The organism is Salmonella sp. 741265055_HSA, from assembly GCF_046569525.1.
Taxonomy (GTDB): domain Bacteria; phylum Pseudomonadota; class Gammaproteobacteria; order Enterobacterales; family Enterobacteriaceae; genus Salmonella; species Salmonella enterica.
In genome coordinates, this window is record NZ_JBKFSQ010000017.1 from 1 (window position 1) to 99,014 (window position 99,014).

The 99,014-nt window shown below is 52.4% G+C and carries 94 protein-coding genes, 1 tRNA gene, 3 pseudogenes and 1 riboswitch; of the genes and pseudogenes, 60 read left to right on the plus strand and 38 right to left on the minus strand.

All coding sequences use genetic code 11. The features are described from left to right. The 8 genes from ACLD4K_RS11205 to ACLD4K_RS11240 all read left to right on the plus strand — a co-directional run. Window positions 1-544: phage tail sheath C-terminal domain-containing protein (locus ACLD4K_RS11205; RefSeq protein WP_411011870.1), on the plus strand; the 544-nt coding region annotated here is incomplete at its 5' end. Window positions 545-559: 15 nt separating this feature from the next. Beyond that, the gene (locus ACLD4K_RS11210) at window positions 560-1,078 is read left to right on the plus strand and encodes a phage major tail tube protein (RefSeq protein ID WP_023171372.1); all 519 of its coding nucleotides are present in this window, start codon (window positions 560-562) and stop codon (window positions 1,076-1,078) included. Between the two features lie 62 nt (window positions 1,079-1,140). After that, the gene (locus ACLD4K_RS11215) at window positions 1,141-1,476 is read left to right on the plus strand and encodes a phage tail assembly protein (RefSeq protein WP_001029726.1); all 336 of its coding nucleotides are present in this window, start codon (window positions 1,141-1,143) and stop codon (window positions 1,474-1,476) included. Between the two features lie 14 nt (window positions 1,477-1,490). Next, window positions 1,491-1,628, plus strand: a complete 138-nt coding sequence (locus ACLD4K_RS11220; RefSeq protein WP_322741397.1) for a GpE family phage tail protein — start codon at window positions 1,491-1,493, stop codon at window positions 1,626-1,628. Continuing rightward, a complete protein-coding gene (locus ACLD4K_RS11225; RefSeq protein ID WP_411011871.1) occupies window positions 1,621-4,065 on the plus strand; it encodes a phage tail tape measure protein in 2,445 nt (814 codons plus the stop codon). Before ACLD4K_RS11220 ends, ACLD4K_RS11225 begins: the two co-directional genes overlap by 8 nt. Window positions 4,066-4,079: 14 nt before the next feature. Beyond that, window positions 4,080-4,565, plus strand: a complete 486-nt coding sequence (locus ACLD4K_RS11230; RefSeq protein ID WP_023135453.1) for a phage tail protein — start codon at window positions 4,080-4,082, stop codon at window positions 4,563-4,565. Further along, window positions 4,562-5,731 (plus strand): phage late control D family protein, encoded by a 1,170-nt coding sequence (locus ACLD4K_RS11235; RefSeq protein ID WP_023244904.1) that lies wholly within the window; start codon window positions 4,562-4,564, stop codon window positions 5,729-5,731. Before ACLD4K_RS11230 ends, ACLD4K_RS11235 begins: the two co-directional genes overlap by 4 nt. Before the next feature lie 66 nt (window positions 5,732-5,797). Continuing rightward, window positions 5,798-6,016, plus strand: a complete 219-nt coding sequence (locus tag ACLD4K_RS11240) for a DNA-binding transcriptional regulator (protein ID WP_000468307.1) — start codon at window positions 5,798-5,800, stop codon at window positions 6,014-6,016. Window positions 6,017-6,173: 157 nt separating this feature from the next. Here the strand turns inward: ACLD4K_RS11240 and ACLD4K_RS11245 are convergent. Further along, window positions 6,174-6,249: transfer RNA gene (locus ACLD4K_RS11245), tRNA-Ile, on the minus strand. 125 nt (window positions 6,250-6,374) lie between these two features. Between ACLD4K_RS11245 and mug the strand changes: the two genes are divergently transcribed. Next, on the plus strand, window positions 6,375-6,881 hold the full coding sequence (mug, locus tag ACLD4K_RS11250; RefSeq protein ID WP_411011872.1) for a G/U mismatch-specific DNA glycosylase: 507 nt from the start codon (window positions 6,375-6,377) through the stop codon (window positions 6,879-6,881). 121 nt (window positions 6,882-7,002) lie between these two features. Here the strand turns inward: mug and rpoD are convergent, their stop codons facing one another. The 3 genes from rpoD to rpsU form a co-directional block, all read right to left on the minus strand. Further along, on the minus strand, window positions 7,003-8,985 hold the full coding sequence (gene rpoD / locus ACLD4K_RS11255) for an RNA polymerase sigma factor RpoD (protein WP_001120159.1): 1,983 nt from the start codon (window positions 8,983-8,985) through the stop codon (window positions 7,003-7,005). Between the two features lie 14 nt (window positions 8,986-8,999). After that, window positions 9,000-10,745, minus strand: a complete 1,746-nt coding sequence (gene dnaG, locus ACLD4K_RS11260) for a DNA primase (RefSeq protein WP_079800476.1) — start codon at window positions 10,743-10,745, stop codon at window positions 9,000-9,002. Between the two features lie 235 nt (window positions 10,746-10,980). After that, entirely contained in the window at window positions 10,981-11,196 is a 216-nt protein-coding gene (rpsU, locus tag ACLD4K_RS11265) for a 30S ribosomal protein S21 (protein WP_001144069.1), read from the minus strand. 227 nt (window positions 11,197-11,423) lie between these two features. On the opposite strand from rpsU, the gene tsaD reads away from it, so the two are divergent. Next, window positions 11,424-12,437: a tRNA (adenosine(37)-N6)-threonylcarbamoyltransferase complex transferase subunit TsaD gene (gene tsaD, locus ACLD4K_RS11270; protein WP_001264389.1), complete on the plus strand. Its 1,014-nt coding sequence runs from the start codon at window positions 11,424-11,426 to the stop codon at window positions 12,435-12,437. Between the two features lie 123 nt (window positions 12,438-12,560). Here the strand turns inward: tsaD and ACLD4K_RS11275 are convergent. Both ACLD4K_RS11275 and plsY read right to left on the minus strand, forming a co-directional pair. Next, window positions 12,561-12,623, minus strand: a pseudogene (locus ACLD4K_RS11275) (hypothetical protein); the annotation flags it as partial. Between the two features lie 38 nt (window positions 12,624-12,661). Further along, a complete protein-coding gene (gene plsY, locus ACLD4K_RS11280; protein ID WP_001272785.1) occupies window positions 12,662-13,279 on the minus strand; it encodes a glycerol-3-phosphate 1-O-acyltransferase PlsY in 618 nt (205 codons plus the stop codon). 106 nt (window positions 13,280-13,385) lie between these two features. Between plsY and folB the strand changes: the two genes are divergently transcribed. Further along, complete coding sequence (gene folB / locus ACLD4K_RS11285; RefSeq protein WP_156010441.1) at window positions 13,386-13,745, plus strand: bifunctional dihydroneopterin aldolase/7,8-dihydroneopterin epimerase; 360 nt, start codon at window positions 13,386-13,388, stop codon at window positions 13,743-13,745. A gap of 96 nt (window positions 13,746-13,841) precedes the next feature. Then, on the plus strand, window positions 13,842-14,663 hold the full coding sequence (gene bacA, locus ACLD4K_RS11290; RefSeq protein WP_183059479.1) for an undecaprenyl-diphosphate phosphatase: 822 nt from the start codon (window positions 13,842-13,844) through the stop codon (window positions 14,661-14,663). A 104-nt stretch (window positions 14,664-14,767) separates the two neighbouring features. Here bacA and ACLD4K_RS11295 read toward each other — a convergent pair whose 3' ends face one another. Together ACLD4K_RS11295 and ACLD4K_RS11300 are read right to left on the minus strand one after the other, a co-directional pair. Next, window positions 14,768-16,009, minus strand: a complete 1,242-nt coding sequence (locus tag ACLD4K_RS11295) for a multifunctional CCA addition/repair protein (RefSeq protein WP_411011873.1) — start codon at window positions 16,007-16,009, stop codon at window positions 14,768-14,770. A gap of 62 nt (window positions 16,010-16,071) precedes the next feature. Beyond that, a complete protein-coding gene (locus tag ACLD4K_RS11300; RefSeq protein WP_001125344.1) occupies window positions 16,072-16,686 on the minus strand; it encodes a TIGR04211 family SH3 domain-containing protein in 615 nt (204 codons plus the stop codon). Window positions 16,687-16,927: 241 nt separating this feature from the next. Between ACLD4K_RS11300 and ACLD4K_RS11305 the strand changes: the two genes are divergently transcribed. The 3 genes from ACLD4K_RS11305 to hldE all read left to right on the plus strand — a co-directional run bounded on the left by ACLD4K_RS11305 (window position 16,928) and on the right by hldE (window position 22,671). Beyond that, window positions 16,928-18,229: an inorganic triphosphatase gene (locus ACLD4K_RS11305; protein WP_411011874.1), complete on the plus strand. Its 1,302-nt coding sequence runs from the start codon at window positions 16,928-16,930 to the stop codon at window positions 18,227-18,229. 117 nt (window positions 18,230-18,346) lie between these two features. Then, window positions 18,347-21,190 carry a bifunctional [glutamate--ammonia ligase]-adenylyl-L-tyrosine phosphorylase/[glutamate--ammonia-ligase] adenylyltransferase gene (glnE, locus tag ACLD4K_RS11310; RefSeq protein WP_411011875.1) on the plus strand — a complete coding sequence of 948 codons (2,844 nt, stop codon included), beginning with the start codon at window positions 18,347-18,349 and terminating at the stop codon, window positions 21,188-21,190. A gap of 47 nt (window positions 21,191-21,237) precedes the next feature. Continuing rightward, on the plus strand, window positions 21,238-22,671 hold the full coding sequence (hldE, locus tag ACLD4K_RS11315; RefSeq protein WP_000867682.1) for a bifunctional D-glycero-beta-D-manno-heptose-7-phosphate kinase/D-glycero-beta-D-manno-heptose 1-phosphate adenylyltransferase HldE: 1,434 nt from the start codon (window positions 21,238-21,240) through the stop codon (window positions 22,669-22,671). Window positions 22,672-22,830: 159 nt separating this feature from the next. Here hldE and ACLD4K_RS11320 read toward each other — a convergent pair whose 3' ends face one another. From ACLD4K_RS11320 to ACLD4K_RS11330, 3 genes are all read right to left on the minus strand, one after another. Beyond that, window positions 22,831-22,890: a type I toxin-antitoxin system Ibs family toxin gene (locus ACLD4K_RS11320; RefSeq protein ID WP_197400330.1), complete on the minus strand. Its 60-nt coding sequence runs from the start codon at window positions 22,888-22,890 to the stop codon at window positions 22,831-22,833. 238 nt (window positions 22,891-23,128) lie between these two features. Further along, entirely contained in the window at window positions 23,129-24,808 is a 1,680-nt protein-coding gene (locus ACLD4K_RS11325) for a flotillin family protein (protein ID WP_411011876.1), read from the minus strand. An 18-nt stretch (window positions 24,809-24,826) separates the two neighbouring features. Next, window positions 24,827-25,447 carry an OB-fold-containig protein gene (locus tag ACLD4K_RS11330; RefSeq protein WP_411011877.1) on the minus strand — a complete coding sequence of 207 codons (621 nt, stop codon included), beginning with the start codon at window positions 25,445-25,447 and terminating at the stop codon, window positions 24,827-24,829. Between the two features lie 257 nt (window positions 25,448-25,704). On the opposite strand from ACLD4K_RS11330, the gene glgS reads away from it, so the two are divergent. Further along, window positions 25,705-25,914: a cell surface composition regulator GlgS gene (gene glgS, locus ACLD4K_RS11335; RefSeq protein WP_183059485.1), complete on the plus strand. Its 210-nt coding sequence runs from the start codon at window positions 25,705-25,707 to the stop codon at window positions 25,912-25,914. Window positions 25,915-25,987: 73 nt separating this feature from the next. Here glgS and ubiK read toward each other — a convergent pair whose 3' ends face one another. After that, on the minus strand, window positions 25,988-26,284 hold the full coding sequence (gene ubiK, locus ACLD4K_RS11340) for a ubiquinone biosynthesis accessory factor UbiK (RefSeq protein ID WP_411011878.1): 297 nt from the start codon (window positions 26,282-26,284) through the stop codon (window positions 25,988-25,990). Window positions 26,285-26,416: 132 nt separating this feature from the next. Beyond that, a riboswitch (FMN riboswitch) is annotated at window positions 26,417-26,615 on the plus strand. Window positions 26,616-26,720: 105 nt separating this feature from the next. Between ubiK and ribB the strand changes: the two genes are divergently transcribed. Beyond that, window positions 26,721-27,374, plus strand: a complete 654-nt coding sequence (gene ribB, locus ACLD4K_RS11345) for a 3,4-dihydroxy-2-butanone-4-phosphate synthase (protein ID WP_001076978.1) — start codon at window positions 26,721-26,723, stop codon at window positions 27,372-27,374. Between the two features lie 170 nt (window positions 27,375-27,544). On the opposite strand, the gene dsbI is transcribed toward ribB, so the two are convergent. The 3 genes from dsbI to ACLD4K_RS11360 are packed head-to-tail and all read right to left on the minus strand — an operon-like array spanning window position 27,545 to window position 30,724. Beyond that, a complete protein-coding gene (gene dsbI / locus ACLD4K_RS11350) occupies window positions 27,545-28,222 on the minus strand; it encodes a protein-disulfide oxidoreductase DsbI (protein WP_023219226.1) in 678 nt (225 codons plus the stop codon). A gap of 14 nt (window positions 28,223-28,236) precedes the next feature. Beyond that, window positions 28,237-28,908, minus strand: coding sequence for a thiol:disulfide interchange protein DsbA/DsbL (locus tag ACLD4K_RS11355; RefSeq protein ID WP_023219225.1), 672 nt, complete (start codon window positions 28,906-28,908; stop codon window positions 28,237-28,239). Between the two features lie 19 nt (window positions 28,909-28,927). Beyond that, window positions 28,928-30,724 (minus strand): aryl-sulfate sulfotransferase, encoded by a 1,797-nt coding sequence (locus ACLD4K_RS11360; protein WP_411011879.1) that lies wholly within the window; start codon window positions 30,722-30,724, stop codon window positions 28,928-28,930. A gap of 399 nt (window positions 30,725-31,123) precedes the next feature. Here ACLD4K_RS11360 and ACLD4K_RS11365 point away from each other — a divergent pair, with 399 nt between their 5' ends. Then, window positions 31,124-31,300, plus strand: a complete 177-nt coding sequence (locus tag ACLD4K_RS11365; protein WP_411011880.1) for a hypothetical protein — start codon at window positions 31,124-31,126, stop codon at window positions 31,298-31,300. 66 nt (window positions 31,301-31,366) lie between these two features. On the opposite strand, the gene zupT is transcribed toward ACLD4K_RS11365, so the two are convergent. Continuing rightward, the gene (zupT, locus tag ACLD4K_RS11370; protein ID WP_000115874.1) at window positions 31,367-32,140 is read right to left on the minus strand and encodes a zinc transporter ZupT; all 774 of its coding nucleotides are present in this window, start codon (window positions 32,138-32,140) and stop codon (window positions 31,367-31,369) included. A gap of 140 nt (window positions 32,141-32,280) precedes the next feature. Here zupT and ygiD point away from each other — a divergent pair, with 140 nt between their 5' ends. After that, window positions 32,281-33,069 carry a 4,5-DOPA dioxygenase extradiol gene (gene ygiD / locus ACLD4K_RS11375; protein ID WP_411011881.1) on the plus strand — a complete coding sequence of 263 codons (789 nt, stop codon included), beginning with the start codon at window positions 32,281-32,283 and terminating at the stop codon, window positions 33,067-33,069. Between the two features lie 61 nt (window positions 33,070-33,130). Here ygiD and ACLD4K_RS11380 read toward each other — a convergent pair whose 3' ends face one another. The 3 genes from ACLD4K_RS11380 to tolC form a co-directional block, all read right to left on the minus strand. Beyond that, complete coding sequence (locus ACLD4K_RS11380) at window positions 33,131-34,294, minus strand: glutathionylspermidine synthase family protein (protein ID WP_000442834.1); 1,164 nt, start codon at window positions 34,292-34,294, stop codon at window positions 33,131-33,133. A 5-nt stretch (window positions 34,295-34,299) separates the two neighbouring features. Next, window positions 34,300-34,971, minus strand: a complete 672-nt coding sequence (locus ACLD4K_RS11385; RefSeq protein ID WP_411011882.1) for a DUF1190 family protein — start codon at window positions 34,969-34,971, stop codon at window positions 34,300-34,302. Window positions 34,972-35,183: 212 nt separating this feature from the next. Continuing rightward, window positions 35,184-36,659, minus strand: coding sequence for an outer membrane channel protein TolC (gene tolC / locus ACLD4K_RS11390; RefSeq protein ID WP_072157388.1), 1,476 nt, complete (start codon window positions 36,657-36,659; stop codon window positions 35,184-35,186). 200 nt (window positions 36,660-36,859) lie between these two features. On the opposite strand from tolC, the gene nudF reads away from it, so the two are divergent. From nudF to parE, 5 genes are read left to right on the plus strand one after another with little or no spacing between them, the layout of a single operon-like run. After that, complete coding sequence (nudF, locus tag ACLD4K_RS11395) at window positions 36,860-37,492, plus strand: ADP-ribose diphosphatase (RefSeq protein ID WP_001231950.1); 633 nt, start codon at window positions 36,860-36,862, stop codon at window positions 37,490-37,492. Then, window positions 37,489-37,911 (plus strand): DUF1249 family protein, encoded by a 423-nt coding sequence (locus tag ACLD4K_RS11400; protein WP_000833404.1) that lies wholly within the window; start codon window positions 37,489-37,491, stop codon window positions 37,909-37,911. The genes nudF and ACLD4K_RS11400 overlap by 4 nt, the downstream gene beginning before the upstream one ends. Window positions 37,912-37,935: 24 nt before the next feature. Continuing rightward, entirely contained in the window at window positions 37,936-38,763 is an 828-nt protein-coding gene (gene cpdA, locus ACLD4K_RS11405; RefSeq protein WP_000444735.1) for a 3',5'-cyclic-AMP phosphodiesterase, read from the plus strand. Continuing rightward, a complete protein-coding gene (gene yqiA / locus ACLD4K_RS11410; RefSeq protein WP_000105725.1) occupies window positions 38,763-39,344 on the plus strand; it encodes an esterase YqiA in 582 nt (193 codons plus the stop codon). Before cpdA ends, yqiA begins: the two co-directional genes overlap by 1 nt. 27 nt (window positions 39,345-39,371) lie before the next feature. Beyond that, a complete protein-coding gene (gene parE / locus ACLD4K_RS11415; protein ID WP_000195318.1) occupies window positions 39,372-41,264 on the plus strand; it encodes a DNA topoisomerase IV subunit B in 1,893 nt (630 codons plus the stop codon). A gap of 124 nt (window positions 41,265-41,388) precedes the next feature. Here parE and ACLD4K_RS11420 read toward each other — a convergent pair whose 3' ends face one another. The 4 genes from ACLD4K_RS11420 to qseB form a co-directional block, all read right to left on the minus strand. Next, the gene (locus ACLD4K_RS11420) at window positions 41,389-41,703 is read right to left on the minus strand and encodes a putative quinol monooxygenase (protein WP_000958587.1); all 315 of its coding nucleotides are present in this window, start codon (window positions 41,701-41,703) and stop codon (window positions 41,389-41,391) included. A gap of 31 nt (window positions 41,704-41,734) precedes the next feature. After that, on the minus strand, window positions 41,735-42,316 hold the full coding sequence (locus ACLD4K_RS11425) for an NAD(P)H-dependent oxidoreductase (protein ID WP_000065416.1): 582 nt from the start codon (window positions 42,314-42,316) through the stop codon (window positions 41,735-41,737). Between the two features lie 106 nt (window positions 42,317-42,422). Next, a complete protein-coding gene (gene qseC / locus ACLD4K_RS11430) occupies window positions 42,423-43,772 on the minus strand; it encodes a quorum sensing histidine kinase QseC (RefSeq protein ID WP_000779328.1) in 1,350 nt (449 codons plus the stop codon). After that, entirely contained in the window at window positions 43,769-44,428 is a 660-nt protein-coding gene (qseB, locus tag ACLD4K_RS11435) for a quorum sensing response regulator transcription factor QseB (RefSeq protein ID WP_411011883.1), read from the minus strand. The genes qseC and qseB overlap by 4 nt, the downstream gene beginning before the upstream one ends. Window positions 44,429-44,579: 151 nt before the next feature. On the opposite strand from qseB, the gene ACLD4K_RS11440 reads away from it, so the two are divergent. The 12 genes and pseudogenes from ACLD4K_RS11440 (at window position 44,580) to ACLD4K_RS11495 (ending at window position 57,670) form a co-directional block, all read left to right on the plus strand. Then, window positions 44,580-44,972: a YgiW/YdeI family stress tolerance OB fold protein gene (locus ACLD4K_RS11440; protein ID WP_023248566.1), complete on the plus strand. Its 393-nt coding sequence runs from the start codon at window positions 44,580-44,582 to the stop codon at window positions 44,970-44,972. Window positions 44,973-45,101: 129 nt separating this feature from the next. Continuing rightward, on the plus strand, window positions 45,102-47,360 hold the full coding sequence (gene parC, locus ACLD4K_RS11445; RefSeq protein WP_411011884.1) for a DNA topoisomerase IV subunit A: 2,259 nt from the start codon (window positions 45,102-45,104) through the stop codon (window positions 47,358-47,360). Window positions 47,361-47,616: 256 nt separating this feature from the next. Next, the gene (gene plsC, locus ACLD4K_RS11450; RefSeq protein ID WP_080096757.1) at window positions 47,617-48,354 is read left to right on the plus strand and encodes a 1-acylglycerol-3-phosphate O-acyltransferase; all 738 of its coding nucleotides are present in this window, start codon (window positions 47,617-47,619) and stop codon (window positions 48,352-48,354) included. Between the two features lie 73 nt (window positions 48,355-48,427). Beyond that, window positions 48,428-49,840: a cell division protein FtsP gene (ftsP, locus tag ACLD4K_RS11455; protein ID WP_094882361.1), complete on the plus strand. Its 1,413-nt coding sequence runs from the start codon at window positions 48,428-48,430 to the stop codon at window positions 49,838-49,840. 20 nt (window positions 49,841-49,860) lie between these two features. Continuing rightward, the gene (locus ACLD4K_RS11460) at window positions 49,861-50,559 is read left to right on the plus strand and encodes a hypothetical protein (protein WP_411011885.1); all 699 of its coding nucleotides are present in this window, start codon (window positions 49,861-49,863) and stop codon (window positions 50,557-50,559) included. A 56-nt stretch (window positions 50,560-50,615) separates the two neighbouring features. Continuing rightward, window positions 50,616-50,771: a hypothetical protein gene (locus ACLD4K_RS11465; protein ID WP_411011886.1), complete on the plus strand. Its 156-nt coding sequence runs from the start codon at window positions 50,616-50,618 to the stop codon at window positions 50,769-50,771. Window positions 50,772-51,418: 647 nt separating this feature from the next. After that, complete coding sequence (locus ACLD4K_RS11470; protein ID WP_411011900.1) at window positions 51,419-52,378, plus strand: hypothetical protein; 960 nt, start codon at window positions 51,419-51,421, stop codon at window positions 52,376-52,378. A gap of 15 nt (window positions 52,379-52,393) precedes the next feature. After that, window positions 52,394-53,818 carry a hypothetical protein gene (locus tag ACLD4K_RS11475; RefSeq protein ID WP_411011887.1) on the plus strand — a complete coding sequence of 475 codons (1,425 nt, stop codon included), beginning with the start codon at window positions 52,394-52,396 and terminating at the stop codon, window positions 53,816-53,818. Window positions 53,819-53,909: 91 nt separating this feature from the next. Continuing rightward, window positions 53,910-54,026 (plus strand): DUF4459 domain-containing protein, encoded by a 117-nt coding sequence (locus ACLD4K_RS11480; RefSeq protein ID WP_411011901.1) that lies wholly within the window; start codon window positions 53,910-53,912, stop codon window positions 54,024-54,026. Window positions 54,027-54,078: 52 nt separating this feature from the next. Continuing rightward, window positions 54,079-54,567: pseudogene (locus ACLD4K_RS11485) on the plus strand (DUF4459 domain-containing protein); the annotation flags it as partial. A 537-nt stretch (window positions 54,568-55,104) separates the two neighbouring features. Continuing rightward, window positions 55,105-55,317 carry a DUF4431 domain-containing protein gene (locus tag ACLD4K_RS11490; RefSeq protein ID WP_411011902.1) on the plus strand — a complete coding sequence of 71 codons (213 nt, stop codon included), beginning with the start codon at window positions 55,105-55,107 and terminating at the stop codon, window positions 55,315-55,317. 133 nt (window positions 55,318-55,450) lie between these two features. After that, a complete protein-coding gene (locus ACLD4K_RS11495) occupies window positions 55,451-57,670 on the plus strand; it encodes a YgiQ family radical SAM protein (RefSeq protein WP_001274470.1) in 2,220 nt (739 codons plus the stop codon). A 5-nt stretch (window positions 57,671-57,675) separates the two neighbouring features. On the opposite strand, the gene ACLD4K_RS11500 is transcribed toward ACLD4K_RS11495, so the two are convergent. The 6 genes and pseudogenes from ACLD4K_RS11500 to yqhD form a co-directional block, all read right to left on the minus strand. Beyond that, entirely contained in the window at window positions 57,676-59,400 is a 1,725-nt protein-coding gene (locus ACLD4K_RS11500) for an amidohydrolase (protein ID WP_411011888.1), read from the minus strand. After that, window positions 59,397-60,461, minus strand: a complete 1,065-nt coding sequence (locus ACLD4K_RS11505; protein ID WP_411011889.1) for a DUF3828 domain-containing protein — start codon at window positions 60,459-60,461, stop codon at window positions 59,397-59,399. The genes ACLD4K_RS11500 and ACLD4K_RS11505 overlap by 4 nt, the downstream gene beginning before the upstream one ends. 54 nt (window positions 60,462-60,515) lie before the next feature. Next, a complete protein-coding gene (locus tag ACLD4K_RS11510) occupies window positions 60,516-61,424 on the minus strand; it encodes a hypothetical protein (protein WP_023220858.1) in 909 nt (302 codons plus the stop codon). Between the two features lie 140 nt (window positions 61,425-61,564). After that, a pseudogene (locus tag ACLD4K_RS11515) lies at window positions 61,565-63,050 on the minus strand (DASS family sodium-coupled anion symporter). A 165-nt stretch (window positions 63,051-63,215) separates the two neighbouring features. Further along, on the minus strand, window positions 63,216-64,043 hold the full coding sequence (gene dkgA, locus ACLD4K_RS11520; protein ID WP_000013100.1) for a 2,5-didehydrogluconate reductase DkgA: 828 nt from the start codon (window positions 64,041-64,043) through the stop codon (window positions 63,216-63,218). Window positions 64,044-64,148: 105 nt separating this feature from the next. Further along, window positions 64,149-65,312 carry an alcohol dehydrogenase gene (gene yqhD / locus ACLD4K_RS11525; RefSeq protein WP_411011890.1) on the minus strand — a complete coding sequence of 388 codons (1,164 nt, stop codon included), beginning with the start codon at window positions 65,310-65,312 and terminating at the stop codon, window positions 64,149-64,151. 192 nt (window positions 65,313-65,504) lie between these two features. Between yqhD and ACLD4K_RS11530 the strand changes: the two genes are divergently transcribed. Continuing rightward, window positions 65,505-66,404 (plus strand): AraC family transcriptional regulator, encoded by a 900-nt coding sequence (locus ACLD4K_RS11530; protein WP_001078198.1) that lies wholly within the window; start codon window positions 65,505-65,507, stop codon window positions 66,402-66,404. 63 nt (window positions 66,405-66,467) lie between these two features. Here ACLD4K_RS11530 and yghB read toward each other — a convergent pair whose 3' ends face one another. Together yghB and metC are read right to left on the minus strand one after the other, a co-directional pair. Further along, a complete protein-coding gene (gene yghB, locus ACLD4K_RS11535; protein ID WP_000268441.1) occupies window positions 66,468-67,127 on the minus strand; it encodes a DedA family general envelope maintenance protein YghB in 660 nt (219 codons plus the stop codon). A gap of 139 nt (window positions 67,128-67,266) precedes the next feature. After that, window positions 67,267-68,454, minus strand: coding sequence for a cystathionine beta-lyase (gene metC / locus ACLD4K_RS11540; protein ID WP_411011891.1), 1,188 nt, complete (start codon window positions 68,452-68,454; stop codon window positions 67,267-67,269). A 251-nt stretch (window positions 68,455-68,705) separates the two neighbouring features. On the opposite strand from metC, the gene exbB reads away from it, so the two are divergent. Together exbB and exbD are read left to right on the plus strand one after the other, a co-directional pair. Next, window positions 68,706-69,440, plus strand: coding sequence for a tol-pal system-associated acyl-CoA thioesterase (gene exbB, locus ACLD4K_RS11545; protein WP_411011892.1), 735 nt, complete (start codon window positions 68,706-68,708; stop codon window positions 69,438-69,440). Window positions 69,441-69,446: 6 nt separating this feature from the next. Beyond that, entirely contained in the window at window positions 69,447-69,872 is a 426-nt protein-coding gene (exbD, locus tag ACLD4K_RS11550) for a TonB system transport protein ExbD (RefSeq protein ID WP_001251476.1), read from the plus strand. 112 nt (window positions 69,873-69,984) lie between these two features. Here the strand turns inward: exbD and ACLD4K_RS11555 are convergent, their stop codons facing one another. From ACLD4K_RS11555 to ACLD4K_RS11565, 3 genes are all read right to left on the minus strand, one after another. Then, complete coding sequence (locus ACLD4K_RS11555; protein ID WP_000019032.1) at window positions 69,985-70,869, minus strand: SDR family oxidoreductase; 885 nt, start codon at window positions 70,867-70,869, stop codon at window positions 69,985-69,987. Window positions 70,870-70,992: 123 nt separating this feature from the next. Next, window positions 70,993-71,397 carry a cytoplasmic protein gene (locus ACLD4K_RS11560; RefSeq protein WP_411011893.1) on the minus strand — a complete coding sequence of 135 codons (405 nt, stop codon included), beginning with the start codon at window positions 71,395-71,397 and terminating at the stop codon, window positions 70,993-70,995. Then, window positions 71,384-71,794, minus strand: coding sequence for a hypothetical protein (locus ACLD4K_RS11565; RefSeq protein WP_000936441.1), 411 nt, complete (start codon window positions 71,792-71,794; stop codon window positions 71,384-71,386). Before ACLD4K_RS11565 ends, ACLD4K_RS11560 begins: the two co-directional genes overlap by 14 nt. A 103-nt stretch (window positions 71,795-71,897) precedes the next feature. Between ACLD4K_RS11565 and ACLD4K_RS11570 the strand changes: the two genes are divergently transcribed. From ACLD4K_RS11570 to ACLD4K_RS11635, 14 genes are all read left to right on the plus strand, one after another. Continuing rightward, window positions 71,898-72,401, plus strand: coding sequence for an ESA_00282 family adhesion-associated protein (locus ACLD4K_RS11570; RefSeq protein ID WP_001534190.1), 504 nt, complete (start codon window positions 71,898-71,900; stop codon window positions 72,399-72,401). A gap of 278 nt (window positions 72,402-72,679) precedes the next feature. Continuing rightward, the gene (locus ACLD4K_RS11575; protein WP_000439335.1) at window positions 72,680-73,174 is read left to right on the plus strand and encodes a TIGR00645 family protein; all 495 of its coding nucleotides are present in this window, start codon (window positions 72,680-72,682) and stop codon (window positions 73,172-73,174) included. Between the two features lie 306 nt (window positions 73,175-73,480). Beyond that, window positions 73,481-75,124, plus strand: coding sequence for a methyl-accepting chemotaxis protein (locus ACLD4K_RS11580; RefSeq protein ID WP_411011894.1), 1,644 nt, complete (start codon window positions 73,481-73,483; stop codon window positions 75,122-75,124). An 84-nt stretch (window positions 75,125-75,208) separates the two neighbouring features. Further along, window positions 75,209-75,496 (plus strand): DUF2623 family protein, encoded by a 288-nt coding sequence (locus tag ACLD4K_RS11585; RefSeq protein WP_183059497.1) that lies wholly within the window; start codon window positions 75,209-75,211, stop codon window positions 75,494-75,496. Window positions 75,497-75,685: 189 nt separating this feature from the next. Next, complete coding sequence (gene hybO, locus ACLD4K_RS11590) at window positions 75,686-76,804, plus strand: hydrogenase 2 small subunit (RefSeq protein WP_000145429.1); 1,119 nt, start codon at window positions 75,686-75,688, stop codon at window positions 76,802-76,804. Between the two features lie 2 nt (window positions 76,805-76,806). Next, complete coding sequence (gene hybA / locus ACLD4K_RS11595; RefSeq protein ID WP_001081721.1) at window positions 76,807-77,793, plus strand: hydrogenase 2 operon protein HybA; 987 nt, start codon at window positions 76,807-76,809, stop codon at window positions 77,791-77,793. Next, entirely contained in the window at window positions 77,783-78,961 is a 1,179-nt protein-coding gene (gene hybB / locus ACLD4K_RS11600) for a Ni/Fe-hydrogenase cytochrome b subunit (protein ID WP_000017678.1), read from the plus strand. Before hybA ends, hybB begins: the two co-directional genes overlap by 11 nt. Then, on the plus strand, window positions 78,958-80,661 hold the full coding sequence (gene hybC, locus ACLD4K_RS11605) for a hydrogenase 2 large subunit (protein WP_411011895.1): 1,704 nt from the start codon (window positions 78,958-78,960) through the stop codon (window positions 80,659-80,661). Before hybB ends, hybC begins: the two co-directional genes overlap by 4 nt. Next, window positions 80,661-81,155 (plus strand): HyaD/HybD family hydrogenase maturation endopeptidase, encoded by a 495-nt coding sequence (locus tag ACLD4K_RS11610; RefSeq protein ID WP_001221960.1) that lies wholly within the window; start codon window positions 80,661-80,663, stop codon window positions 81,153-81,155. Before hybC ends, ACLD4K_RS11610 begins: the two co-directional genes overlap by 1 nt. Beyond that, the gene (hybE, locus tag ACLD4K_RS11615) at window positions 81,148-81,636 is read left to right on the plus strand and encodes a hydrogenase-2 assembly chaperone (RefSeq protein WP_250292827.1); all 489 of its coding nucleotides are present in this window, start codon (window positions 81,148-81,150) and stop codon (window positions 81,634-81,636) included. The genes ACLD4K_RS11610 and hybE overlap by 8 nt, the downstream gene beginning before the upstream one ends. Continuing rightward, window positions 81,629-81,970 carry a hydrogenase maturation nickel metallochaperone HypA gene (gene hypA, locus ACLD4K_RS11620; protein WP_000544945.1) on the plus strand — a complete coding sequence of 114 codons (342 nt, stop codon included), beginning with the start codon at window positions 81,629-81,631 and terminating at the stop codon, window positions 81,968-81,970. Before hybE ends, hypA begins: the two co-directional genes overlap by 8 nt. A 27-nt stretch (window positions 81,971-81,997) precedes the next feature. After that, on the plus strand, window positions 81,998-82,246 hold the full coding sequence (gene hybG / locus ACLD4K_RS11625) for a hydrogenase maturation factor HybG (RefSeq protein ID WP_000334890.1): 249 nt from the start codon (window positions 81,998-82,000) through the stop codon (window positions 82,244-82,246). Window positions 82,247-82,321: 75 nt separating this feature from the next. Continuing rightward, complete coding sequence (locus ACLD4K_RS11630; RefSeq protein ID WP_411011896.1) at window positions 82,322-83,374, plus strand: ABC transporter substrate-binding protein; 1,053 nt, start codon at window positions 82,322-82,324, stop codon at window positions 83,372-83,374. Continuing rightward, a complete protein-coding gene (locus ACLD4K_RS11635; protein ID WP_183059499.1) occupies window positions 83,374-84,084 on the plus strand; it encodes a molybdate ABC transporter substrate-binding protein in 711 nt (236 codons plus the stop codon). Before ACLD4K_RS11630 ends, ACLD4K_RS11635 begins: the two co-directional genes overlap by 1 nt. A gap of 67 nt (window positions 84,085-84,151) precedes the next feature. Here ACLD4K_RS11635 and yghU read toward each other — a convergent pair whose 3' ends face one another. Further along, a complete protein-coding gene (gene yghU / locus ACLD4K_RS11640; protein WP_000774852.1) occupies window positions 84,152-85,018 on the minus strand; it encodes a glutathione-dependent disulfide-bond oxidoreductase in 867 nt (288 codons plus the stop codon). 226 nt (window positions 85,019-85,244) lie between these two features. Between yghU and gss the strand changes: the two genes are divergently transcribed. Both gss and ACLD4K_RS11650 read left to right on the plus strand, forming a co-directional pair. Next, window positions 85,245-87,101: a bifunctional glutathionylspermidine amidase/synthase gene (gene gss / locus ACLD4K_RS11645; RefSeq protein WP_080110701.1), complete on the plus strand. Its 1,857-nt coding sequence runs from the start codon at window positions 85,245-85,247 to the stop codon at window positions 87,099-87,101. 669 nt (window positions 87,102-87,770) lie between these two features. Further along, window positions 87,771-88,826, plus strand: coding sequence for a methyl-accepting chemotaxis protein (locus tag ACLD4K_RS11650; protein ID WP_000475253.1), 1,056 nt, complete (start codon window positions 87,771-87,773; stop codon window positions 88,824-88,826). Window positions 88,827-89,126: 300 nt separating this feature from the next. Here ACLD4K_RS11650 and uxaC read toward each other — a convergent pair whose 3' ends face one another. The 3 genes from uxaC to uxuA form a co-directional block, all read right to left on the minus strand. Next, the gene (gene uxaC / locus ACLD4K_RS11655) at window positions 89,127-90,539 is read right to left on the minus strand and encodes a glucuronate isomerase (protein WP_000190180.1); all 1,413 of its coding nucleotides are present in this window, start codon (window positions 90,537-90,539) and stop codon (window positions 89,127-89,129) included. Between the two features lie 11 nt (window positions 90,540-90,550). Next, window positions 90,551-92,023, minus strand: a complete 1,473-nt coding sequence (locus tag ACLD4K_RS11660) for a fructuronate reductase (protein ID WP_411011897.1) — start codon at window positions 92,021-92,023, stop codon at window positions 90,551-90,553. A gap of 110 nt (window positions 92,024-92,133) precedes the next feature. After that, window positions 92,134-93,318 (minus strand): mannonate dehydratase, encoded by a 1,185-nt coding sequence (gene uxuA / locus ACLD4K_RS11665; protein WP_000815487.1) that lies wholly within the window; start codon window positions 93,316-93,318, stop codon window positions 92,134-92,136. A gap of 403 nt (window positions 93,319-93,721) precedes the next feature. Between uxuA and ACLD4K_RS11670 the strand changes: the two genes are divergently transcribed. From ACLD4K_RS11670 to iraD, 5 genes are all read left to right on the plus strand, one after another. Beyond that, window positions 93,722-95,026 carry an MFS transporter gene (locus ACLD4K_RS11670; protein ID WP_000784371.1) on the plus strand — a complete coding sequence of 435 codons (1,305 nt, stop codon included), beginning with the start codon at window positions 93,722-93,724 and terminating at the stop codon, window positions 95,024-95,026. 395 nt (window positions 95,027-95,421) lie between these two features. Then, window positions 95,422-96,300: a carbon-nitrogen hydrolase family protein gene (locus tag ACLD4K_RS11675; RefSeq protein WP_108638390.1), complete on the plus strand. Its 879-nt coding sequence runs from the start codon at window positions 95,422-95,424 to the stop codon at window positions 96,298-96,300. 38 nt (window positions 96,301-96,338) lie between these two features. Continuing rightward, a complete protein-coding gene (locus ACLD4K_RS11680) occupies window positions 96,339-97,262 on the plus strand; it encodes a polysaccharide deacetylase family protein (RefSeq protein ID WP_411011898.1) in 924 nt (307 codons plus the stop codon). Window positions 97,263-97,985: 723 nt separating this feature from the next. Then, window positions 97,986-98,471 carry an Hcp family type VI secretion system effector gene (locus ACLD4K_RS11685; RefSeq protein ID WP_411011899.1) on the plus strand — a complete coding sequence of 162 codons (486 nt, stop codon included), beginning with the start codon at window positions 97,986-97,988 and terminating at the stop codon, window positions 98,469-98,471. Beyond that, complete coding sequence (iraD, locus tag ACLD4K_RS11690) at window positions 98,471-98,851, plus strand: anti-adapter protein IraD (protein WP_001543513.1); 381 nt, start codon at window positions 98,471-98,473, stop codon at window positions 98,849-98,851. The genes ACLD4K_RS11685 and iraD overlap by 1 nt, the downstream gene beginning before the upstream one ends. Window positions 98,852-99,014 lie beyond the last annotated feature (163 nt).

The window sequence follows — 99,014 nt, forward strand, 5'->3', positions numbered from 1 at the left end:
TGCTTACATCGACCAGACTGTCGGCTGGCACAAAACCCTGTCTAACGTTGGTGTACAGGGCGTTACCGGCATCAGCGCCTCAGTGTTCTGGGATTTGCAGGCATCCGGCACCGATGCTGACCTGCTCAACGAGGCCGGGGTTACAACGCTGGTACGCAAGGACGGTTTCCGCTTCTGGGGTAACCGCACCTGCTCGGATGACCCGCTTTTTCTGTTTGAGAACTACACCCGCACCGCGCAGGTACTGGCCGACACGATGGCGGAGGCGCACATGTGGGCGGTCGACAAGCCCATTACCGCCACGCTCATTCGTGACATTGTTGACGGCATTAACGCCAAATTCCGCGAGCTGAAATCAAACGGCTACATCGTGGAGGGTAAATGCTGGTTCGATGAGGAATCGAACGACAAGGAAACCATCAAGGCCGGGAAACTGTATATCGACTACGACTATACACCGGTTCCGCCACTGGAGAGCCTGACCCTGCGCCAGCGTATCACCGATAAATATCTGGTGAATCTGGCTGAATCGGTCAACAGCTAAGGAGCCTGAAATAACATGGCACTACCCCGTAAACTCAAATATCTGAATATGTTCAATGACGGCCTCAGCTACATGGGTGTTGTTGAATCCGTGACGCTGCCGAAACTGACCCGCAAGCTCGAAAACTATCGCGGCGGCGGTATGAATGGCGCGGCAGCGATTGACCTCGGCCTCGACGATGATGCGCTCACCGTCGAATGGTCTGTCGGTGGCCTGCCTGATGTGGCGCTGTGGGCGCAGTACGCCGCCCCGGGTACTGATGCTGTGCCGCTGCGTTTTGCCGGTTCTTACCAGCGCGACGACACCGGCGAAATCGTGGCGGTCGAGGTGGTCATGCGTGGCCGTCATAAAGAAATCGACGGCGGCGAGAATAAGCAGGGTGAAAACACCTCGACCAAACTGTCGACTGTCTGCACCTACTACCGCCTCACGATTGATGGCAGCGACGTCATCGAAATCGACACCGTCAACATGATTGAGAAGGTGAACGGCGTCGACCGTCTGGAGCAGCACCGCCGCGCAATCGGGCTGTAATTCCCTGACCGGTCAGCACTGCTGGCCGGTTATTAACCCCATTCAGAACAGAGAAAAACATCATGGCAAAAGCACCACGTAAAACCGCTGAATTTATTGATACGGCTGGCAATGAAATTGACACCGTGAACCCGAATGTCGTGACCCTGGACAAACCAATTAAGCGCGCCGGTCAGACGATTGATAAAGTCACCCTGATTGAGCCGAACGCCGGTACCCTGCGCGGCGTCAGTCTGGCAGCGGTGGCGCAGTCCGAAGTCGACGCCCTGATTAAGGTGCTGCCCCGCATGACCTACCCCGCGCTCACCGCGCAGGAGCTTACCGCGATGAACCTGCCCGATATGTTGTCGCTGGCCGCTAAGGTGATTGGTTTTTTGTCACCGGCTTCGGCGGAATAGACTTCCCGCCAGACCTGTCGACTGATGACCTGATGGCGGATATCGCAGTGATATTCCACTGGCCGCCATCAGAACTCTGTTCCCTGAGCCTGAGCGAGCTCATCACATGGCGCGAAAAGGCGCTGCAGCGTAGCGGAAACCACAATGAGTAATAACCTGAGGCTTGAGGTATTGCTGAAAGCGGTCGACCAGGCGACCCGACCGCTTAAATCCATCCAGACCGCGAGTAAAACCCTGTCGGGTGATATTCGCAACACACAAAAGGGTCTGCGCGACCTGAACGGTCAGGCGTCGAAAATCGACGGCTTTCGTAAGGCAAGCGCGCAACTGGCTGTGACTGGTCAGGCGCTTGACAAGGCAAAGCGCGAAGCCGGTGAGCTGGCTGTGCAGTTTAAAAACACCACCAGTCCGACCCGCGCGCAGGCGCAGGCGCTCGACGCGGCAAAGCGTGCCGCCTCTGAGCTGCAGACGAAATATAACAGCCTGAGAACATCGGTACAGCGCCAGCGCTCCGAGCTGATGCAGGCCGGTATCAATACCCGCACCCTGTCTGCTGATGAGCGTCGGCTCAAAACCTCCATCAGCGAAACGACGGCGCAGCTTAATCGCCAGCGTGAGGCACTGGCGCGCGTCAGTGCGCAGCAGGCGAAATTAAGCCGGGTGAAAGAACGATATAAATCAGGTAAAGAGCTTGCCGGTAACATGGCCGCAGCAGGCGCTGCCGGGGTCGGTATTGCGACGGCGGGAACGATGGCCGGGGTTAAATTACTGATGCCCGGTTATGACTTTGCACAGAAAAATTCCGAGCTGCAGGCTGTGCTCGGGGTTGATAAACAGTCGCCAGAAATGCAGGCGCTACGCAAACAGGCTCGCCAGCTCGGCGACAATACTGCAGCCTCTGCAGATGACGCAGCGAGCGCGCAAATCATCATTGCGAAAAGCGGCGGTGACGCTGCTGCCATTCAGGCGGCGACGCCAGTCACGCTGAATATGGCGCTGTCAAACCGGCGCTCAATGGAGGAAAACGCTGCGCTGCTGACCGGGATGAAATCAGCGTTTCAACTTTCAAACGACAAGATTGCTCACATTGGCGACGTTCTCTCGATGACGATGAACAAAACCGCCGCCGATTTTGACGGACTGAGCGACGCGCTGACCTATGCCGCGCCAGTGGCGAAAAATGCCGGGGTGAGCATCGAGCAAACCGCCGCAATGGTCGGTGCACTGCACGACGCCAAAATCACCGGGTCAATGGCGGGTACGGGTAGCCGCGCCATTCTCAGCCGCCTGCAGGCTCCCACCGGAAAAGCGTTTGAGGCCATTAAGGAGCTCGGCGTCAAAACGTCAGACAGCAAGGGGAACACGCGCCCGATATTCTCCATCCTGAAAGAAATGCAGCGCAGCTTTGAGAAAAACAACCTCGGGACAAGCCAGCGCGGCGAGTACATGAAAACCATTTTCGGCGAGGAGGCCAGCTCGGCGGCGGCGGTACTGATGGAAGCAGCCTCAAGCGGAAAACTTGACCGGCTCACTGCCGCGTTTAAAGCCTCGGACGGTAAAACCGAGGAACTGGTTAAGGTTATGCAGGATAACCTCGGCGGCGACTTTAAAGAGTTCCAGTCGGCTTATGAGGCCGTCGGTACCGACCTTTTTGACCAGCAAGAGGACTCGCTGCGTAAACTCACCAAAACCGCCACACAATACGTGTTAAAGCTCGACGACTGGATCAAGAAAAACAAAGGTCTGGCGACAACTATCGGCATTATTGCCGGGGGCGCACTTGCTCTGATTGGTATCATCGGCGGCATTGGTCTCGTTGCGTGGCCGGTTGTCATGGGGATTAACGCCATCATTGCCGCCGCTGGCGTGATGGGTACCGCCTTGACTGTTGCCGGTAGTGCCATTGTGACAGCTCTCGGTGCAATCACCTGGCCGATTGTGGCCGTCGGGACGGCGATTGTGGCCGGGGCGCTACTTATCCGTAAATATTGGGAGCCCATCAGCGCATTTTTCTCGGGGGGCATTGAGGGCATCATGAGTGCTTTTGCTCCGGTCGGGGAAATGTTTGCACCACTGGCACCCATTTTTGACGGACTCGGTGAGAAGCTGCGCGGAGTCTGGCAATGGTTTAAAGACCTGATTGCACCGGTCAAAGCTACGCAGGAGACGCTCGATAGCTGTAAAAATGCTGGCGTTATTTTCGGTCAGGCGTTGGCCTCAGCGCTGATGGCACCGCTGAACGTTTTCAACAAGCTACGCAGTGGTGTCGACTGGCTTCTCGAAAAGCTCGGCATCATCAACAAAGAATCGGACAGCCTCGACCAGACCGCGGCCAGAACCAACGCCGCCACGCAGGGGAATTCCTACATCCCGGCAACCAGCACATATGGCGGCTATCAGGCTTATCAACCCGTTACCGCACCGGCGGGGCGCTCTTACATTGACCAGAGCAAAAGCGAATACAACATCACTCTGCCGGGTGGTGTTGCGCCGGGGCATCAGCTTGACCGCCAGTTACGCGACACGCTCGAACAGATTGAACGTGATAAACGTGCGCGCCAGCGTGCAAGTATGACCCACGATTTCTGAGGAAGGATAAAACGATGATGCTTGCGCTGGGAATGTTTGTTTTTGAACTCCGTACTCTGCCTTATCAGTCAATGCAGCATTCGAAAGATTACCGCTGGGCGTCTAATGACCGGGTCGGTAAACCGCCTGCATATCAGTTTCTCGGCGAGGGGGAAACCGCAATACAGCTTGCCGGTACGCTTTACCCTGCCATTACCGGCGGTCATATATCCCTGCTGGCTGTGGAACTGATGGCCGATGAAGGCAGGGCGTGGCCGCTGATTGAGGGTACCGGCAAAATCCTCGGGATGTATATCATCGATAAGGTGTCGACCACGCACGCCGAGTTTTTCAGCGATGGTGCGGCGAGAAAGATTGATTTCACGCTTTCGCTAAAACGGGTCGATGAATCACTGACGGCAATGTTTGGCGACCTGAATAAACAGGCGAGCGAGCTTCTCGGCTCTGCCGGTAATCTGACCGATAAGTTGCAGGGGGCGCCCGGAGGGCTGACCACATGATTACGGGAATGACTATTGACGCCGGTGCCAGTCTTGCACCGGCATTTATGCTAACGCTGAACAGCCAGGACATTACCAGCAATTTTAGTGACCGGCTGATTTCTCTCACCATGACCGACAACCGGGGTTTTGAGGCTGACCAGCTCGACATTGAGCTCGACGATACCGACGGAAAAGTCGAGTTACCCCTGCGCGGGGCGGTGCTGACGCTGTGGCTTGGCTGGCAGGGTTCGGCGCTATTGAATAAAGGTGATTTTACGGTCGATGAGATTGAGCACCGGGGCGCGCCTGATACCCTGACCATCCGGGCTCGTAGTGCAGACTTTCGCGGCACGCTCAATTCACGACGTGAAGAATCATGGCACGATACCACCATCGGTGAGCTGGTAAGCACCATTGCAAAGCGTAACAAACTGACGGCCAGCGTCGCGGATTCGCTGAAACAAATCCCGGTACCGCATATCGACCAGTCGCAGGAATCCGACGCGGTATTTCTAACCCGGCTGGCTGACCGAAACGGAGCGACTGTATCGGTTAAAGCGGGAAAGCTCCTGTTTCTGAAAGCCGGTAGTGCGCTGACGGCCAGCGGTAAGCCCATTCCACAAATGACGCTGACCCGCAGTGACGGCGACCGTCATCAGTTTGCCATTGCCGACCGCGGAGCTTATACCGGTGTAACAGCTAAATGGTTGCACACCAAAGACCCGAAGCCGCAAAAACAGAAAGTGACGCTGAAACGCCAGCCAAAAGAGAAGCACCTTCGCGCACTGGAACACCCGAAAGCAAAGCCGGTCAGCAAAAAGACGAAGTCCAGAAAAGAGCCGGAGGCTCGCGAGGGTGAGTATATGGCCGGTGAGGCCGATAACGTACTGGCGCTGACGACGGTCTACGCTTCTAAGGCGCAGGCGATGCGCGCCGCTCAGGCTAAGTGGGATAAGCTGCAGCGAGGCGTTGCGGAGTTTTCAATTACGCTGGCGCTTGGTAGGGCTGATTTATTCCCTGAGACACCGGTGCGCGTGTCAGGCTTTAAGCGCGTCATAGACGAGCAATCGTGGTTAATCAGTAAGGTGACTCACAATATGAATAATAGTGGCTTCACGACGGGCTTAGAGCTTGAGGTTAAACTCTCTGATGTGGAGTACAGTGCAGAATCGGATGATGAATAAAATGTATTCACAAAAAGTGAATTAGTGATTATTATTGGTTCACGAATTGAGAATAAGAGGTGGGTTATGTTTCATTGTCCGAAGTGCCATCATGCCGCACATGCGCGAACAAGCCGCTATCTAACCGAAAATACGAAAGAGCGCTACCACCAGTGCCAGAATATCAACTGCAGTTGTACGTTTATGACAATGGAAACGATAGAACGCTTTATTGTTACTCCGGGATCCATCGACCCGGCACCGCCGCACCCGACTGTTGGTGGTCAGCGACCATTGTGGCTCTGATAAATTTTCGCTAAATGCCCGCCGCGTGCGGGTTTTTTTATGCCCTCAGTAAAGTGGCGGTAAAAAATCCACCGCCATTTTATCGCCACTCGAAAATGAGGTAACAAAAAAGCCACTCTTTAGAGTGGCTTAATTATATGATTTTAAAGCTAAAATTTGGTGGCCCCTGCTGGACTTGAACCAGCGACCAAGCGATTATGAGTCGCCTGCTCTAACCACTGAGCTAAGGGGCCGTGGCGGTGGATTATAATGTAACTTTACGCTGTAATCCAGCCGTAACCGCGCGGGTGCTGTTTTTATAAACAATGTGTTTTCAACCCGTTATACTTAAAGAACGTTGTATTGCTCAGGAGTAATAATGGTTAAGGACATACTGGCGCCAGGGCTACGGGTGGTTTTTTGCGGCATCAATCCGGGACTCTCCTCGGCGAATACTGGCTTTCCGTTTGCGCATCCCGCGAATCGTTTTTGGAAAGTTATTCATTTGGGCGGTTTCACCGATCGACAGTTGAAACCGGAAGAGGCGGAAAAATTACTGGATTTTCGCTGCGGGGTAACGAAACTCGTCGACCGACCGACGGTACAAGCGACTGAGGTGAAGTTGCATGAATTACGTAGCGGCGGACGCAACCTGATTGAAAAGATAGAGGACTACCAGCCCGCGGCGCTGGCGGTGCTTGGTAAACAGGCTTTTGAACAGGGATTCAGCCAGCGCGGTATCGCCTGGGGTAAACAAAAGATCGCCATTGGCGCGACGATGGTGTGGGTGTTGCCGAATCCCAGCGGCTTAAACCGAATTAAAACGGAAAAACTGGTCGAGGCCTATCGCGAACTGGATCAAGCGCTCATTATGCGTGGGCTATAGCAATGGGGAATGAGGGCGCGAATACTCGCGCTGTGTAGAAATTCTGCAGGCCAAATAGGGCACTCGCGCATGACCTGATAAAAAAACGCCGCCTTGCGGCGGCGTATACGTGTACGGCGAATTAATCGTCGAGGAAGCTGCGCAGCACTTCAGAACGGCTCGGGTGGCGCAGTTTACGCAGCGCCTTCGCTTCGATCTGACGGATACGTTCGCGGGTAACGTCGAACTGTTTACCCACTTCTTCCAGCGTGTGGTCGGTGTTCATATCGATACCGAAACGCATACGCAGCACTTTAGCTTCACGAGCGGTCAGGCCAGCCAAAACGTCGTGAGTGGCGGCGCGCAGGCTCTCGGTAGTGGCAGAGTCCAGCGGCAGCTCGAGGGTGGTATCCTCGATGAAATCACCCAGATGCGAATCTTCATCGTCGCCGATCGGCGTTTCCATGGAGATAGGCTCTTTGGCAATTTTCAGCACCTTACGAATTTTATCTTCCGGCATCAGCATGCGCTCGGCCAGCTCTTCCGGCGTTGGCTCGCGGCCCATCTCTTGCAGCATCTGGCGGGAGATACGGTTGAGTTTGTTGATGGTCTCAATCATATGCACCGGAATGCGGATAGTGCGCGCCTGGTCTGCGATAGAACGGGTAATCGCCTGACGAATCCACCAGGTAGCGTAGGTGGAGAACTTGTAGCCGCGACGGTATTCAAACTTATCGACGGCTTTCATCAGGCCGATGTTGCCTTCCTGAATCAGATCAAGGAATTGCAAGCCACGGTTGGTGTATTTCTTAGCGATAGAAATAACCAGACGCAAGTTCGCTTCAACCATCTCTTTCTTCGCACGGCGGGCTTTCGCTTCCCCGATGGACATGCGACGGTTGATGTCTTTCACCTGTTCGATGGTCAGACCGGTTTCTTCTTCAATCTGCCGCAGTTTTTGCAGGCAGCGTTGCACTTCTTCCGCGACATCGTGCAGTTTTTCCGACCACGGTTTGTTCATCGCGATAGCGGCATTGAACCAGGTTTCGCTGGTTTCGTTACCGGTAAACAGCGTGATAAAGTTCTTCTTCGGCATTTTGCACTGCTCGACGCAGAGCTTCATGATCAGACGTTCCTGGGTACGCACGCGATCCATCATCACGCGCATACTGTTGACCAGATAGTCGAATTGCTTCGGTACCAGACGGAACTGTTTGAACACTTCAGACAGCTTCAGAATCTCTTCCTGCGCGGCGGCATGGCTGCGGCCTTTCGCTTTGATGGTGTCGCGCGTAACGACGTATTGCGCGCGCAGTTCAGCGAATTTTTCGCGTGCCAGTTCAGGGTCAATGCTGTTGTCGTCATCGGCGGCGTCATCGTCGCCGTCTTCTTCATCTTCGTCTTCGTCATCATCCAGGTCTTCCTGGGAGAGTTCAGAACCGACGTGAGTTGCGGTCGGCGCCATCTCTTCTTCCGCGTTCGGATCGACAAAGCCGGTGATAAGATCGGACAAACGAGCCTCTTCAGCCTCAACGCGATCGTACTGTTCCAGCAGATAGGTAATGGCTTCCGGGTATTCGGCAACGGAGCATTGAACCTGGTTGATCCCGTCTTCGATACGTTTAGCGATGTCGATTTCGCCTTCCCGGGTCAACAGTTCAACAGTGCCCATTTCACGCATATACATGCGTACCGGGTCAGTCGTACGACCGATTTCAGACTCAACACTGGACAGAACTTGTGCAGCAGCTTCTTCCGCATCTTCATCGGTGCTGGTGGTATTTTCAGCCAGCAGCAGATCATCGGCATCAGGCGCTTCTTCCATTACCTGAATACCCATGTCGTTGATCATTTGGATGATATCTTCAATTTGATCTGAATCGACGATATCTTCCGGCAGATGGTCATTGACCTCAGCATAGGTCAGATAGCCTTGCTCCTTACCACGGGTGACAAGAAGTTTCAGCTGTGACTGCGGGTTTTGCTCCATAAGACGGTATCCACACTTATTCGTTTGATTGGTGTCGACGGTATAGCTGTCGACATTTAAAGCGAGGGCATACTTATATTTTGGCCGCTGCCTCTCACTGCGGCTGTCGGGGGCTTCCCGATCGATATGCGGCATTTAAGCCGTTAAATTCATTTTCTGGCCAGCTCCTGGTTTAACGTCCAGAGCTCTCGGCGTTCTTCGCGGCTTAAACCGTGAGTGCGATCGCGAGCGATCAGCTCTTCTTGTCGCAGTTGCAGCAGCGAATCAAACATATGGTTGAGTGAGTCGGTAAAGGTCTTTTCGGCAATCGCCTTATCTGCTATATCGTCCCACATCGATAATTTTTCAAGGGTCGCAGCATCATTTGTGCCACGGTAGAGTTCCAGAAGTTGTCCGGTAGTAAGACCTGGCTGAGCCAAACAAGTTTTGACCAATTCTTTAAATAAGCCAAGTCCAGGCAGCTTATTCTGATCCAGCGCGTCTAATGGCGGCACTAACGGCGCGAGATCCGGGTTTTGCACCAGTAATCCTATCAGTATACGCATGGTCGTGCGTTTTAGCTGCGGAGCCGGGCGGGAAACGCCGCTTTCCGCCTGTTTTGGCACTAAACGATCAAGCTGACTATCATCGAAAATGCCTAACTTCAGCCCCAACGTCTGGCGCAACTGAATACGGTGTGCGTCGCCAGGCACCTGATTAATGAGCGGCAGCGCCAGTGCGGCTAACTGCGTGCTGCCATCCGGCGAGCTTAAATCCACCTGCGGCAGGAGGCTATTAAACAGAAACGTAGAGAGCGGCTGCGCCTGCTCCATCCGCGCTTCAAAAGCCGCCTTGCCTTCTTTACGCACCAGCGTATCCGGGTCTTCGCCGTCAGGTAAAAACATAAAGCGTACCTGCCGACCGTCGGTCATATAAGGCATTGCTGTTTCCAGCGCTCTCCAGGCGGCATCACGGCCAGCCCGGTCGCCGTCGTAACAGCAAATTACGTTGTTCGTTGCCCGGAATAACATATGCATATGGTCTGCCGTGGTTGAGGTACCTAGCGAAGCGACCGCATAGTTAATGTCGTATTGCGCTAGTGCGACGACATCCATATAACCTTCGACCACAAGCAAGCGTTGCGGTTCAGCACTATATTGCTGAGCCTCATAAAGACCATATAGCTGGCGGCCTTTATGGAAAATGTCCGTTTCCGGAGAGTTAAGGTATTTCGGCGTGTCGTTCCCCAGAACTCGGCCGCCAAAACCAATCACCCTGCCGCGTTTGTCCCGAATAGGGAACATGACCCGATTACGGAAACGATCGTAAGTGCTGCCCTGCTCGTTATTGACCAGCATCCCGGCATCCAGCAACAATGCCTTGTTATCGCTGTTATTACCGAAGCGCTTTAACGCGTTATCCCAACCTGGCGGCGCGAAGCCAATGGCGAAACGCTGAATAATTTCAGCGCTCAGACCGCGCTTTTGCAGATAGTCACGCGCAGGTTTTGCCGCAGGATGGGTAAGCGACTGCTGATAAAAGTCATTCAGACCATTCATCAACTGATAGAGGTTTTGCCGTTGATGGCGCTCTATCTGGCTAAGCCCGGTGCCTGCTTCATAGGGAATTTCCAGGTTATGCATGGCCGCTAATTCTTCGACGGTTTCGACAAATTCTAGCTTGTCGTAATTCATCAAAAAGTCGATCGCATTGCCATGCGCGCCGCATCCAAAGCAGTGATAAAACTGTTTTTCACCGTTTACGGTGAAAGACGGGGTTTTCTCATTATGGAATGGACAACACGCGTGATAGTTCTTGCCCTGTTTCTTGAGTTTTACGCGCACGTCGATCAGATCGACGATATCGGTTCTCGCCAGCAGGTCATTAATGAATACGCGTGGGATTCGTCCAGCCATATGCCCCTTTTATACACGTCATTCTTCAGGCTGCCGCAGTGTTGACTACGTTCGCTCACCCCTGTCGCTGACTTGCGTAAGCGCCGGGGATTTACTCTCTTGCCGCCTGGACGCAGCATGAATGATTTTGTGTATATGCTAATGCATAAACGAAAACAAGCCGCGCATTCCTTTCGGAAGCACGGCCTTACAACTACAACTCGATCTGAATTGAGAGCAGCCCGCTCTCAAAAGATTAGTACAGACGAGTACGGCGTGCGTTTTCGCGAGCCAGTTTCTTCGCGTGACGTTTCACTGCAGAAGCTTTAGCGCGCTTACGTTCGGTCGTCGGTTTTTCATAGAACTCACGACGACGAACTTCCGCCAGAACACCTGCTTTTTCGCAGGAACGCTTGAAGCGACGCAGAGCTACGTCGAACGGCTCGTTTTCACGTACTTTAATTACCGGCATGTGCCTCTCACCTTTGATTAATTCGGTTTGCCGCTGGCATCAACGCCAGCTTATTTCAAAATGGTGCGGAATTTTACTGCAATTGCTGCTGCTTTGTAAAGCACCGCGGCCTTTTTTGAAAGGGACTTTTATAAGGTGAGGGAGTATACACGAAGTCGGGACTGAGGGTATACATCCACCCGCATTCGACCTACACTGCGCGGTATTAGAGCGAGGTAAAACAAGTCATGCGTGTACTGGGTATTGAAACATCCTGCGATGAAACCGGCATCGCTATTTACGACGACAAAAAAGGTCTGTTAGCCAACCAATTGTATAGTCAGGTGAAATTACATGCTGACTACGGCGGCGTAGTGCCTGAACTGGCTTCCCGCGATCATGTGCGTAAAACCGTGCCGCTGATTCAGGCGGCATTAAAAGAAGCCGGTCTGACGGCGAGCGATATCGACGCGGTGGCCTATACCGCAGGCCCGGGCCTGGTCGGCGCGCTGCTGGTCGGCGCAACCGTCGGGCGTTCGCTGGCATTTGCCTGGAATGTGCCGGCCATTCCTGTACACCATATGGAAGGTCATCTGCTGGCGCCGATGTTGGAAGATAACCCTCCGGATTTCCCGTTTGTGGCGCTACTGGTCTCCGGCGGACATACGCAGCTCATTAGCGTGACCGGAATCGGTCAGTACGAACTGCTGGGAGAGTCGATTGACGATGCCGCCGGTGAAGCGTTTGATAAAACCGCCAAATTGTTGGGGCTGGATTATCCTGGCGGCCCGATGCTGTCGAAAATGGCGTCGCAGGGGACGGCGGGACGTTTTGTCTTTCCGCGCCCGATGACCGATCGCCCGGGGCTGGATTTTAGTTTTTCCGGTCTGAAAACCTTTGCCGCTAACACCATTCGTAGTAATGGCGACGACGAACAAACTCGCGCTGATATCGCGCGCGCTTTTGAAGATGCGGTCGTGGATACGCTGATGATCAAGTGCAAGCGCGCGCTGGAAAGCACCGGTTTTAAGCGTCTGGTCATGGCGGGCGGCGTTAGCGCTAACCGCACGCTGCGCGCGAAGCTTGCCGAAATGATGCAAAAACGCCGCGGCGAAGTGTTCTATGCGCGTCCGGAGTTTTGTACTGACAACGGGGCGATGATCGCCTATGCCGGAATGGTGCGGTTTAAGGCGGGCGTTACGGCGGATCTTGGCGTAACGGTACGTCCGCGCTGGCCGCTGGCCGAGCTGCCGGCGGCGTAAAAGCGGAAAAAGGGGGGCGACATCATGCCGCCCCAACGGGTTTACAGCAAAACGACGGGCATCCACAACAGCCCGGTGACGATCAGCAGCACCAGGAAGATCAGGCCGAAAATCGCGCCTAACCACGCCAATGGTGGAAGGGTGACGCGCGGCGGATTCGATATGTACGCCTATCACCGAGCTATTTATCCGGCGATGCGCAGGCACGGCATAGCGCAAAAAAACTACTCCGAATCTTTCTGGCGTTTCTTTTTCAGCTTCGTCCAGATTTTCGTCTCCTGGCGACGCCACAGACGCTGGATGTTGTCATGATGGCGCAGCAAAATGAGACATGACAGCATCGACACCGGGAAGGTGAACTGCGGTTTAAACCACCAGACGTAAAACGGCGCAATCAAGGCGCTGACAATCGCCCCTAACGATGAATAACCGCTTAACAGGACCGTCAGCAGCCAGGTGCCAGCCATGACACCGGTTAAATCCCAGCCGATGGGCGCAATGGCGCCAAACGCGGTTGCTACGCCTTTCCCGCCTTTAAAGCCAAAAAAGACCGGCCAGATATGTCCCAGACAGGCGGCGATAGCGATAAGCCCCAGCCAGAAAGGGGTAACGCCTAACGCATACGCGCCCCAGACGGGCAACATGCCTTTAAGGATGTCAAAAATAAGTACCGCGACAGCCGCTCCCTTGCCACCGATTCGTAATACGTTCGTCGCGCCCGGGTTGCCGGAGCCGCTTTCACGCGGATCGGGCAGCCCGGCGATGCGGCAAACCAGAATGGCACTGGAAATTGAGCCGCAGAGGTACGCGAAGAGGATCATTCCAGGCGCGATTGCACTCATAAGCTGTTCCGTATTGAAAGTGTCGTTTTATTTACTATTTCTGTGGATAATACGCACATTTCGCCGGAAGTGGTATCCGGGTTAGCCAAAAAGCAGGCAGGTCGTGATGGATATTGTATTTATAGAGCAACTTTCGGTAATCACCACTATCGGTGTTTACGACTGGGAACAGACTATCGAGCAAAAACTGGTGTTCGATATCGAAATGGCATGGGATAACCGCAAGTCGGCGAAAAGCGATGATGTCGCAGATTGTCTAAGCTATGCGGATATTGCCGATACGGTGATTTGCCATGTTGAGGGCGGGCGTTTTGCGCTGGTCGAACGCGTGGCGGAAGAGGTGGCGGATTTGCTGCTTAGCCGATTTAATTCTCCGTGGGTTCGCATCAAACTGAGCAAGCCTGGCGCCGTTGCGCGCGCGGCGAACGTAGGGGTAATTATTGAGCGTGGCAATAATCTGAAATAAAAGTAAATAATTTTATATTTTTTAAACCAAACGGTTATATATGGGTCTTAACGCGAGATCCATTTTTGCAGTGTTTTTCATTTTAGGGGTTTATTGATGAGCGATATGCACTCGCTGCTGATAGCGGCAATTTTGGGTGTGGTCGAAGGATTGACGGAGTTTTTGCCGGTATCCAGCACGGGCCATATGATTATTGTGGGTCATCTGCTGGGGTTTGAAGGCGATACGGCCAAGACATTCGAAGTGGTGATTCAACTTGGATCTATTCTGGCGGTCGTGGTGATGTTCTGGCGGCGGTTGTTTGGCCTCATCGGTATTCACTTTGGCCGCCCGCTACAGCGTGAAGGTGAAAGTAAAGGTCGATTAACGTTGATTCACATCCTGCTGGGCATGATTCCGGCGGTGGTGCTGGGGTTAGTCTTTCATGACATGATCAAGTCGCTATTTAACCCGATTAACGTGATGTACGCGCTGGTGGTAGGCGGTCTGTTGCTGATTGCCGCCGAGTGCCTGAAGCCGAAAGAACCGCGCGCGCCGGGGCTGGATGATATGACGTATCGTCAGGCGTTTATGATTGGCTGTTTCCAGTGTCTGGCGCTGTGGCCGGGCTTCTCACGTTCCGGAGCGACCATTTCCGGTGGGATGCTGATGGGCGTCAGCCGTTACGCTGCCTCTGAGTTCTCGTTCTTACTGGCTGTGCCGATGATGATGGGCGCAACGGTTTTGGATCTCTACAAAAGTTGGTCATTCCTGACCGCAGCGGATATTCCGATGTTCGCGGTGGGCTTTGTGACGGCGTTTGTGGTGGCGCTGATCGCCATCAAGACCTTCCTGCAACTGATTAAGCGTATCTCGTTTATTCCGTTTGCGATTTACCGCTTTGTGGTGGCGGCTGCCGTTTACGTTGTCTTCTTCTGATGATTGACCGTGCCGGATGGCGGCGTACCGCCTTGTCCGGCCTAACTGTTTTGTCGGTCTGATAAGCGCAGCGCCATCAGGCAATTTAGTGTGCCGGATGGCGTTTAGCTGGCGGGTTTCGGGCAGCGCTTCTCTTTCCAGTTGGCGACCGCTGCAATTCGTCGCTTCGTCAGCTCCTCGCGAATCTCAATGCCCTTAAATCCGGCCTCCACCACCTCTTTCGTTGGTACCGCCTGCGCCACCTGCCAGGCTTCGCGCAGCCAGCGCCCCTGCGGGTAATCCGACGCTTCAAAGCCGGTACGTCCACGGACATCGGCCTCGCTGGTCAGCGCAATCTGCTCGACGCGCTGCGGTTTACGCCATGCATCAATGGCGTCAAACAGCTTAACGACCGTTTTCGGCTGGAGTATCGGAAAGGTGTGGATCAGATCATGGTACTCGGCGACCAGTTTAGCTAAATCACGCAGGTCATTGGGGACGCGCAAACGCTGGCATAACTGTTCGACCAGTTTCACGCCCGCCGGGCCGTGGCCATGATGGCGCGGCCAGAGGTTTTTCGGCGTTAAGCCTTTGCCCACATCATGACAAAGCGTGGCGAAACGAACATCAAGCTGCGGACTGAGCATGGCGGCCATCGACAGCGTCATCAACGTATGAACTCCGGTATCAATTTCCGGATGCCACTTTGCCGGCGCGGGCACGCCAAACAGGGCGTCGATTTCCGGAAACAGGACGCGCAGAGCGCCGCAGTCGCGCAATACCTGGAAGTAAACCTGCGGATTGCGGGTGGTAAGCGCATTTTCCGTCTCTTTCCATACCCGTTCCGGCGTCAGATGTTCCAGCTCGCCTGCCGCGGTCATGTCGCGCATTAGCGCCAGTGTTTCATCGGCGATACGGAAACTAAGGTGGGCGTAACGGGCGGCAAAACGCGCCACGCGCAATACGCGCAAGGGGTCTTCGCCAAACGCGGGAGAGACATGGCGCAGTAGACGCGCCTCCAGATCCCGGTGCCCGTGGTAAGGGTCGATAATCTGGCCGTCATCGTCGCGCGCCAGAGCATTAATGGTCAGATCGCGACGCTGGAGATCGGCTTCCAGGGTAACGTCCGGCGCGGCATAGCAGGTGAAGCCCGTGTAGCCGGAGCCGGATTTACGCTCAGTACGCGCCAGCGCGTATTCTTCGTGAGTTTGCGGATGGAGAAACACAGGAAAATCACGGCCTACCTGCTGGTAGCCCGCATCAAGCATCTCCTGCGGCGTGGCGCCGACAACGACCCAATCTTTATCTTTAACCGGTAGCCCTAACAACGCATCCCGAACCGCACCACCGACCAGATAAATCTTCACGCCACTTTCCTTTTAAAAACGATCATCCTCTAATGATAAGACAGTGCCGCAGAGAAGGCGATTTAGTTCATCCAGCGGTCTTTGCGTTTACGGCTTGGGATCATATGCGGCAGCACCAGCCCTAACAGCAAGCCAATACCCAATACGCCGCCGCCATACATAAACCACTGCATAATAATGGTGCGCTGTTTGTCATCCAGTTGCAGATTCGCGGCGCTAACTTTTTTCTGCGCGACAATCAGCTCGTTTTTCAGCTTCTGGTTCTCTTCTTTTAGCCCGTTGATGACGCTGTCGCTTTGCGCCACTTTCTGCTGCATATCGGCGGTGCGCTGATTCCACGTGGTATCAATATTGTTGAGTTTATCGGTCAACGTTTTGACCTGATTTTCCAGATCCGGCACGCGGGTACGCAGGCTTGGCGTGGTATTCAGTTCTTTTAACGGTATCCAGGCAGTACGACCAGAACTGTCTTTGATTTGACCATAGTTGGCATCGCTCTGTAAGAGCGTGACTTCCTCGCCGGCGTTGACGGTACCCACAAGGCGATAATTATCTCCCGGACCGCTGCGGACCCAGGTATTCAGTTCATCAGAAACGTAACGCGTCTCTTCAGCATGAGAGACGGCGGTGGCGCTAAGCGCAAGTAAAGTTAGTCCAATCAGGCGTAATTTTGGCATCAGGCTGTCGTTATTGTCAGAGAAAGTGGAACGATAGTAACGGCATCAGTGTCGCTACGCAAAGTAGTCGACATCAATCGGAATCATCTGTGTCGCCTTTGCCGCTACGTCAAACTTTTACGCCCGTCAAATTGCTCGTTGCATGGCAATTTGGCGCAAAATACTATCTACTGACAAAAATAATGCGGGTAAGTTCGCCAAGAATCTTCCCAGATGTGACATAACCCATAAGTACAAGGCCATGGCTCAGGAAATCGAATTAAAGTTTATCGTCAATCACGACGCTGTAGATGCGCTGCGAAATCATCTTCATACGCTCGGCGGCGAGCATCATGCACCCAGCCAGTTGCTGAATATCTACTTCGAAACGCCTGATAACTGGCTACGCCGCCATGATATGGGGCTGCGTATTCGTGGTGAAAATGGGCGCTATGAAATGACCATGAAAATTGCCGGCCGGGTAACGGGCGGGCTGCACCAGCGACCCGAATACAATGTCGCGCTAAGCGAACCCGTGCTGGATCTGACGCAACTTCCGGCGGAGGTCTGGCCGGATGGCAACCTGCCCGCCGGCCTGGCATCAAGCGTACAGCCGCTGTTCAGTACCAATTTTTACCGGGAAAAATGGTGTCTGGACGTTGACGGCAGCAGGATTGAAATTGCGCTCGATCTCGGCGACGTAAAAGCGGGCGAGTTTGCCGAACCGATTTGTGAGCTGGAGCTTGAGTTGCTTCGCGGCGATACGCGCGCCGTGTTAAAACTGGCGAAGCAACTGCTGTCGCAAACCGGTTTGCGTCAGGGCAGTCTGAGTAAGGCGGCGCGAGGTTATCACCTGGCGCAGGGGAATGCGCCGCGAGAGAATACACCAACGGCAATTCTGCGGACTGCCGCGAAAGCCACGGTAGAGCAAGGGCTGGAGGCCTCGCTGGATCTGGCGTTGTCACAGTGGCAGTACCATGAAGAGCTCTGGCTGCGCGGCGACGAGTCGGCGAAAGAACACGTGCTGGATGCTATGGGGTTGGTGCGCCATGCTTTAATGCTCTTTGGTGGCATTGTTCCGCGTAAAGCGAGCGCTCACTTACGTGATCTACTTACCCAGGCGGAAGCGACGATGACATCCGCGGTGTCCGCCGTCACAGCCGTTTATAGTACGCAAACGGCGATGGCGAAACTGGCATTGACGGAATGGCTGGTGACGAAAGCCTGGCAGCCATTTCTGGACGCGAAGGCGCAGGCCAAAATGGCCGATTCTTTTAAGCGTTTCGCCGACATTCATCTTTCTCGTCATGCTGCTGAATTAAAAAAAGTTTTTGGACAACCGCTGGGTGATAAATATCGCGACCAGTTGCCGCGTTTGACTCGCGATATTGACAGCGTTTTACTGCTGGCCGGGTATTATGATGCGATGATCGCGCAGGCATGGCTGGAGAACTGGCAGGGATTGCGTCACGCCATTATTACCGGGCAACGTATTGAAATTGAACATTTCCGTAATGAGGCCATTAACCAGCAGCCATTCTGGTTGCACAGCGGAAAACGATAATCAGAACCGTAGAAAGCGCCTGATGACGCTGCGCTTATCAGGCTTACGGTATGCGGACTTGTAGGCCGGATCAGGCGAAACGCCGCCATCCGGCATTATTTAAAGGATATCCCCTAAATGACGCCGCTCTCTTCACCCTTATCGCAGTACTGGCAGACCGTTGTTGAGCGCCTGCCAGAAGGATTTACTGAGACATCGCTTAGCGCGCAGGCGAAGTCAGTACTTACATTTAGCGATTTTGCGCTGGATAGCGTGATAGCGCATCCGGAGTGGCTTGCCGAACTGGAATCCGCATCGCCGCAGGCTGATGAATGGCGACATTATGCTGGCTGGTTACGGGAGGCGTTGGCAGGTGTCTGTGACGACGCCTCGCTGATGCGTGAACTGAGGCTTTTTCGTCGTCGCATCATGGTACGCATCGCCTGGGCGCAGACGCTGTCGCTGGTGGACGATGAGACTATTTTACAACAGTTGAGCCATCTGGCGGAGACGCTCATCGTGGGGGCGCGCGACTGGCTGTATGCCGCCTGTTGCCGCGAATGGGGAACCCCCTGTAACCCGCAGGGCGTTCCGCAGCCGCTGCTGATTTTAGGCATGGGCAAGCTGGGCGGCGGCGAACTGAATTTTTCGTCTGATATCGATCTGATTTTCGCCTGGCCGGAACATGGCGAGACCCGGGGCGGACGCCGTGAACTCGATAACGCCCAGTTTTTTACGCGTCTCGGGCAGCGGCTGATCAAAGCGCTCGATCAGCCCACAATGGATGGCTTTGTCTATCGGGTGGACATGCGCCTGCGACCGTTTGGCGACAGCGGCCCGCTGGTACTGAGTTTTGCCGCGCTGGAGGATTACTATCAGGAACAAGGACGCGACTGGGAACGCTACGCCATGGTGAAAGCGCGGCTAATGGGCGATAACGACGACGCCTGGTCTCGTGAGTTACGCGCCATGCTGCGGCCTTTCGTTTTCCGCCGCTATATCGATTTCAGCGTCATCCAGTCGCTACGCAATATGAAAGGGATGATCGCCCGCGAAGTGCGACGCCGCGGTTTGAAAGACAACATTAAACTTGGCGCGGGCGGTATTCGTGAAATTGAGTTTATCGTGCAGGTATTCCAGCTCATCCGGGGCGGACGCGAGCCGTCGCTACAGTCGCGTTCGTTACTGCCGACGCTGGATGCTATCGCTGCGCTGCATTTGCTGCCTGAGAATGACGTGGCGCAACTGCGCGTGGCCTATCTTTTTCTACGTCGTCTGGAGAATCTGCTGCAAAGCATCAATGACGAACAGACGCAAACACTGCCTGCCGACGATCTGAATCGGGCGCGGCTGGCCTGGGGGATGAAGGCGGAGAACTGGCCGCAGCTTGTTGGCAAACTGACGGATCATATGGCTAATGTACGCCGCGTATTCAACGAATTAATTGGCGATGATGAAGCCGATACCCCGCAGGAGGAAGAACGTTCAGAGCCGTGGCGTGAAGTATGGCAGGATGCGCTACAGGAGGATGATTCGACGCCAGTGCTGGCGCATTTAGCCGATGAGGATCGGCGACAGGTTCTGACCCTCATCGCTGACTTCCGTAAGGAACTGGATAAACGCCCTATCGGCCCGCGCGGGCGGCAAGTGCTGGACCAACTGATGCCGCACCTGCTTGCTGACGTCTGTTCCCGCGAAGACGCCGCTGTTACGCTATCGCGGATAACGCCGTTGCTGGCGGGGATTGTCACTCGCACCACCTATCTGGAGCTGCTGAGCGAATTTCCTGGCGCGCTGAAACACCTGATTATGCTCTGCGCCGCTTCGCCAATGATAGCGAGCCAACTGGCGCGTTATCCGTTGTTGCTTGATGAACTGCTCGACCCCGGCACGCTTTATCAGCCGACGGCTACCGATGCTTACCGCGACGAATTACGCCAATATTTGCTGCGCGTGCCGGAAGAAGACGAAGAACAACAACTGGAGGCATTACGCCAGTTTAAACAGGCACAGCTTTTGCGGATTGCGGCGGCGGATATTGCCGGTACGCTGCCGGTGATGAAAGTGAGTGATCACCTCACATGGCTGGCGGAGGCGATGATTGATGCTGTGGTGCAGCAGGCGTGGACGCAAATGGTTGCGCGTTATGGTCAGCCAGCGCATCTGGACGAGCGCCAGGGGCGGGGGTTTGCGGTTGTCGGTTATGGCAAGTTGGGCGGATGGGAGCTGGGCTACAGTTCCGATCTGGATCTCATCTTCCTGCATGACTGTCCGATGGACGTCATGACCAACGGCGAACGCGAAATCGACGGGCGGCAGTTTTATCTGCGCCTGGCGCAGCGCATTATGCATCTGTTCAGTACGCGCACCTCCTCTGGCATATTGTATGAGGTGGATGCGCGTCTACGCCCCTCTGGCGCGGCGGGAATGCTGGTGACTTCAGCGGACGCGTTTGCCGATTATCAGCAGCATGAAGCCTGGACCTGGGAACATCAGGCGTTGGTACGCGCTCGCGTGGTATATGGCGACCCGCAGCTTACCTCACAGTTTGATACGGTGCGCCGCACTATCATGACGACGGCGCGCGACGGCAAGACATTGCAGACTGAAGTGCGTGAAATGCGCGAGAAAATGCGGGCGCATCTCGGCAATAAGCATCGTGATCGTTTTGATATTAAAGCTGATGAAGGCGGTATTACGGATATTGAGTTTATCGCGCAATATCTGGTACTGCGCTACGCTCATGAAAAACCTAAATTAACGCGCTGGTCTGATAACGTGCGCATCCTGGAGCTTCTGGCGCAAAACGGCATTATGGATGAACACGAAGCGCAGGCGCTGACGGTAGCCTACACCACACTGCGTGATGAACTGCACCACCTGGCGTTGCAGGAGCTTCCCGGTCATGTGGCGCAGACGTGTTTTAGCAAAGAGCGCGCGCTGGTGCAGGCAAGCTGGCGGAAGTGGCTGGTAGCCGTTTGAATTATGCTATTATCGCGCGCAAATTTTGAATCTCTCAGGAGACAGGAATGAAAGTAAATCTGCCAGCGTTTGAACGTGCAGGCGTCATGGTTGTGGGTGATGTAATGCTGGATCGCTATTGGTATGGCCCCACTTGCCGTATTTCACCGGAAGCGCCGGTGCCCGTGGTTAAGGTAAATACCGTTGAGGAACGCCCGGGCGGCGCGGCGAACGTGGCGATGAACATTGCGTCTCTGGGAGCGAACGCCCGTCTGGTCGGCCTGACGGGTATTGATGACGCCGCGCGCGCGCTGAGCAAAACGCTGGCAGAGGTCAATGTGAAGTGCGACTTCGTTTCTGTGCCGACGCATCCGACGATTACTAAACTGCGCGTACTATCACGTAATCAGCAGCTCATTCGTCTTGATTTTGAAGAAGGCTTTGAGGGCGTGGACCCGCAGCCGTTGCATGAGCGTATCAACCAGGCGCTGGGATCGATCGGCGCGCTGGTACTGTCCGATTATGCCAAAGGCGCTCTGACCAGCGTGCAGACTATGATTTCCCTGGCGCGCCAGGCGGGCGTGCCGGTGCTCATCGATCCGAAAGGAACGGATTTTGAACGTTACCGCGGCGCCACGCTGCTGACGCCAAACCTTTCTGAATTCGAGGCGGTCGCGGGGAAATGTAAAAGCGAAGACGAACTGGTTGAACGCGGCATGAAGCTCATTGCCGATTACGACCTTTCCGCGCTGTTGGTCACGCGTTCCGAACAGGGAATGACGCTGCTGCAACCGAATAAAGCGCCGCTACATATGCCGACGCAGGCGCAGGAAGTTTATGATGTTACCGGTGCGGGCGATACGGTGATCGGCGTGCTGGCGGCGACGCTGGCGGCGGGAAATACCCTGGAGGAGGCGTGTTATTTCGCCAATGCGGCGGCGGGCGTAGTGGTAGGTAAACTCGGGACGTCAACGGTTTCCCCTATTGAGCTGGAAAACGCAGTGCGCGGACGCGCGGATACCGGCTTCGGCGTCATGACCGAAGAGGAGCTGAGACAGGCCGTCGCCAGCGCGCGTAAGCGTGGCGAGAAAGTGGTCATGACCAACGGCGTTTTCGATATTCTGCACGCGGGCCACGTCTCTTATCTGGCGAACGCGCGCAAACTGGGCGACCGCCTGATTGTTGCGGTCAATAGTGACGCCTCGACTAAACGTCTGAAAGGCGAAAGCCGTCCGGTTAATCCGCTCGAACAGCGTATGATCGTGCTGGGCGCGCTGGAGTCAGTCGACTGGGTTGTCTCTTTTGAAGAGGATACGCCGCAACGACTGATTGCCGGTATTCTGCCGGATCTGCTGGTAAAAGGCGGCGACTATAAGCCGGAAGAGATCGCAGGCAGCGAAGAGGTCTGGGCCAACGGCGGCGAAGTCATGGTGCTGAACTTCGAAGATGGTTGTTCCACGACCAATATCATCAAAAAGATCCAGACCGAGAGCGAGAAGTAAAACCGCGACATCAGGCGTTACAGACGCTGCGGGCGCCGATTTTGAAGGCGCGTCGGACATTTTGTTTCGACGCGTATCTCGCGGTTGACGCTGCTTTTTTTTCGACCTAAAGTAAAGGAATAAGGGTGAGAGGGGATCTCTCCCCCCTCTGATTGGCTGTTAGTAAGCTGGGAAACTTATCAGTAACAGAACAATCAGTATGATGACCTGTTGCATCATAACCCTTTCCTTATTAAAGCCCCTTCCTCGGGAGGGGCTTTCCCGTTTCATCTCCTTGCTGACATCGCGATTGTTGGTGAGTGGCCTGTCTGGCGCAAGGGCTTTCTCCCGCCGATTTTGCGTTACTGGATCGCCCACGCAAAATGGCCTGCTGGTTATAACGCTTTGTACAGACAAGGTGGAAAAAAGATAAAAAAATCCCCGGCCTTATGACCAGGGACAGGAGATATGGCGGGGGTTATTGCTCTTTTACCGTTGCTTCGTGATTAATCTCATCCGTTGCCGATGAAACCAACGGCGTGGTCAGCGCCTTTAGCGAGCCGCCAGCGATGCCAATCTCGTTTAACAACGAATCGATCAGCGGCGCCTGGGTACGATAGGTGAGCGCGGCAGATAACGCTTGTTCCGCCAGGTTTCCCCCGTTAGCGCAGCCAGCGGCGACGTCGCCCGCCGTCGCGCTGCGATTGAGGCCATCGACCTGAATAATCTTAATGCCGTCGATGGATTTCATCGGTTCAACAGACTTCTCAATAACAGCAGGCAACGATTGTAAGAGCGCTAGTTTAAATTTGAGGCTGGTTTGTTCGTCAGAAAGCACGTTGATAGCGTCATTCAGCGCCCGTTGTGCTTCGGCTTCCGCCAGACCTTTTTTACGCGCTGCTTCCGCCAGTTCGATGATGGCGGCGGCTTGCAATTCTGCCGCTTCTTTCTCTGCTTTTGCCCGAACGGTCAGTTCGACCGCTTTGGTTTCCGCATCCTGTGCCGCGGCGATCAGAGCGACCTGCTTGGCGCGATCCGCTTCGGCGGTCTGGCGGGTGGTTTCTACGTTTTGCTGGGCGCGAACCGCATCGGCCAGCGCGTCGTTGGCGCGTGCTTCCGCTTGCGATTGTTGCTCGGATTTGGCGGCAATGGCGATAGATTTCGTCTGGTTGGCGATTTCTGTCACCTGTTGCTGTTCGATCTCTTTAATACGTACTTCACGCTCGGCCTCAACTTTCCTGGACCGTACTGCTTGCTCACGTTCGATCTCCGTCTCCTGGATCTGCCGCTCAGCAAGAATGCGCGTCTGTTCTGCTTCGCGATGGCGCTCGGCCTCAAAAGCGGCAATTTTGGCGTTTTGTTCGGCGGTGCGGGTTTTAACCTGTTGCTCCTGCTCCAGAGTCATAAAGGCTTCTTGCTGCTCGATTTCCAGCTTGCGCTCAAGCGCGTCGCGGTTCTTTTCGCGCACCGCTACTTCCACATCCTGTTCCACTTCATTACGTTCACGACGGCGGCGTTCGGTTTCCTGCGTCAGTTTCGTCAGACCTTCGGCATCAAAGGCATTGTTTGGGTTGAAATGCTCTTTGGACGTTTGGTTAAAGTTGGTTAAGGAGACGCTTTCCAGCTCCAGGCCGTTTTTCGACAAATCTTCCGCAACGGTGTTTTGTACGCCCTGAACGAAGTTTTCACGCGTATCCTGTAGCTCATGCATCGTCATCTGGGCTGCGGTAGCGCGTAAGGCGTCAACGAATTTATCCTCAACCAGCATACGCAGATCTTCCGGCGACAGCGTTCGCTGACCAAGCGTTTGTGCGGCGGTGGCAATACCTTCAACAGAGGGTTTTACACGCACGAAGAAAGCAACGACCACGTCAACGCGCATACGATCTTTGGTGATCAGGCTGTCGACGGTAGCACGGCTGACTTCAAGTTTTAGGGTATTCATATTGATCGGAATAATTTCGTGAAAGATTGGCATCACAATAGCGCCGCCGCTCATCACCACTTTTTGCCCGCCAAGCCCGGTACGGACAAACGCCTGTTCCGCAGATGCGCGGCGATAAAGGCGAGCAAAAATGATCCCGATAATTAGTAAGACGATAACCGCCACGATGGCGGTAAACATCCATGATGGCAATATGCCAAAAACATCATCCATTATGTAAGTTCCTCTCAATTAGACATAGAAGGTACGCTCAGCCAAATAACGCGTTGCGGAAAGTCGGCAGACAATCAGCACCTTGTCTCCTTTTTTAAATTCTTTTCCCGTTTCGGGTTCCAGCAGTAAATAGTGAATCTGGCCGAACTTATCGGTAAATTTTCCTTCGCAAGGTGTACCGGCAACGGCGGCGTGGCCGGTAATAATCGCCATGCCGCCGATAAATTCCTCTTCCCGGAGGGCGGAGCTTTCATCTCTGGGTAGCCACGGCGCGAGGATTTTTCCGCTGTAATGCACGGTAAAGACCGACAGGACAATGCTCAACGGGACCAGCAGCAGATTGCTGAGCGGCGCTTGCCAGAGCATGATCCCGCCATGCTGGATGAGGATACCGAAGAGGCCGAAATAACCGGCCAATAGACAGAGGACGACCAGTGCGGGAACGCGTCCAATATTCAGATAATGAAGCACCTGGCCCGCAGGGCCGGATGACAGGGCGTCATAATGATCGAGATGGGCGTCGAGCGCGCCTGAAAGAAAGTGGCCAAAAATCAGAGAAATCATCTCCAGCACGCCGATAAAGAAAACGAACGCGATGGCAAACAGATAGGGGCTGTTATACTCCGCAAATAAGGTCATATTTTCTATCCTTGTCGCCGCCTTCAGAAGAGTGTTCTCGTGATAATTTTCATGCTTGTTATTTCATTGCGTTACAATATCATGTGACCCATATCTCCTTAAGTCCGAAAAGCGATTTATCCGTCGTTATCTTTGGTGAATATTGTGATTTTGCGCATTAAATTTGCGCACGTTATGTATAAAACCGCCGTACATATAGGGAAATACTGAAATTAGAAAAAGCATATAGCCTTAACAGAATTCAATAACTGGAGGGTATGCTGATGAACAACAATAACGTCTATTCATTAAATAATTTCGATTTTCTGGCGCGCAGTTTTGCCAGAATGCAGGCGGAGGGGCGTCCTGTTGATATCCAGGCGGTAACCGGCAATATGGACGAGGAGCACCGTGACTGGTTTTGCAAGCGTTACGTGCTTTACTGCCAGCAGGCGACTCAGGCGAAAAGGTTAGAATTAGAACACTAATGCAGGCTCCCTTTACAGGTGCAGGGCATTATTCAGATCTTATATGAGCGGGCCGTCAGGCCCGTTCACGTTTTTACTCTTGTGGATCGACTGGCGGGATGGCGGGCGCAGGTTTTACTCCTTCAGGTTTGTCGCGAGCTTCCAGTTCGCTGAGGCGTTGCTCCAGCAGCGCCAGTTTTTCCCGGGTGCGCAGCAAGACCTGAGTCTGGACATCAAACTCTTCGCGGCTCACCAGATCGAGACGTGTTAGCTGAGATTGCAGCGTTTGACGGATTTTTTTCTCGATATCTTCCCCGAACTCGCGAATACCTTTCGGCATTGACTCATGAACCTGGCGTGCGATTTGCTCAATTTTTTTCGGGTCAATCATTGTGGTTTCCCTGAACTGGTAAGTGTTAGCTCTTATTGTAGTGCGATATGTGGACGCCATAAACCAGAATTGTGTGACGTCATACGGAGTAAAGGCGTTGATGAAGGTAATCAATAGCGTTATAGTTAACCCGCTTATTCTCAGGGCGGGGCGAAATTCCCCACCGGCGGTAAATCAGCGATGTTTAACGCATTTCTCATCACGGCGCGCCGTGACGGAACGCGGAGAGCAGGTTGAAAGCCCGCGAGCGCTTTTTGCCATAGCGAAAAGGTCAGCAGATCCGGTGTAATTCCGGGGCCGACGGTTAAAGTCCGGATGGGAGAGGGTAACGATCCAGTCGGGCATGGACCCGCTCACGTTATTTTTTTGCCGCTTGTCGGCACTCCTAAGACTGCCCTGATTCTGGTAACCATAATGTTAATGAGGTTTTTTTACCATGAATCAGACGCTACTTTCCTCTTTTGGTACGCCTTTTGAACGTGTTGAACTTGCACTGGATGCGCTGCGTGAAGGACGCGGTGTGATGGTGCTTGATGATGAAGATCGTGAAAACGAAGGCGATATGATTTTCCCCGCAGAGACGATGACCGTAGAACAGATGGCGTTAACCATTCGTCACGGTAGCGGTATTGTTTGCCTGTGCATTACTGAAGACCGTCGTAAGCAGCTCGACTTGCCAATGATGGTGGAAAACAACACCAGCGCCTACGGCACCGGTTTTACCGTGACCATTGAAGCCGCAGAAGGCGTGACCACCGGCGTTTCCGCCGCTGACCGTGTCACTACGGTGCGTGCGGCAATTAAGGATGGCGCAAAACCGTCCGATCTTAACCGTCCGGGGCACGTTTTCCCACTGCGCGCTCAGGCGGGCGGCGTGCTGACGCGCGGCGGTCATACGGAGGCGACCATCGATCTGATGACGCTGGCCGGTTTTAAACCTGCAGGTGTACTGTGCGAGTTGACTAACGACGATGGGACGATGGCGCGCGCGCCGGAGTGTATCGCGTTTGCAGGCCAGCATAATATGGCGGTAGTCACGATTGAAGATCTGGTGGCTTACCGCCAGGCGCATGAGCGCAAAGCCAGCTGATCGAACGGATCATGGTTGAAAAAAGCCGATGAGATGTCATCGGCTTTTTTGTATTCCTCTGGTGTCATATTGTTCAGTTTCAAAGAACGACGAATAAGCTGAATGGTAGAATTATTGTGAGAAAAGCAGAGGTCTGAATGCAGACCTCTGCTTTGGTTTATCTATTCAGGTTATTTGCCTCTGGCCAGTTTCAATGCCCAGGCACCGCTCATGACCAGCAGCAGAACCAGGCACAGCCCAAAGGCCAACAGACATGCCTGCGCCATGTTCATAAAATGCCAGGGCGGAAGCAGATACCAGCCTTCGGACTGCTGGTAGAGATCGACAAACCACTGCTGTACGTTACTGAGCGTCACGCCATCAGGGACGATAGGTGCGTCATAACCGCAGTCTCCGGTAGGTTTAAACCACTCCGGTGCCCATTCCGCCAACGGTAAGTTGAAAGGAAAGGTCGGGTCAGTCGAACATCCTTGCACGCCAAAAAGTGAATCGGGGTCCGCATTATGTACCGCATGATGGATACCATTAAGCTTAATAGAAAACTTAATGCCTATAATGCTGCCATAAAACGCCGCGATGCAGCCAATCAGCTTCAGCACGATATTTTTGGGATTTATCGCCGCAATCACCCCGCCAATTACCATCACAAACATCGCGTAACGGATGTAAACACACTGCTCGCACGGTGCCATGTAGAGGTAGATTTGGAAGAACGAGTGCGCCAGGATAATCAACCCTCCCATCGCGACGGCCATTAACAGCCACAGAAAGCGCTGTTCCTGCCATCTCACCAGCGTATCTACTGGTCTTGCGCGTAGGTCTCGCCATAATCCCTTAATAAAATCCATAATCGTTTTCCTGCTTATTTTTTAGTGGCCAGTTCCCGAACGAGTTCAGCCATAGAATCGATGGATTTGATGTTTTTGGTGTAGATAAGGTACTTGCCGTTGACGACGTAAGCCGGAACACCCTGAATTTTGGCAACGTCATAGGCGGCTTTCCATTTTTCCAGAGTCTCCTGAACGGCAGGATCTTTCAGCGCCGCTTCAAAATCAGCCTGGCTCATGCCTGCGGCGTCCAGCCCGGTTTTAATAAATGCCGCCGGATCTTTCCCATCTGACCAGCGCTCTTTCTTATCATGGTAAGCCGTGTACCAGGCGAACTTCGCTTTTTTGAATTGTGATTTAGCATCAAACAACGAAATCCCGGCAGCTTTATCTTTGGCGATCAGGACTGCAAATACTTCGCTGGCCTGTTTGCCATATTTGCCTTTTGTTTCCAGGTGGAACGGAGTGAACGTAACGAGATCGGCTACTTTATCAGAAACCGGACCTGTTACGGCTTTGTCATATTTGTAGCAGAAAGGGCAGTCGTAGCTAAATACCTTAATCAGCGTTTTATCCGCATTAGGAATCGGTTTCTCCAGAACCATATAATCTGTGCCCTCGGTAAAAGCCGAGGCCGCAAAAGGAGTGACCAATGCCGCGGTTAATACTACGCTTTTAAATAAAGAGGTAATCCATTTAGATGACATATTAATTCCTTCTCGTGATTTATTTAAACATTTGCGTTGGATGAACCAGTAACGCACGATAGTGAGTCTGGTTGGGTTTATCCGACAGCACATCAATTTCAACTTTCACTTCTTTCGTTTTATAGTCAATCTCATTAAGTTTGCCGACTGTTGGTTGACCAACGTCGAACAGATTAATAGAACCGCCAAAGCCGAACATGGTGTCGCGGTCTTTTTGGTATTCAACAACCGAGGTGATAGGACTATAGAAATCATATCCACGCTCTTTACCGTATTCCCAAACTTGTTGTACGGTGCCTTTCTTCTCATCGATCTTATATTCGACAAAACGGGAATATTTCATGGTCGGTAGGGCCGGTTGCTCCAGGCCGCGACCATCGCCGTTATCAAAGACCGTTAACGTGCCTTTGCTGGAAAGCCATGCCGTATGTTGGGTATAGGTGAAATCGAAATCGGTGTTCTGACACTTGCCGTTTTCGTCACAGGTCAACGGCTTACCATGATCGTCTACTGGTTTCAGCAATTTACTGGCTAGTTGTTTATTCCAGCCTTTAGACGGCGCCAGTATCCATTTCACCTGCTTATCGCGACCAATTTTTACAATACCCTGATGGCGGGAAGAAAGGATAATGGAGTCATCTTTCGCGTCATAAGCGATAGAGTTGACGTGCGCCCAGTTACGGCCAGCACCGACACCAAGCGCATCGCCATACGGCGTATCCGGTTCGAGTTTCGCCTGCTGTCCGGCATGGGCCAGATCGACGTTCACACATACTGCGCCCGCATCCAGAGCGCCGAGCAGCGCATCACGCATAGGGTCGAGGATTTTGGTTAAATCCCAAACGTCCACTACGCGGCCAGACTTATCGACCTCAATGATTTGGTCGCGAATAGTGTGAACATGTATGCCATCTTCTTTGCGGTAATCGCGTTTGCCGACGCGCAGCAGTACGGTGCCGTTCACGGTTTCGATGGATTCATGAGACGCATCCAGGAACCCGCGCGGCAGTTTATGATCGGCAAGAATTTGCCCCATCATATCAAACTCGTACCAGTGTTGGCCCTGCACCGCGGTAAAGGTGCCGCGAGGCGTTTCACGAATACCCATCAGGTAGCCGCGTTTGTTGATATTCATATCGTGGCCGTCGTAGAAGGTATCTTGATCCAGCCACCAGCGGTATTCACCCTGGGTGTCGACCACAAACGTATAAGGGGCGATATCGAAAGGCAAAGCCCCACCCGCCGGACCGGCATCAAGAATGCCCGCATTTTTATCTTTTTCGCCGTGCCAGTGAAATTCAGCGCCCTGCGGCGTAAAAGTATGGGTATTTACCAGATAAAGGCGATCTTCAAATCCTGGCGCGACTTTAATAACTTTCGTTTGCTGGAGATCTGAAATAGAACGGTTATCCATATAATGGTTGACGATGGCGGACGTCTGCACCACATAGTCATCCTTCATGGCTTTGCCGTTTTCTTTATATTCTACCGTGACGTTGTTGGCAAATTTCTGATAAAGGCCAAAAATCGGAATACCGTCATAGGTTTCTAAAGACTCTTTCCCAACGGTATAAGTAACAGGAACGCCTTTTTCCCCTTTGCCATGTACAGTAACTTTAACGTCTGAAATAATATGGCTATCTAATTCCACCAGTGCGGTGAGAGGGGCGTTTCCGTAAGGATCGACAACGACTGCGCCTAATTTCCCTGCGGGCTGTGCCGGTTGAAAACCTGCGGCAAACGTACTGGCTGCGGTGAGTCCGCATGTCAGTGCGACAGCGCCGGCAAGTATTGTTTTCCGGTATTGATTAAACATGGATATATCTCCTTATATACAACTTCTAAATATAATACTTCTGAATATACTATGTTTTTATGAATGATAAATGAGGTAAATGATTGGTCTTTAAATATAACTAATGATGTTATTGCTTATTTTAAAATATACTCTGCATCAATATTTTTTAATTACCTTAATAAGTCGATAGTAGGAGGGTGATATTTTAAGAACAATATAAATTAGTACGAAGTGTGATCTTATCGACATTGTTTTCTGCTTAATACCTCTTTCATTATTGGGTTTCACCACTGATTTATATGATCAAAATCATTTATTTGTTCCACAAATATGCCAGTATATGAATACGTCAAAATAAGGGTATGTAAAATTTTAACGTTAAATGTTTAGTGATGTTAAATTTTAAGGGTAAAAAGGATGTTTATTGCCTGGTATTGGATAATATTAATCGTTCTGGTGGCGGTAGGGTATATTTGCCATATGAAGCGTTATTGCAGAGCGTTTCGGCAAGACAGAGATGCATTACTTGAAGCGCGAACGAAACGTTTTCGCCAGACGAGCGAAGGCGACAGCGTGATGAATGAGCAGAAATAGCGCATATCCTTGACGGGCAGCCGGATGTTGCCTGGCTAAAGGCCTGCATCCGGCGCGACGTTTCTCTTAACCGATACCTATCGTCTGCAAAATGACGAGACTGAGCCCCATGATGGACATACCGCAAAGCACACCATAGCTGGGGTTATTGTTAGGATCGATCTCTTTTGCCAGCGGCATCAGTTCATCAACGGAGAGCGCCACCATAATACCGGCGACTGCCGCCATGATAGCCGCCATAACGATTGGCGAAACCAGACTGCCCAAAATCAGCCACGCCAGCACGCCGCCAAGAATTTCCGCCATGCCGGAGATACCGGCCCAAAAAATCGCGGTACGTTTTGAGCCCGTCGCGGCATAAACCGGGCCGGCGACCGCCAGACCTTCAGGAATATTGTGCAACGCCACCGCCAGTGCGATGCCGAAGCCCAGTTCAAGATTGCTGCTGGCAGTGACAAAGGTGGCGATCCCTTCCGGAAAGTTGTGCAGGCTAATGCCGAGCGTCAATAAAATCGCAGTGCGTTTTATCGAGCCGGGAAGCGGCTGCTGCCTTTTTTGCACCAGATCCTGCGGATGAGCGTGAGGAAGCAGGCGGTCCAGCCCGAAGTAGCCCAACAGGCCGATAATAAACATCCCGTAGCCCAGTACGGGCGACATTCCCTCGGTATCAAGCGCGGCGGGCAGCATCTCCATCAGCGAGATGAGCAGCATGATCCCTGCGGCGAAGCCCAGCGAAAAAGCCAGCACGCGGTTAGACGGTTTTTGGCCGAGAACGCCAAGAAACGCGCCAATAAAGGTGGCGGCGCCCGCCAGTAAGGTCAGAATAAGTGGTACTGACATCCATTACTCCTTATCAATTTGCCGTCCGAACCTGACCTTCAAAATAACTGATGATCTTCATCATAGTTATCTGAGTTCTTCCTCTGTGAAGAAAGCGTATGGTGATGTTAACAAAATGTCTTTCCTGTAAGGATAACATCATGTCTTTAACGTGTATGCCAGCATTGTTTTTGGGGCATGGCAGCCCGATGAACGTGCTGGACGATAACGATTATACCCGCGCCTGGCGGCGATTGGGGGAAGCTCTGCCGCGACCACAGGCGATAGTGGTGGTGTCGGCGCACTGGTATACCCGCGGGACGGGCGTCACAGCGATGGAAAGGCCGCAAACTCTCCATGATTTTGGCGGTTTTCCGCAGGCGCTGTATGACACGCATTATCCGGCCCCTGGATCGCCTGCGTTGGCGCAGCGTCTGGTTGAACTGTTGGCTCCCGTTCCCGTCGCGCTCGATAAAGAGGCGTGGGGATTTGATCACGGCTCCTGGGGCGTATTGATCAAGATGTACCCGAATGCGGATATCCCGATGGTGCAGCTTAGTGTTGATAGTACCAAACCGACGGCATGGCATTTTGAGGTGGGTCGTAAGCTGGCGACGCTGCGTGATCAAGGCGTGATGCTGGTGGCCAGCGGGAATGTGGTTCATAACCTGCGGACTGTGCGTTGGCACGGTGACAATATACCGTATCCCTGGGCGGCGTCATTTAATGACTTTGTGAAAGCCAATCTGACGTGGCAGGGGCAGGTAGAACAGCACCCGCTGGTGAATTATCTGCAACATGAAGGGGCCGCCTTATCGAACCCGACGCCGGAGCACTTTTTGCCTTTGCTGTATGTACTTGGTGCCTGGGATGGCAAGGAACCTATCACCATCCCGGTCGACGGTATTGAGATGGGCAGTATAAGTATGTTGTCGGTGCAGGTGGGGTAGGCTGGATAAGGCGCTGAATGATTGCCCGATGGCGCTACGCGCATCGGGCTTACAGGAAAATCTATCCTTCGACAAAAATATGCGGATAGAAGCGGGAGAGATCCTGGGTGATCAGCGCCCGATCTTCACGGATACCAATTCCGGCGGGCTGATCGTTAATCAGCCAGCTACCAATCAGGGTGTAACTGTCGCCGAATTTTGGCAGCGGATAGAACTGTTGCACGATCATACCCTCTTCGCCATACGGGCCTTCCACGGATTCGATCGTTTTACCGTTCTCAATAATCGATACGTTCGCCCCTTCGCGGGAGAAGATCGGTTTCACAACATATTTATCCATTTGCGGATGTTCGTCTTCGGCGAAATACGCAGGCAACAGATTCGGATGGTCCGGGAACATCTCCCACAACAGCGGCAATAACGCTTTATTGGAGATAATGCTTTTCCAGGCCGGTTCCAGCCAGCGCACGCCGGCATCTTCCAGCTTGGTGGAAAACATCTCGCGCAGCATAAATTCCCACGGATAGAGCTTGAACAGGTTCGCAATGACCTGATCCTGCAGATCCGTAAATTGGCCTTTTTCCCCCAGACCAATATCGTCGATATAGAGAAATTCGGTGGCGATTTCCGCTTCGGCCGCGCAATCCTGTAAATACTGAATGGTGCCGCGATCCTCAACCGTATCGCGACAGCAGGTGAGATGCAGCAACTGAAAACCGTATTGCTCGCGAAGTTCAGCAAAGCGTTCAATCAGCTTTTCCTGCAGGCTATTAAACTGATCGCTGCCTTCCGGCAGATTGCCCGCGTTGATCTGATCTTCCAGCCAAATCCACTGAAAAAACGCCGCTTCATACAGCGATGTTGGCGTGTCGGCATTATTTTCGAGCAGCTTAGGCTCGCCGATGCCGTCCCAGGCCAGATCGAGGCGGGAATAGAGCGACGGTTGTTGCGTTTGCCAGGACTGACGAACAAAACCCCAGGTATGTTTTGGAATACGAAACTTCGTCATCAGCTCATCGCTGGCGATGACGCGTTCTACTACCTTGAGGCACATCTGGTGCAGCTCGGCGGTAACGTCTTCCAGTTTTTCCACCTGGGCGAGCGTTAACTTGTAATAAGCGTCTTCACACCAGTACGGTTCACCATACATAGTGTGAAAATTAAACCCGTATTCAGTCGCTTTATCGCGCCAGTCCGGGCGCTCGGTAATACTGACTCTTTCCATGCGTATCAGCCGCCCATCGAACGTGTTGAAGTACCGGCAGCGCTACGCTGCATGGTGCTCTGTTTGGCGACGGATTCGCCAAAACCGCCGCGGGTAACGGTTGTGGTGGTGGCTGGTTTCGGCGCCATCGCGGTTTTCGGTACGGTCATTGTCCGGCCCGGTTGCGCCGCGCCGTAGTTTTTACCTGCCGCATCGGTATATTTGCCGTATGCAGGGCTGGCCGGGTTTTTCGAGCTAAACAGCGGCTGTTGCGCAAAGCCTGCGCCGCCGCCCATCAGACGCCCCATCATGTAACCTGCCATAAGCGGCATCCAGAAACTGCCGCTGGATTGTTGGGTCTGCGCCTGATTTTCCGGTGCCATGCCAGCCTGTGCGGGCGCTTGCTGGCACTGACCTTCGCCAAACTCAGCGACGCAATCTTCGCGTGTAGCGTACTTAGGCGCAGTACGTTCGGCCTCTTTCAGCGCGTTGTTATACGCGGTTGTACACTCCGCGCTTTTGCCCGGATTCGCCGCCGAACAGTCATCAGCGTTTTGATACAGCGATACGGTTTCATCGCTTTTTTCACAGCCAGCCAGCATAAAAACAGCCGTAACCGCCAGGGCGACCGGCGTTAAATGCCGCGCGCTCCAGCTTTTGCGAAATGATGCGTGATGGATGGATTTTGTCCGTTTCATATTTGTCTTCCAGGACCCAGTGGTAAATACAACATGCGTTCAGAATAGAGGATGACTGGTCGAAATTGAAGCGAGAAAAGGCGAGAATGCGGCGGAATAGCAGGATCTTTACGTTGTCTTACGTTCAGGTGCGGCTTCATGACAGGTAGCACCGCGCTTACCAGATCTACAAGGGCACAGGTCTGATAAGCGCAGCGCCAGCGAATAACTTATCAATGCCGGAATGGATTGCCGTTATTGCTGTTGGCGCGAGCGGCGGTCGGCTGTACTGCCGGCGCGGCGCTATGGGCATTATAACCGTCTGCGGCAGCATCCTGCTCTGGCGTTTCCGGCGCTACGCTTTCCGGCGACGTCGGGATAGGTTTACCCAACGTACTGTTAAGCGCGAGCAGATCCTGCTCGTTCAGCGTACCGAGCGCATATTTGATATTTAACTGATTAATCAAATAGGTATAACGCGCGTTGGCCAGTTGCTGCTTGGCATCATACAGAGTGGTGGTGGCATCCAGTACGTCAACAATGGTACGTGTACCGACCGAGTAACCGGCTTCCATTGCATCCAAAGAACTTTGCGCGGAAACGACCGCCTGTTTGTACGCGTTGATGCTGCTGATGGAGGCGTTAATATTGTTAAAGGAAGAACGTACGGTCTGCACCACGCTACGGTGCGCGCTTTCCAGCTGTTCGCTTGCGCCGACGAAGTTATACTGCGCCTGTTTTACCTGCGAGTTAACCATTCCGCCTTGATACAGTGGCAGGGAGAAGTTCAGGCCGATTTTATTCTGCCCCATGTTGCTATCGTCGTACTGGGCGGAGTTGGTTTTAGAACCGCTATAAGAGGTATCAGAAACGCCGGTTGAGGCCGTTAAATTCAGCGTCGGCAGATGACCATCCTGCGCCTGACGGATTTGCTCGCGCGCCAGATCCTGACTTAAACGCGCCTGCAACAGCGACAGGTTACGGTTTTCCGCTTCCTTCAGCAGCGCATTCACAGCTTTAGGTTTGTCGGTTTTAAAATGCTCGACGTTAAGCGACGCCAGCTCCGGGTAATAATTGCCGGTTACCTGGCGCAGCTCTTCTACCGCGTTATCCAGGTTGTTGCGGGCGGTCACTTCATTCGCCAGTACGGTATCATATTGCGCACGGGCGTTTTGCACGTCGGTAATGGCGACCAGACCCACGTTAAAACGTTGCGTCGTTTGATCTAACTGACGGTAGATAGCCTCTTTTTGCGCCTGGGTATAGGAAAGCACATCAATAGCGTTCAATACCTTAAAATACGCGTTCGCGGTATTGAGGATCAGCGTCTGCTGATCGGTTTGATAGGTAACATCCTGAATGCCTGCTGCTTTTTCTTGCAGGGTGAGCCCGCGCCATTTCGACATATCAAATAGCGTCTGCGTTAATTGCAGGGAAGCGCTGGTTTCATTGGAGTTGATACCGTTCGCATCGCGATAACCGTTGCTGTAGGTGTAGTCGGCACCTAAACCCAGTTGCGGCAGTAAAGGACTACGCGCTTCGTTAATTTTTTCGAATGCAGCATCGCGATCGGCAGCGGATTTACGCAATTCCGGGTTGCTCAGGCGTGCTTGCTGATAAACTTGCATCAGGTTCTCTGCCTGGCTTAGTGTGCTGAACCCCGACAGGCTCAGGCCGATAAGGATGGGGAGCAATTTCTTCATTTGCATTCCTTGTTGTGAAGCAGTATTTAGCGCTGATCAATTTGTAAAAATAATTGCTGATTCTAGCAGAATCCGCCACTGCAAAAAGTTGGCGTTACGTGCCATACGAGCCTTAATTGGCACCAATTTACCACAAGGGTGATAAAACAGCAGTCAACCACCCTTGAAATTCATCATTTAATCATTATTGCTAGCAGGGCAGCACAATGCGTAAATCAGACAACTTGCCAGTTACTTTCACCAAAAGCGATGTAGAAATTATTGCACGGGAAACGCGCTATCGCGGTTTTTTTTCATTGGATGTGTATCGATTCCGCCATCGTTTATTCAACGGAGAAATGAGTGGCGAGGTAAAGCGCGAAATTTTTGAGCGCGGGCACGCCGCCGTCTTGCTACCCTTTGACCCTGAACGCGACGAGGTGGTGCTGGTCGAACAGATTCGTATTGCCGCGTATGACACAAGCGTTACGCCGTGGCTGCTGGAGATGGTCGCCGGCATGATAGAAGAAGGCGAAACCATTGAGGCGGTCGCCCGGCGAGAGGCGATGGAAGAAGCGGGGCTGACCGTAGGCCGCACCCGACCGGTCATCAGTTACCTGGCGAGTCCAGGAGGAACCAGCGAGCGCTCATCTATTCTGGTGGGTGAAGTGGACGCCACGACCGCGGCAGGTATTCATGGTCTGGCGGATGAAAACGAAGATATTCGGGTTCATGTGGTAAGCCGGGAACAGGCATACCAGTGGGTAGAAGAGGGGAAAATCGACAACGCAGCCGCAGTCATCGCTTTGCAATGGCTTCAGTTGCATCATCAAGAGTTAAAAAACGAGTGGAAAAAATGAAGCGTTATACACCTGACTTCCCAGAAATGATGCGTTTGTGCGAAACCAATTTTTCGCAATTGCGCCGCCTGCTGCCGCGCAATGACGCCCCCGGTGAAACGGTGAGCTATCAGGTGGGCAACGTACAATATCGGTTAACGATTGTGGAATCGACCCGATACACTACGCTTGTAACGATCGAGCAAACGGCGCCAGCCATCACCTACTGGAGCCTGCCGTCGCTGACGGTGCGCCTCTACCATGATGCGATGGTGGCTGAAGTGTGTTCAAGCCAGCAGATCTTTCGCTTCAAAGCGCGGTATGATTATCCAAATAAAAAGTTGCATCAACGCGACGAAAAGCATCAAATTAATCAGTTTCTGGCCGACTGGCTACGATTCTGTTTAGCACATGGAGCGATGGCGATTCCGGTTTATTAGCGTCGTGAAACCTAAGGACACCATTTGGAAAGCCTGTTAACCCTACCTCTGGCTGGTGAGGCCCGAGTCAGGATTTTACAAATTACAGATACTCACCTGTTTGCCGAAAAGCATGAAACGCTGTTAGGCGTCAATACCTGGGAAAGTTACCAGGCCGTGCTGGAGGCTATTCGGGCGCAACAGTATGAATATGATCTGATCGTGGCGACCGGCGATCTGGCGCAGGATCAATCCGCTGCGGCTTATCAGCATTTTGCTGAGGGTATCGCAAGCTTTCGCGCGCCTTGCGTTTGGCTACCGGGCAATCATGATTTTCAGCCGGCAATGTACAGCGCGCTGCAAGAGGCGGGGATTTCCCCGGCTAAACGCGTGTTAATCGGTGAACAATGGCAGATTTTGTTGCTGGATAGCCAGGTGTTTGGCGTACCGCATGGCGAACTGAGCGAGTTCCAACTGGAATGGCTTGAGCGTAAGCTCGCCGATGCGCCAGAGAGACAGACATTGCTCCTTTTGCACCACCATCCGTTGCCGGCAGGGTGCAGTTGGTTGGATCAGCACAGCTTGCGTAATGCCGGTGAGCTGGATAGCGTGCTGGCGAATTTCCCGCGTGTAAAATATCTGTTATGCGGACATATTCACCAGGAGCTGGATCTTGACTGGAACGGTCGCCGTCTGCTGGCGTCGCCGTCAACCTGCGTACAGTTCAAACCACACTGCGCGAACTTTACGCTGGATACTATCGCGCCGGGCTGGCGTACGCTGGAGCTCCGGGCGAACGGCGTCCTGGAGACGGAAGTGCATCGCCTGCAGGATACCCGGTTCCGACCCGATACCGCTTCGGAAGGATACTGATGTCTACGCTTCTCTATTTGCACGGATTCAACAGTTCCCCTCGCTCGGCAAAAGCGTGCCAGCTAAAAAACTGGCTGGCGGAGCGTCATCCGCATGTTGAGATGATCGTCCCTCAGCTGCCGCCGTATCCTGCCGATGCGGCGGAGTTGCTGGAATCTCTCGTGCTTGAGCATGGCGGTGCGCCATTAGGGCTGGTAGGATCGTCGCTGGGTGGTTATTACGCCACCTGGCTGTCGCAATGTTTTATGCTGCCGGCTGTGGTGGTGAATCCCGCCGTGCGGCCCTTTGAATTACTAACCGACTATCTCGGTCAGAACGAGAACCCCTACACCGGGCAGCAATATGTGCTAGAGTCTCGCCATATTTATGATCTTAAAGTCATGCAGATTGACCCGCTGGAAGCGCCGGACCTGATCTGGCTACTGCAACAGACGGGCGATGAAGTGCTGGATTACCGCCAGGCGGTGGCATATTACGCCTCCTGCCGTCAGACAGTGACCGAGGGTGGTAATCACGCATTCACGGGCTTCGAAGATTATTTCAACCAGATTGTCGATTTTCTTGGACTGCACAGTTGCTGACAATCAATTCGAATTGCTAATTAAACCATGACGCAAACTTATAACGCTGATGCCATTGAGGTACTCACTGGGCTTGAGCCGGTACGCCGCCGCCCGGGAATGTACACCGATACGACCCGTCCCAACCATTTGGGTCAGGAAGTGATTGATAATAGTGTGGATGAAGCACTGGCAGGTCACGCCAAACGCGTGGATGTCATTTTACATGCCGATCAATCGCTGGAAGTGATTGACGACGGACGCGGGATGCCGGTGGATATCCATCCGGAAGAGGGGGTTCCGGCGGTAGAACTGATCCTCTGTCGACTTCATGCCGGCGGTAAATTCTCCAATAAGAACTATCAGTTCTCTGGTGGTCTGCATGGGGTGGGGATTTCGGTAGTGAATGCCCTGTCAAAGCGCGTGGAAGTGACCGTGCGCCGCGACGGTCAGGTCTATAACATCGCGTTTGAAAACGGCGAAAAAGTGCAGGATTTGCAGGTTGTCGGCACCTGCGGTAAACGTAATACTGGCACCAGCGTGCATTTCTGGCCGGACGAAAGTTTCTTCGACAGCCCGCGTTTTTCTGTCTCTCGCTTAATGCACGTTCTGAAAGCAAAAGCGGTGCTGTGTCCCGGCGTAGAAATCACTTTTAAAGATGAAGTGAATAACAGCGAGCAGCGCTGGTGCTACCAGGATGGTCTGAACGACTATCTGGGCGAAGCGGTAAACGGCCTGCCGACGCTGCCGGAAAAGCCGTTTATCGGTAATTTTAACGGTGAAACGGAAGCGGTTGACTGGGCGCTATTGTGGCTGCCGGAAGGCGGAGAATTATTGACGGAAAGCTACGTCAACCTGATCCCGACCATGCAGGGGGGGACGCACGTCAACGGTCTGCGCCAGGGCCTGCTCGACGCGATGCGCGAATTTTGCGAATACCGCAATATTCTGCCGCGCGGCGTCAAACTGTCGGCGGAAGATATCTGGGATCGCTGCGCTTATGTGCTCTCCGTGAAAATGCAGGACCCGCAATTTGCCGGGCAGACCAAAGAGCGTCTGTCGTCGCGTCAATGTGCGGCATTTGTTTCCGGCGTGGTGAAAGATGCCTTCAGCCTGTGGCTGAACCAGAACGTGCAGGCGGCGGAACAACTGGCAGAGATGGCGATTGCCAGCGCGCAGCGGCGACTGCGCGCCGCAAAAAAAGTGGTGCGCAAAAAGCTCACCAGCGGTCCGGCGTTACCGGGGAAACTGGCGGACTGTACCGCGCAGGATCTTAATCGGACCGAGCTGTTCCTTGTGGAAGGGGATTCGGCAGGCGGTTCCGCCAAGCAGGCGCGCGATCGCGAATATCAGGCGATCATGCCGCTCAAAGGTAAGATCCTTAACACCTGGGAAGTCTCTTCCGATGAAGTGCTGGCCTCGCAAGAGGTGCATGATATTTCCGTGGCGATCGGTATCGATCCGGACAGCGACGATCTGAGTCAGCTGCGCTACGGCAAGATCTGTATCCTGGCGGATGCGGACTCCGATGGTTTGCATATCGCTACTCTGCTTTGCGCGCTGTTTGTCAGACATTTCCGCGCGCTGGTGAAGAATGGTCATGTCTACGTCGCGCTGCCGCCGCTATACCGTATCGATTTGGGTAAAGAGGTCTATTACGCGCTGACGGAAGAAGAGAAGGCGGGCGTACTGGAACAACTGAAGCGTAAGAAAGGCAAGCCGAACGTACAGCGTTTCAAAGGCCTGGGTGAAATGAACCCGATGCAGTTACGCGAAACCACGCTTGATCCGAATACTCGCCGCCTGGTGCAGCTCACCATTAGCGATGAAGACGATCAGCGTACTAACGCGATGATGGATATGCTGCTGGCGAAGAAACGTTCTGAAGATCGACGCAACTGGCTACAGGAAAAAGGCGATCTCGCGGATCTCGACGTGTAACGGTTGTTGCACGCTTTATCCGGTCTGCGCGGCGCAGGCCGGATAAGCGAATCCGACATGACGCCGCAGCCTGATGGCGACACTTGCGCATCGCATCAGGGAGACGTCAGACGAGGGTAATAACTTAAACGCCGGATTCCAGAATACGAATATTCATTTCCAGCACATCGTCTTTTACCGCGTCGCTATAGGCTTTCATATGCGGGGTTTGCAGATGCGCCTCAAGGTGCGCAACGCTTTCCCACTGTTCAATCATCACGATCGAGTCAGGCGCCAGAGTCTGAAAACTCACGCCCGCGGCATGATCCACCATCGGTGCGTAACCGTGGCACCCCTCTTCTTTAAGAACGGTTGGAATAATTTTCGCAAACTGATCGAGGACGGCCTGACGGTGATGTTGGCCCGGACGCGTGCGAATTTCGGCAATGACGGTAAGCATGGTTAACTCCTTCTAATTCCAGGATGACCAGTTAAGCAAAAATTTCGCTCAGATGCTTGCGATATTCTGCGGTATAGCGCGGAACATCCGGCATTTTAATCACGTCGTTGGCAATAAACGTTGGCAGCGCGTCCATGCCCAGGAACTGGTTGGCTTTATGGAAGGGCAGATAGACGCCATCTACGCCTACGCCGTGGAAAAACTGATCTTTTTCGGTAAATGCTTCCATCGGCGCGTTCCACGTCAGTGACAGCATATATTTTTTCCCCTGCACCAGACCGCCGGAACCGTACTTTTTAGCGGCATCGGAACGCGTGCGGCCATCGCTGGCATAGAGCGTGCCGTGACCTTCGGTAAAGACATCATCCATATATTTTTTTACTGTCCATGGCGCGCCCATCCACCAGCCTGGCATCTGCCAAATCACCACGTCAGCCCAGACGAAATTCTGCACCTCTTCTTTAATGTCATAGTCGCTGTCGGCGCGGACGATCTTAACCTGATGACCCAGATCGCGCAGAAGCCCATCGGCAACTTCGGTCAGGGTGTCATTCAACTGGCCGTTGGAGTGCGCGAATTTTTTCGCCCCGTTGATAATCAGGATGTTACTCATTTTGTCTCCTCAAGAAATGCGTTTGCTGCTGATTCTACGCTGACGGGCGGTGCGGTGAAATTAGCAAAATGTGCAAAGTCTTTTGCGTTTTTGGCAAAAGTCTCTGCTACCAACTTACTACGGCCTCAAATCCACCTTCCGCGGCGTTGCCAAACGACACCGTCATGCCGTGCAGCGTAGCGATGCGACGGACGATTGATAATCCCAGACCGCTGCCGGTCACACTTTGGCCTGGCGGGCGGTAAAAACGCTCGCCGATATGCGTCAGAATCTCTGGTGCCACGCCGGGGCCATTATCTCTGACGGTGAAGCTGCGGGCATGTAAGGTAACGTCGACGACGCTGCCCTGCGGACTGTAGCGAATCGCATTATCCAGCAGGTTACGCACTAACAGGCTTAAGAGTAGCGGCTGGCCGGTACGTATGACGTCATGGGCGTTAAGCTGTAAACGCACGTCGATATTCGCCTGCTGCGCCGGATGATAAATGTCCATCACCGCGGACTGCAGCAGCTCTTCCAGCGAAATCTCCGCTACATCCTGCAAATTATTGAGCGAGTCGAGACGCGATAATGTCAGTAGCTGATCGACCAGCCGCGTGGCGCGATCGATCCCCGCATGGAGCTGGGTCAGCGCTTTATCGCGCGATAGCGGATCGTCGCCCGAGAGCTGCGCCACCTCGGTTTGTACTTTCAGCGCGGCCAGCGGGCTGCGCAATTCATGGGCGGCGTCGGAGGTAAATCGCCGTTCGCGCACCATCATGGAGTGGATGCGGCTAAAAAGCTGATTAAGCGCTTCGACCAGTGGGCGAACCTCGCTCGGTACGCCTTTGGCGTCGAGCGGCGTTTCCGATTCCGGCGACCGGAAGCGCAGCGCCTGCGCCAGTTTTTTCAACGGTCTGAGCTCGCGGTGAAGCAGGAGTAATAAAATCAGCAGCATGAAGGGAAGGGCGATCAGCCACGGCGTTAATTGCGCCGCCACGATCGCCAGCGCCATATCTTCGCGGTAATCCCACTCCTGACCGACGACGATACGATACTTACCATCCGCCGAGTTCAACCACAAAAAACGCCAGAGGTCGTTGTCATCCTTCAGATAGCCATTGTCGAAACCTTCCCGGCGATAGCGATACGGAATATCCTGGCCGTTGTCGCCATCATGCAGCAACATTTTGCCGTCAGCGGAAAAGATGGCAAATGCCAGCGCATCGTCATCGATATGCCCATGTTTTAATTTCTTTGGCGTATGCGCCATGCGCTGCGGGGCGTTGATCTCGTTAAGATCGAGCGTGCTAAGCCGTCTGGCGAACAACATCAACTGTGTGTCAAACAGCTCGTCGACATTATCCGTCGTCTTTCTCCAGGCCACAAAACTGGAGATTGCCCAGGTGATGGAGACCAGAATCAGGAAAATAAGCGTCAGCCTGACGCGCAGGCTGAGACGTTGCGTCAATTTCATGCGTCACCCAGGGTGTAGCCGATGCCGTGTACGGTGCGAATAAATTCGCTGCCGAGCTTGCGGCGTAAATGATGAACATGGACTTCCACTGCATTGCTGGACACGTCGTCATCCCAGTTATACAGCTTCTCTTCAATAAGCTTGCGCGGCAGCACGCGACCTTTGTTGCGCAGTAAGAGTTCCAGCAACGCGAACTCTTTTGGTTTTAGGGCCAGCGGTTCGCCGGCAAGCGTCGCGACGAGATTGCCTGGATTGAGCGTCACCTGGCCGTGGCGCAATTCGCTACTGGCCTGACCGCTGGCGCGGCGTACCAGCGCCTCCAGACGGGCGGCGACCTCAATGAGCGCGAAAGGTTTACATAAATAATCATCGGCGCCCAGACGTAGCCCCTCGACGCGCTCTGCTAACGCGTCGCGCGCCGTCAGGATCAGTACCGGTTCCTGTTTACCCTTTTCGCGCCATTCGCGCAAAATATCCCGTCCGTCCATGCCTGGCAGCGTCAAATCTAAAATGGCCGCATCATAAGGCGCGCTGTAAAGCGCCTCTTTGCCCGGACGTCCCTCGGTAAACCAGTCGACGCTGAAACCCATTTTACTCAGACCCGCTTTTATGCCATCGCCAATAAGTGTGTCATCTTCTACCAGTAAAATTCGCATCTGTTCTTCCTTGCGGTAACTCGCGTTGCCGTCAGTTAACCTTGTCGCCGCAGGCGATGTACAGAAAAAAAGAATCTTTTTTTGCCTTAAGAAGTTGTTAAGGATTACCTTATTTAATGGATCTGAAACGACATGAAAGGGAAAAGTAATCATGAAAAAATTAGCTGCAATCGTTGCCGTTATGGCACTGTGTTCTACCCCGGTTCTGGCGGCTCAGCAGGGCGGTTTCTCCGGCCCGTCGGCGACGCAAACGCAAGGCGGCGGATTTGTCGGCCCGAACGGCAGCAGCACGACGGTAGAGAGCGCTAAATCGCTGCGTGACGATGCGTGGGTAACGCTGCGCGGGAATATCGTCGAGCGCATTTCCGACGACCTGTATCTGTTTAAAGATGCGACCGGTACTATCAATGTGGATATTGACCACAAGCGCTGGAACGGCCTGACCGTAACCCCGCAGGATACCGTTGAAATTCAGGGCGAAGTGGATAAAGACTGGAACTCTGTCGAAATCGACGTAAAACAGATCTCTAAAGTTGCCAAATAAACTCCATCAGGGCCGCGCTCGCGGCCCTTTTCTTTGTGACTCAACGCGCCAGATAGGGTAGTATCTGCGGCAATATTGCCTGAGAGATACCGGGTATTATTCGGGCTAACAGTTGAGGAATCACAATCAATGAGCGATATGGCAGAGCGCCTTGCGCTACATGAATTTACGGAAAACGCCTACTTAAACTACTCCATGTACGTGATCATGGATCGTGCGTTGCCGTTTATTGGCGACGGCCTGAAGCCGGTACAGCGCCGCATCGTCTATGCGATGTCAGAGCTGGGGCTGAACGCCAGCGCTAAATTTAAAAAATCCGCCCGTACCGTCGGTGACGTGCTGGGTAAGTATCATCCGCACGGCGACAGCGCCTGCTATGAAGCCATGGTGCTGATGGCGCAGCCGTTCTCTTACCGTTACCCGCTGGTCGATGGCCAGGGAAACTGGGGCGCGCCGGATGATCCGAAGTCATTCGCGGCAATGCGTTATACCGAATCTCGCCTGTCCAAATATGCCGAGCTGCTGTTAAGCGAACTCGGTCAGGGGACGGCGGACTGGGTGCCAAACTTCGACGGCACGATGCAGGAACCGAAAATGTTACCGGCGCGTCTGCCGAACATCCTGCTGAACGGCACCACCGGTATTGCGGTGGGCATGGCAACAGATATCCCGCCGCACAACCTGCGCGAAGTGGCGAAAGCGGCGATTACGCTGATTGAGCAGCCGAAAACGACGCTGGATCAGTTGCTGGATATCGTCCAGGGGCCGGATTACCCGACCGAAGCGGAGATCATTACCCCACGTGCGGAAATTCGTAAAATTTACGAAAACGGGCGGGGCTCGGTGCGTATGCGCGCGGTATGGACCAAAGAAGACGGCGCCGTGGTGATCACCGCGCTGCCGCATCAGGTCTCTGGCGCGAAAGTGCTGGAGCAGATTGCTGCGCAGATGCGTAATAAAAAACTGCCGATGGTGGACGACCTGCGCGATGAATCGGATCACGAAAACCCGACGCGTTTAGTGATTGTGCCACGCTCCAACCGTGTGGATATGGAACAGGTGATGAACCATCTGTTCGCCACCACCGATCTGGAAAAAAGCTACCGTATTAACCTGAACATGATCGGTCTGGATGGTCGTCCGGCGGTGAAAAACCTGCTGGAGATCCTCACCGAGTGGCTGGCGTTCCGTCGCGACACGGTGCGTCGTCGTCTGAACTATCGTCTGGAGAAAGTGCTTAAGCGCCTGCATATCCTCGAAGGTCTGCTGGTGGCGTTTCTCAACATCGATGAAGTGATTGAGATTATCCGTAGCGAGGATGAGCCGAAACCCGCGCTGATGTCGCGTTTCGGCATCAGCGAAACCCAGGCGGAAGCGATTCTCGAACTGAAACTGCGTCATCTCGCCAAACTGGAAGAGATGAAAATTCGCGGCGAGCAGGACGAGCTGGAAAAAGAGCGGGATCAGTTGCAGGGCATTCTCGCATCCGAACGCAAAATGAATACCTTGCTGAAAAAAGAGCTACAGGCAGATTCCGATGCCTATGGCGACGATCGCCGTTCTCCGCTGCGTGAGCGCGAAGAAGCTAAAGCGATGAGCGAACACGATATGCTGCCGTCCGAACCGGTGACTATCGTGCTGTCGCAGATGGGCTGGGTGCGCAGCGCCAAAGGTCATGATATTGATGCGCCGGGGCTTAACTATAAAGCGGGCGACAGCTTTAAAGCCGCGGTGAAAGGTAAGAGTAATCAACCGGTGGTGTTTATTGATACCACCGGGCGCAGCTATGCTATTGATCCCATTACGCTTCCGTCGGCGCGTGGGCAGGGCGAGCCGCTGACCGGTAAACTCACGCTGCCGCCGGGGGCGACCGTAGAGCATATGCTGATGGAAGGCGATGACCAGAAACTGCTGATGGCGTCGGATGCGGGCTATGGCTTCGTTTGTACGTTTAACGATCTGGTTGCCCGTAACCGTGCCGGTAAAACATTGATTACACTACCGGAAAATGCGCACGTCATGCCGCCGCTGGTGATTGAAGACGAGCACGATATGCTGCTGGCGATTACCCAGGCCGGACGGATGTTGATGTTTCCGGTAGACTCTCTGCCGCAGCTGTCGAAAGGCAAAGGGAATAAGATCATTAATATCCCCTCTGCGGAAGCGGCGAAAGGCGATGATGGACTGGCGCACCTGTACGTGCTGCCGCCACAAAGCACTCTGACTATCCATGTCGGGAAGCGCAAAATCAAACTGCGCCCTGAAGAGTTACAAAAGGTGGTCGGCGAACGTGGACGCCGTGGCACATTAATGCGCGGCCTGCAGCGTATCGATCGCATTGAGATTGATTCACCGCATCGCGTAAGTCATGGCGACAGCGAAGAGTAAGACAGGGGCACCCGTAAGCCGGACAAGGCATTTAAGCCGCCATCCGGCGCTCTGCCGTTGCCGGATGACGACGCAGTAGCGTCTTATCCGGCCTACGGTTTCAGATCGGATTAACATTAAAATTTCCCGTAAAACCGTTGTTTATTCGTGCATTGCGATTAACAATACGTTTTTCCAGAGAGCCACACTTACCAAAATCCTAACCTGAATTTCAGGTGACGTAGAATGCCGGGCTCTTAGGCCTTCAGAGGTTGTTATGCTATATATTTTTCGTCTTATTATTACCGTTATTTACTCCATTCTGGTCTGTGTTTTCGGTTCTATTTACTGCCTTTTCAGCCCACGTAACCCAAAACACGTGGCGACGTTTGGACATATGTTCGGTCGTCTGGCCCCGCTGTTTGGCCTGAAAGTGGAGTGTCGCAAACCCGCCGACGCGGAAAACTATGGCAATGCTATCTATATTGCTAACCATCAGAATAATTATGATATGGTCACGGCGGCGAATATTGTGCAGCCGCCAACGGTGACGGTGGGGAAAAAAAGCCTGCTTTGGATCCCGTTTTTTGGGCAACTGTACTGGCTGACCGGTAATCTGTTGATTGACCGTAATAACCGCGCCAAAGCGCATAGCACCATTGCGGCAGTGGTTAACCATTTTAAAAAGCGCCGTATTTCTATCTGGATGTTCCCTGAAGGTACGCGTAGCCGGGGACGCGGCCTGCTGCCGTTTAAAACCGGCGCGTTTCATGCGGCTATCGCGGCTGGTGTGCCGATCATTCCTGTCTGCGTTTCCAACACCTCTAACAAAGTCAATCTAAACCGCCTGAACAACGGACTGGTTATTGTGGAAATGCTGCCGCCAGTCGACGTCAGCGAATATGGTAAAGATCAGGTTCGCGAGCTGGCGGCCCACTGCCGTGCGTTAATGGAGCAAAAAATCGCGGAACTTGATAAAGAGGTTGCGGAACGTGAAGCGACCGGTAAGGTTTAAGCAGCCTTACTCTGTTATTGTAGAAATCATTTTTTCAGGCACAACTCTTTAGCCTGTTTTATATGGAGCTTATATGTCATTCAGTCGGCGTCAGTTTCTTCAGGCATCGGGAATCGCACTATGTGCAGGCGCGATTCCCCTCAGGGCGAATGCTGCCGGTCAGCAACAGCCGTTGCCTGTTCCGCCGTTGCTGGAGTCCCGTCGCGGGCAGCCGTTGTTTATGACGCTACAGCGAGCGCACTGGTCCTTTACGCAAGGCACGCGCGCGCCGGTCTGGGGAGTGAACGGTCGTTATCTGGGGCCGACAATCCGCGTCTGGAAAGGCGATGACGTTAAACTTATCTATAGCAACCGCCTGGCGGAAAATGTCTCCATGACGGTTGCTGGTTTACTGGTGCCGGGGCCGCTGATGGGGGGCCCGGCGCGTATGATGTCGCCGAACGCGGACTGGGCGCCGGTGTTGCCGATTCGTCAGAGCGCCGCGACGCTGTGGTATCACGCTAACACGCCTAACCGCACTGCGCAGCAGGTGTATAACGGCCTGGCAGGAATGTGGCTGGTCGAAGACGACATCAGTAAAACGCTGCCCATTCCGAACCATTACGGCGTGGATGATTTTCCCGTCATTATCCAGGATAAACGGCTGGATAACTTTGGGACGCCGGAGTACAGCGAACCGGGAAGCGGTGGTTTTGTTGGCGATACGCTGCTGGTGAACGGCGCGCAAAGCCCCTATGTCGAAGTGTCCCGCGGCTGGGTACGGTTACGGTTGTTGAACGCCTCGAACTCGCGGCGCTATCAGCTTCAGATGAGCGATGGCCGGGCGCTGCATGTGATTTCAGGCGATCAGGGCTTTTTACCTGCGCCGGTTTCCGTCAAACAGTTGTCACTGGCGCCCGGCGAGCGACGTGAAATCCTGGTTGATATGACCAACGGCGACGAAGTCTCGATCACCTGCGGGGAAGCGGCCAGCATAGTCGATCGGATTCGCGGTTTCTTTGAGCCTTCCAGTATTCTGGTTTCTACCCTGGTGCTGACGTTACGGCCAACCGGATTGTTGCCGCTGGTGACCGATAATCTGCCGATGCGTCTGTTGCCGACGGAGATCATGAGCGGCGCGCCTGTCCGCAGTCGGGACATCAGTCTTGGTGACGATCCGGGGATTAACGGCCAACTGTGGGATGTGAATCGCATTGATATTACCGCCCAACAAGGCACCTGGGAGCGCTGGACGGTACGCGCCGATATGCCGCAGTCGTTCCATATTGAGGGCGTCTCTTTCCTGATTCGTAACGTCAACGGCGCTATGCCGTTCCCGGAAGATAGAGGCTGGAAAGATACCGTCTGGGTGGATGGGCAAGTCGAACTGCTGGTCTACTACGGTCAGCCGTCCTGGCCGCACTTCCCGTTCTATTTCAACAGCCAGACGCTGGAAATGGCTGACCGCGGCTCGATTGGGCAAATGCTGGTGAATCCGGCGCCGTAAAGGCGGACCAGAGATATTCGATGAGAATCAGTGAAGAGGGATGGCGGCTGCTGACGTTCTGGATGTTTACTGCAGGCAGTTATCTTATTCTGTTCTTCATTGTTATTTGCCTGGCTTTTTTGTTCCAAACGCCTCGTCGTGTGTTGCTGTGGATTGCTTTGCCACAGATTACGCTGGTTCTTTTGCTATGGTTTGCTGCGGGTGATGAAACGCTTTTCTTCCCGATTGGCGCAGGGTGGATACTGGGGCTTAGTTTATTGCTGGCGCTACTGTTTAGCCACCGATTACGCCAACCACACCACCTTTGGGCCGGGTGCCATGTGGTCGTATTGCTGCTGTTGTTAGCGCACATGGGGGATATTCTCGAGAGGCATCATCGGCGCGATGTCTATCAGGCACAGCAGGCGGCGGAAGAAACGCTGTTACGAAAAATCGATACGACTGATGAACGCGCGTTTTTAAATCATTTGATGTCGCAAGCAATGCAGTCGCAAAACGCAGGGGATTGGTGGACGAATAGGCGGATTGAGCATCTCGCAAACGCATTTCCCCTTTTGATATTGCGGACGGAACTGAAAAAATTTGGTTGGTTTTGGCTATCGACCGGCTTAATCGTCCTGCTGTTGGGGCGTTTGCCTCCTGGTTTATTGGCGATTCTGTACAGGCAAAGCAATATCGGTATCAGCTTTTACAAAACAATCCATTATTGGACCTACTGAATCGTGTTTTTAATGATAGTACGGCTGATGAACAAACTTTTCTGCAACAACAACTTTTGGCGCGAGATATTTGTACCAGTTTGATTAGCGTCGTACCGGAATTATTGACGGACGAACTGTATGCGCAAGCCGTTGCCTTTGATAATAGCAACAAACCGGAACGTTTCTCATGGCAGTTTGAGTTTGATGCGTTTTATCATCAGGAAAAATAGCGGACAATAATGAATTTGGGAAACGGATGGAGTTTGTTGTTGATGATAATATCCACCGTGCTGGGCAATATATATACAATCATCGTATTGGCTATAGTTATTAGTGCGTTTAGCTCGCTGTGTTATCAGAAAGTAGAAACGAGGAATTTGAATTCGGTAGTGAGCGTGGAAAGTAAGGATGCTTTATGGTTGAATCATTTGCATGGATGATGTGGGATTCAGTAATATTGATGAACGCGTGGGGTATTTACGGCGTTATATTATTGAGGTTAATTGTCGGCGCATTTGATTCTTTGCGCTATCGGCGGGTTTTCTTGCGTGTTGTTCTTCCACAGGTGAGCGTTGTCTGTGTAGTGTGGGGAGGATTATTCTGGATCGATTCAAAAAATATTTATATCGTATATTTATTGATATTAGGATTGCTGCCCTCGATAATAATTGCTATTTTTTCTGGTCGAAAGTCTCCGTTTTTTATACTGGAAACTATCGTATGCCATACTATTTTTTTGTTCGCTTTCGTTTATGTGATGGCCGGCCCACAATTATGGCATCACATTGGTGAAGACTGGGATAACTATAAAATTACCCGACTGTTTGAGCGCGCGAAGGGGGATGTTCAGGTTTTGCAGGATGCATCTTGTTATCAATTGGCAAGTGTTTTGACGCTGGCTGCAGAACATCGCGACACACCGGAAAATTTATTACGTTATCTGGCTAAAATACGAGGTATTTCGCCATTTTTGACAGCGGCAGAATCTTGCCCTGAAGCGGCGATCCCGAACGCCGAATTTCTTTATACGCCATTTGTTACCGCTCTTCGCCAACATAACGTACCGATAGTACGCTTTTTTAGCCAGCAACTGGTGGGCGAGACATCTTCCGCCAGAGAGAATCGCAACATTGTTGCCCGTAAAGAAAATCCACTGCTGACGCTTTATCATTCTAACTATATATCACAGTATCGCGAGCAGTACAGACTAGAAATTAGTCAGCTATTGCTGAATATTATGCCAGAACTGTTGAATGATGCTGTCTATATTCATCCCATTATCCAACGTAACACCGAGTTGGTTGCTTATTTTTGGCAGAAACATCCGCCCACTATTCCTCTGCGCAGGCTCGAAGCGATGGTGTTGTTAGCCAACACGGAACCGCTAATAAGCGAGGTAACCCATAATCCAGAAATATTGATCACACCGCCGATTGAGAGGTGGGATCGTGAAAACCTGCTCACTTTCATACTGAGCAATGGCGATCTGGCAATGATTCAATCGCTTATTGATACAAACGTGGTGGACTGGAAACGAGCAATGGAAGACGGAAATAATGAGCCTCTGCATCAGGCCATATTGCGGCTGCGTGGTGGAGCGTTAGAGAACGCATTGCTGATACAGATCATTAAGGCGATGCAAGCGCAGAAAGCGTTATCCAACGAGCAAATCGCCCACTATCTTCCCTGGACACCGACGTTTCCTGCCGCTTTTTTACAGGCTGGGCTTTCCTGTGAGCAATTGCGTGAGGTGTTGAATGCTTCAGTAGCGGGGAGCGAACAAGTACTACACGATACGCGACAAAGGCTGAATGCGCTGTGTCCAGTCGCGAAGTGACTAAAGGAATAGTAAATGGAGTATATTAATCGATGGCTTGGCTCTGAACTGCTGATGTTTTGTATTCTGCCGTGGGGGTATGCCGCTGCGGTGGCATCACTGCTGATCCTGATGTTTTCCAAAAAACGCAGCCGACAGATTTTGCTGTGGGTATTACTACCACAGTGGGCAGTCGTGATATTGCTGTTACTCACGTTGCAGTACACCCAGTTGTTGAGTCAAACAGGCACGGTATGGATGTTGATGCTCCTGTTGCCGATTCTGAGTTGGGCGGGCTTGCTGCCCGCGCTGCTGCTGGGAACCTGGCTGCGCAAGCCGTGGCCCGCATGGCTACTGTGCCATATTGTGTTCATTGGGGTGCTGTGCCCGGTGATGCCGGAGCTGTGGCGTGCTATTAGCCATCAATGGCAACAGCAAAATATTGCGCAGTTGCTCAGGCAGGTTCAGGCAGGCGACTTGGGTCAGTTAGAGAGCATTCATGATAACAGTACGTTGGAACAGACACTGGTTCAGGCGGTAAAAGCGCCAGGCATATCAGAAAAAAGCTTGCGCGCTCTGACTGCACGTGTGGCATCGCCTTTTAGTATTTCGCGGGAAGATGACTATTTCGTTAATGCGCCATTTTTTGTAGCTTTTGAGAGTGGCAATATCACTGCGGTGCGTATTTTTAGCGAGCAGCTCACGGGCGACTCCCCGCAGGCGCAGGCAAATCGCACCATCGTACGGCAGCAAAATCCGCTGACGTATCTCCCCACGCCCCGTTTTAAGCCTGAGGGATTTCGCCAGAATTTTTTTGAGATGGCCGACGTTCTGCTACGGGTCATGCCCGATCTCCTCACCGATGAAGCCTATTCGGGGGCAATACAGCTTCAGGATAAAGAGACACTGGCCTTTTTCTGGCAGCGGCGTGAAGCGCAAAATCCGCTGTATCGCGCATATTATTTCTTGTCGCAGGGGCAAACTAAAGCGCTGCTTGCCCAGATAAAATTGACGCCGCAGGTGCTGGGACAATCGATTTATCCGAATAAAAATCTGCTGGCGTCGCTGTTTAGTGATGCGGATGGCGAGACGCTGCATGCGTTGGTGAAAGGGCAGATGCTGAACTGGCAGCACATCCCTCAGGATAAGTTGACGGACGGCTGGAATTTCCTGATTTCACGCACATTGCATACAGCCTCGAAAGAGGACGCGCTGCCGCCGGATATTCTGGCGGGGATACTGCAAAGTATGCAACAGCAACATACGGCGTTGCCGGAAGCCCTTATTGTAGCCAGCCTTGATTACCAGGATGAAATACATAGCCTGATGACTGCCTACCGGATGGCCTGGTTGGGCTGTAACAAGCTTAACGCAATGATTGATAAGGTGTATCCACCAGAAGATACGCGGCGTACCAATGTGCGTATAAAATTAGCGCAGCAGTGCGCCGATTTAGACTGATATGCCGTGCTCTGATAATTAAAAATTACATTGATTGTTAAGAGAGATACAGGGAGTGGTAAATAATGAAAAATGTTTTTTATTTATATTTATGTGCCTGTTTATCTTCTCAGCTAATGCGGAACTAAAATTCCGCCCTGAGATCGAAAATAAAAAATTTATTTTCAGGGCAAGGTCACAGACTACACGCTTAACGCTTAACGCTTAATGACTTTACCTTTTTCGGTAACAGTCGCGAATCCTTTTATGGCAGCGAAAACGACGATTATACCGCCACTACAGATGAGTGGCTCGGGTTTTACGCTGAGTTGCCCGACGTTCGAAAATGGCAGCGCGTGGTTCCTGACGATTTTTCTACGATGCATGGCGCGCCATGGTGTGACATCCAGTTTTTTGAACAAGAGAATGATCATTCGGTGATTACTGGAAGTGAACATATGCGCTGTATCGATTTTCTCGTGACGCCTAAAAGAAAAGGGCTCATTCCCATGGGGACAAAGGGAACGCTGATGGATTACGGCAGCTATCTTGCTTTCGCATCGCAGATAAAGCGCATTACGCTGGAAGGCCGATTTCCTGAAGCCTCGCGGACCTGGCTTCCTGTAAGAAGCGTGCAAACCAGCGCAACCTCGATAGCCGATCTTAAAATTATGCTTAATGAGATTTATGCTCGCCACGGTTATATTTTCATCCCGGGCGGTGAGATGGAACGGTACTGCCGACAGCAGTCGTGGTATCGCCCACGCTATGCGAACGTTGATTACCTCATTACCGAGACAGAGCACCGTAATATCAAACTCCTCAAAGAGCTGCTTTCTCCTGAGTCACAGCGTAAAAAGGCGCTGTATATTCAGAACACAACCGATTTTTGTGAGGCGCTGAAAGCGAATAATATTAAATATGTCATGGACAATACGGCAGAATACCTTACGACTGGCGCAGATCAGCCAATCAATTTAGAAAAAGTATGGCAAAAATACAGAGACTTAATGATCAATGGCGGCGGAAACTGTCAACACGATATCGAGAGCTATAAGCGCTACTCCTTTTTATACAGCGAACCTTTAGGTATTTATTACAATTCCACTTTTGAGTTTGATGAAGAGAAAGGGAAATATGTTCTCACTTATGTGAACTTTGATTCTTCCTGCAACAAAGAGGGTGACACAATTGAACTGGAAGGTATGATGGTCAAACGCGAGCACGTCATTGAAGATAATCAAGGCCAACACTCGGATAAAGATCTCGAATTAAAAACAATAAACCTTCAGTGTGTGGCTGGTGCCATGACGGATCAACCTGACTGGGATCGCTATGTCCAGCTCATTCTTCCTCCTGAAAAATACAACTATTATCAACGGTTTATAGGGAAGAAAATCACCCTGCGAGGGAAAGTCACGATTGCAGAATCCATGTATCATGTAACGCCGGTACCGCTGAATTTGCTCGAAGAACAAAATCCTATTATCAAAGTAGCAGATATGCCTGCTCGTCCATAAGTACGATAACCGGCGGGGCAGGCAATAGGCCCCGCTACAGAGTGCAGCCTCACCAATCAATTCGATTTCTCTTCCATTCCGGCTTATAATCCCCGACCTTTGATTATTTTTTTGCCAATTTTTTGGAAGCATTATGAGCGCTATCTCCCTGATCCAACCGGATCGCGACCTTTTCTCCTGGCCGCAGTACTGGGCCGCCTGCTTTGGGCCGGCGCCGTTTTTGCCGATGTCACGTGAAGAGATGGATCAACTTGGCTGGGATAGCTGCGACATCATTCTGGTAACCGGAGACGCCTACGTCGACCATCCGAGCTTCGGCATGGCGATTTGCGGTCGTATGCTGGAAGCGCAGGGCTTCCGCGTTGGGATCATCGCCCAGCCGGACTGGAACAGCAAAGACGACTTTATGCGTCTGGGTAAACCGAACCTGTTCTTCGGCGTCACCGCTGGCAACATGGACTCGATGATCAACCGTTACACCGCCGATCGTAAGCTGCGCCATGACGACGCCTATACCCCGGACAACGTCGCGGGCAAACGCCCGGACCGCGCCACGCTGGTCTATACCCAGCGTTGCAAAGAAGCGTGGAAAGATGTCCCGGTGATCCTTGGCGGCATTGAGGCCAGTCTGCGCCGTACCGCGCATTACGACTACTGGTCTGATACTGTGCGTCGTTCAGTGTTAGTCGATTCCAAAGCCGACATGCTGATGTTTGGCAACGGCGAGCGTCCGCTGGTGGAAGTGGCGCACCGTCTGGCCATGGGCGAAACCATCGATCAGATTCGCGACGTGCGTAACACAGCGATTATGGTTAAAGAAGCTCTGCCTGGCTGGAGCGGCGTCGACTCCACTCGTCTGGACACGCCGGGTAAAATCGATCCAATTCCCCATCCCTATGGCGAGGATCTGCCGTGCGCGGATAACAAGCCGGTCGCGCCGAAAAAGCAAGAAGCTAAGGCGATTACCGTGCAGCCGCCGCGTCCGAAGCCGTGGGAAAAAACCTATATCCTGCTGCCATCCTTTGAAAAGGTGAAAGGCGACAAGGTGCTGTACGCCCATGCGTCGCGTATTCTGCATCACGAAACTAACCCTGGCTGCGCGCGGGCGCTGATGCAAAAACACGGCGACCGCTATGTCTGGATCAACCCGCCCGCCATACCGCTCTCCACTGAAGAGATGGATAGCGTGTTTGCGCTGCCGTATCAGCGTGTGCCGCACCCGGCTTACGGCAATGCCCGTATTCCGGCCTATGAGATGATCCGCTTTTCGATCAATATCATGCGCGGCTGCTTTGGCGGCTGCTCTTTCTGCTCGATCACTGAACATGAAGGGCGCATCATTCAGAGCCGCTCGGAAGACTCTATCATCAACGAGATCGAAGCGATCCGCGACACGGTGCCGGGGTTTACCGGCGTGATCTCCGATCTGGGCGGTCCTACCGCGAACATGTATATGCTGCGCTGTAAGTCGCCGCGTGCGGAGCAGACCTGTCGTCGCCTGTCGTGCGTCTATCCGGATATCTGTCCGCATATGGATACTGACCATACGCCGACGATCAATCTTTATCGCCGCGCCCGCGAGCTGAAAGGCATTAAGAAAATCTTAATTGCCTCCGGCGTGCGCTACGACATCGCCGTAGAAGATCCTCGCTACATTAAAGAGCTGGCGAGTCATCATGTGGGCGGTTATCTGAAGATTGCGCCGGAGCATACTGAAGAAGGTCCGCTGTCGAAAATGATGAAGCCGGGTATGGGCAGCTACGATCGCTTTAAAGAGTTATTTGACCTTTACTCTAAACAGGCCGGAAAAGAGCAGTATCTGATCCCGTATTTTATCTCCGCGCATCCGGGCACGCGGGACGAGGATATGGTGAATCTGGCGCTGTGGCTCAAGCGCCACCGCTTCCGTTTGGATCAGGTGCAGAACTTCTACCCGTCGCCGTTGGCGAATTCGACCACCATGTATTACACCGGTAAAAACCCGCTGGGTAAAATTGGTTATAAGAGTGAAGATGTGGTGGTGCCGAAGGGAGACAGGCAACGTCGCCTGCATAAGGCGCTGCTGCGTTATCACGATCCGGCGAACTGGCCGCTGATTCGCCAGGCGCTGGAAGCGATGGGGAAAAAGCATTTGATTGGCGGTCGCCGTGAGTGTCTGGTGCCTGCGCCGACCATTGAAGAGATGCGCGAAGCGCGTCGCCAGAACCGCAACACGCGCCCGGCGCTGACCAAACATACGCCAGTGGAACATCAGCGGCAGACGCCTGCGGGAGCAAAGAAAGCACCGGTTGCGCCATCTCGTCCTGTGAATGCAGGTGCGAAGAAGCGCGCTAAAACGTCAGCAGGTCGTTAAGAAGGTTATCCCGGCAGCGTTAATGCTGCCGGGAGATTTATCTGCAATACCTGTTCCTGGCATTGCCAGACGATGTTGCCGTCAACCATCGTCAGCAGCACCTGGCTATTGCCGATATCCTCATGCGGCACCGAGAAAATGTCCCTGTCCAGCACCTGAAAATCGGCGACTTTTCCCACTTCGATAGAGCCGCGAACCTGTTCCTGAAACTCCTGATACGCCGCATTGATGGTGTACATCCGCACGCCGTCCGCCACGCTTATCGCCAGCTCTGGCCGGATAATCTTGCCGCTGGACGCCGATTTGCGCGTGACCGCCGCCTGCACCATTTGCCGCCAGTTGACGAGATCCATAATACCGTCGGAGCCGCCCGCCACCGTAACGCCAAGGTCGATGATATCTTTCAGCCCCTTGCCGATTTCGCCTTTGATTCCGCAGACCTGCGCCCGGCGCTCGTAGTCGTATGCCGATCCTCCGGGGGAGGGTTGTTCAGACAGGATAATGCCGTATTTTGCCGCCTTGACGAAATCTTCGCGATCCCCCATTGAGCCATGCAGCACATAGTGGCGGCGCTGCGGGCCAGGGCAGGTTTGAATGGCGTTAATGAAGCCGTCGATGGTGACCTTTACCGCTTTATCGCCGACCGCGTGAACGGCCAACTGGTAGCCGCGCTGATGCGCCAGCAGGGCCATTTTATGGAATTCCTGAATTTGTTCTTCTTCGCTGGCCATTGGGCCGCAAAATACCGAACGGCCAGCCCAACCCGGCCTGTCGGCGTAATCCTGATTCATCCACGCCGTGTGCGACATCGGCACGCCGTCGCAGAATATCTTCACGCTGTGGCAGTCCAGCCAGTTTTTATCGGGAAATTCCGGTAGCCCGCTGGCGTCCAGCGTGTGTTTTAAAATTTCATAAGACTGAACGCCTTTATCGGCGGCATAAAAGGCGATAGAGACGCGCGCCGTGAGCTTTTTTTCTTCCAGTAGCTGGCGGTAAGCGGCAATGCCGGATACGCCAGCGGCGCCCGTCTCGCCCGGCCCCATAGCGCCCTCCGTATAGCTGGCATAGCCTTCGCGGTTCATAAAGCGTTGGGCCGCGATAATGTTTTCTTTTAGTTCTTCCACCGTCGGGCGCGGCATGGCTTGTGTAATCAATTGCAGCGCCGGGATATCCAGAAAGTTGCCGTCCGGTTCGCCGTCTGGCGTTTTACCAATGTATCCGCCGATGGGATCTTGCGTCTCGCGGGTGATGCCGACGATCTCCAGCGCGTTGCTGTTGACGAGACAGGAGTGACCATCCCAGAGGGCCAGAAAGGCAGGGTGGTTGGGCGTCGCGCTGTCGATGTCATGACGCGTCAGCGGGCGGCGGCTGTCGATGATGGCAGGGTTGAAGCCGCAGGCGTGGATCCACTGGCCGGGAGGTGTTGTTGCCGCTCGCTCGCGCAGCAGCGCTAAAAGCGCCTCCAGCGTGCGTGCCGTGCTGCAATTAACGCATTTCCAGCTCGCCGCCAGCCAGCTAATATGTACATGGGCATCGTGGGCGGCGGGCAGAATCAACTTGCCCTGCAGATCAATAATCTGCGTGTCGGGGCCGATATGCGTTTTTATCTCTTCGTCTTCGCCGACGTTGATGATCCAGCCGTTTTTCACCGCGATGGCGCGGGTGAAACGAAAATGACGATCGACTGTCGCCACTTTGCCGTTAATCAATACGGTATCTGCAACGGTCATCGTTTTCTCCTGTGTTTGTTGGCGGGAAATCTCCGTACCAGCGTAATCTGTTGCATTGCTTTTAGCAGGCTCCCGCCATCCGGGCGGATAAAGTCTTCAATCTCCCACTGGCCCTGCGTGCGGTGAAGCAATAAATCCTGCGCTTTCGTTGACGAATCGGTCAGCGTAAAACGGACATGGATACGTGCGCGATCGTTATTCTCTTCAATCACCTGAATGCTATTCAATCTGGAAAATTGCGGTTCTTTGCCAAAAAATATCGGATTAACAAACAGACATAACTTATCGGTTTCCATTTCCGTATCCTGATCGTTATCAGATCCGACGGTTATAGGGGCGTCGGCAAGAAAGGCGTTACGATACGCAGATGACGTCGTCCAGCGCCACGGCCAGGCAAAATAGCTAAGGCGGCCAAGTGTAGGAACATCATTATTTTTATATGCTGTCTGAGAATAATCATTTACCGCCTGGCGATACTGTGCGGAAACAACCCATGTCCACGGCCAGCTATAATCATCCAGACGGTTGAAAAGTTCACGGACAAAATTTTGTGGGCGCTCTCTTTGCAGCGATCGCAGCGACGCAAGGTTTTTCTGATTTTCGCTATTAATTGCCAGCCAGAGACTGCCTTGCGGGCTGATAATATCGTCAATAAGCCAGCGGTCGCCTTCGGCGATCAGTTTCAGCGTTTGTGTGATGGCTTCCGGAGAGTCTTTGAAAGGGCGAAACTGTACGGTGGCGTCAGCATGAGAGACATCCGTCTGATGAATGGTTATGTTTTCCAAAACCAAGTGGTCATATTCCTGGCAGCCACAAAGCGGATCGGAGTCCAGCCAGCCAATATCGCCCGGTAAGGTCAACCGATCGTTCAGGAGAATGACGTTTTTCATCCGCGTGGAAATAAGCGATTTTTCCGTTGTATCACCAAAATAGAGGGAATCAGATTCTATTTCATAGCTATGGTAAATCTGTCTGACCGTCTGCTCTGGCGATAACGGCGGCGTTTGCGCCAGCGCGGGAATCGTCAAAAAAAAACTGAGCAAGAGGAATATATGCTTCATTGGGCGTTTCCTTATTCCCGGTTTAATCCATCCGATCTGAGTCTGTAAGCGGTATTATTTTTTACTCTTTTGTTTAGCCATTTCGGCCTCGAGTTCTTTAATATCTTGCTGCCTTTTACGTTCATTTTCCGCCCGCGTTGCTACGCGCTCGTAGCGTGTGATATCGGTAATGCCACCGGGCCACGCGCCGAAATGGCCGTTCATGTCCATATCGAACGTTCCCGCGATCATCACATAATCGCCGTTAAGCTGACGCGCTTTGGCGAGGGTAATGACCGGGTTAGGAAAGCCAATATCCAGCCACAGGCTATTGCCGTCAACGTTATTTAACCAGGCGTCTTTATCAAGGAATAGCGCGTTACCTTCAAATTCGATATTTCCGACGCCGATGACCACTATTTTTTGCAGATGGTATTTTTCTGGATTGGCCAGCAAGGCCGCCATAGATATCGGCCAGGAGAATGAATCTCTCCCCGGTTCAGCACTTGTCGCCGTACTTTTTATCCTCGTATCTTCACGGATTTCACTGCGCAGACTTTTGGGGAGTTCGCTTCCGTCGTCGGTATCTTCCACTAACCAGAGTTCGCTGTCGCGATCGCGAACCAGCGTTAGCCCTAACAAGCGATGAGCGCCGACGTTCTCTTTATTAAGCGTCAGTTGTACCAGAGCATGAATACGTCCGGCATTCAGCGGCGTGGTATCAATCAATTCGGCGGAGACAAACATCTCGTCCTGACAGCGGCAAAGAAGATTATTGCTCAGCCAGGGCGTTGTACCTCCCTTTGTCACATTGGCATTCGTCCGTAAATCGACGATAAATCCCCCTGACAATATTTTGTCGCTATTTTCCACCAGCGGCTGATACAGTCGGGTAATCGCCTGCGCCGGGGATTCTCCGGCAAACACCGCAGTACTAAATAGCAGAAGAAGCAGAGGCAACAACCCTGTTGACCACGCTTTCATGATGACATCCCTGATGAAGAGGCGGAGTTGTAAATATTAACAAGTGAGGGCTAACGGGGGAAATTGATGATTTCCGAAAAGCCCGACAATTGTCGGGCCGGAAGAGACGATTAACCGCTCAATTATCTTCGCGACTGAGTTTAATAAAGACCCAGCACTTTCCACCATGCGAGGCCGACTGTCAAAAAGACCGCCTGATTAAAGAGACTGATGATAAATCCCGTTCGCCACCAGACGCCCGTCGGTACATAGCCGGCGCCAAATAGAATGGGGCCGCGTGCGTGGGTATACTGCGTAAGAGAGCAGTACAGGCTGCTGGTAAACGCCAGCATAAGCGCCATCGGCGCCGCCGGTATATTCAGATGCAGACCTACGCCCAGAAACACCGCATACAGCGCGGCGATTTGCGCGTTACCGCTGGCGAAAAAATAGTGGGTATAAAAATAGGCTGCGTTAAGCAGCAGCAGGATGATTATCCAACTGGTTCCATGCATCGTACTGCCGATGCTGTCGCCAATCAGGTTGCCAAACCAGCTGGTGAATCCTAGCTTCTTCAACTGGTTAGCCATCATCAGCAGCGCGGCAAACCAAATCAACGTATCCCAGGCGCCTTTTTCGCTTTTAACGTCTTCCCAGGTGAGCACGCCGCTCAGTAATAAAATCGAGAGACCGACAAAAGAGGCCGTCGTGGCATCCACGCCGAGCGAGCTGCCAAAAATCCATAGCACCAGCAACACGCCGACGGTCGCCAGCATGAGCCACTCGCCGCGCGCCATACTGCCCATTTGCGCCAGCTCTTTGCGCGCCAGATCCGGCGCATCCGGCGTATGTTTAATTTCCGGACGGGTCAGCCAGTAGACCAGCAGCGGGACGATAAGAAAAGAGACCAGGCAAGGCAGGAGCGCGGCGATAAACCAGCTTCCCCAGCTCAACGTAACGCCGGCGTTCGCCGCCAGTTTTACCGCCAGCAGGTTACCCGTATAACCGGTCATAAACAGTGCGGCGGTGACGTCGTTAACATTGCCAATACAGGTGATCAGAAAGGTGCCGATTTTGCTGCGAGACTCATCTTCCGGATGTGAATCAAAGCTGCGCGCCAGCGAGTCGGCGATCGGGTAAATCACGCCGCCGCAGCGCGCGGTGTTACTGGGCATCGCGGGGGAGAGGATCAGATCGGCAAACGCCAGGCCATAAGCCAGGCCCAGCGTTCGTTTACCTAACAGACGGATCATTTGTAGGGCGATACGCCGACCCAGCCCGGTTTTGATAAACCCACGGGCAATCATAAAGGCGACGACGATAAGCCAGATTAGCGAACTGTTCAGCTCGCTCAACGCCGTGGTAATCGCGCCGCTGGCCGTTTTGTCGCCGGCAGCATAGGCGAGCGCAAAGACGGTGATGCCGATAATACCGACCGCGCCAATAGGCAGCACTTTCGCCACGATAGAGGCGATCGTCGCGACAAAAATAATCGCGGAATGCCAGGCCGGCGCGCTTAACCCGGAAGGGGGCGTTAGCTGCCACAGTCCGGCGGCGATAATCAGAATAAGAATGAATGGGAGCCATTTGACGCCCTGAGATTTTTTTTCCGCCACAATCGCACATCCATAAATATTTTATATGTATTAAGTAAATTGATAATAATTATGAATAAATATTCACAAAATCAGAATAATTCTGCGCTTGTGTGTGGGGGAAATATACTGTTAAATGCGCGTAATTGTTTCTTAATATTTCGGAATGCAAAAAAGCCCGACGATATCGTCGGGCATGACGTGCGATAAATCCGGCTTAACCGCCGAACTGATCCGGATCGGGGCCGAGGCGTTTTCCTTGATCCAGTTTTGCGATCTCGCCTAATTCATCTTTATCGAGACGGAAATCCCAGACAGCAAAGTTTTCCGCGATACGGGAAGGGGTGACGGATTTTGGAATGACGACCAGCCCGCAGTCCAGATGCCAGCGAATAACAATCTGGGCGGGCGTTTTGCCGTATTTATCCGCCAGTTCGCGAATCACTTTCTGATCGAATACGCCTTCGCCGCCCTGTGCCAGCGGGCTCCAGGACTCGGTCTGGATTTTATGCGTTGCATTCCACGCATGTAGCTGGCGCTGTTGCATCAAGGGGTGAAGCTCGATCTGGTTGATCACAGGGGTAACGCCGGTTTCATCGATCAGACGCTGGAGGTGATGGATCTGAAAGTTACAGACCCCGATACTTTTTACCAGCCCCTCTTTTTGCAGCGCGATCATGCCCTTCCAGGCGTCAACATAGTGATCGATAGCCGGTACGGGCCAGTGCATCAGATAGAGATCGAGATAATCAAGCTGCAGTTTTTTCAGACTCTCCTGCAGGGCTTCGCGGGGACGTTTTTGATCGTCATTCCACAACTTGGTGGTGATAAACAGCTCTTCCCGCGCCACGCTCGCTGCTTTTAGCGCTTTGCCGACGCCTTCTTCATTCTGATATGCTGTGGCGGTATCAATCGATCGATAGCCCACCTCCAGCGCTTTATGAATCGCCGCGATCACCTCTTCATTGCTTGCTTTCCAGACTCCCAGCCCAAGTTGTGGCATTACGTTGCCATCCTGTAGCCTGATAATGGTTGGATTAGCCATGATGTGTTCCTCTTTTAATTGGCTCGCCGGAGTCGGGTCCGGCGAGACTAAGTGACTTAAGTCTGGACGAAATGGCCAAAAACGAAAGTCAGAGGCGAAAAAACCTTAGCGCGCCGCTTCATAAATCCGACGGCTGACATCCAGCGTAATATCCTGATTTTCACCTAAATTTGTGCATCCATGCGCCTCAAGTTTGGCCAGTAGCGCCGGAATAGCGCTGCCATCCAGGCCGTAATCGGACAGGCGGGTAGGCACGCCCATCTGTTCGAAGAAACGGCGGGTGGCGGCAATGGCGGCATCAATACGCTCGTCGTCGGAACCGTCGGTGATATTCCATACACGTTCAGCATATTGCAGGAGTTTTGCGCGTTTAACGTCTCGTTTTTCGTTCCATAGCGCAGGCAGAATGATAGCCAGCGTCTGGGCATGATCGAGACCGTGCATCGCCGTAAGCTCATGACCCAGCATATGCGTCGCCCAGTCCTGTGGAACACCAGCGCCAATCAGGCCATTCAACGCCTGAGTAGCGGCCCACATCACATTAGCGCGGACGTCATAGTTTTCAGGCTCTTGCAGCGCTTTGGGACCTTCTTCGATCAGTGTGAGTAAAATACCTTCGGCGAAACGATCCTGAATTTTGCCGTTAACCGGGTAAGTGACGTACTGCTCAACGGTATGGACGAAAGCATCCACGACGCCGTTCGCAACCTGGCGCGGCGGCAATGTATAGGTGTAGACCGGATCCAGTACGGCAAACACCGGTTGCACGAACGAGGAGTGGAAGGCCTGTTTGTCGCCAGTGGTTTTACGGGAAATGACTGCGCCGGCGTTCGATTCTGAGCCGGTTGCCGGTAGGGTCAGCACAGACCCCATCGGGATTGCGCTACGAATCTCAGTACCGCCGGTTTCCAGAATGTGCCACGGATCGACGTCGTTCGTATACTGCGCCGCTGCGGCGATAAATTTGGTGCCGTCCAGTACGGAACCGCCGCCAACGGCCAGCAGGAAGGTAATATTTTCGTCGCGCACAAGCTGCACGGCCTTCATCAGCGTTTCATAGGACGGGTTCGGTTCAATACCGCCAAACTCCCGAACATCCAGTCCTTTTAACGCTTCCTGAACTTGCGCCAGTACGCCGGTCTTTTTCACGCTACCACCGCCATAGGTAATCAGCACGCGGGCGTCCTGCGGGATCTGATCTCGGAGATCGACGATAGCGCCTTTACCAAACAGAATGCGGGTAGGGGTATGTAATTTGAAATTGTTCATTGCTCATTCCCTTATGTGGGTAAAAAGAGGGCAGGCGGCTGTCTGCCTGATGGTCATCATTGTGGTCTTGTGAGGGATGTCTCTCAATGCACATTTCTGCCAATGTTTTGCCTATTTCTCCAGAATGCTGGAGAAAATCGCTAAAAATGCGCACAATCCAGCGGAGTGGATTTGATGAAAAAATGGCGCGTTATGAATCGTGAAGCAATTTGCTTACAGTTGGCGGATAAAATTAATCATTTAAAAAATAATGATAAAATAATCAGCGAGCGGCTGGCGGGCATTCGTCTGTTGTATGGTGTTGAACCGGGGCCGCGCACGCCGGTCATGTATCAGCCTGGCATCATATTTCTCTTTTCCGGCCATAAAATTGGCTATATTAACAAGCGCAAGTTTCGTTATGACGCTAATGAATATCTTTTACTGACCGTGCCGCTTCCTTTTGAATGCGAGACCTGGGCGACGCCGGAGGTACCGCTGGCCGGCATTCGGCTCGACATTGATGTGCTGCAACTGCAAGAGTTGCTCATGGACATTGGCGAAGATGAGCGTTTCCAGTTGCCGATGGCGGCCAGTGGGATTAACTCCGCCACGCTGTCGGACGAGATTTTATGCGCGGTGGAAAGATTGCTGGATGTGATGGAGCGCCCGCTGGATGCGCGGATTCTGGGAAAACAGATTATTCGCGAAATTCTTTATCATGTGCTGATGGGGCCGCGCGGCGGGGCGCTGCTTGCACTGGTTAGTCGCCAGACGCACTTTAGCCTGATCAGTCGCGTACTTAAACAGATCGAAATGAAATACACCGAGAACCTGAATGTTGAGCAACTGGCGGCAGAAGCGAACATGAGCGTGTCGGCGTTTCACCATAATTTTAAGGCGGTCACCAGCACCTCGCCGTTGCAGTATTTAAAAAGCTACCGACTGCATAAAGCGCGGATGATGATGATTCACGACGGTATGAAGGCCAGCGCCGCGGCGATGCGGGTCGGCTATGAGAGCGCATCGCAGTTTAGCCGGGAGTTTAAACGTTATTTTGGCGTTACGCCGGGCGAAGATGCGGCAAGAATGCGGACAATGCAAGGGAGCTAAGTGGGGCATCCCGCCACGGCTCAACGAAGCGTAACCGGGCCATCCTGGCCGATTATGAATACGTCAGGCGTTACAGTATTTCTTTTTAATCACCACGACCAGCGTACCTAACAGCCCGGCGACCAGTAGCGCGACGGGAAGGATCATTAAAAATGTCATTACCTGGTCTTCATGGCGCTTAACAAACGGGATCATACTGAGCGCGTAGCCGAAGCTGGTCACGACAGTTACCCACAGCAGGCCGCTTAACCAGTTAAAAAACTGAAACCGGCGGTTGGACAGGCCGGAAATACCCGCCATTGTTGGCAGCAGAGTGCGGACAAACGCCAGAAAGCGCCCGGCAAGCAACGCTAACAAACCATGACGGTCAAACATGCAGGTGGCGCGCTGATGATATTTTGCCGGAAGCTGCGCCAGCCAGCCTTTGACGGTACGCGTATTACCGAGCCAGCGTCCCTGGATATAACTAAGCCAGCAGCCGAGACTGGCCGCGGCGGTGAGAATGCCAATCGTCGGCAAAAAATGCATCACATCCTGGGCGATCAACGCGCCTGCCAGTAGCAGCAGACTATCGCCGGGTAAGAACGACGCTGGCAGCAGACCGTTTTCTAAAAATAGCGTGGCGAACATGACAAAGTAGACGACGCTAACAACGTGTGGATTCGCCAGCGCGGCAAAATCATGTTGCCAGAGCGCAGCGATAATATCTTGAATGACAGCCATGAACTTTCCTGTGGAACAGCATTTACGCTTTTATCCACCTATTGTACTCCTGAATCGTCCGGGATGCCTTGATCCCGGACGCAACAAACGCAGACTTTTCGACGGAAATTGTCTGCATATATGTCCATCCACGGCAACTTTACACAATTCTGGCGAAGCCGGCGGCTAAATCAGCGATCAAATCATCAACATTCTCTAAACCAATATGCACCCGGACCAGCGTACCGGTAAAATCTACGCCGCCTGCGGGACGAATCGCGGCGATCTGTTCCGGCTGATTAGCAATTATCAGCGATTCGTAGCCTCCCCAGGAGTAGGCCATACTGAACAGCGAAAAGTTATCCAGATAGGCTGATAATTCTGCCTCGGTCAGCTTTTTATTGAGCACAAAGGAGAACAGACCGCTGCTGCCTGTAAAGTCTCGTTTCCAGAACGCATGACCTTTGCTACCCGGCAGGGCCGGATGATTAACGCGCGCGACCTGAGGATGGTTCGCCAGCCATGCGGCGATTTTGAGGCTGCTTTCTTGATGCTGGCGCAGTCGGACGCCGAGCGTGCGCAGACCGCGGCTGGTCATATAAGCCGTGTCGGCGTCGAGCATTTGCCCCATCAGATAGGCGTTTTCCCGCAATTGTTCCCAGCAGCGCGCATTTGCAACGGCAGTGCCGACCATCGCGTCAGAATGACCAATCAGATATTTAGTGCCCGCCTGGATAGAGATATCAATATCGAATTCCAGCGCTTTGAACAGAACGCCAGCCGCCCAGGTATTATCAATCATGATGACGGTTTCTGGCGCGACGCGTCTGACCGCACTGACAATGGTCGGAATATCATGTACTTCCATGGTAATAGAACCGGGTGATTCCAGAAAAACGACTTTCGTGTTCGGCTGAATATGTTGCGTGATATCCGCGCCGATGAGCGGGTCGAACCAGCTTGTCGTCACGCCCAGTTTGCCGAGAATTTTGCTGCAGAAATCCTGGCTGGGTTCATAGGCTGTATTGGTCATCAGGATGTGGTCGCCCTGCTCAACGAATGCCAGAATGGTGTTGGCGACCGCCGCCGCGCCGCACGGGAAGAGCGCGCATCCGGCGCCGCCTTCCAGTTCACACATGGCTTCCTGGAGCGAAAAGTGGGTCAGCGTTCCCCGGCGTCCGTAAAATAATTCGCCGTTGGCGCGATTGCGGGTAGCGTGTTTTTTGGCCTCGACGGTGTCAAACACCAGTGAAGAAGCGCGTTGAATCACACTATTCACTGAGCCAAGCGTGTATTTTTTGCTGCGTCCTGCGTTTACCAGTTTGGTATCCAGCTGTTTATCCGTCATGTTGCGTTTCCTGATTTTAACCGTCTGGATGTCTAAACTAGCATGAATATAACCATCTGCACCCTGGCGACGTGTGATACAGATGAAAATTTTGCCAAAATAAAAACAGGTGGCTTTTTTAATGCGTAAGCGCAAAGAAAAAGCATTAAAGGTGCGGCAGTATGTAAATAGTAATGAGAACGACTATCAATTCGACGTCGTTTTGATATTATTATGCTCAGATTTTGTGATTTGCGTCCTGGAGATACAGAGTGGGTAATAATTTGATGCAGACGGATCTCTCCGTCTGGGGTATGTATCAGCACGCCGATATTGTCGTGAAGTGCGTGATGATTGGTCTGATTCTGGCGTCAGTCGTCACCTGGGCTATCTTCTTCAGTAAAAGCGTTGAATTTTTCACGCAAAAGCGCCGCTTAAAGCGCGAACAACTGCAATTAGCCGATGTGCGCTCTTTAGATCAGGCTTCCGACATTGCGGCAGGTTTCAGCGCAAAAAGCCTCAGCGCACAGCTCATCAATGAAGCGCAGAATGAACTGGAACTCTCTCAGGGCAGCGAAGATAACGAAGGGATTAAAGAACGTACCGGCTTCCGTCTGGAACGTCGCGTCGCGGCAGCTGGCCGCTACATGGGACGAGGCAACGGTTATCTGGCGACGATCGGCGCCATTTCCCCCTTCGTCGGGTTGTTTGGCACCGTATGGGGCATTATGAATAGCTTCATCGGTATTGCGCAAACGCAGACCACCAATCTGGCGGTGGTCGCTCCTGGTATTGCGGAAGCGCTGCTGGCGACGGCGATCGGGCTGGTAGCCGCGATCCCGGCGGTCGTCATTTACAACATCTTCGCACGTCAGATAGGCAGTTACAAAGCGACGCTGGGCGACATGGCGGCGCAGGTATTGTTGCTGCAGAGCCGCGATCTCGATCTGAATGCGAGCGCCAGTGCGCAGCCGGTACGCGCCGCGCAGAAATTACGGGTAGGGTAATGCGCCATGGCAATGCGTCTTAACGAGAACCTGGATGACAACGGCGAAATGCATGAAATCAACGTGACGCCGTTTATCGATGTCATGTTGGTTTTGCTGATTATCTTTATGGTGGCTGCGCCGCTGGCGACGGTGGACGTCAAGGTGAATCTGCCCGCTTCTACCAGTACGCCACAGCCGCGTCCGGAAAAACCGGTTTATCTGTCGGTGAAAGCGGATAACACCATGTTTATCGGTAACGATCCGGTGACGGATGATACGATGATTGCCGAGCTAACGGCCCTGACGGAAGGGAAAAAGGATACTACGATTTTCTTCCGCGCGGATAAAACCGTAGAGTATGAAACTCTGATGAAAGTGATGGATATGCTGCATCAGGCGGGCTATCTCAAGATTGGTCTGGTCGGCGAAGAGACCGCGAAAGCGAAATAAGTATTCTGCTGACGCTGTAGGCCGGGTAAGGCGAAGTCGCCACCCGGCTTTTTTATTGCTTAAAGTGGCGCTTTGCTTAACAGAAGTGCGCCATCTTAATCGACTTCATGCGTTAGCCTAAATGTTCCCCGCCGCACACGCCGTGCACTTCTGCGGTAACGTAACTGGATTCCTGGCTTGCCAGATAAACATACACCGGCGCCAGCTCTGCCGGTTGGCCGGCCCGCTTCATTGGCGTTTGCTGACCAAACTGCGGAATTTTATCCTGGGTTTGACCGCCGGAAATTTGCAGCGCTGTCCAGATAGGGCCAGGCGCGACAATATTCACACGAATTCCTTTTTCCGCCACCTGTTTCGCCAGGCCACGGCTGTAATTGAGGATTGCCGCCTTGGTTGCCGCATAATCCAGCAGGTGCGGACTGGGCTGATACGCCTGGATAGACGACGTTGTGATAATACTGGCACCTTTTGGCAGCAGCGGAATCGCTTCCTGGGTTATCCAGAACAGGGCAAAAACGTTAACGGCGAAGGTTTGCTGAAATTGCTCGCTGGTCAGATCTTTTATCTCCGGGATTGCCGTCTGTTTACCGGCCACCAGCGCCAGAATGTCCAGCCCGCCCAGCGCTTCACGCGCCTTATGGACCAGCGAACGGGCGAACGATTCGTCGCTAAGATCGCCTGGCAATAACACCGCTTTACGGCCGCACTCCTCAATCAGCGCTTTAACCTGCTGGGCGTCCTCTTCTTCCGCTGGCAGATAGTTGATCGCGACATCTGCGCCTTCACGCGCGTAAGCGATAGCGGCAGCGCGCCCAATCCCGGAGTCGCCCCCTGTCACCAGCGCCTTACGATCTTTAAGGCGACCACTGCCGACATAACTTTTTTCGCCACAGTCAGGAACAGGCGTCATTTTCGCCTGGACGCCGGGCGCCGGCTGTTTTTGCTTAGGATACTCGCCGGTGTAATACTGCGTGGTAGGGTCGTATAGATGAGACATTGAGCTTCTCCCTTCAGGTTGAACACCCTTTAAGCGTAGACACTTTTACTACCGTAAGAGGGAGAATCAGAACGATCCTTATGCTTCGCCCGTATTTACAACAGAGTTAACTAGCCATGAAGGTTATTTTTCTTGCCGTGCGACGGTGGCGACGTTGCGCGTCCGGTAGTCGCCATCAGAAAGCTTACGCGTCAGACGTAAGGTTGCCGCCTCGCAAGCCAGCAGATGCTGCCAGTCACTTTCAAGACGAGACATAATTTTGTCTCGTAATTCAGGATGCTGCTCGATAATGGCATTGATGGTCGCGCCATAAATCTCCTCTTTGACCTGTAACGCATACATCTCCCGTCGGTTTTGCCACTTCAGGCGCACTAACGCCGCCGGTATGGATACCACCTCCTGCGTTACCTTTTCCAGGGTGGCATTTTTACTGGCGATTAGCGCTGCAAGATTTTGCTTTAAGATAAATTCATCACTTTTATGGTTGTCTAAAGCCAAATAAACGTTATTGTCTTCAACTTCTTTCATCTTTATCTTCCAGTGAATAAAATAGCGGCATATTGGTTTCGCGAGTGATTAAATTAAGCCAAATGGCATTGCCTTTTTCATTTATCATTGCGGTTTTATCCGCCAGTATTTTACTTAGCGTTTGGGCATCAATATCGCCTTCTGCCTGTAGTGCGTTTATCAGGCGGGCAAACGTTTCAATTTTAGCCACACAATACAGACGTTCTTTAATATGACGGTCGCGTTCTTCAAATAATACGTTTCTGTGTTGTCCGGCAGCGTTAGCGCTAATTAAAATATCGGGCTCGAAATCGCTGAGTTTTGTCTTTCCCTTAGGCAAATTTTTACTGTTTTCTGTGGCTTCAGGGGGCGGCGATGACAGGCGAAAATGAGAGGAAACCAGATGCTCAGGAAGCATGACTAAATATCCTTTACGATCAGTGGTATACTATTTTTAATAGTGTAGGTTTCGTTGACAATAACATGGCGTAATTTTAAAATCAAAAAAAATGGAGCCTGCTATGAACAGTATTTTTTATTCTGTTATTATATTGCTATTACTGACCGGCGCGATACTCTTCCTGATGTGGGAGGTTAATAAAAAACGTCCTGGTGGAAAAGTCGTAAATTTAAATCAAACTGAACCCATGACAAAGGAAGAGGGCGAAGATCATTTCTCAGTATTAATGAATTCGATAACGCCGGTATGGTACTGGCGCGTTAACCATGAATATATCGATTTCCTTCATGCAACGATAAAACGAATGACAATGACTGAGTTGAATGAAACGCCAGGATTATTTGACGCACAGCGTCGTTGCAGCGACCTTAACTCTGCCGTTTATAAGTATTACGACAATATTAAGAAGCGTTGTCTGAACGGAGAAAAGGTGCCGTATTCGGATTTGGACGTCCTTAATTTACGCCAGTGTTTTCGTGAGTTCAGTCTTGAAGCCTACCCGGCGTTGGTCGCGCTGGTATGGCCGGAATATCAGCGCCCACAGGTTAAACCGGATGAGATTTAGAGCCTATCCCATTAGGGCTATTTTACTTGCCATTTTGGACCTGGGCAGTGCTCGCCAAAACGCGTTAGCGTTTTGAACGCCGCTAGCGGCGGCCCGAAGGGCGAGCGTAGCGAGTCAAACCTCACGTACTACGTGTACGCTCCGGTTTTTGCGCGCTGTCCGTGTCCAAACTGGCTGCGCCAATAACGCCTGGTGGGATAGGCTCTTAACTGCATGTTGATCTGATGTTGCATGGTTGAGATATACTGTTGCTGGTTTTAGTTACCTGACAGGTCCCTATGGAACGCTTTCTTGAAAATGTAATGTATGCGTCTCGCTGGCTGCTCGCGCCGGTGTATTTTGGCCTCTCTTTGGCGCTGATCGCTTTAGCGCTAAAATTTTTCCAGGAAATTCTACACGTTCTGCCGAACGTTTTTGCCCTGGCGGAGGCCGATCTGATCCTGGTGCTGTTATCGCTGGTTGATATGACGCTGGTTGGCGGATTGCTGGTAATGGTCATGTTCTCCGGGTATGAAAACTTTGTCTCTCAGCTGGATATCTCTGCGGGCAAGGAGAAGCTGAACTGGCTGGGGAAAATGGATGCGACTTCGCTAAAAAATAAGGTGGCGGCATCGATAGTCGCTATCTCTTCCATTCACCTGTTACGCGTGTTTATGGACGCGAAAAACGTCCCGGATAACAAATTAATGTGGTATGTCATCATCCATCTGACCTTTGTCCTGTCGGCATTCGTGATGGGCTATCTGGACAGATTGACGCGGCATAACCATTGAGCCGCCGTCAACGGCGGGGCAGTCGGGCAAAGGACGCTGAGCCCGGCTGTAAAACCGCGCTTCTTTAACGGCGGATAACCATCTCCCTGCAGTCTTACGCAATATTTTTACTACATCTATTCATTTACCCAGTAATAAGACTAAAAGATTTTCTCTGCGTTCACAGATATATAACATCTGCGGGTACGTAAACGGCGATAACTGTAAAAAAATGGAGAATGCATTATATATTCTCCGCGCCTTGCCGATAACGAGAGTGCGTCATCGTCTGATGACTAATCTCTTATATTCAGCAAGGAAATTCATATGCGTTTGCTGCAAAACTTTACTATTCGTATGGTCATGCTGACGATACTGGGACTTTTTTGTCTACTCTGGTCGGGGGTGGGGTTATACAGCGTCCATGCTTTATCCGAAGTTTCGGAAGGAAATGATATTGACCGGCATCTTGTGCGGCAAATGACGGTGCTAAGCCAGGGTAACGATCAATATTTCCGCTTTGTTACCCGTCTTAGCCGCGCGATGGATGTAAAAATCAGCGGCGGCACGCCCGATTTTGCGCCCGCCCGGCAGTCGCTCGAGAATATGCGTCAGAAGCTGGAGGAGATGAAAGCGCTATCGCCAGGGCCGATGAACCCTGATATCTCAAGGGAGGTCTTGTCCAACTGGCAGGCCTTGCTGGAGAAAGGCGTCGTTCCTCAAATGCAACTGGCGCAGCAAGGATCGCTGACCGCCTGGAGCGAACATGCCAGTACGGTCACGCCCGCGCTCAGTCGCGCGTTCGGCGCCAGCGCGGAACGGTTTAGTCATGAAGCTGGCACCATGCTGGATAACACCCGCGTGATGGTCGATGGTAAAACCCATACCATCCGCATCCTGCTTATCACGGCGGTGATTCTGGGCATTGCCATCCTGATTTTTACCGATCGCTATCTGGTTGCAATGATGGTGAAACCGCTGGAGCGCATCCGTCAGCAATTTCAGCGCATCGCGCAAGGCGATCTTAGCCAGCCGATTGAAGCGTTGGGGCGTAACTGTGTAGGCCGGTTGGTGCCGCTACTGCGCGCGATGCAGGACAGTTTACGCGAAGCCGTGAGTACGATCCGCGCCGGAAGCGACAATATCTGGCGCGGCGCGACGGAAATTTCTACCGGTAATAACGATCTCTCTTCCCGAACGGAAGAACAGGCCGCCGCGCTGGAAGAAACTGCCGCCAGCATGGAACAGCTTACCGCAACGGTGAAAATGAACGCCGAACACGCTCGCCAGGCGAGTCAGCTTGCGGACGCCGCCTCGCTAACGGCAGGAAAAGGCGGTGAGCTGGTTTCCGATGTGGTAGAAACCATGGACGGTATTTCCGCCAGTTCGCAGCAGATCGCCGAAATTACTACCGTGATTAATAGTATTGCTTTCCAGACCAATATTCTGGCCTTGAACGCAGCAGTAGAAGCGGCCAGAGCGGGCGAGCAGGGACGCGGCTTCGCGGTGGTCGCCGGTGAGGTTCGTAACCTGGCCAGCCGCAGCGCGGGGGCGGCGAAAGAAATTGAAGCCTTGATTGGCGAATCGGTACGTCGCGTAGCGCAGGGCGCGCAGTTGGTCCAGGAGACCGGCGCGACGATGGACGCCATCCTGCGTGGCGTCACGGAAGTGACGACGATTATGAAACAGATCGCGTCCGCCTCCGAAGATCAGAGTAAAGGTATCTCTCAGGTTGGCGTGGCGATCACGCAAATGGATAGCGTTACGCAACAAAACGCCGCGCTGGTTGAGCAGGTTTCCGCGGCGGCGGCGGCGCTGGAACGGCAGACGGAGGATTTGCAACGCTCCGTACAGCAGTTCCGGCTTTCCGCTAGTGAGCCGCAACAACGCGTCACGGCGAAAGCGGCGCCTGGCGTTCAGAGAATGGCGTCGGCTCCCGCACAGTCTACTGATGAATGGGTTGCTTTCTGATGTGAAGCAAAAAAGCGCGTAATGCGCTGGCCTTCATTTAACCAGTCGCTATATAATTTATTACATAGCGACTGGGGAGGTCAGATGAATAATCATTTTGGGAAAGGGTTAATGGCCGGGTTGCACGCGCCATATGCATATAGCGCGCATCATGCGGTGAATTTCTGTTCTGAGTATAAACGTGGCTTTGTATTAGGTTTTACACACCGTATGTTCGAAAAGACCGGCGATCGTCAACTTAGCGCGTGGGAGGCCGGAATTCTGACGCGTCGCTATGGTCTGGAGAAAGAAATGGTGATGGATTTCTTTAAAGAGAATCATTCCGGGATGGCGGTTCGCTTCTTTATGGCTGGTTATCGACTCGAAGGTTGATCCAACAGGGGTATTATCTTGCTTTAATTAATTACACTATCGCTTCTTCCCTTCGTTTTACTGTTCCGTCGAAGTATTATGGCGCACATAACCATAAAAAAAGTGTGGTAAATGGCGTACCGATCGCAATAACTTCTTCGCGAACAGTGCAAAATAAAAGCCAGGTCTTCGTAACGGAATAACTATAAAATGACTGGAGATAATACTCTCATCACTTCTCACGGCATTAACCGTCGTGATTTCATGAAGCTTTGTGCAGCACTGGCCGCTACTATGGGGCTCAGTAGCAAAGCCGCCGCAGAAATGGCAGAATCGGTATCCAATCCACAGCGTCCGCCCGTTATCTGGATTGGCGCTCAGGAGTGTACCGGTTGTACCGAATCACTGCTTCGTGCTACACACCCAACCGTTGAAAACCTCGTTCTGGAGACTATCTCTCTGGAATACCACGAGGTGCTTTCCGCCGCATTCGGTCACCAGGTCGAAGAAAACAAACATAACGCTCTGGAGAAGTATAAAGGGCAATATGTTCTGGTGGTGGATGGTTCTATCCCACTAAAAGATAACGGTATCTACTGCATGGTTGCCGGCGAGCCGATCGTGGATCACATCCGCAAAGCCGCCGACGGCGCAGCCGCGATTATCGCTATCGGTTCCTGCTCGGCATGGGGTGGCGTTGCTGCGGCTGGCGTAAACCCAACCGGCGCTGTCAGTCTGCAGGAAGTCTTACCGGGCAAAACGGTTATCAATATTCCAGGTTGTCCGCCAAACCCGCATAACTTCCTGGCGACCGTCGCGCATATCATCACTTACGGCACGCCGCCGAAGCTGGATGCGAAAAATCGTCCAACCTTTGCCTATGGCCGTCTGATTCATGAGCATTGCGAACGTCGTCCACACTTCGACGCAGGCCGTTTTGCCAAAGAATTTGGCGACGAAGGCCACCGTCAGGGGTGGTGTCTCTACCATCTTGGCTGTAAAGGGCCGGAAACCTGGGGCAACTGTTCTACGTTACAGTTCTGTGACGTTGGCGGTGTCTGGCCAGTGGCGATCGGTCATCCTTGCTATGGCTGTAACGAAGAAGGTATCGGCTTCCATAAGGGCATTCACCAGCTTGCTCATGTCGAAAACCAAACTCCGCGTTCAGAGAAACCTGACGTCAATATGAAAGAAGGCGGCAATATCTCTGCGGGCGCTGTCGGTCTGCTTGGCGGCGTAGTCGGTCTGGTTGCCGGCGTCAGCGTGATGGCGGTACGTGAACTGGGGCGTCAGCAAAAGAAAGATAACGCTGACTCACGGGGAGAATAACCGTGAACAGACGTGACTTTATTAAAGCAGCTTCCGGTGGAGCATTGCTGTTGGGCGCCGCGCCGTCTGTCAGCCATGCGGCTGCAGAAAACCGTCCGCCGATTCCAGGTTCGCTGGGCATGTTGTATGACTCCACTCTGTGCGTGGGCTGTCAGGCCTGCGTCACAAAGTGTCAGGATATCAACTTCCCGGCGCGTAACCCGGAAGGGGAGCAGACCTGGTCGAACAACGACAAACTGTCGCCGTATACCAATAACATTATCCAGGTATGGCGTAGCGGCACGGGCGTGAACAAAGATCAGGAAGAGAACGGCTATGCCTACATCAAGAAACAGTGTATGCACTGCGTCGATCCTAACTGCGTTTCCGTTTGTCCGGTGTCGGCGCTGAAAAAAGATCCGAAAACCGGCATCGTCCACTATGACAAAGATGTCTGCACCGGCTGCCGTTACTGTATGGTCGCCTGTCCGTACAACGTACCTAAGTACGACTACAACAACCCGTTTGGCGCGCTTCACAAGTGTGAGCTGTGTAACCAGAAAGGCGTTGAGCGTCTGGATAAAGGCGGTTTGCCTGGGTGTGTGGAAGTTTGTCCGGCAGGGGCCGTCATTTTCGGTACTCGTGAAGAGCTGATGGCGGAAGCGAAAAAACGTCTGGCCCTCAAACCAGGCAGTGAATATCACTATCCGCGCCAGACGTTGAAAACGGACGACACCTATCTGCATACGGTGCCTAAATACTACCCACACCTCTACGGTGAAAAAGAGGGCGGTGGTACACAGGTGCTGGTGCTGACAGGCGTTCCTTATGAAGATCTGGATCTGCCGAAGCTGGATGACCTTTCAACCGGAGCGCGCTCCGAGCATGTTCAACACACGCTTTATAAAGGCATGATACTACCCCTGGCTGCGCTGGCGGGCTTAACCGTGCTGGTTCGTCGTAATAGCAAAAACGACCATCACGATGGAGGAGACGATCATGAGTCATGATCCAAAACCGCTGGGCGGAAAAATCATCAGTAAACCGGTCATTATCTTTGGACCGTTAATCGTCCTGTGTATGCTCCTTATCGTGAAGCGTCTGGTCTTCGGGTTGGGCTCCGTTTCCGACCTGAACGGCGGTTTCCCGTGGGGCGTCTGGATTGCCTTTGACCTGTTGATCGGCACCGGCTTTGCCTGCGGCGGTTGGGCGTTGGCATGGGCGGTGTATGTCTTTAACCGTGGGCAATACCATCCGTTGGTGCGCCCGGCGTTGCTGGCAAGTTTGTTTGGTTACTCGCTGGGCGGCCTGTCGATCACTATCGACGTTGGTCGTTACTGGAACCTGCCGTACTTCTACATTCCTGGTCACTTCAACGTGAACTCGGTACTGTTTGAGACGGCGGTCTGTATGACCATCTACATCGGCGTGATGGCGCTGGAGTTTGCGCCTGCCCTGTTTGAACGTCTGGGCTGGAAAGTGTCGCTCAAGCGTCTGAATAAGGTGATGTTCTTTATTATCGCGCTGGGCGCGCTGCTGCCGACGATGCACCAGTCCTCAATGGGGTCATTGATGATCTCGGCGGGCTATAAAGTGCATCCGCTATGGCAAAGCTATGAAATGTTGCCGCTGTTCTCGGTTCTGACCGCGTTTATCATGGGCTTCTCTATTGTCATATTTGAGGGTTCGCTGGTTCAGGCAGGCCTGAAAGGAAACGGTCCGGATGAGAAAAATTTGTTTGTTAAACTGACGAATACCATCAGCGTGCTGCTGGCGATTTTCGTCGTCCTGCGCTTTGGCGAACTGATTTATCGCGACAAGCTGTCCTATGCGTTTGCCGGCGATTTTTACTCCGCCATGTTCTGGATTGAAGTCGTCCTGATGGTCTTCCCGCTAGTGGTGCTGCGTGTGGCGAAACTGCGTAATGACTCTCGTATGCTGTACCTGTCGGCGCTGAGTGCGCTGCTGGGCTGCGCGACGTGGCGTCTGACCTATTCGCTGGTGGCATTCAACCCAGGTGGCGGCTACCACTACTTCCCGACCTGGGAAGAATTGTTGATTTCTATTGGTTTTGTGGCTATTGAGATTTGTGCATACATCGTACTCATTCGTCTACTGCCGATACTTCCTCCTTTAAAACAAAACGATCATAATCGTCATGAGGCGAGCAAAGCATGAGCCAGAGAATTACTATTGATCCGGTAACCCGTATTGAGGGTCATTTACGCATTGACTGCGAAATTGAGAACGGCGTCGTATCCAAAGCATGGGCGTCCGGCACCATGTGGCGCGGTATGGAAGAGATCGTGAAGAACCGCGATCCGCGCGATGCGTGGATGATTGTGCAGCGTATTTGCGGCGTTTGTACGACAACTCACGCGATCTCCTCCGTTCGTGCAGCGGAAAGCGCGTTGAATATTGATGTTCCCGTCAACGCGCAGTATATCCGTAATATTATTCTGGCGGCGCATACCACCCATGACCACATTGTCCATTTCTACCAGCTTTCTGCGCTGGACTGGGTGGACATTACCTCTGCGCTGAAAGCCGATCCGGAAAAAGCCTCCGCGATGCTGGATGGCGTGTCGAGCTGGCACCTGAACAGCGCGCAAGAGTTCACGAAAGTTCAGAACAAGATCAAGGATCTTGTCGCCAGCGGTCAGTTAGGTATTTTCGCCAACGGCTACTGGGGGCACCCGGCAATGCAGTTACCGCCGGAGGTCAACCTGATTGCGGTCGCCCACTATCTGCAGGCGCTGGAATGTCAGCGTGACGCTAACCGCGTGGTGGCGTTGCTGGGCGGTAAATCGCCGCATATCCAGAACCTGGCGGTCGGTGGGGTGGCGAACCCGATCAATCTTGACAGCATCGGTACGTTGAACCTTGAACGCCTGATGTACATCAAATCGTTTATCGATAAGCTGAGCGATTTTGTCGAGCAGGTGTATAAAGTGGATACCGCAGTCATCGCGGCCTACTATCCGGAATGGCTGGAGCGTGGCAAAGGCGCTGTGAACTACCTGAGCGCGCCGGAATTCCCGACCGACGGTAAAAACGGCAGTTTCCTGTTCCCGGGCGGTTACATTACCAATGCCGATCTGTCGACATACCGTCCGATCACCTCTCACTCCGACGAATTCCTGATTAAAGGTATTCAGGAGAGCGCGAAGCACGCCTGGTATAAAGATGAAGCGCCGCAGGCGCCGTGGGAAGGCACCACGATCCCGGCTTACGACGGTTGGTCGGATGACGGTAAATACTCATGGGTCAAGTCGCCGATATTCTACGGCAAAACCGTCGAAGTCGGGCCGCTGGCGAACATGCTGTGTAAACTGGCTGCAGGTCGTGAATCCACCCAGACTAAGCTCAATGAAATCATTGCGCTTTATCAGAAGCTGACCGGCAAAACGCTGGAAATGGCGCAACTTCACTCTACGCTGGGTCGTATCATCGGGCGTACCGTTCACTGTTGTGAACTGCAAAACGTATTGCAGGATCAATACAACGCGCTGATTGTAAATATCGGCAAAGGCGATTACACCACGTTTGTGAAGCCGAACATTCCGGCGACGGGCGAGTTCAAAGGCGTGGGCTTCCTGGAGGCGCCGCGCGGTATGCTGTCTCACTGGATGGTGATTAAAGACGGCATTATCAGTAACTATCAGGCGGTGGTGCCATCGACCTGGAACTCAGGTCCGCGTAACTTCAACGATGACGTGGGGCCGTACGAACAGTCGCTGGTCGGTACGCCGATCGCCGATCCGGCGAAGCCGCTGGAAGTGGTACGTACCATCCACTCCTTCGACCCTTGCATGGCGTGCGCAGTACACGTGGTGGACGCTGATGGCAATGAAGTGGTCTCGGTGAAGGTTTTGTAATGCGGATATTAGTCTTAGGGGTCGGCAATATTTTGCTGACCGATGAAGCCATCGGGGTGCGTATTGTTGAAGCGTTAGAGCAACGATACACCCTGCCGGATTTCGTTGAGATTCTGGATGGCGGTACGGCGGGAATGGAACTTCTTGGCGATATGGCGAATCGGGATCATTTGATCATTGCCGACGCCATCGTGTCGAAAAAGAACGCGCCGGGAACCATTATGGTACTGCGCGACGATGAAGTTCCGGCGCTGTTCACCAACAAAATCTCCCCCCATCAGCTTGGACTGGCCGACGTATTGTCGGCCCTCCGCTTTACCGGCGAGTTTCCGAAGAAACTGACCCTGGTCGGCGTTATTCCACAGTCGCTGGAACCGCACATCGGCTTAACGCCAACCGTAGAAGCGATGATTGAACCTGCGCTTGAGCAGGTTCTTGCTGCGCTGCGTGAATCCGGCGTCGAAGCAATTCCTAAGGAGACGGCGCATGTCTGAAACGTTTTCCGGATTCGACACGGCGCCCGTCGCCCGGATTCAGGCGGCATTTGAAGAGATAGCCCATCGTTCGATGCACGATCTTTCGTTTTTGCATCCGACTATGCCGGTGCATGTCTCTGATTTTACGTTGTTTGAAGGACAATGGACGGGCACGGTAATTACGCCGTGGATGTTAAGCGCATTAATCTTCCCTGGCCCGGACCAAATTTGGCCCGGGCGTACCGTCGGTGAAAAACTCGGTCTGCAACTGCCTTATGGCACGATGACCTTTACCGTTGGCGAACTGGAAGGCGTTTCGCAATATCTTGCCTGCTCGTTGATGTCGCCGCTTTCCCGTAGCCTGTCGCCGGAAGAGGGCGTCCGGCTGGCGGATGACTGCGCGCGGATGCTGTTATCCCTGCCGGTAAGCAATCCTGATGCGCCGCAGACAAGCCGGCGCGCGTTGCTGTTTGGCCGTCGGAGCTGTGAGAATGCATGAGCTGTCTCTTTGCCAAAGCGCCGTTGAAATTATTCAGCAGCAGGCAGAACAGCACGGCGTGGCGCGCGTCACCGGCGTATGGCTGGAGATAGGCGCGCTTTCGTGCGTTGAAGAGCGCGCGGTTCGTTTCAGCTTTGACATCGCCTGCCAGGGGACTTTAGCGCAAGGGTGCGAATTGCACATCGACTACAGACCGGCCCAGGCCTGGTGCTGGGATTGCAGTCAGGTGGTGGAAATTCTCAGGCATGACGCGCAATGTCCGCATTGTCATGGCGATCGCCTGCGGGTGGATACCGGCGATTCGTTGAAAGTAAAAAGTATTGAGGTCGAATAACCCGCATTTTATTTCAGGTGGTTAATTATGTGTATTGGCGTCCCCGGTCAGGTGCTGGCCGTCGGAGATGATATTCACCAGCTTGCGCAGGTGGAAGTGTGTGGCATCAAACGTGATGTCAATATTGCTCTGATTTGTGAAGGTAAGCCAGCCGAGTTGATAGGGCAATGGGTATTGGTACACGTTGGTTTTGCGATGAGCATCATTGACGAAGACGAAGCGAAAGCCACGTTAGATGCGCTGCGCCGCATGGAGTACGACATCACCAGCGCGTGATCCCTTAATCACCTCTATTATATCGCTCTATAATCGTTGTATAATTATTTATATATCGATTGTGGGGCGAAACCTATGAATAAATTTTTGCGCCAGCTCTCTCTGCTGGTGTTGCTTTTTTGCTGGCCGTTAATGTCACAGGCGGCGCGTACTTTTACCGATCAAATTGGCCGCCAGGTCACGGTTCCCGACACCGTCGACAGAGTGGTGGTGCTCCAGCATCAAACGCTCAATCTCCTTGTACAGATGAATGCCACTGACAAAATCGTTGGGGTCATGGCGAACTGGAAACAGCAATTAGGCGACGGCTATGCGCGTCTGGCGCCGGAACTGGCGCAAAAAGCCTCGCTGGGCGATCTAACGCACGTTGATCCTGAAAAACTGGTGGCGCTGCGCCCGCAGGTGGTGTTTGTCACGAATTACGCTCCGCAGGAGATGATCGACAAGATCAGCCGTCTTGGCATTCCGGTGGTGGCGATTTCGCTGCGCCATGATGTTGCTGGCGAGCAGGCTAAAATGAACCCGACCCTGGCCGATGAAGAGCAGGCTTACAACCGCGGGCTGCGTGAAGGAATAACGCTGATTGGCGATATCGTCAATAAACCGCAGGAGGCGAAAGCGCTGATTGAGGCGATGGATAAAGGTCGCAAGATGGTCAGCGACCGTTTGCAGTCGGTTCCTGAAAATGAGCGGGTTCGCGCCTATATGGCGAATCCGGAGCTGACCACCTACGGTTCCGGTAAATATACCGGTCTGATGATGGCCCATGCAGGGGCGCTGAATGTAGCGGCATCCACGGTGAAAGGCTTTAAGCAGGTGACAATGGAGCAGGTGATCGCCTGGGATCCGCAGGTGATCTTTGTCCAGAATCGCTATCCAAAGGTCGTCAATGAGATCCTGCACAATCCCCAGTGGCAGGTCATTGACGCGGTGAAGCATCATCGGGTTTACCTGATGCCGGATTATGCCAAAGCCTGGGGATATCCGATGCCGGAGGCGATGGGAATCGGCGAACTGTGGATGGCGAAAAAACTCTATCCGGAAAAATTCCACGATATTGACATGCAAAAGGCCGCTAACGACTGGTATCAACGTTTTTACCGTACTGACTATCAGGGCGTACAGTGATGCGAATACTGGCAGCGGGGAGCTTGCGTGTCGTCTGGCCGCAGCTAATGGCGGCGTTTCAGGCGGATGCGGTATGTGATTTCGGTCCGGCGGGGCTGTTACGTGAACGCATCGAAGCGGGCGAAGCGTGCGACTTTTTTGCTTCGGCGAACCTGGCGCATCCGCAGGCGCTGCTGGAAAGCGGGCGGGCACTGCGGGTCGCGCCTTTTACGACGAACCGTTTGTGTCTGAGCGTGCGGGCACAGGCGATGCGTGAAGGCGAGGACTGGCTGTCGCTATTAACCCGGCGGGATCTGCGGATCGGCACCTCAACAGCAGGTTGCGATCCTTCCGGCGATTATACGCAGCAGCTTTTTTCGCGGATGGGCAACGAGGGCGAAGCGGTCCGAAAACGCGCGGTAGCGCTGGTTGGCGGCAGGCAGACTTTGCCGTTACCGGCGGGCCGGCTGGCGGCGGAATGGCTCATCAATCATGATTACACAGATATCTTTATCGGCTATGCCAGCTATGCTCCCAGGCTACGGCTGGTTAATTCGCTGCGAGTGGTTGATATCCCGGAACCTTATAATCCCGTGGCTGAATATGGCTTTGCCTGCCTGAGCGAGCAGGGAAAAACGCTTGCCGACTTTTTACTGTCAGCACGGGCGAGGTTGATTCTCATGCAACATGGGTTTAGTGAAGCGCCGCATATGACACACTCGCAGAACTGATAAGCAAAGCGTCAGCAGGGAATACCATGCCGGATGACGACATTACTACCTCATCCGGCATTATGGTTTAACTTTGACGTTTATCTTCGGTATGGTTTTCGAAGTCGCTGGCGTCATGGCGTTCGTGAAGCTGTTCGTTCAATGGGCCGTTGGTCCGGTTGACAATGCGCCCCCGCTTTACCGCCGGACGTTCGGCTACCTGTTTCGCCCAGCGTTGTACGTTTTGATAGCTTCCGGCATCCAGAAACTCCGCTGCATCATAGACATTCCCCAGCACCACGTTGCCGAACCATGGCCAGATGGCCATATCGGCAATAGTGTACTCTTCTCCCGCGACATACGGGTGGTGAGCTAACTGCTTATCCAGCACGTCCAACAGACGCTTGGCTTCCATGGTGAAGCGATTAATGGCGTACTCAATTTTTACCGGCGCATAATGATAGAAATGACCGAAACCGCCGCCGAGGAACGGCGCCGCGCCCTGTAGCCAGAACAACCAGTTAAGGGTTTCTGTGCGCTTAGCCAGATCCTGCGGCAGGAAATGGCCAAACTTATCCGCCAGATAAACAAGAATTGCGCCCGACTCAAAAACCCGAATCGGCGGGTTGTGTGAATTATCGCGCAGCGCCGGAATTTTTGAGTTCGGATTGATGTCAACAAAGCCGCTGGAGAACTGATCGCCCTCGCCGATGCGAATCAACCAGGCGTCATATTCGGCGCCGGTCACGCCCAGCGCCAGGAGCTCTTCCAGCATAATGGTCACTTTCTGGCCGTTAGGCGTCCCCAGCGAATAGAGCTGTAACGGATGTTTGCCGACGGGCAGCGTTTTGTCGTGCGTCGGGCCGGAAACCGGGCGATTAATGTTAGCGAACGCGCCGCCGCCGGATTTATCCCACGTCCAGACTTTTGCGGGTTGATAAGTATTATCTGCCATATTGACCTGCCTTCACAGTGGTGGTGTTGAAGCAGTGTAGCAGCTTGCTAGTCGGACATTTAACCGATTGGGACATTCCGGCGAGTGAAATTTTAACCTTCTGGCCTCAGTGTACCTTATTGAGGTGTATGATTATGTCGACCTCTGTCCGGTTAGTGTCACAGAGCAGACAATCAGAGCGAAATCACGCCAGGCTGCTCAGGCGGTCTTGTTTTGAGGTAAGTGCATGAGCAAAGGAACCACCAGTCAGGATGCCCCCTTCGGGACATTATTGGGTTACGCCCCCGGCGGCGTAGCGATCTACTCTTCAGATTACAATTCCCTCGATCCGTGGGACGACGACGACGCAGCTTTTCGTAGCTACATCGACGATGAATACATGGGGCATAAATGGCAGTGCGTGGAATTTGCCCGCCGTTTTCTCTTTCTGAATTATGGCGTTGTTTTTACTGACGTCGGCATGGCCTGGGAAATCTTCTCGCTGCGTTTTCTGCGCGAGGTCGTGAATGACAATATTTTGCCTTTGCAGGCCTTCCCGAACGGTTCGCCGCGCGCGCCGGAGGCCGGGGCGCTGCTCATCTGGCAAAAGGGTGGCGAGTTTAACGAAACCGGGCACGTCGCGATTATCACCCAGCTCCTGGATAACAAAATTCGTATTGCTGAGCAAAACGTTATCCACACGCCATTGCCGCCAGGGCAGCAGTGGACTCGCGAACTGGAAATGGTCGTAGAAAACGGGTGTTACACCCTGCGCGACACCTTTGATGACACGACGATTTTAGGCTGGATGATCCAGACCGACGACACGCAATACAGTTTGTCACAGCCTGACATCGCGAATCAGTCGCTGGCGATTCGCGGCGCAAGACTGCCAGAGAAAGGTCAGTTTGACGGTCAGTGGCTGGATGAGCGCGATCCGTTACAAAAAGCCTATGTACAGGCGAACGGACACGTTATCAATCAGGACCCGTACCAGTATTTTACCATCACTGAGAGCGCTGAACAGGAGCTTATCAAAGCGACCAATGAGTTGCATTTGATGTACCTGCACGCCACGGACAAAGTTTTAAAAGACGATAATCTGCTGGCGCTATTCGATATCCCCAAAATTCTTTGGCCGCGCCTGCGTCTCTCCTGGCAGCGCCGTCGTCACCATATGATCACCGGTCGTATGGATTTCTGCATGGATGAACGTGGGCTGAAAGTCTATGAATACAATGCCGATTCCGCATCATGCCATACCGAAGCGGGATTAATTCTCGAAAAATGGGCTGAGCAGGGCTATACCGGTAAAGGGCATAACCCGGCGGAGGGCTTAATTAACGAGCTGGCAGGCGCCTGGAAACACAGTAAAGCGCGTCCTTTCGTCCATATCATGCAGGATGATGATATCGAGGAGGACTATCACGCGCAGTTTATGCAGCAGGCGCTGCATCAGGCCGGTTTCGCGAGCAAAATTCTCCGCGGGCTGGGCGAATTGCGCTGGGATGACGCCGGGCAGTTGATCGATGGCGACGGACGGCTGGTGAATTGTGTCTGGAAAACCTGGGCGTGGGAAACGGCGATAGAGCAGATACGCGAAGTCAGCGAGACGGAGTATGCCGCAGTGCCTATTCGTACCGGGCACCCGGAAAATGAAGTCCGGCTGATTGATGTATTACTGCGCCCGGAAGTGTTGGTGTTTGAACCGCTGTGGACGGTGATCCCGGGTAACAAAGCGATCCTGCCCATCCTGTGGTCGCTCTTCCCGCATCATCGCTATTTGCTCGACACGGATTTTACCGTTAACGATGAGCTGGTGCAGACCGGCTATGCGGTAAAACCGATTGCCGGACGTTGCGGTAGTAATATTGATTTGGTGAGTCATCAGGAAGAGCTCCTGGATAAAACCAGCGGCAAGTTCGCCACGCAGAAAAATATCTATCAGCAGTTGTGGTGCCTGCCGAAGGTCGCCGGGAAGTATATTCAGGTCTGTACGTTTACCGTGGGCGGTAACTACGGCGGTACGTGCCTGCGCGGTGATGATTCATTAGTCATTAAAAAAGAGAGCGATATTGAACCGTTAATCGTCATCAAAGCGTAACGGGGTCATTCTCGTCGGGATATCGGCGTTGGTGCCGATATCCCGCCTGTTGTGTTTACCAGCGAACGGCTGTCAGCCTGCCATTTACTGGTAACATATGAGAAATAATATCAAAAATTATTCTTAACTTTTCTGACGCAGGCGGTGACGCTCGCCGCGTTGGCGCATCCGTTTCCTGATTTTCGACTAATCGATACTTTTTGCGGCTGGTTACGCCGCCCCTATCCCTTTGGATTTAGGTCATGCCTGTTTGGCTGGTAAACGGACAGCATAATATATTGATGAGTCCAAATGATATGATTGGTCATATAAAAAGTTTACGTTAGGTTATTTTTCTATTGCAAAAGTTTGCGTTTAAACCCTGTCTGCAATCTTCGGGCCGAGATATAGATACACCTAAGTAAATGCGGTTAATTATTATTCAGCTATTATTGTCAGCCTTGTAAATAATATTTCCGTATAAAGCAAAGCGACTTCCATTATGACTATTAATGGTATTGTTGAATAGTTTACTTTGTAATTATTTAAGTTTGGTGGACGTTTTGTCTTATTCTGGTGAGCGTATGGTTATGGCAGATGACAGCCGATTTTTCATTATGTTAGCATGAGTTGATAATACTTTATCCAGGCATAGATCAGGATGTCCACATATAATAAGGAGAATGGTATATGTTTAAAAAAGTATTAGGCTTGCGCCACTGGAATAATAATGTTGTAAAAATACCGCCGCCAGCAGAATCTGGCGCTAATGCGTCTGACGTGGTGGTGGATACTCCTGAGCCTTATGAGCGGATACTGTGTCAAAAAATTCTGATGGGGATCTCGACGATCGATATCATTCGTAATGCCATCATTAAGTCCTGTGAGCAGCTCAACATTGAAAAAGAACGCATTAATGAACTTAACGAACAGAATGATAAAGCCAGAAGTTCATTAAAATCGCTCGTGGAATTTATCACCGAAATTGGCACGACTTCATCGGATATTGGCTGTCGTATGGGCGACTTAAATACCTCCTTAACGCAAATTAATGCGTGTATTAAAGAGATACAGAAGATCGCTAACCAGACCAATTTGATAGCGATTAACTCCGCGATCGAGGCCGCGCGCGTAGGGGATGCCGGGCGTGGTTTTAGCGTTATTTCGAAAGAAGTGAAAAACCTGTCCGAAGATGTTAAACACAGTTCGAAAAGCGTCAGTACGTTAACCTCTGTAATCAAAGATAATACGGCCAGAGTGAGTGAGGTGCTGGATAACCAACAGCCGGTTATTGATAATATTACGACTAACATAAATCAAATTGTGGAGTCTATTGGCATCGTCATCGATAAATCGCTGAGCATGAAATCGGTCATGCAGTACATCTCTACGGTGCAGTTTTTGAATATTGTCAAAGTTGACCATGTTATCTGGAAAATGGAAGTCTACAAATTACTCTTAAATAAAGACATAAACAGTAAAATAACGATGCACGATCAGTGTCGGCTGGGGAAATGGTACTACGGTTTTGAAGGGCAGCAGTTTAGCAATTACTACAGTTTCCGTAGTCTGGAAGCGCCGCATAAAGAGGTGCATACCGCTGGTCACTCTGCGCTGAACTATTTTGCCGCAGGCGATATGAATGCGATGTCGCAAGAACTCGACAGAATGGAGCGATCCAGTAATGAGGTGGTTAACCAGCTGGAAATGCTGGCTGTCGATTTGTTAAAAGAAACCACACTGTGAAGTCATAAGTTATTACCGTATAACCAACAGGAGCCATCATCAACAGGACTGATGTATCACACTTTCTGCACTGGAGTTATTCCGGACAGAGAAAAGAAGCATGACGCAGAAGATGGCTGTGTTTGTTCACCCGAATCACTTACATTAGTAAGTGATTCGGGATTAATCAGCAACCTCTTTGCTTTTTATCGACGGCCAGACTTTGGCTGGAAAAGTGCATTACTGCTAAATTTCTCACTCTCTTACCGCCTTCCTGCCCCCTCGAAATACCTGAAACCTGTGCTCACAGATTAATAGCGATTATTTAATCGTGAAATAACGTTGGGCATTATTGAAGCAGATATCCTGAACCATACGGCTTAGCATCGCTTCATCATCAGGAATCTCTCCGTCCTGCGCCCACTGTCCCAGCAGGTTACAGAGAATACGACGGAAATATTCATGTCGCGTATAAGAAAGGAAACTGCGGGAGTCGGTCAGCATCCCGACAAACTGACTTAACAGTCCCATTTGCGACAGTTGCTCCAGTTGGCGCAGCATCCCGTCTTTCTGATCGTTAAACCACCAGCCGGAACCAAACTGCACTTTTCCGGCAATTCCCGGCCCCTGGAAGTTACCGATCATGGTCGCCAGGACTTCGTTATCACGTGGGTTCAGGCAATAGAGGATAGTCTTGGGCAGTTCATTGGTCACATCCATACTGTCGAGCAAACGGGAGAGCGCCCAGCTAATGTTATTATCGCCAATGGAGTCAAAGCCGGTATCCGGTCCCAGCAGGCGGAACATCCGGGTATTATTATTACGGATCGCGCCAATATGTAGCTGCATCACCCAGCCGCGCGCGGCGTACTGACGGCCCAGCCAGACCAGCACCGCCGTGGTAAACTGGGCGATCTCAAGTTCGCTCAGCGTTTCGCCAGCCAGACGTTTGCCCAGAATGGCGTCAAGCTGCGCGTCGTCGGGCACCGGCGCAAATCGCAGCGTTTCAATGCCATGATCGGACGCGCGGCAGCCGCAGGCGGCGAAATGGTCGAGACGGCGAGTGAGCGCCTGACGTAAATCGTCGAAACGGGTAATGCTGACATCTGCCGCCGCTTCCAGTTTCCCCAGGTAATCGACAAAGCCGTCCAGTTCGATTTTGAATACTTTGTCGGGGCGCCAGCTTGGCGCGACTTCAATATCAATGCTGTCGTCGGCGGCTATCTGGCGGTGATATTCCAGAGAATCTATCGGGTCGTCGGTGGTTCCGACCATCCGCACATTCATCTGCTGCATAATACCGCGCGCGGAAAAGGCCGGCGTCGCCAGTTTCTCATTACACTGCGTCCAGATACTTTCTGCGGTATCCGGTCCGAACAGCGTACCTGTAATGCCAAATGGACGGCGTAGTTCAAGGTGCGTCCAGTGATACAGCGGATTACCCAGCGTTTTTGGTACGGTATTGGCCCAGGCCATATATTTTTCATAATCGCTGGTCTCTTTGCCGGTGATCAGCGACTCATCCACGCCTGCGCTTCGTAGCGCTCGCCATTTATAGTGGTCGCCTTCCAGCCAGATCTGACCGAGGTTATCGAAACGGCGATCGTCGGCGATTTCCTGCGGACTTAAATGGCAGTGGAAGTCATAAATCGGCATGGGCGCGGCGTATTTATGGTACAGCGTGCGGGCAATGTCGTTTTTAAGTAGAAAATCTTCAGTCATAAACGTAGCCATGATTTATCTCCTTACTTAGCCAGCGCTTCTACCGTGGCTTTCGCGCCATTCTGCAATAGCTGTTGGTAAGCGTCGGTAACGGCTTGCACAAATTCGTGGTTCTTCGGCAGGTCGCTGCCAAAGATAGATTCGATGGCCAGTAGCCCGCGAACGCGTTCTTCCGGCGTCTGATATTGCTGATGAATCGCCTGATACTGCGCGAGCAGCGGATCGACGACATCAATGGTTTTACCTTGTTCATCGACACCGCCGACGTAACGCATCCATCCGGCGACGCCCAGCGTCAGGCGGCGATAGTCATCGCCCTGTTGCAAGTGCAGACGCACCGGGTCCAACAAACGCTGCGGCAGTTTCTGACTGCCATCCATCGCGATCTGCCAGGTGCGGTGTTTCAACGAGGGGTTAGTGAAACGCGCGATCAACAAATTCGCATACCCTTCCAGATCGGTGCCTTCCGGCATTGATAACGTCGGCGCTTGTTCATCAAGCATCAGCGCCAGCGCCGCGCGCCGGTAAGCCGGGTTGGTCATGGTATCGGCGATAGTGTCATACCCGCCGAGATAACCCAGATAGGCGAGGAAAGAGTGACTGCCGTTAAGCATACGCAGCTTCATCATTTCAAACGGTACGACGTCTGCAACGAATTGCGCGCCGACGGTGTCCCAGTCCGGGCGACCATTCACAAAGTTATCTTCGATGACCCACTGGCGGAAGGGTTCGCAGGCGATAGCGCAAGGATCATAAACCCCTAACTGGTCGGCAACCAGTTGTAGCGTCTCTTCGGTCGCCGCCGGAACAATGCGGTCAACCATGGTGCAGGGGAAGGTCACATTGTCGGCAATCCATGCGGCGAGGGCGGCATCGCGAGCTTTTGCCAGGCCGAGGACGGCAGCCTTCGCGACGTGACCATTCTCGCGTACGTTATCACACGACAGCACGGTAAAAGCTTTCAGTCCTTGCTCCCGGCGCATGTTTAGCGCTTCGACAATATAGCCAATGGCGGATTTAGGCTGCTGTGGATGGGCAAGATCGTTTTGGATCAGCGGGTTATTGACATCAAGCTCGCCGCTGGCGGGGTCGGTGCAGTAGCCTTTTTCGGTCACGGTTAAGGAGACGATGGCGGTTTCCGGGCGCGCCATTGCCGCCAGAATCCCTGCATGGCTGTCGAATTCAGGGTGCAGCGCTTCTTTCATTGAACCGATAATTTTCAGTTCGGTGCTTTCTGCGCCGCGTTCTGCAACGGTGTACAGCAGATTTTGCGCTTTCAGGTTCGCGATCAGCCGCGCGTCGTTACCCGGCATCAGGTTCACTTCACAAATGCCCCAGTCGCTGTCGCTCTTTTCCAGTAGATGATGGGTAAAGAGCGCCTGGTGCGCGCGGTGAAACGCCCCGCAGCCCAGATGCACAATACGGGATACCAGACGTGATTTGTCCCAGTTTGGGCGGGCGACGGAAACCTGGGCGGTGGCGATATTCTGTTCCATTGCAAACTCCTGTCATTCGACGTCTTCGCCCGCGATCTCCGGGGCGAGGCATGTTGCTATTGCATTGAGTAGGGGAAATCGCATGACGCGTCGCGCCATGCGAAAGAAGGTTATTTGCTAAAGAAAGCGCGCTGGATAGCCAGTTCGACGCCGCGGACTTCCGCAAGCCCTTTCAGACGGCCAATGGCGGAATAACCCGGATTCGTTTTCTTCTTCAGATCGTCCAGCATCTGATGACCGTGGTCCGGGCGCATCGGGATCAGATCGTCGCTACCTTCGGCTTTACGACGGTGCTCTTCTTCCACAATCGCTTTAACGACTTCATACATATCCACATCGCCGTGCAAATGGGCGGCCTCGTGGAAGGTCTTCGGATTCTCTTCGCGCAGCGTAGAGCGCAGATGCGTAAAGTAGATGCGCGGACCAAATTGCTTGATCATATCAACCAGATCGTTGTCGGCGCGCACGCCGTAAGATCCGGTACACATGGTGAAGCCGTTCGCCATGCTATTAACGGTTTCCACCATCCATTGCATATCTTCAATGGTAGAGACAATGCGCGGCAGGCCGAGAATAGGGCGCGGCGGATCGTCAGGGTGAACGGCCATACGCACGCCAACCTCGTCGGCAACCGGAATAATGGCTTTCAGGAAATAGGCAAAATGTTCACGCAGTTTTGCTTTATCGATATCTTTATACGTCGCCAGGTGTTGACGGAACTGATCCAGCGTATAGCCTTCTTCCGCGCCAGGTAAACCGGCAATAATGTTGCGGGTCAGACGTGCTTTGTCTTCCTCGCTCATGGTGGCGAAACGCCGCTCTGCCTGAGCAATCTCTTCTGCCGTATAGTCGGCTTCTGCTCCCGGACGCTTCAGGATGTGCAGTTCGAACGCGGCGAATTCAATCTGGTCAAAACGCAACGCTTTGGAACCATCCGGTAATACGTATTCCAGATCCGTACGTGTCCAGTCCAGCACCGGCATAAAGTTATAGCAAACCGTATAGATACCGCATTGCGCCAGGTTACGCAGCGTTTGCTGGTAGTTTTTGATCCATAAATCGTACTGACCGGTGTGGGTTTTGATATCTTCGTGGATAGGTACGCTCTCTACCACAGACCACTCCAGACCCGCCTCTTCAACGATAGCTTTACGTTTCTGGATCTCGTCTACCGACCAAATTTCTCCATTCGGGATATGGTGTAACGCCGTTACCACGCCGGTTGCGCCAGCCTGGCGTACATCTGACAGCGTTACCGGGTCGTTAGGTCCGTACCAGCGCCAGGTTTGTTTCATATCTCGTTTCCTCTTCTTGCGATAACGTCTTCGTGGTTGACCCATTGCCAGCCAACATCGAAACGTGCTTTGTAAACCCGTTCTGCCCCCTAAATTCAACCAAAATTTTTCTCATGTCAACCTTATTGTCTAAATTGGCTAACCAAATCACAAATATCATCATTCACGGTCTGCCAATTTTATTTATTTGATCTGTGTCAATTTTTACTGGGTGAAAAACATTCACCATTCAACTTGAAATGAGTTGATGTATTTATTTCAAGAATATTAAGGGCGGGAGTTGCCGCCAGATTTTGACCGGTCCGGATGAGAAAATATTGATTGGTCAACCAATTTTGTGATTTCAGTTTTCCCGCTACAGGTCAGACGGCGCGGAGCTAATGTTTTTTAACGAGGCTTTATCATGAAGATGACAAAATTAAGATGGTGGATTATCGGCCTGGTCTGCGTAGGGACCATCGTAAACTACCTGTCCCGTAGCTCGCTTAGCGTTGCGGCGCCAGCGATGATGAAAGAACTCCATTTTGATGAGCAACAATATTCCTGGGTGGTGAGCGCCTTCCAGCTTTGTTACACCATTGCGCAGCCGATCACCGGCTATTTGATGGATGTCATCGGACTGAAAATCGGCTTCTTTATCTTTGCCTTGTTATGGTCGCTGATTAACATGGCGCACGCGCTGGCCGGCGGCTGGATAAGCCTGGCATTTCTGCGTGGTCTGATGGGGCTAACCGAAGCGTCAGCGATTCCGGCCGGGATTAAAGCCAGCGCCGAATGGTTCCCGACGAAAGAACGCGGTATTGCGGGGGGACTGTTTAATATCGGTACTTCAATTGGCGCGATGCTGGCGCCGCCGCTGGTGGTCTGGGCGATGCTGACCTTTGCTGATAGCGGCATCGGTACTGAAATGGCGTTTGTGATTACCGGTGGGATCGGCGTGCTGTTCGCCATCACCTGGTTCCTGATTTATAACTCGCCAAATAAACACCCGTGGATCACCCACAAAGAGCTGCGTTATATCGAAGACGGCCAGGAAAGCTATCTCCAGGACGATAACAAAAAACCGGCCGTTAAAGAGATCGTTAAAAAGCGTAACTTCTGGGCGTTGGCGATAACCCGTTTTCTGGCTGACCCGGCATGGGGAACGCTGAGTTTCTGGATGCCGCTGTATCTGATTAACGTGATGCATCTGCCGTTAAAAGAGATCGCCATGTTTGCCTGGCTGCCGTTCCTGGCGGCGGACTTTGGCTGCGTTGCAGGCGGTTTCCTGGCGAAGTTCTTCATGGAAAAGATGCACATGACCACGATCAATGCGCGTCGTTGTAGCTTTACCATCGGCGCTGTTTTGATGATTTCGATCGGTTTTGTCAGCATTACGACTAACCCGTATGTCGCCATTGCATTGATGAGTATTGGCGGTTTTGCGCACCAGACGCTGTCTACCGTCGTGATTACCATGAGCGCTGACCTGTTCAAGAAAAATGAGGTCGCGACGGTTGCCGGTCTGGCAGGATCTGCGGCATGGATGGGACAGTTAAGCTTCAACCTGTTTATGGGGGCGTTGGTCGCTATTATCGGTTACGGCCCGTTCTTCATTGCACTCAGTCTGTTCGATATTATCGGCGCCATCATCCTGTGGGTACTGATTAAAGATCCAGAAAAGCACCACCCGCCAATGACGGAGCAGCCGCTGGCGTCTCACCGCTAAAGCTGTCTCGGTTTCACAGGCCTGATAAGCGAAGCGCTACTGGCCTCTAACGGCCACCTTCGGGTGGCCGTCTTCATCACCCTTATCGGTAAAAATACGCGTTGGTTTTATACCAGCGCGTTATCCTTTAGTTTGCCTGATTATTTTCAGATGCTGAAAATAATATTGTGGTAAGAGTTATTGTTTTTCGCCAGGATTTTTATCGACTCTCTGCCTCGCTACGATCATCGATAAAATTCCCTTTATGTAAATAAAGGTTAAATGCTTCTACTCTTTTTCTCATATATTTTGCGCAGCCTCACAAAAAATAACCTGATGTTGTAATGCCCACTATATAATATGCTCCATACACTATACGTTAATTGGAGTTTAAATTTCATGCCGGGGATATCACGATGTCACGTAATTTTACTGTTTCAGCCTGTCAGTATATTGTTACTGAAATAAACACTTTTGAAGATTTCATAACAAAGGTAAGAATACTTCTTAATAAAAGTCAGGGGGCTGATGTCGTTATCTTCCCGGAGCTATTTACCATTGAGCTATTTACCCTATTGAAAAAATGGCAAGAAAGACCCATTTCACACCTTACTTTAATTGATCAGTTCACGGATGCCTATAAGCAGCTTTTTCAACAGGAAGCGAAAGAAAGAGGACAGTTCATTATTGCTGGCTCTCATCTGGAGCAGACCGGAGCAGATCGCTATGAGAATGTTGCGCATATATGGGGACCCGATGGCGAACATTATGCTCACAGTAAGACGCATATTTTCCCGGCTGAACGGGGTTGGTATACTCAGGAAGGCGATAAAATGGCTGTTTTTCAACTGCCATTTGCAAAAGTAGGTTTTAATATTTGTTATGAAGCAGAAATACCGGAGTGTGCCGCGACGCTGGCGGAACAGGGTGTGGAGTTAATTTTAACGCCTTCCGCTACGTTTACTGAACAGGGATTTTGGCGAGTCAGGCATTGTTGCCACGCACGTTGTATTGAAAATCAAATTTATCTTGTTCACTGTTGCCTGGGCGGAAACCCGGGTGGACCACTGCCTGGCTGCTGGGCCCGAAGTTCAATTTTAAGCCCCTGTGATGTCGTGTGGAACAATCCACAAGGTATTATTGCAGAGGCGCATGTCAATCAAGAGGATGTCATTTCAGGAGAAATTAACCTCGATGTTCTATATGAAAATAGACTTGGGGGAGCAGCAACAACGTTCAAGGACAGACGCAGAAAAACAGGCATATATAATATCTGGCCATCACACATTAAATAACAGAATGTGTCCCTTCTATGTATTAACTGGAGGTCGTTATGGGATATTTAAATTTACCTGAGGGTAAAAAGATTGCGGTCAATCTTGGTGTTGATGTAGATGCTCAGTCTTTATGGCTGGGCGGATTTAATCGACCATCGCCATCCTTTATGTCACGAGGAGAGTTTGGTGCACAAGTTGGCGTACCAAGGCTTCTGAAATTGTTTAAAGAAAATAATATCAAAACCACCTTTTTTATTCCCGGACACACTGTAGACACCTTCCCGGAAATCAGTAAAGCGATTTTTGATGCCGGGCATGAAATCGCTCACCATGGCTACTATCATGAAAACCCGACGCTGGTGAATCGTGATACAGAACACCGACTTATGGATCTGGCGTTCGCCTGTTATAAAAGACATTTCGGCATACGTCCGGTGGGATACCGTTCTCCCTATTGGGATTATAGCGAGAATACGCTGGATCTTCTGGAGGAAGCCGGTTTTCTCTATGACAGTAGCCTGATGGCGAGAGATTTTGTGCCTTACCATCCTCAACGTTGGCAGGTGAATTGGGAGACGGGAAATATCGCTGGCCCGGCCAGCGCGATTCTGGAAATTCCTGTTAGCTGGTATCTGGATGATTTTCCCGCACTGGCGTATACCGGCAACCAGGAGGGGATGAGCGATACTGACGGTGTTCTGCGACGCTGGAAGGATATTTTTACCTATGCTTATAACCATCAGGAAAACGGTTTATATGCGATGGCTCTTCATCCGCAGATAATCGGTCATGGGCATCATATGATGATGTTGTCACGTTTGATTGAACATATTAAAGGGCATGATGGCGTATGGTTTGCAACCTGTGAAGAGATAGCCAGTGTCTGGGTGGATGACGAAGAGGATCGACAAAAAATGCTCCGTCCTGATGTTCGTGGCGTAGCGCCGGTTCCGGATGATTATGGCTGGCCAGGCAAATGATATCACCTCATGACAATGTTAATATCAGTCGGGTAACGGATTACCCGGGCAGAAGTTACCTGTTTGCCCGCTCGTTAATGCATATTGTCCATCAGAAAGGGAGGCTATCCTGGGACATATAAAATCTTTTTTATTTCGGTCAAAACGTTAATCAACAAGAATAGTTTGTTTTTTGATTTAAATCATTTTTTGTGTTCACAGGAAAATAAGTAAATAACATTTATAATGTGAGTATTAAGAAAAATAAAATTTCCATAGTGATTAATTTTTATTTAAGGCTTTGATTTTTAATGTTTTTATATGTGTTAATTGATGTAAATCAATTTGGAATTTTTTATTAAATAAGTAAAAATTAAGTTGATATTTGCTTGTTGATGTGTTTTTTATATATAGCTGACTATTATTCTGAAATGTCAATTTTTGAATAACGACGCTGTGATATCGGCACCAGGGATACTTTGCGATAAAAGGGATTGAATATGGCAGAGAGCGTTCAGTATAACCTCAATTGTATTTGGCCACAGCGGGCCAAAACCCTCTATTGCATTGCAACCAGCCGAATAACGTTCATCAGACGCGGGTAAACGTTGGCAAAATCCCTGCAAACCTGGCGCTTTTCACGCTGTATTTTTGGTAGTTGCGCTTTTAATAAGAGTCACAAGCGTTGGCCGCCGGTATTCGTCTGGCTGCTTAACTGCCACCTGATCAACAAGGAGATAAATCATGGATGTGATTTTTTTAAAGCTCGACAATATCAAAGGCGAAAGCCAGGTTGAAGGCTTTGAAGATCAGATAGAGATCATGTCTTATAGCCACAATGTGGCAATGCAGGTAAATAACGATGTTAGCCTCACTGAGCGGACTTCCGGGCGCGCGCATGTTGGTGAAATGTCGCTCACCAAATTTGTCGACCTCGCCACGCCTGTGCTCAATGAGTACTGCTGTAGCGGGAGGCTAATTAGAACAGCGGTGCTGACGTTGTGCCGCAATGACGACGGCAAAATGCGGTCGCTTATCGTTTATACCCTGACAAACGCGCTGATATCACAACTCAGTGTTAGCGGCGGCGCCGGCGGTAAGCCGGTGGAAACGATGTCGCTGAACTTCACGAAAATCGAATGGCAAATCACTGCCGAGAAATCAGACGGCGCTCAACAGGAGTCCAGATCGTCAGTATGGGATCTGGCGATGGACCAGATAGGGAAATGATGATGACGCCAACCATTCCGGTCGCGCTATTCGACAGGCTCTTGGTTGAGGGGATAAGCCCACATGAATTGGTACGCCGCAAGTTAATGTGTTTATTCAACTCTTGCGCTGTGGCAGGTGGCGAGACATTACCGCCGCTGCTCACTCGGGGTATGCCGGAATGGCACGAGGTGAATGTGGGTGACAAACGGGTTCTCAACTGGTTTTGCCGTGAGCTTCGCGCTGCTATTTTACGTTATGAACCGAGCATCAACATGCTGAAAGTCAGTGTAAAAGATGCCCATCATCAGACGCTGGCGTTGTCTTTGGAAGCGATGTTACAGGATGAGTCTGAACCGTTAAGACTGGAGATAGCCTACTCTAACGGTAGATGGCGCTAGTAATGCAGAAAAGAAGATAGTGTTAGGAATTCTGTGTCATTCCAGTAATATACAATCAAAAAGGAATGACACATGTCCCAGCCCTTCGATTTCGACAAAGCACTTAAAGCCCTCCAGTCCGGTCAGGTATTAACGGGCAATGATGGTATTTTAGAGCTATTAA

Bases quoted from the DNA above. Each gene is read 5' to 3' on its own strand.
- ACLD4K_RS11440 (WP_023248566.1), top strand. From the start codon at position 44,580: ATGAAAAAATTAGCTGCAATCGTTGCCGTTATGGCACTGTGTTCTACC.
- glnE (WP_411011875.1), top strand. From the start codon at position 18,347: ATGACGCCGCTCTCTTCACCCTTATCGCAGTACTGGCAGACCGTTGTT.
- ACLD4K_RS11685 (WP_411011899.1), top strand. From the start codon at position 97,986: ATGGATGTGATTTTTTTAAAGCTCGACAATATCAAAGGCGAAAGCCAG.
- plsY (WP_001272785.1), bottom strand. From the start codon at position 13,279: ATGAGTGCAATCGCGCCTGGAATGATCCTCTTCGCGTACCTCTGCGGC.
- hybC (WP_411011895.1), top strand. From the start codon at position 78,958: ATGAGCCAGAGAATTACTATTGATCCGGTAACCCGTATTGAGGGTCAT.
- ACLD4K_RS11355 (WP_023219225.1), bottom strand. From the start codon at position 28,908: ATGTCATCTAAATGGATTACCTCTTTATTTAAAAGCGTAGTATTAACC.
- hybO (WP_000145429.1), top strand. From the start codon at position 75,686: ATGACTGGAGATAATACTCTCATCACTTCTCACGGCATTAACCGTCGT.
- ACLD4K_RS11480 (WP_411011901.1), top strand. From the start codon at position 53,910: ATGTGCCTGTTTATCTTCTCAGCTAATGCGGAACTAAAATTCCGCCCT.
- ACLD4K_RS11460 (WP_411011885.1), top strand. From the start codon at position 49,861: ATGAGAATCAGTGAAGAGGGATGGCGGCTGCTGACGTTCTGGATGTTT.
- ACLD4K_RS11325 (WP_411011876.1), bottom strand. From the start codon at position 24,808: ATGGATGATGTTTTTGGCATATTGCCATCATGGATGTTTACCGCCATC.
- ACLD4K_RS11565 (WP_000936441.1), bottom strand. From the start codon at position 71,794: ATGCTTCCTGAGCATCTGGTTTCCTCTCATTTTCGCCTGTCATCGCCG.
- nudF (WP_001231950.1), top strand. From the start codon at position 36,860: ATGCGTAAATCAGACAACTTGCCAGTTACTTTCACCAAAAGCGATGTA.
- ACLD4K_RS11425 (WP_000065416.1), bottom strand. From the start codon at position 42,316: ATGAGTAACATCCTGATTATCAACGGGGCGAAAAAATTCGCGCACTCC.
- ACLD4K_RS11495 (WP_001274470.1), top strand. From the start codon at position 55,451: ATGAGCGCTATCTCCCTGATCCAACCGGATCGCGACCTTTTCTCCTGG.
- folB (WP_156010441.1), top strand. From the start codon at position 13,386: ATGGATATTGTATTTATAGAGCAACTTTCGGTAATCACCACTATCGGT.
- ACLD4K_RS11475 (WP_411011887.1), top strand. From the start codon at position 52,394: ATGGAGTATATTAATCGATGGCTTGGCTCTGAACTGCTGATGTTTTGT.
- ubiK (WP_411011878.1), bottom strand. From the start codon at position 26,284: ATGATTGACCCGAAAAAAATTGAGCAAATCGCACGCCAGGTTCATGAG.
- ACLD4K_RS11240 (WP_000468307.1), top strand. From the start codon at position 5,798: ATGTTTCATTGTCCGAAGTGCCATCATGCCGCACATGCGCGAACAAGC.
- ACLD4K_RS11225 (WP_411011871.1), top strand. From the start codon at position 1,621: ATGAGTAATAACCTGAGGCTTGAGGTATTGCTGAAAGCGGTCGACCAG.
- qseB (WP_411011883.1), bottom strand. From the start codon at position 44,428: ATGCGAATTTTACTGGTAGAAGATGACACACTTATTGGCGATGGCATA.
- ACLD4K_RS11330 (WP_411011877.1), bottom strand. From the start codon at position 25,447: ATGACCTTATTTGCGGAGTATAACAGCCCCTATCTGTTTGCCATCGCG.
- uxaC (WP_000190180.1), bottom strand. From the start codon at position 90,539: ATGGCTACGTTTATGACTGAAGATTTTCTACTTAAAAACGACATTGCC.
- zupT (WP_000115874.1), bottom strand. From the start codon at position 32,140: ATGTCAGTACCACTTATTCTGACCTTACTGGCGGGCGCCGCCACCTTT.
- ACLD4K_RS11400 (WP_000833404.1), top strand. From the start codon at position 37,489: ATGAAGCGTTATACACCTGACTTCCCAGAAATGATGCGTTTGTGCGAA.
- dkgA (WP_000013100.1), bottom strand. From the start codon at position 64,043: ATGGCTAATCCAACCATTATCAGGCTACAGGATGGCAACGTAATGCCA.
- gss (WP_080110701.1), top strand. From the start codon at position 85,245: ATGAGCAAAGGAACCACCAGTCAGGATGCCCCCTTCGGGACATTATTG.
- yqhD (WP_411011890.1), bottom strand. From the start codon at position 65,312: ATGAACAATTTCAAATTACATACCCCTACCCGCATTCTGTTTGGTAAA.
- ACLD4K_RS11230 (WP_023135453.1), top strand. From the start codon at position 4,080: ATGATGCTTGCGCTGGGAATGTTTGTTTTTGAACTCCGTACTCTGCCT.
- ACLD4K_RS11530 (WP_001078198.1), top strand. From the start codon at position 65,505: ATGAATCGTGAAGCAATTTGCTTACAGTTGGCGGATAAAATTAATCAT.
- parC (WP_411011884.1), top strand. From the start codon at position 45,102: ATGAGCGATATGGCAGAGCGCCTTGCGCTACATGAATTTACGGAAAAC.
- uxuA (WP_000815487.1), bottom strand. From the start codon at position 93,318: ATGAAACAAACCTGGCGCTGGTACGGACCTAACGACCCGGTAACGCTG.
- ACLD4K_RS11555 (WP_000019032.1), bottom strand. From the start codon at position 70,869: ATGTCTCATCTATACGACCCTACCACGCAGTATTACACCGGCGAGTAT.
- ACLD4K_RS11670 (WP_000784371.1), top strand. From the start codon at position 93,722: ATGAAGATGACAAAATTAAGATGGTGGATTATCGGCCTGGTCTGCGTA.
- hybB (WP_000017678.1), top strand. From the start codon at position 77,783: ATGAGTCATGATCCAAAACCGCTGGGCGGAAAAATCATCAGTAAACCG.
- ACLD4K_RS11385 (WP_411011882.1), bottom strand. From the start codon at position 34,971: ATGAAACGGACAAAATCCATCCATCACGCATCATTTCGCAAAAGCTGG.
- ribB (WP_001076978.1), top strand. From the start codon at position 26,721: ATGAATCAGACGCTACTTTCCTCTTTTGGTACGCCTTTTGAACGTGTT.
- ACLD4K_RS11575 (WP_000439335.1), top strand. From the start codon at position 72,680: ATGGAACGCTTTCTTGAAAATGTAATGTATGCGTCTCGCTGGCTGCTC.
- hybE (WP_250292827.1), top strand. From the start codon at position 81,148: ATGTCTGAAACGTTTTCCGGATTCGACACGGCGCCCGTCGCCCGGATT.
- ACLD4K_RS11500 (WP_411011888.1), bottom strand. From the start codon at position 59,400: ATGACCGTTGCAGATACCGTATTGATTAACGGCAAAGTGGCGACAGTC.
- qseC (WP_000779328.1), bottom strand. From the start codon at position 43,772: ATGAAATTGACGCAACGTCTCAGCCTGCGCGTCAGGCTGACGCTTATT.
- yghB (WP_000268441.1), bottom strand. From the start codon at position 67,127: ATGGCTGTCATTCAAGATATTATCGCTGCGCTCTGGCAACATGATTTT.
- ACLD4K_RS11300 (WP_001125344.1), bottom strand. From the start codon at position 16,686: ATGCCAAAATTACGCCTGATTGGACTAACTTTACTTGCGCTTAGCGCC.
- ACLD4K_RS11630 (WP_411011896.1), top strand. From the start codon at position 82,322: ATGAATAAATTTTTGCGCCAGCTCTCTCTGCTGGTGTTGCTTTTTTGC.
- ACLD4K_RS11365 (WP_411011880.1), top strand. From the start codon at position 31,124: ATGTTTATTGCCTGGTATTGGATAATATTAATCGTTCTGGTGGCGGTA.
- ACLD4K_RS11510 (WP_023220858.1), bottom strand. From the start codon at position 61,424: ATGAAAGCGTGGTCAACAGGGTTGTTGCCTCTGCTTCTTCTGCTATTT.
- ACLD4K_RS11680 (WP_411011898.1), top strand. From the start codon at position 96,339: ATGGGATATTTAAATTTACCTGAGGGTAAAAAGATTGCGGTCAATCTT.
- parE (WP_000195318.1), top strand. From the start codon at position 39,372: ATGACGCAAACTTATAACGCTGATGCCATTGAGGTACTCACTGGGCTT.
- ACLD4K_RS11505 (WP_411011889.1), bottom strand. From the start codon at position 60,461: ATGAAGCATATATTCCTCTTGCTCAGTTTTTTTTTGACGATTCCCGCG.
- bacA (WP_183059479.1), top strand. From the start codon at position 13,842: ATGAGCGATATGCACTCGCTGCTGATAGCGGCAATTTTGGGTGTGGTC.
- ACLD4K_RS11610 (WP_001221960.1), top strand. From the start codon at position 80,661: ATGCGGATATTAGTCTTAGGGGTCGGCAATATTTTGCTGACCGATGAA.
- yghU (WP_000774852.1), bottom strand. From the start codon at position 85,018: ATGGCAGATAATACTTATCAACCCGCAAAAGTCTGGACGTGGGATAAA.
- ACLD4K_RS11360 (WP_411011879.1), bottom strand. From the start codon at position 30,724: ATGTTTAATCAATACCGGAAAACAATACTTGCCGGCGCTGTCGCACTG.
- tolC (WP_072157388.1), bottom strand. From the start codon at position 36,659: ATGCAAATGAAGAAATTGCTCCCCATCCTTATCGGCCTGAGCCTGTCG.
- rpoD (WP_001120159.1), bottom strand. From the start codon at position 8,985: ATGCCGCATATCGATCGGGAAGCCCCCGACAGCCGCAGTGAGAGGCAG.
- ACLD4K_RS11560 (WP_411011893.1), bottom strand. From the start codon at position 71,397: ATGAAAGAAGTTGAAGACAATAACGTTTATTTGGCTTTAGACAACCAT.
- iraD (WP_001543513.1), top strand. From the start codon at position 98,471: ATGATGACGCCAACCATTCCGGTCGCGCTATTCGACAGGCTCTTGGTT.
- ygiD (WP_411011881.1), top strand. From the start codon at position 32,281: ATGTCTTTAACGTGTATGCCAGCATTGTTTTTGGGGCATGGCAGCCCG.
- ftsP (WP_094882361.1), top strand. From the start codon at position 48,428: ATGTCATTCAGTCGGCGTCAGTTTCTTCAGGCATCGGGAATCGCACTA.
- ACLD4K_RS11570 (WP_001534190.1), top strand. From the start codon at position 71,898: ATGAACAGTATTTTTTATTCTGTTATTATATTGCTATTACTGACCGGC.
- ACLD4K_RS11635 (WP_183059499.1), top strand. From the start codon at position 83,374: ATGCGAATACTGGCAGCGGGGAGCTTGCGTGTCGTCTGGCCGCAGCTA.
- hybG (WP_000334890.1), top strand. From the start codon at position 81,998: ATGTGTATTGGCGTCCCCGGTCAGGTGCTGGCCGTCGGAGATGATATT.
- metC (WP_411011891.1), bottom strand. From the start codon at position 68,454: ATGACGGATAAACAGCTGGATACCAAACTGGTAAACGCAGGACGCAGC.
- yqiA (WP_000105725.1), top strand. From the start codon at position 38,763: ATGTCTACGCTTCTCTATTTGCACGGATTCAACAGTTCCCCTCGCTCG.
- ACLD4K_RS11490 (WP_411011902.1), top strand. From the start codon at position 55,105: ATGACGGATCAACCTGACTGGGATCGCTATGTCCAGCTCATTCTTCCT.
- exbD (WP_001251476.1), top strand. From the start codon at position 69,447: ATGGCAATGCGTCTTAACGAGAACCTGGATGACAACGGCGAAATGCAT.
- dnaG (WP_079800476.1), bottom strand. From the start codon at position 10,745: ATGGCTGGACGAATCCCACGCGTATTCATTAATGACCTGCTGGCGAGA.
- ACLD4K_RS11235 (WP_023244904.1), top strand. From the start codon at position 4,562: ATGATTACGGGAATGACTATTGACGCCGGTGCCAGTCTTGCACCGGCA.
- rpsU (WP_001144069.1), bottom strand. From the start codon at position 11,196: ATGCCGGTAATTAAAGTACGTGAAAACGAGCCGTTCGACGTAGCTCTG.
- ACLD4K_RS11305 (WP_411011874.1), top strand. From the start codon at position 16,928: ATGGCTCAGGAAATCGAATTAAAGTTTATCGTCAATCACGACGCTGTA.
- mug (WP_411011872.1), top strand. From the start codon at position 6,375: ATGGTTAAGGACATACTGGCGCCAGGGCTACGGGTGGTTTTTTGCGGC.
- hldE (WP_000867682.1), top strand. From the start codon at position 21,238: ATGAAAGTAAATCTGCCAGCGTTTGAACGTGCAGGCGTCATGGTTGTG.
- dsbI (WP_023219226.1), bottom strand. From the start codon at position 28,222: ATGGATTTTATTAAGGGATTATGGCGAGACCTACGCGCAAGACCAGTA.
- ACLD4K_RS11210 (WP_023171372.1), top strand. From the start codon at position 560: ATGGCACTACCCCGTAAACTCAAATATCTGAATATGTTCAATGACGGC.
- ACLD4K_RS11660 (WP_411011897.1), bottom strand. From the start codon at position 92,023: ATGGAACAGAATATCGCCACCGCCCAGGTTTCCGTCGCCCGCCCAAAC.
- ACLD4K_RS11675 (WP_108638390.1), top strand. From the start codon at position 95,422: ATGTCACGTAATTTTACTGTTTCAGCCTGTCAGTATATTGTTACTGAA.
- tsaD (WP_001264389.1), top strand. From the start codon at position 11,424: ATGCGTGTACTGGGTATTGAAACATCCTGCGATGAAACCGGCATCGCT.
- glgS (WP_183059485.1), top strand. From the start codon at position 25,705: ATGCTGATGAACAACAATAACGTCTATTCATTAAATAATTTCGATTTT.
- ACLD4K_RS11215 (WP_001029726.1), top strand. From the start codon at position 1,141: ATGGCAAAAGCACCACGTAAAACCGCTGAATTTATTGATACGGCTGGC.
- hypA (WP_000544945.1), top strand. From the start codon at position 81,629: ATGCATGAGCTGTCTCTTTGCCAAAGCGCCGTTGAAATTATTCAGCAG.
- ACLD4K_RS11580 (WP_411011894.1), top strand. From the start codon at position 73,481: ATGCGTTTGCTGCAAAACTTTACTATTCGTATGGTCATGCTGACGATA.
- ACLD4K_RS11585 (WP_183059497.1), top strand. From the start codon at position 75,209: ATGAATAATCATTTTGGGAAAGGGTTAATGGCCGGGTTGCACGCGCCA.
- ACLD4K_RS11380 (WP_000442834.1), bottom strand. From the start codon at position 34,294: ATGGAAAGAGTCAGTATTACCGAGCGCCCGGACTGGCGCGATAAAGCG.
- ACLD4K_RS11420 (WP_000958587.1), bottom strand. From the start codon at position 41,703: ATGCTTACCGTCATTGCCGAAATTCGCACGCGTCCGGGCCAACATCAC.
- plsC (WP_080096757.1), top strand. From the start codon at position 47,617: ATGCTATATATTTTTCGTCTTATTATTACCGTTATTTACTCCATTCTG.
- ACLD4K_RS11650 (WP_000475253.1), top strand. From the start codon at position 87,771: ATGTTTAAAAAAGTATTAGGCTTGCGCCACTGGAATAATAATGTTGTA.